The sequence below is a fragment of the Amycolatopsis sp. CA-126428 genome, from assembly GCF_002904335.1.
Taxonomy (GTDB): Bacteria; Actinomycetota; Actinomycetes; order Mycobacteriales; family Pseudonocardiaceae; genus Amycolatopsis.
This window is the reverse complement of sequence record NZ_PPHF01000110.1, coordinates 1-88,679: the sequence shown is the minus strand read 5'-3', so window position 1 is coordinate 88,679 and position 88,679 is coordinate 1. Positions and strand designations below refer to the sequence as shown.

Below are 88,679 nucleotides of genomic sequence, written 5' to 3'. Positions count from 1 at the left end.
AGAACCGGCCACAGCCGCCCCGCCCCGCCGGTCGGCGCCCTCAAGACCCCCGTTCGACACCAGCCACCTAGGCGTTGTCGCGGACCTTCAAGGCCCAGGCGATCAGGGGCCACTGCAGCGGCAGGCGGGCCCAGGCCATCGCCTGCTGCGGAGCCGGGGCCTTCTTCGAGGAAGCGTCCACGGCCATCTTGACGTTGCCCGGGAAGACGCCCAGGAACAGCAGTGCCGCCGCCAGGCCGCCGAGGCGGCGGGTGCGCGGGGCCGCCACCGCGGCCGCGATGGTCAGTTCCGCCACGCCCGACCCGTACGTCCACGCCCGGCGCGAACCCGGCAGCGAAGCGGGGATCAGGCCGTCGAACGGCTTCGGGACGGCGAAGTGCAGGACGCCCATCGTGCCCAGCACGCCGGCCAGGACGTGGGCGGGCCGTTGCGAGGTTGCCATGAACTCATCGTTTCACGCGGCGGCGCGGTCTCCGGTTCGGCTATCCTCCGGGCGTGAGTGACGCTCGACACGAGCCAGCATGAAGGCCCTCAAACGGTTGCCGCTGGGCAGTCTCACCGATCGGCCCGACCACGAGCTCGTCGGCGTCCTGCGGATGCCGGAACTGACGGTCAGCCCGCTCCGCGCGATCGTCAAGCGGATCATCGGTGCGGCGCTCGCGCTGCTGGCCACGGTGATCATCGTCTACGTCGACCGGGACGGCTACCGGGACGCCAACGGCGACGGCCTGTCCTTGCTGGACAGCCTGTACTACGCCACGGTCTCGCTGTCGACGACCGGCTACGGCGACATCGCGCCGGCCACGTCGTCCGCCCGGCTGGTGAACGTCCTGGTGATCACGCCGCTGCGGGTGCTCTTCCTCATCGTCCTGGTCGGGACCACCCTCGAGGTGCTCACCGAGCGTTCCCGCCAGGCGTTCAAGATCCAGAAGTGGAGGACGAAGGTGCGCGACCACACGGTCGTCGTCGGGTTCGGCACCAAGGGCCGGTCCGCCGTCAACGCGCTGCTCGGCGACGAGAACATCGCCCCGGGCCAGATCGTCGTCGTCGACACCGACCAGCAGGCCCTCGACGCGGCCAGCGCGCTCGGGCTCGTCGCCGTGCACGGCTCGGCGACCCGGTCCGACGTCCTGCGCGTCGCCGCGGTGCAGCACGCCCGCGCGGTCGTGGTCGCCCCGAACCGCGACGACACGGCGGTGCTCGTCACGCTCACCGCCCGCGAGCTGGCGCCCCAGGCGCACATCGTCGCGTCGGTGCGGGAGGCGGAAAACGTCCACCTGCTCAAGCAGTCCGGCGCCAACCAGGTCGTCGTCTCCAGCGAGACGGCCGGGCGGCTGCTCGGCATGGCGACGTCGACGCCGCTGGTCGTGGACATCATGGAGGACCTGCTGACCCCCGAATCGGGCCTGGCGATCGCCGAGCGGGCGGTCGAGCCGTCCGAAGAGGGCGGGTCGCCGCGGCACCTGTCCGACCTCGTCCTCGGCCTGGTCCGCGACGGCGTTCTCTACCGCGTCGACGCGCCGCAGGCGGACGCCATCGAGCCGGGCGACAAGCTGCTCTACGTCAAGAAGGTCACGCAGGCGGAGAAGATCGAGCGCTGACCAGGGCACCTGGGTTTTGCCCGCGGGATCTGGAACCATGACCAGGTGCCCCCGCGACCTCTCGCCCTCAAGTGGCCCACGGTGGCGATCCCCGCCGCGGCGGGCGTGCTCGTCGTGCTGCTCGCCTGGCTGGCCGGGCCCGGGCTGCTCGCCATCGGCAACGAAGTCCTGGGCGCGCCGGTGCAGGCCGAGGTGACCAAGCCGGCGCCGTGCGACCGGCCGGACGCGAAGGAAGCCGTCAAGTTCACCGTCGGCGGGAAGGCCCACGAAGGCACGCTCGACGGCTGCGGGCACGGCCCGGGCGAACGCGTCGAGGTCGCCGTGCCGGACGTGGTGCCGGACCAGGGCCCGGTCGCCGTCTACCTCGCGGACACGTCGATGGGCGCGTCGGACGCCCGTCGCCCGCTCGGCCTGGCGCTGCTGGTGTTCGCGTGCTTCTCCGGCGGGATGTTCGTCTACCTCTGGCTGAGCATCCCGCTGCGGCCCAAGACGGCCAGGCCCACGGCAGTCAGGCCCAAAACCGCTAGCTGACCTCGGACGACGGCGCCGCGAAGGTGTTGCAGTCGGAGATCCGGTTGCTCGTCGCGCCCGCTCGCCACCAGGACGCGTAGTGCGCGTTCGTCCCGTGGTCGTGGCTGCGGGAGGTGTTGTCGCCGCGGGTCTCCTGGTCGTTCCAGGCCTTGTTGTACATGTCCCGGGTGACCGTGCCGCCCTGGTCGACGTGCGCGCCGAGGAACATCCCCGAGAAGCACTGGGCCTGCAGTTCCTTGCGCCGCGACATCTCGAGCCCGGCCGGGCTGTTCTGGCCGGCCTCGTAGATCTTCTGCCAGGCCGCGTCCATCAGCCCGGCGACCTCCTGCACGTGGTGGCCGTACTCGTGGGCGAACAGGGCCAGGTAGACGCCGGGGTTGTTGCCGTACTGGTCGGTCTGCAGGCCGCGGAACGGGACGTACAGGTTGTTTTCGCAGTAGTACGCGGCCGTCGCGATGCCCACCTGGATGGTGCCGCACTCGGTCTCGAAGCTCGCGCCGGTCGGGAAGTGCAGCGACGGCGGCGTGAACGGCAGCTGGTAAGCCGTGAGGAAGGGGCCCCACGCCGCGTCGAGGCACTTGCTGGCCGCGGTGAAGAACGCTTCCGCGCCCGCCTGCGTGCTCTGCCAGGGCGGCAGCGTGCAGACGCGGTTCTGCAGGCCCGCGTTGGGGTCCTGCAGGACCGGGTGGTCGGCGAGCTTGAGGATCTTCTGCGGGCCGGTCGGGCTGGGCGTCGACAGCTCGGTCGACGGGCTCGATCCTGACGCCGGGGCACCCGCCCCGCCGGGCGGCAGCTGCTGCGGGGGGACGTCCTGCGACGACGGGACGTCGCGGAGGTTCGGGGTGGCCAGGGGCGTGTTGTCGCGGTTGAGGGCCACGATCGCGACCAGGCCGAGCACCAGCACGGCGACCGCGCCGAGGCACACGCCGATCACCGCCGCCGGCGAACGGCGCCGCGGTGCGGACACGGTGTGGGGGCGTCCCAGCCAGGGGAGATCCGGTTGCGCATCCGGCACCGGCGGCGGCTGGACGGTTCCGCGAGGCGGTACCTGGCCGTAGGGCGGTTGCGTCACTAGGCAGTCCCGAAGGGTCTCGGTACGGACCGGGGGTACCCGATCCCGCCATTCAGCATATCGGGGGAATGGGTCGGCTCGCACCCGTCCGTGCGCGTGCGGTCACGGCGCACCGACGTCACCCCAGGTCTGGCCGGGTGCAACCGGCTCTGAGAGAGTGAACGCAAGCAGGTACTGCAGGCGAGGGGCTTCGATGACAGACACCGGTGGCGCGCCCGGCGGCGAGGGCGCCGACACGCCGACTCCGAGCCAGGGCGTCCCCCAGGCTTCCGCCCCCGGATCGGGTGAGCCGAATCGGCCCGAAGATCACGCCGCGTCACCGGCGACGCCGCCGCGAGGCTGGCAGGCGCCGGACCCGCAGGCCGCACCGCCGACCCCGCCGCCGGGCTGGCAGCACGGGCCCGGCTACCGGCCGGAGGCGCTGCCGCCGTTCGGCGCCCAGCCCCAGTTCCAGCAGCCCCGGTTCCAGCAGCCGCGCTGGAACCCGCACGGGCTCGGCAAGCCTGGCGTGATCGCGCTGCGGCCGCTCAACATCGGCGACATCCTCGACGGCGCGATCACCGCGATCCGCCGGCACGCGCTGCTGGTCCTCGGCATCGGCGCGGTGATGGCGGTGATCGGCGCCGCGATCACGTTCGTCCTGCAGAAGTACCTGTTCACGGACCTCGAGAGCTTCACGTCGACGGTCCGCCTCGGTCCCGCCGCGACCGAGGAGGAGCTCCGGAACGCCGTCTTCGGCACGTTCGGCGACGCCGTCTTGGTGCTGGTCTCCCAGACGCTGGTCTCGACGTTCCTGCTGACCGTCACCACCGGCCTGATGGCCGCGGTGATGGGCCGCGCCGTGCTGGGCCGCGAGGTCACCTTCGGCCTCGCCTGGCGCGAGGTGCAGCCGCGGCTGCTGCCGCTGCTCGGCGTGGCGTTCGGCTACGCGCTCCTGACCACCATCGGCGTCATGCTCTGCATCATCCCGGGCGTGCTCGCCTGGGTGTTCTGGGCGCTGGCCGCCCCGGCCCTCGTGCTCGAGCGCGGGACGTTCCGGGAGGCGTTCGCGCGGTCGGTCAAGCTGGTCGGCGGCGCCTTCTGGCGGGTGCTCGGCGTGCTGCTGCTGGCCCGGATCATCGGGTCGTTCTTCGAGAGCATCATCCAGCTGCCGTTCACCCTCGGCAGCGGCGTGTTCGGCCAGATGCTCAACCCGGCCAAGGTGACCGTGCCGAGCACCGGCGACCTGCTGCTGGCCTCGGCCGGGCAGATCATCGCCGGCACCATCTCGATCCCGTTCATCGCGCTGGTCACCGTGATCGTGTACCTCGACCAGCGGATGCGCCGGGAAGGCATGGACATCGAGCTGGCCCGCGCCGCCGGGGTGCAGCCGCCCCAGGCGTGGTGACCTTCCGGCTCATCGACGTCCCGGTCGACATCGACCGGGACGCGGCCCGCCGCGCGGCCGAAAAGGAGCTGTCGGACCCGAAGTACCGCGACGCCCGCCCGGGTTTCCTGCAGCAGATCGGCCAGTGGCTCGGGGAGCAGCTGGAAAAGCTGCTGAACAGCCTGTCCTCGGACGTCCCCGGCGGGATCTTCGGGGTGGTGCTGGTCGTCGCGCTGCTGATCGTGCTCGTCGTGGTGATCCGGCTGCGCACCGGCAAGATGGCCGGCTCGGCGCGGGCCGATCGCGTCGTCTTCGGCGGGCAGCGCAAGAGCGCGGCCGACTACCGGCGGGCGGCCGGGGAAGCCGCCGCCGCGGGCCGGTTCGACGACGCCGTCCGCGATCGGTTCCGCGCCGTCGTGCGGGCCCTGGAGGAACGCGCGCTGCTCGACTCCCGCTCCGGCCGGACGGCGGACGAGGCCGCCGCCGAGGCCGGCGTGCTGCTGCCGAACGTCGCGGACCGGCTGCGGCAGGGTGCCCGGCTCTTCGACGACGTCCACTACGGCGGCCGTGAAGGCACCGAAGCGGCGTACCGCACGCTGACCGAGCTGGACGAACGCTGCCGCCGTGAGCGACCGGTCGCCGTGGCGGCCCAGTGAGCACCTCGGTCTCGCCCGACGTACGCCGGATCTGGCGTGGTGCCCGCGTTCCCCTGGCGCTCCTCGTCCTGATCTTCATCGCCGGTGCCCTGCTCCTGCTCGGCCGCGGCGAACAGACCCACGGCGCCCTCGAGCCCGGCTCGTACGAACCCGGTGGCGCGCACGCCCTCGCGAAACTGCTGAAGGACCAGGGCGTCGACGTCCGGACCGTGCACACGGTCGCCGAAGCGGACGCCGAAATCGGCGACGACGCGACGCTGCTCGTCACCGCACCCGATCTGGCCCCGGCGAAGCGGTTCGACGCGCTGCGCGAGCGCGCGGCCGACGTCGTCCTGGTGACGCCGGGGGAGCCGACGCTGCACGATTCGCTGCCGCTGGTGCACCAGGCCGGCCACAGCGACGTCGGGACGCTGCCGCCGCAGTGCACGGTCGCCGCGGCGGTCGCGGCGGGCGAGGTCACGCTCGGCGGCATCGGCTACGCCTCGCCCGGTGCGCGCTCGTGCTACCCCGGCGAGGACGGCGGCGGCACGCTGCTGCAGCTCGCCGACGGCGGCGGCACGACGACGCTGCTCGGCTCACCGGCCCCGCTGACCAACGCGCGGCTCGCCGAACAGGGCAACGCGGCGCTGGCGCTGCGCCTGCTCGGCGCGCACCCGAAGCTCGTCTGGTACCTGCCGACCACCGCGGACCCGGCGCTCGACGCCTCCCGCCGGTCGATCTTCGACCTCATCCCGGACGGCTGGTACTTCGGGGCCGCGCAGGCGTTCGTCGCCGTCGCCCTGCTGGCGTTGTGGCGGGCCCGCCGGCTCGGCCCGGTGGTCACCGAGCCGCTGCCGATCGTCGTCCGCGCGGCCGAAACGGCGGAAGGCCGCGCCCGGCTGTACCGGCGGGCCAAGGCGGCCGGGCACGCGGGTGAGACGCTGCGGGAAGCCGCGCGCGGCCGGCTGCGGACCGCGCTGGGCCTGCCGCGCGACGCCGACCCGGCGGCGCTGGTGGAGTCGGTGAGCACGCGGATCGGCAGGCCGGCCCGAGAAGTCGGCGCGATCCTCTACGGCCCGCCGGTGCCGGACGACCCCGCGCTGGTCCGGCTGGCCGGCGAACTCGATCAGGTGGAACGAGAGGCAGGGCGAACTTGACCAGCGGTACCGAGAACGCGACCGGGGCCCGCGACGCGCTGATCGCGTTGCGCGCCGAGGTCGGCAAGGCCGTCGTCGGCAACGAAGCCGCCGTCACCGGGCTGATCCTGGCGCTGCTCTGCCGGGGGCACGTGCTGCTCGAAGGCGTCCCGGGCGTGGCGAAGACGCTGCTCGTGCGGGCGCTGGCGGCGGCGCTGGACCTGGAGACCACGCGCGTGCAGTTCACCCCGGACCTGATGCCCGGCGACGTCACCGGATCGATCGTCTACGACGCGCACAGCGGCGAGTTCTCCTTCCGGGAGGGGCCGGTGTTCACGAACCTGCTGCTCGCCGACGAGATCAACCGGACCCCGCCGAAGACGCAGTCGTCGCTGCTGGAGGCGATGGAGGAGCGGCAGGTTTCGATCGACGGCAAGTCACGGCCGCTGCCCGACCCGTTCATCGTGATCGCCACCCAGAACCCGGTGGAGTACGAGGGCACCTACCCGCTGCCGGAGGCGCAGCTGGACCGGTTCCTGCTCAAGCTGACCATGCCGGCGCCCTCGCGCGAAGACGAGATCGGGATCCTGTGGCGGCACGCCCAGGGCTTCGACCCGCGCAACCTGGCCGCGGCGGGCCTGCGTGCGGTCGCCGGTGCCCCCGAACTCGCCGCGGCGCGCGAAGCCGTGGCCCGCGTGACGATCGGGCCCGAGGTGATCGGGTACGTCGTCGACCTGTGCCGGGCGACGCGGCAGCTGCCGTCGGTGCGGATCGGCGTTTCCCCCCGTGGTGCCACGGCCTTGCTCGCGGTGACCCGCGCCTGGGCGTGGCTCGCCGGGCGCGACTACGCGACCCCCGACGACGTCAAGGCCCTCGCCCGGCCCGCGCTGCGGCACCGCCTGGACGTCCGGCCGGAGGCGGAGCTCGAGGGCGTCACCGCGGACGGCGTGCTGGACCGCGTGCTCGCGTCCGTGCCCGTGCCGCGCTGACATGGCCGTCACCGGAAGGCTCGGGCTGCTGGCGCTGTTCGGCGCGCTGGTGGTCGGGCTGCTCCTGCCGTCGGGCACGGGGATGCTGGCGGTCGCCGCGGTGCTGCTGGTGCTCGTCGTCGTCGACCTCGTGCTGGCGGGAAGCGTGCGGGCGCTGAGGTTTTCGCGCTCGGGCGACACTTCGGTCCGGCTCGGCGAGCCGTGCGAGGTGACGCTGGTGGTCGCGAACCCCGGTGGCCGCGCGGTGCGCGGGCAGCTGCGTGACGCGTGGCCGCCGAGCGCGGGCGCGTCCGACCGCCACTCCCTGCGCGTCCCGGCGGGGGAGCGCCGGGCGCTGGTGACGGCGTTGCGGCCGTCGCGGCGGGGTGACCGGACGGCGGCGCGGGTGACGGTCCGGTCGGTCGGGCCGCTGGGCCTGGCCGCGCGGCAGGGGTCGCACGCGGTGCCGTGGACGGTCCGGGTGCTGCCGCCGTTCCACAGCCGCAAGCACCTGCCGTCCCGGCTGGCGCGGCTGCAGCAGCTCGACGGCCGCAACGCGGTGCTGATCCGGGGCCAGGGCACGGAATTCGACTCGCTGCGCGAGTACGTCATCGGCGACGACGTCCGGTCCATCGACTGGCGGGCGACCGCGCGGGCGCACGACGTCATGGTCCGGACCTGGCGCCCCGAGCGCGACCGGCACGTCGTGCTGGTGCTCGACACGGGCCGCGTCTCGGCGGGCCGGGTCGGCGACGCACCGCGGCTCGACGCGGCGATGGACGCGGCGTTGCTGCTGGCAGCACTGGCTTCCCGGGCCGGCGACCGCGTCGACCTGCTGGCCTACGACCGGCGGTTGCGGGCGGCGGTGCAGGGTTCGTCCGGCGCTTCGCTGCTGACGTCGCTGGTGAACGCGATGGCGCCGCTCGAGCCGTCGCTGGTCGAGACGGACGCGCGCGGCATGATCGCGGAGGTGCTCCGGCGCACCCGCCGCCGCGCCCTGGTCGTGTTGCTGACCGGGCTGGACGCGGCGCCGCTGGAGGAGGGCTTGTTCCCGGTGCTGAGCACGCTGACCGGGCGGCACGAGCTGGTGGTGGCGTCGGTGGCGGACCCCCGGGTGGCGGAGATGCTGGCGGCCCGCGGCGACGCGGAAGCGGTCTACGACGCGGCCTCGGCGGCGCGCACGACGGCCGAGCGCCTGCGGGTCACCGAACGGCTGGTGCGGCGCGGGGTGAGCGTGGTGGACGCGGTCCCGGAGGAGCTGCCGCCGGCGCTCGCGGACCGCTACCTGGCGTTGAAAGCCGCCGGACGGCTCTGAAGTCAGGCGGCTTCGGGCAGGGCGTCACCGGCGTCCCGGGCGTCGAGGTCGCCGACCTCGCCGTCCTTCGCCGCCCGGCGGCCGAGCGTGAAAACGTAAGTCAGGAAAGCGATTTCGGCCAGCGCGCCGATGCCGACGCGCAACCACGTCGGCCAGCCCGACGGGGTCACGAACGCCTCGATCACCCCGGACACCAACAGCACGCACGTCAGCCCGAGCGCCATCACCACCACCGACCGGCCCTGCTCGGCGAGCGCGGCCGTGCGCGAGCGGCGGCCCGGGTCGATCACCGTCCAGCCGAGCCGCAGGCCGGTGCCCGCCGCGACGAACACCGCCGTCAGCTCCAGGAGGCCGTGGGGGAGCAGGAGCCCGATCATCACGTCGCCGCGGCCGGCCGCGCTCATCGCGCCGATGATCAGCCCGGCGTTGAGCGAATTCAGCCAGAGCGCGCCGATCACCGGCAGGCCCAGCGCGACGCCGAGGAACAGGCAGGTCGCCGCCACCCACGCGTTGTTCGTCCAGACGCGCGCCGCGAAGGACGCCGCCGGCCCGGTCGAGTAGTAGTTCTCCGCCTGGCCGCCGGGCTTGGTCAGCTCGCTCAGCTCGGCCGGGGTGCCCAGTGACGCGCGCACGAGCGGATCGCGCGCGACCCAGACGGCGATCACCACCATCACCGCGATCGACGCGAGCGCGGCCGGGATCCACCAGCGCCGCGAGAGGTAGACCGCGGCGGGGAACCGGTGCGTGAAGAAGCGGGTGACCTCGCGCCAGGCCGGGTTGTGCGCCCCGGAGACCGCCGACCGGCCGCGGGCGACCAGATCGGACAGCCGGCCGAGCAGGGCCGGGTCCGGCGCGACCGATCGCACGATCGACAGGTGCGTCGCGGTCCGCTGGTAGAGCGTCACCAGCTCGTCGGCTTCCGGTCCGGTCAGCTTGCCGCCGCGCCGGATCAGCTCACCGAGCCGGGTCCACTCCGCCGCGTGCGCGGCGACGAACACGTCCACATCCACGCCGACCACCCTATCCGTCGATACGCTGGGCAGCGTGCACGAGGAATCCGAGCTGGTCACCGGCGAAGCGGTCGTCCTGGACCTGCGTGTGGCCAAGCTCGCCAGCCGCGCACTGGCGATGGCGCTGGACGTGCTCCTGCAGTTCGCGCTGCTGCTGGCGGCGATCATGGTGCTCTCGTTCGTGATGCCGGGCGCCGACGAATCGCTCGTCCTGACGGTGCTGCTGGTGTTCGTGGTGCTGATCATGGTCGGCTACCCGGTCGTGTTCGAGACGCTCTCGCGCGGCCGCTCGCTCGGCAAGATGGCGGTGGGCCTGCGGGTGGTGCGCGTCGACGGCGGCCCGATCCGGTTCCGGCACGCGCTGGTGCGCGGGCTGGCCGGCTTCGTCGTGGACTTCTGGGCGCTCGGGCTGTTCGGCGCGGTCGCGGTGATCGTGTCGCTGTGCTCGTCGAACGGCCGCCGCGTGGGCGACTTCCTGGCCGGGACGCTGGTGGTCCGCGACCGGGCCCCGTCGACCGCCGGGTACGCGGCGGTCGCCATGCCGCCGGGCCTCGAGGGCTGGGCGGCGCAGCTCGACCTGACGCGGCTGCCGGACGACCTCGCGCTGGCGAGCCGCCAGTTCCTCGCCCGGTTCCGCGAGCTGCGGCCGGAGGCGTCGCACGCGCTGGGCTGGGGGCTCGCGCAGCAGATGGGGAACGCGCTGGGCACGCCGGTGCCGCCCGAGGTGCCGCCGTGGGCGTTCCTGGCGGCGGTGCTGGCGGAGCGGCGCAACCGCGACCACGCCCGGGCGTTCCAGGCGTACGCGGCTCAGAACCGGCCCGGCTATCCGCCGGGGGCGCCCTATCCGAGGCCGACGGCGTCGCCATGGCCGCCGGCGGGGCCGCACCCGGCCGGCGTTCAGCCCACCGCGCAGCCCGAGCCCCCGACGCCGCCGTCCGGCACGCCGGTGCCCGTGGAGAACCCCTTCACCCCGCCCAGCTGACGGGCGCTCCTTCGCGACGAGAGCAATGAGCCGACGCCGCCTTGACCTATGTCAGGATCCTGACATACGGTGGTGCGTGTCAGGAACCTGACATGGAGCGAAAAGGAGCACCACCATGCCCGCCACCGGCCCCGACTTCATCTCGCTGCAGGCGCGCGATCTCACCGCGTCGCAGGCGTTCTACGAGCGGTACCTCGGCCTCGTCCGCTCGCCGGCCGGACCGCCGCACGCCGTCGTCTTCGAGACGAAGCCGATCGTGTTCGCGCTCCGCGACATCGTTCCCGGCACGGATCTCGCCTCCGTCGCCCAGCCCGGCATCGGTGCGGCGATCTGGCTCCACGCGACCGACGTCCAGGCCATCCACGACGCTCTCGCCGCCGACGGGCACCCCATCGTCTCCGCCCCGATCGACGGTCCCTTCGGCCGGACGTTCACCTTCGCCGACCCCGACGGCTACCACGTCACGCTCCACGACCGCGGCTGACCGGCGCTACGAGACGTCACCCGATGGCGAAAGCCACGTGTTGCACTGCTGGTTCCGGTTTTTCGAAGCACCGTGCTGCCACCAGCTGATGTTGTGCTTGGCGCTGCCGTGGTCGCGTTTGCCGTTGCGGGCGTAGTCGTCGCCGCGGTCCTGGGCGTTCCAGGCTTCGTTGTAGATGTTCTTGTCGACCGAGCCGCCGGAAACCGAGGCCGAGCCGAGGAACATCCCGGAGAAGCACTGCGCCTCGAGTTCCAGGCGCCGCGACAGTTCCAGGCCGGCCGCCGAGTCGGCGCCCGCGTCGTAGCGCTGGTTGGCGAAGGCCTCGGTGATGCCGGACATGTTCTGCACGTGGTGGCCGTATTCGTGGGCCAGGATCGACAGGTACGGGCCGGGGTGGTTGCCCCACACGTCGAGCTCGATCCGGTCCATCGGCATATAGATCGTGTTGTTCGCCGAGCAGTAGAACGGCGTGACGCCGGTGGTGGTGCCGCCGCTGCCGCACGGGGTCGACGATTCCGACAGTGACCGCGGCACCGACAGGTTCGGCGTCCGGAACGGCAGGTCGACGGCGCCGAGCATGCGCGACCACATCGCGTCGAGGCAGGCGATGCCGGACTGGAAGAACCGCGTGACGCTGCTTTGGTCGGTCGCCCAGCGGCTCAGGGAGCACGGGACGTTCTGCAGGCCGTAGTCCGCGCCGCCGAAGAGCGGGTTGTCCCCGGTGGCCACGACCGAGCGCGGCCCGGCCGGGGGCCGCGACGTCGGTGTCTCGCGCTCGGTGGTGCGGGCCGGGCGGGTGGTCGGTTCCTCGGTGGCGGAGGTGGTCGCGGTGGTGCTCGCCTCGGTGGTGGTCTCGTCGGTCGTGGTGGGGTAGGTGCTGGAGTAGCCGGCGTCGGCGACGTGCCGCTGGTGCTTCCCGGACAGCGCGACGGCGGCGACGAGCCCACCCGCGACGACGACGACCGCGAAGAGAGCGACCGCGACGATCACCCCGGCGTTCGACTTCTTGGCGACGTAGGGGGTGTAGCCGGGCGCGAACCGCGGCCCGAAGGAGGGCGGCCCGGCATAGCCCGGGACGAAGACGGGCGCAACGGCGGCGGCCGGCGGCGGCAGTGGGGCCCGCGCGGGCGGTGGAAGGGGATGGCGGTACGGCCCGTAGGGAGTTTGCGGCGGCTGCGGGACACCCGGCGCGCCGAAGGGGCCTTGCGGTTGCTGGCCGGGCGCACCGAAGGGGGTTGGCGGCCCGGGTGCTGCGGGTGGCCTGGCTTGCCCGGGCCCAGAGCCTGGCGGCGGCTGCTGCCCAGGCGCACCGAAGCGGTTCGGCGGCCCACCCTGCCCCGGCAGCGGCCGCACCCCCGGCGGCGGCAACGGCCGCGCTCCCGGCGGCGGCAACGGGCGGCGCGGGTCCTGTGGACCGGGACCCTGCGGGCCGTGCGTCATCGAGTGGAACCCCCCGTGCGATTTCCCCGTCGGAAGCGGCGTACCTGCGATGATCGCGCCGTTCCGGGCGTCAGCATAGATCGAGTGCTCTAGGGTGTGGTGCTGTGCCGATGAAATGGGGGACCGCCGCCGCGATCGCCGTCGCGGGGGTGCTGGCCGCCGGTGGGCCCGCGGCCGCGCAGGGGCCGTCGGCCGGGCCCGTCCTGCCGAACCTGCCCGCCGACCAGGTCAAGAAACCCCAGCTGCTCTCCGGGCAGGACGTCCGGCCGCCCGAAGGGGCCACCGCCGACGTCGCCCTCAAACTCCTGCGCGACGGCACCCTCTCCGTCACCGAACGCGTCACCGTCCCCGGCGGCCGGCAGCTCGTCTCGCGCGTCCCCCTCAAGGTCCCCGCGAGCGACGAGCAGGACCGCGTCTTCGCCGTCCGCGACGTCAAGACCGACGGCGCCGCCACCGGCGAACTGACCGGTGACCAGCTCGTCCTCACCTTCGCCGGCGGCACCGGGAGCGCCACGTTCACCGTCGACGGCGCCGTCGCCGACCAGAACGGCCGCCAGCAGGCGCGCTGGCAGGTCGCCGGCGGGTTCGACTCCCCGCTGGCCAAGCTCACCGCGTCGCTGCTCGCCCCGAGCACCCATTTGTCGCCTGTGGACTGTTTCGCCGGGCCGGTCGGCTCCGGCCAGCGCTGCACCCTCGCCGAGGTCGACCACACCGGGGTCGTCCGGCTCGAACAGAACGACGTCCGCCCCGGCGACCGCGTCGACCTCCTCGTCGGCCTGCCCGCCGGCACCACCCCGGCGAACGCGGAGTTCGCCGGCATCGGCCTGCTCGCCAACGCCTTCGCGCTGACGCCGCTGACCGGGATCGCCTTCGCCGTCCTGCTCGCCTTCCTCGTGGCGGCCGCGCTCTTCGTCCGGCGGCGCCGCCAGCAGGACGCCGGCGCGCTGCGCACCGCCAGCGGCCCGGTCGAGGTCCTCCTGCGCGACGGCGACCGCGTCTTCTTCGCCAGCCCCGACGGCGTGCTGCCCGGCCAGGTCGGCACGGTCGTCGACGAGACCGTCGACGTCGTCGACATCAGCGCCACCGTGGTCGACCTGGCCGTCCGCAACTACCTGTGGCTGGCCGAAGTACCCGGGCCCGACTGGCAGCTCACCCGCCGCAACCCGCCGGACGAACACCTCCACGACTTCGAGCGCGCCGTCTGCGAAACCCTGCTGCCGCCGGGCACCGACACCGTGCTCGTGTCGCAGTTGCGCGCCCGCGGCGGGCTCGACCTGCGCCGGATCAGCGACGCGATGTACGCCGACGTCGTCACCAAGCGCTGGTTCTCCCGCCGCCCGGACACCGCCCGCGGCCGGCTGACCTGGCTCGGCGCCGGGATCTTCACGCTCGGCCTGGTCACCACCGCGGTGCTCACCTTCACCGCCGGGTACGCGCTGCTCGGCGTCGCCGTCGCGCTGGCCGGGCTCGCGGTCGTCGCGGTGGCCGCGCTGCTGCCGTCCCGCACCGCCCGCGGCCGCGCCCTGGTGGGGCAGGTCCGCGGCCTGCTCGACTACCTGCACACCGCGAAGGCCGAGGACATCCCGCCCGCCGACCGCGAGCTGGTCTTCTCCCGCTCGCTGCCGTACGCGGTCGTCCTGGGCGACACCGAACGCTGGCTCGGCGCCTTCGCCGCGCTCAACCCCTCGGCGGACGGCTCGGCCGGGCTGTACTGGTACGGCGGCATGGAGGCCGAGCACGACCTGCGCCGCTTCGGCGCGCACTTCCCGTCCTTCCTGACCGCGCTCGACGGCGTGCTCACCGCCGCCGCGGCCCGCTGACCGTGCTCGCGGGGGCGCTCCTGGCGCTCGCGCTGGCCGCCGGCCCCGCCGACCAGCCGCCCCTGCCCACCGTGCCGCAGAGCGCCGAGATCCAGCTCAAGGTCCAGCGCGACGGCTCGCTGTCGGTCGCCGAAGCGATCTCGGTCCCCGGCGGCGTCACGATGGATCGCCGGGTCGCGCTGCGGGTCCCGGCGCCGCACCACCGCGACCGCGTCTACGGCGTCCGCGACGTCGTCCTGGAAGGCAGCGGGACGGCGAACGTGGACAAGGACTTCTTCACCGTCCACCTCACGCCCGGGACCTCGATCGTCCGGTACACAGTGGACGGTGCGGTCGCCGGCGACCGGGTCACCTGGGAGCTGGCCGGCGGGTGGAACGCCGAGCTGAAGTTCCTGCGCGCCTCCTTCGCCGCGCCGAAGATCCCCACCGCCGTCGACTGCACCATCGGCGATCTGCCGTGCGAGGCCGCGCAGATCGACCACGCCGGGCTGACCCGGTTCAGCCAGCAGAACCTCGCCGCCGGTCAGCGGATGATCGCCACCGTGGAGCTGCCGGCGGCAACCGTTCCGGCCAACGAAGTCCTGGTCCCGGCGAAGACGATCGCCGGCGCGTTCGTGCTCACCGCCCCGGTCGGCTGGGCCTGGACGGCCTTCGGCGCCCTGCTCCTGGTGCTGGCCGCGCTGGTCCGGGCCGCTCGCCGCCGAGATGCCCGTACCGCAGAGCCGGAGGAAGCGAGCCTGCTCGCCGCGAACGGCGAGTTCACTTCGCCCGCCGGGGCGCTGCCGGGCCACGTCGGCCTTCTCCTGCGCGGCCGGGCCGGGCCGCTCGACCTGGCCGCGATCGTGCTCGACCTCGCCGTTCGCAACTACCTCTGGGTGAGCGCCGAAGACGGCGGCTGGCGGCTGGCCCGCCGCAATCCGCCCGACGAGCACCTCACCGCCTTCGAACGTGCGGCGTACGAGGCCGTCGTCCCGGACGAGCCGGTGACACTCGCCGAACTGCGGCGGCGGCACGTCGAAGTCCCCCGCGCCGAGCTGGCCGCCGACCTCGTCCGGCGAGGCTGGCTCGCGACGCGGCGGCTTCGCCGGGCCGGGATCCGGATCGCCTGCTACGGAGTGTTCCTCACCGTCCTGCTGGCCTTGACCGTCGGCTACGCCCAGCTCGGCGTGATCCTCGCGCTGGCCGGGGTCGCCGCCGTCGCCACCTCGGCCGCCCTGCCTGCGCGGCGGCGAGCGGGCGCCGAGGTCGCTCGCCGGCTGCGCGGCGTCACCGCCACCCGGGCGAACGACCTCGGCGAGCCGGAGCGGGAGCTGGTCTTCTCCCGCGGCCTGCCGTACGCGCTCGCTCTGGGCGAACTGGCTCCCTGGGTGGCCGCCTTCGACGGCCTCGAGCACCCACCGCCGGTCTACTGGCACGCCGGCGAAATCAGCCCTGACCAGGCCGGAGCCTTCGCGGCGGCGGTGTCGGGCACCTTCGCGGGCGCCCACCGCGGCCACCTGATCGAGCTCGTGAGTGGTAAGGAGGGTTCTAACACTCTTTACCACTCACGAGCCGGGACGCAGGCAACGGCCGAGCCGTCGTAGGGTGGGGTCATGGCCGATCCCGAGCTCGTCCGATACACCCTCGACAACGGTCTGCGGGTGGTTCTCGCCCCCGACGCGACCGCGCCGGTGGTCGGCGTCAGCGTGCACTACGACGTGGGTTTCCGCTCCGAGCCGGAGGGGCGCACCGGTTTCGCGCACCTCTTCGAGCACCTGATGTTCCAGGGCTCCGAGAGCCTGGAGAAACTCGCGCACTTCCGGCACGTGCAGTCCAGCGGCGGGACCTTCAACGGGTCCACCCACCCGGACTACACCGACTACTTCGAGGTGCTCCCCAGCGCCGCGCTCGAGCGCGCGCTGTTCCTCGAAGCCGACCGCATGCGCGCGCCCAAGCTGACGGCGGAGAACCTGGCGAACCAGATCGACGTCGTCAAGGAGGAGATCCGGCTCAACGTGCTGAACCGGCCCTACGGCGGGTTCCCCTGGATCACCCTGCCGCCGGTGCTGTACTCGACGTTCCCCAACGCGCACAACGGCTACGGCGGCTTCGAGGACCTCGAAAGCGCCACGGTCGAGGACTGCGCGGCGTTCTTCGACACCTACTACTCGCCGGCGAACGCGGTGCTCACGGTGGCGGGCGACTTCGAGCTCGACAACGCCAAGAAGCTGATCGAGGACCACTTCGGCGACGTCCCGCACCGGCCGGCGCCGCGGCGGCCGTCGTTCGCCGAGCCGCTGCCGACCACCGAGCTGCACGGCGAGGTCGAAGACGCGCACGCCCCGCTGCCCGCGCTCGGGATCGGCTACCGGATGCCGGACCCGATCAACGACGTCGACAGCTACCTGGCCTACCTCGTGCTGGCCGGCGTGCTCACCGACGGCGACGGCTCCCGCCTGCAGCAGCGGCTGGTGCACCGCGAGCCCCTGGTCGTGGACATCGGCGCCGGCGCGGGGCTGTTCGGGCCGTTCGAGGCCCGCGACCCCGACACGTTCACCATCACCCTGATCCACCCGCACGAGGTGTCCCGCGAGCGGGTGCTCGCCGCGCTCGACGACGAGCTCGAGAAGCTCGCCGAGACCCCGCCGAGCGAGGAAGAGCTGCGCAAGGTCACCGCCCGCTGGGCGGCGAGCCTGCACTCGGAGCACGACAGGCTGGTCTCCCGGACCCTGGCCCTCGGCTCGTTCGAACTGCTCTACGGCGACGCGTCGCTGGTGTACCGGCTCGCGGACCGGATGTCCGCCGTCACCTCGGAAGCCGTGTCGGCGGCGGCGAAGGCGCTGCGCCCGGACGCGCGCGCCGTGCTGGTGGTCAAGCCCGCTTCGGAAGGGAACAACGAGCAGTGACTTCAGCAACGCACCGCAGCGCCGAGGAGATCGGCCGCACCGCGCGGGGACCGCGGCCGCTGCCGCCGCTGGGCGAGCAGCGGGCCGCCGTCGATCTGTCCCATGTGGACACGACGCTGGCGAACGGCCTGCGCGTGGTGGCCGTGCGCAAGGCGACCGTGCCGATGGTCGAGGCCCGGCTGTGGATCCCGTTCGCGGGTGACGACGCGCTGCACCCGGCGATCGCCGAGGTGCTCGCCGAGACCATCCTGACCGGCACGGCCCGCCGCAACCGCATCGAGATCGACGCCGAACTGGCGCTCATCGGCGGCGACATCGGCGCCGGCGTCGACCCGGAACGCCTGGTGCTGACCGGGTCCGCGCTGGCCGACAAGCTGCCGACGTTCCTCGACGTCCTCGGCGACGTCCTCACCGGGGCGATCTACGCCGACGAGGAGATCGCCCGCGAGAAGGAGCGGCTGGTCGAGCGGATCGCCGTCTCGCGCACCCAGCCGCGCACGATCGCGCGGGAGGCCCTGCAGAAGCACCGCTACGGCGACCACCCGGCGACCCGCGAGGTCCCGCGCGCCGAAGACGTCGCCGTCGTGACGCCGGAGCAGGTCCGGGCGCTGCACGAGGCGTCGGTGCTGCCGCGGGGTTCGGTCCTGGTGCTGGTCGGCGACCTCGACCCGGCCGGGGTGATCGGCGAGCTGGAGAAGGTGCTCGGCGGCTGGGCGTCGGACCGCTCGGCCGTGCGGCTGCCGCCGCTGCCCGACCTGACCGGGCCGGACGTGCTGCTGGTGCCGCGCGCCGGCGCGGTGCAGTCGCAGATCCGGCTCTCGGCGCAGGCGGTTCCGCGCACGGACCCGGGCTACGCGGCGCTGCAGCTGGCGAACCTGGCCTACGGCGGGTACTTCTCGTCGCGGCTGGTCGAGAACATCCGCGAGAACAAGGGGTACACCTACTCCGCGCACTCGGGATTCGAGTTCACCGACGGCACCGCGGTGGTCAACGTCGACGCGGACACCGCGACCGACGCGACGGCCCCGGCGCTGCTGGAGACGCGTTACGAGCTGGGCCGCCTCGGCCAGGTCCCGCCGTCCGGTGACGAGCTGGAGTCGGTGCGGCAGTACGCGATCGGCTCGCTGCTGACCTCGACGTCGTCGCAGGCCGGGCTGGCCGGGCAGGTGCTGGCGCTGGCTTCGACCGGGCTCGGCCTGGAGTGGCTGACCGAGCACCCGGCGCGGGTGGCCGCGGTGACGGCCGAGGAGGTGGCGGAAGCGGCGCTGAAGTACTTCGCGCCCAAGCGGTTCACGGGTGTGGTGGTCGGCGACGCGGCGGTGCTGGAGCGCAAGCTCCTGGCGCTCGGCGACGTCGTCGTCGGCGAGCCGGCCTGATGTCCGTCCCGTTCACCCTCGGTGCCCTGCCGACCCTGTCCCGGTCCACAGTGGACCGCCAGGAGGACTTGCGCACCAACCCGTCGCGGCTGGTGTCGCGGTGGGCCGACGCCCGGGTCGTCCTCCTGGACGACGCCGGGCGCACCCCGGTGGCCGAAGGAGCGTCGACACTGGCGTTCCGGAAGGCCATCGACTTCGGCGCTTCACCGCCCGCGGACGCGGTGTTCCTCGGCGAGTGGCAGGACGTCGACTACTGGTCGCTGCCGGGCGGCCCGTCGGGCGAGGCCGACACGGTGAAGATGGCGGGCAGCTGGGGCTTCGTGGAGGAGGTCCCGCGCGCGGACGGCGAGGTCTGGGTCGAGCTGCGCGGCTACGGCGACCTCCTGGACGACACGTCGGCCGGGCTGTTCACGACGGCACAGGCGTTGCGGTTCTGGCGTCGCCAGGCGAAGTTCTGCACCCGCTGCGGCAGCCCGACGGAGCTGACCCAGTTCGGCTGGGCGAGCAAGTGCACGGGCTGCGGGCGCGAGGAGTACCCCCGCACGGACCCGGCGGTGATCTGCCTGGTGCATTCGCAGGAGGGCGTCAACGGCTCGCACGTCCTGCTGGCCCGCCAGCCGATCTGGCCGGCGGGCCGCTATTCGGTGTTGGCGGGGTTCGTGGAGGCGGGGGAGTCCCTCGAGGCGTGCGTGGTCCGGGAGATCCACGAAGAGGTGGGCGCTTCGGTGTCCGACGTGCGGTACCTGGGCAGCCAGCCGTGGCCGTTCCCGAGGTCGATCATGCTGGGGTTCACGGCCCGGGCGGATCGTGCCGCCCCGCTCGTGCCGGCGGACGGGGAGATCGAAGAGGCGCTTTGGGTCTCGCGGGCCGAGGTGCGCGCGGCGTTCGAGAACAGCGCGGTGCGGGGCGAGGGTTCGAAGCCGACCCCGATCGCGAATGGGGCGGCGGAGATCATCCTGCCGGGCAATTCGTCGATCGCCCGCGTGATGCTCAAGGCCTGGGCGGACGCGGAGGAGTAACCGCCCCTCCACAGAGCGCGATGACGAACGGTCCCGGCTACCCGCCGGGGCCGTTCTCGTTCCAGAGCCTTCATCGCAGGTCTCGGCGCTCGATCATCGAGCGGGTCGGCTTGCCCGTGAAGTCCGCCGGCCCGCCGTAGGCCAGGTTCAGCGGCGTCTCCAGCCGGTAGCTCCACTCGCTGCCGCACGAGCGGTCGGCACCTGGTTGCGCACCACAGCCGCGGGCCCGCCCCGGGATCGCTTGGTCCAGGTGGTCCGCACCCGCTGTGCCACGACGTCCACAACGACCAGCATCCCCGGTGCCGCAACCCGAAATTCGCTGACCAGAACTGCCGGCACCGGCGCAACTGGTTCACCGGTGTTTCGGCCACGTGGCCCAGCGGACGAGCAAGCGTTACCTGGCCGTTTCGCGAGACCGTTGACGGCTGTGCCGCGGCTCACTACAGTCCCCGGAAACCGTCTGTAAAGTATCCTAATTAAGTCCGGAGGAACGAGTGCGAGCCGGTAGCCCGCGGATGCTGCGCGAGATCAACGATCGCGCCGCCATCGAGGTCCTCCTCCGGGAGGGGCCGCTCACGCGCGCCGAACTCGAGCTCGCCATCGGGCTCTCCAAGCCCGCCACCGCCCAGCTGCTCACCCGGCTCGAACTGGACGATCTCGTGGTCAAGGCCGGGGTGCGGGGAGGCGGTCGCGGGCCGCGGGCCCAGCTCTGGGCGGCCAACGGCGGCCTCGCCTTCGTCGCCGCCGTCGATCTCACGCCGCACGTCGCCGACTTTGTCGTCGCCGACGTGGCCGGGGTCGTGCTCGCCGAGTACCGGACGCCGCTGCCCGTGCACGCGGGTGCCGACGTCGTCGGGGCCTTCGGCGAGGCTCTCCAGAAAGTCGCCGAAGAAGCCGGGATCCAGCGGGAAGACCTGGCCCACGTCGTGATCGGCGCGCAGGGGGCGTTCGATCCGCGGACCGGCCTGCTCTCCTCCGCGCCGCACATCCCCGGCTGGCTGGGCTTCGACGTCCCGCAGAAGCTCAGCGACGAACTCGGCGTCGACGTCCTCATCGAAAACGACGTCAACCTGGTCGCCGTCGAGGAGATGACCGCCGGGCTGGCCCAGGACGTCGACGACTTCGTCATGGTCTGGCTGTCCGAAGGCGTCGGCGGTGCCGTCGTGATCGGACGGCGGCTGCTGCGCGGGGCCACCGGCGGGGGCGGCGAGATCGACTGGATGCGCGTGCCCGATCCGGCCACCGTGGACACCGGGGACGTCTGGCCCGAGGCCGGCGCCCGGTTCGGCAACCTGGTCGACTCGCCCGCCATCTGCCGCCTCGCCGCCGCCCACGGCATCCCGGCCGACACCGCCTGGGAAGCCGTGGCGAAGACCGGATCGGACCATCCCTTCCGACACGATCTCGCCAGGCGGGTCGCCGGCGGTGTCGCCAACCTCGTCGCCGTCGCTGACCCTCAGCTCGTACTCCTCTGCGGCGACACCAGCCGGGCCGGCGGGGAGGACTTCGCCGCGCTCGTCCAGGAAAAGCTGCACGAACTCGTCCTGCCGCGCACGCCCGTCGGCTGCGCTTCCGTGCAGGGCAACGCCGTTCGCGCGGGCGCGCTGCAGTCGGCGCTCGCCACCACCCGTGAGGACGTCTTCGGCGTCGTCACCCCCACGCTCCTCGGGTCGCGCAGGCCCGAGGGCGACAGCACCCGTCCCCGACCGAGTAGCCCCAACCGATGAGGAGGAGGGCCATGCCCCTGACCACCCGGACCCGCCGCGGCGCCCTGCTGGTGGCCGCCGCCGCGGCGTCCGTCCTGTTGACCAGCGCCTGTTCCGGCGCCGCTGCCCCCAGCGGCGGTGACGCGGCCGCCGCGCCCGGCAAGGACGACAAGATGACGATCACGGTCTACAGCAAGTTCACCGACCGCGAGTACGGCGTGGTGACGGCGGGCCTGAACAAGCTCAAGGCGAAGTACCCGAACATCGAGATCAAGCACGAGGGCAACCAGGACGACGACAAGCTCACGCAGTCGATCCGCGGCGGCAACCCACCCGACGTCGCGATCTCCTTCTACACCGACAACCTCGGTGCCTGGTGCTCCACCGGCAGCTTCCAGGACCTCAAGCCCTACATCGACCGCGACAAGATCGACCTGAACCAAATCCCCGAAGCGGTCCGCAACTACACCGAGTACCAGGGCAAGCGGTGCGCCATGCCGATGCTCGCCGACGTCTACGGCTTCTACTACAACAAGGACATGTTCGCGGCGAAGGGCGTCACCTCGCCGCCGAAGACCACGGACGAGCTGCTCGAGGACGCCAAGAAGCTGACCGAGTACAACGCGGACGGCTCGATCAAGGTCGCCGGCTTCCTGCCGTCGATGCCGTTCTACGCCAACCAGGCCCAGTACTGGGCGCCGAACTTCGGCGCGCCGTTCCTGGGCCCGGACGGCAAGTCGGACCTCGCCACCAACCCCGGCTGGAAGGCGATGTTCGAGTTCCAGAAGAAGCTGATCGACGCGCTCGGTGGCCACGACAAGGTCGAGCAGTTCAAGGCGGGCCTCGGTGACGAGTACTCCGCCGACAACGGCTTCCAGAAGGGCAAGCTGGCGATGATCTACGACGGCGAGTTCCGCACCGCGTTCATCAAAGACCAGGCGCCGACCCTGAACTACGCCACCGCGCCGGCCCCGGTGCTCACCACCATGGCGGACAAGTACGGCAGTGCCTTCACCACCGGCACGATCATCGCCATCCCCAAGGGCGCCAAGAACCCCGGCGCCGCGTGGGAGCTGATCAAGCAGGTCACCCTGGACACCGACACCCTGGTGGACATGGCCAACGGCCTGAAGAACGTGCCCAGCACGAAGGCCTCGCTGACGTCGCCGCGCCTCGACCTGCAGCCGCAGTTCAAGACGTTCCTCGACATGTACGACAGCGGCAAGCTCGTGTCGAACCAGACCACGCCGATCGGTGACGCGCACCTCAAGGCGGTCAACGACTTCGCCGAGAAGTGGCAGGCCGGTTCGGTGCCCGACCTGACCGAAGGCCTGAAGAAGGTGGACGCGCAGATCGACGACGAACTGAAGCAGAAGGGCGCGGGCGGATGACTCTGTCCGATGGGGTCTCGGCGGTGACGAGTACCTCGCCCCGCACCGCCGTCCCACTCAAGACCGACGGCTCCCCGTCCGCGCCTGCCAAGGCGCGGGCGGGGGCCCGCCGGGCCAAGCGCCGCCGGACCGTCCTGTTCTTCATGGCCCCGGCCTTCCTCGGGTTCCTGATCTTCTTCGGCTACCCGCTGATCGCCACGGTCTACTACTCCTTCACCCGCTACGACCTGATCAACCCGCCGCAGTTCATCGGGTTCGACAACTACATCCGGATGTTCACCACCGAGCCGCTGGTCGGCACGGCCGCGTACAACACGCTGTGGCTGGTGGTCGTCCTGACGGTCTGCCGCGTGGTGTTCTCCCTCGGCATCGCGTCGGTGATCTCCCGTCTCAAGTCGGGCGTCGGCCTGGTCCGGACGCTCTGCTACCTGCCGACGCTGGCCCCGCCGGCGGCGGCCACGCTGGCGTTCGTGTTCGTGTTCAACCCGGAGTTCGGCCCGGTCAACCGGTTCCTGCGGCTCGTCGGCATCGACGGCGGGCTCTGGTTCAACAGCCCGGCGATGTCGAAGCCCGCGCTGACGCTGCTCGCGCTGTGGGGCTCCGGCGAGCTGATGATCATCATCCTCGCCGCGCTGCTGGACGTCCCCACCGAGCAGTACGAGGCCGCCGAGCTCGACGGCGCCGGCCCGGTCCGCCGGTTCTGGCACGTCACGCTGCCGTCGATCTCGCCGGTGCTGCTGTTCGGCGTGGTCAACTCGATCATCTACGCGCTGCAGTTCTTCACCCAGGCGATCGTCGCGGCGTCCGCGAGCGCGGGCACCGCCGACGTCGCCGGCAACTCGAAGCTCATCGGGGCGCCGCAGAACTCGACGCTGACGTACCCGATCTGGCTGTACGTCCAGGGTTTCCGCTACTTCAACATGGGCTACGCGGCGGCGATGGCGGTCCTGCTGTTCATCGTGTCGTCCGGATTCACGTGGATTCTCGTGCGGCAGCTGAGGAAGTCCCAGCACCAGGAGGAGGGGGCATGACCGCACTGGCCGAAGCGCCGCAGAAAGCGGCGGGCGTGCCGCCCAGGACCAGGTTCAAGCGCAACTGGGACAAGCGGCTGGGCTTCATCGCCACCCACGCGATCGGGATCGCGCTCGGCGTGATCTTCGTGCTGCCGCTGCTGTTCGTGTTCCTCACCGCGGTGATGGCGAGCGACCAGGCGATGACGTCGAGCCTGTGGCCGACCGAATGGCACTTCGAGAACTTCGTCAAGGTGTTCCAGAAGGCGCCGCTGCTCGAATACTTCGGCAACAGCCTGCTGTATTCGGCGCTGGCGACGGCGGGTGCGCTGCTCTCGGCGATCCCGGCGGCGTACGCGCTGGCGAAACTGCGGTGGCGCGGGCAGAACCTGTTCTTCATGCTGACCGTGGCGGCGATGCTGCTGCCGCCGCAGGTCACCGTCGTGCCGCTGTACGACCTGTGGGTGCGGATGGGCCTCACCGGCACGCTGGTTCCGCTGATCGTGCCGTACTTCTTCTTCGACGCGTTTTCGATCTTCCTGCTCCGGCAGTTCTTCCTCACCATTCCGAAGGACTACCTCGAAGCGGCGAAGATCGACGGCTGCAACGAGTTCCAGGCGATGTACCGCGTGCTCATCCCGATGGCCAAACCCGGGATCGCGGCCACCGCCATGTTCTGCTTCCTGTTCACCTGGAACGACTACTTCGGGCCGCTGCTCTACACCGGCGAGAACCAGGACCACTGGCCGCTTTCGCTGGCCATCGCGTCCTTCCGCGGCATGCACCACGTCGAGTGGAACATGACGATGGCGGCGACCGCGCTGATCATGGCGCCGGTGATCGTGCTGTTCATCTTCGCCCAGAAGTCGTTCGTCAAGGGCATCACATTCACGGGGGTCAAGGGATGAAGCTGGCAGTCGTCGGTGGCGGGTCCACCTACACGCCGGAGCTGATCGACGGGATCGCCGGCCGCCGGTCCACTTTGGACGTCGACGAGATCGTGCTGGTCGACCCGGACGCCTACCGCGTCGAGGCCGTCGGCGGGTTCAGCCAGCGGCTGCTCGACCACGCCGGGCACCCGGCCCGGGTCCGCACGACGCAGTCGCTGGAGGAAGGCGTCGACGGCGCTTCCGCCGTGCTGATCCAGCTGCGCGTCGGCGGGCAGCGGGCGCGGCGCTCGGACGAGACGTTCCCGCACGCCTGCGGCTGCGTCGGGCAGGAGACGACCGGCGCGGGCGGGCTGGCGAAGGCGCTGCGCACGGTGCCGGTGGTGCTGGACATCGCCGACCGCGTCCGCAAGATCGCCGGCGACGACACGTGGATCGTCAACTTCACCAACCCGGTCGGCATCGTCACGCGCGCCCTGCTCAACGAGGGGCACCGCGCGGTCGGGCTGTGCAACGTCGCCATCAACCTGCAGCGCCAGTTCGGGAAGCTCCTGGGCGTCGGCGCGGACGACGTCAAGCTCGTCCACACCGGGCTGAACCACCTGAGCTGGGAGCGCGGCGCGCTCGTCGGCGGCGTCGACCGGCTCCCGGAGCTGCTGGAGGAGCACCTGGACTACCTGTCGAACGAAGTCAGCGTGCCTCAGATGTGGCTGCGGCGGATGAACGTCGTGCCGTCGTACTACCTGAAGTACTTCTACGCGCACGACGAGCAGGTCACGAAGCAGCGCACCGAACGCCCGCGCGCGGACGTCGTCAGCGACGTCGAGGAAGAGCTGCTGAAGATCTACCTGGACCCGGAGCAGAACACCAAGCCGGAGTCGCTGGAAAAGCGCGGCGGGGCGTACTACTCCGAGGCCGCCGTGCAGCTGGTGCACGCGCTGACCGCGGGCGGGCCGGCCGAGGAGCACGTGGTGAACGTCCGCAACGAGGGCACCTTCCCGTTCCTGCCGGACGACGCCGTCATCGAAGCCCGGTCCACTGTGGACTCGAAGGGCGCGACGCCGATCCCGCAGCCGCCGGTGGAGCCTCGGTTCTCGGGCCTCATCGCGGCGACGACGGCGTACGAGTTCCTGGCTCTGGAGGCGGCGCTGAAGGGCGGCCGCGACCGCGTGGCCGACGCGCTGCTGGCGCACCCGCTGGTCGGCCAGTACTCGAAGGCCGACACGCTCGCCGACTCCCTGGTGCAGATCAACCGCGAGTACTTGCCCTGGGCGCGCGGATGAGGCCTGCGATTATCGCGATCGACGGCGGCAACAGCAAGACCGAGGTCCTGGTGATCTCGGAAGACGGCGTGGTGCTGGGGAAGTCGAGGGGCCCCGGTGCGTCGCCGCAGAACATCGGCGTCGCGGCCTGCGTCACGGCGCTGGAGGGCCTGGTCCTGGAGGCGTTCCCGGACTTCGGGGAGAAGCCGTGCGCGGTGCACACCTCGGCGTACCTCGCCGGGCTCGACTTCCCGCGCGAGGAAGAGACGCTGCACGCGGCGCTGTCCGCGCGCGGGTGGAGCGACACCCTGACGGTCGGCAACGACACCCTCGCGCTGCTCCGGGCGGGCAGCGCGGGGGTCGGCGTCGCGGTCGTCTGCGGCGCCGGGATCAACGGCGCCGGTGTCGGCCCCGACGGCCGCGTCCACCGCTTTCCCGCGCTGGGCAAGATCTCCGGCGACTGGGGTGGCGGCTACCGGCTCGGCGAAGAGGCGCTGTGGTGGGCCGTGCGCGCCGAGGACGGCCGCGGTCCGCGGACGGCCCTGATGCCGGCGGTGGCGGCCTACTTCGGGAAGCCGACGCTGCTGGACGTCGTGCAGGGCCTGCACTTCGAGGAGATCGACCCGGCGTCGATCCACGGCCTGTGCCCACTGCTGTTCGAAGTCGCGGCGGCGGGGGACGAGGTCGCCCAGGACATCGTGACGCGGTTCGTCGAGGAGGTCAGCGTCTTCGCGGCGGTGATCCTCCGCGAGCTGGACCTGACCGCGGACGCCCCGGAGATCGTCCTCGGCGGCGGCGTGCTGACCGGTGTCGGCGCGCCGGTGATCGCGGAGATCGAACGCCGGTGCCTCAAGGTCGCGCCGCGCGCGGTGGTCCGCGTCGTCGACGTGAACCCCGTGGTGGGCGCGGCGTTGTTCGGACTCGACACGCTGGGGGCGCCCGAGGCCGCCAAGGCGGCGCTCAAGGCGGCGACCCAGCGCGTCTGAAAACTCTGGCGTGGCCCGTCCCGAAGCGGCGCGGGACGGGCCACGCCAGACCCCCTCACGGCGCCGGGACGATGGTTTCGCCGGTCTCCAGCAGCGACTTGAGGTCCGACAGGATCCAGGCCCAGCCGCCACCCGCGTTCTCGTTCGGCGGCGCGTCCAGCCGCTCGAGCGAGCCGCTGACCATCGCGGCCATCGCGGGGGCGCCGGTGACGTCGTGGGTCACGGTCAGCCGGGTACCGGCGGTCTTGGACTCCTCGATTTCGTACGTGAGCGTCGTGTAGGGCTCGTCGGCCACGTCCTCCGGAGCCATCAGCAGCTTCCAGGTGATGACCAGCTTCCGCGGCGGGTCCACCTCCAGGACTTCGCCGTCGACGACGTCGCCGGTGATCCCGGCGTCGATGAACGCCTGCGTCGGGCGGGTGCGGTGCTTGCCGCCGGGCCGCAGGTCGAAGTCGGCCAGTCCGGTGTAGCCGTACTTCTGCGTCCACTCGGGCTTGGTGATGGCGTCCCAGATGCGCTCCGGGGACGCCTTGATGTAGACGCGGTAGACCTGCACGGTGTTCGTCACGGTTCTTCGCCTTCCAGCTCGTTCTTGAGGTCGAGGAGCGCGGTGACCCGGCGCTCGGTGTACTTGTCGATCCACCGGTCGTGGATCTGGCGGATCGGGACGGGGTTGAGGAAGTGCCGCTTCTCGCGGCCTTCCTTCCGTGCGACGACGAGCCCGGCCTCTTCCAGGAGCTTCAGGTGCTTCATGACGCCGAAGCGGGTCATCTCCACCTGGGTCTCCAGCTCGGTGAGCGTGCGGCCGTCACGCTCGAAGAGCAGGTCGAGCAGGAACCGGCGGGTCGGATCCGCCAGCGCCTTGAACACCAGGTCGTCGTCGGGCACGTCAGCGAGAATAGGTGACCAAAAGGTCACATGTCAACGGGCGCGAAAAAGGCCGCCACCCCGGCAGTGGGGTGGCGGCCTTGTCGTTCGGGTGGTGCCTAAACGATCAGCGACAGCGGCAGGATCAGCGTGATGGCGACCACCGAGATGAGCGTCTCCATCACCGACCAGCTCTTCAGCGTCTGCCCGACCGAGAGCCCGAAGTACTCCTTGACCAGCCAGAACCCGGCGTCGTTGACGTGCGAGAAGAACAGCGACCCGGCGCCGATCGCCAGCACCAGCAGCGCGCTGTGGGACGGGTCCATGCCCGCGGCGAGCGGGGCCACGATGCCCGCCGCCGAGACGGTTGCGACCGTGGCCGAGCCCGTGGCCAGCCGGATCGCCACCGCGACCAGCCAGCCGAGCAGCAGCGGGGACAGGTTCGCGTCCTTGGCCAGGCCGGTGATGACGTCACCGACGCCGGCGTCGACCAGGGTCTGCTTGAACCCGCCGCCCGCGCCGACGATGAGGATGATCCCGGCGATCGGGCCGAGCGAGTCGCCGACCACTGTGGACAGTTTGTCCCGGCCGAGCCCGGCCGGGCGGCCGAGCAGGACCATGCCCACCAGGACCGCCGCGAGCAGCGCGATCAGCGGGTCGCCGACGAAGTCGAGGATCTTGCGGGCCTGGTTGTCCTTGGCCAGCAGGATGTCCGACAGCGCTTTCGCCAGCATGAGCACGACCGGCAGCAGCACCGTCGTGAGCGTCGCGGCGAAGCTGGGACGCGGCTTGCCGGTGTCGGCGCGTTCCGGGATCAGCCGCTCCGGCGGCGCGGCGTCCGGCACCAGCCGGGCCGCGAGCTTGCCGAACAGCGGACCCGCGACGACCAGCGTCGGGATGCCGACGAGCAGGCCGAACGCCAGCGTGATGCCGACGTTCGCGTTCAGCGCGCCGGCCGCGGCCAGCGGGCCGGGGTGCGGCGGGACCAGCCCGTGCAGCACCGAAAGCCCGGCCACCGCGGGAATGCCCAGCAGCATCAGCGGTTTCCCGGTGCGCTTGACCGCGAGCAGCACCACCGGGATCAGCATGACGAGCCCGATCTCGAAGAACATCGGCAGCCCGATCAGGGCCGCGACGAGCGCCATCGCCCACGGGAGCGCGCCGCCGCGGGCCCGGCCGAGCACGGTGTCGACGATCTGGTCGGCGCCGCCGGAGTCGGCCAGCAGCTTGCCGAGCATCGCGCCGAGGGCGATCAGGATGCCGACGGACGCGACCGTGCTGCCGACGCCGGTCGTGAAGCTCTTGAGCAGCTTGTCGACCGGCATCCCGGCGGTCAGCCCGAGCGCGAGCGAGCCGAGGACGAGCGCCAGGAACGGGTGCAGCTTCACTTTCGTGATCAGCACGACGATGACGGCGATCGCGACGACGGTCGCGATGATCAGGCGCGTGTCGTGGCCGGTCCAGCCGGCGGCGAGGACGGCGTTCACGCGTGCTCCCGGAAGGCGGCCAGCGCGGCTTCGGTGATCTCGGCCGGCGTGCCCGCGGTGTTGTCGAAGACGGCCCCGGCCTCGTCCGGCTCCAGGGGCTCGAGGTCGGCGAGCTGCGAGTCCAGCAGCGACACCGGCATGAAGTGGCCGGTGCGCGTCTTCATCCGCTCGGCCAGCTGCGCGCGGTCGCCGTGCAGGTGCGCGAACCAGACGTCGCCGCCGGTGCGCAGGACGTCGCGGTACCGGCGCTTGAGCGCGGACGACGTCACGACGCCGCCGGAGCCCTCGTGTTCGCGGATCCAGCCGGCGATGGCCTCGAGCCAGGGCGCGCGGTCCTCGTCGGTCAGCGGCGTGCCGGCGGTCATCTTGTCGATGTTGGCCTTCGGATGGAACGTGTCCGCTTCCGCGTACTCGACGCCGAGGGCCTCGGCGAGCGCCGTGCCGATCGTCGTCTTCCCGGAGCCTGACACCCCCATCACCACGATGACGGTCATCCGCACCTCCCACTTCGTTGTGCCCAGGTGAGTGAAGCTCAAAAGTACTACTTATTCAAGTTGAAGTACTACTTAATCGAATCAGAGGGTTAGCCTTCCGTGGTGAGACACGAGCAGGTCCTGGATGCCCTCGGCGCGGCGATCGCGAACGGATCCCTGGCCCCGGGCACCGTGCTGCGCTCGGAAGACCTTCAAGAACGCTTCGGCGCTTCGCGAACCGTGGCCCGCGAGGTCGTCCGCGTGCTGGAGACGATGCAGCTGACCACCAGCAAGCGCCGGGTCGGGGTGATCGTCCGCGAGCCGGCGGCGTGGAACCACTACGACCCGCGGCTGATCCGCTGGCAGCTCGACGGCCCGGCCCGCCCGGCGGCGCTCGCCACGCTGAACGAGCTGCGCTCGGCGATCGAACCGTGCGCGGCGCGGTTCGCGGCCCTGCGCGCGACCCCGGAGGAGCGCGGCCGCCTGGGCGCGCTGGGGGAGCGGCTGGCGCGGACGGCCCGGGCCCGCGACCTCCCGGCGTTCCTCGACTTCGACATCGCCTTCCACGACCTGCTGCTCACCGCGTCCCGGAACCCGATGTTCGGGCAGCTGTCCGAGGTCGTCGCGGAGGTGCTCACCGGGCGGACCGGGCACGGCCTGATGCCGCCGGAGCCACAGCCCGAGGCCGTCGCGCTGCACGCCGAGGTGGCCGCGGCGGTGGCCGCCGGGGACGCGGACCGGGCGGAACGGGCGATGCGCGACATCGTCGTCCAGGCCCGTGACGAGATCGCCGCCCTGGTGGCCGAGGGGCCTTCCGACGGCGAGTAGCCTCCGCGGGAGAACTGGACTTTCTTTCCGCCGGGGGGCACGGGTGAGCGCGGCGCGCGCGATCGGACTGGTGTTGGGCGTGGCGGCCGACGGCGCCCTCGGTGACCCCCGCCGCCGTCTCCCGGTGACGGCGTTCCGCCGGCTCCCGCACCGCTCGGGCGTCCTCGTCGCGGGCGCGCTCGTCGTGGGCGGGACGTTGCTCGAGCGGGCGAGCCGCGGCCGCCCCCTGGCGCAGGCCACGGCGACAGCGGTGACGACGTGGGCCGTCCTCGGCGCGGCGGGCCTGGCCCAGCAGGGCACGGAACTGGCCCGCGACCTGGAGGAGTGCCGCTTCGAGCCGGCGCGCGCGACACTGTCCGAACTGGACCCCCGGGTGGCCGGCGGCCTGGGCGCGATCGCGCTGTCCCGCGCCTCGGTGGAGACGCTGGCGGAGAACACGTCCGACGCGGTGGTGGCCCCGCTGGTGTGGGGCGCGCTGGCGGGCGTGCCGGGCTTGCTCGGGGCACGGGCGGTGAGCTTGCTGCGCCGATCCCGCGCGGGCCGCCGCGGCCACTGGGCGGTGGACCGGGCCGACGAGCTGGTCCACCTGCTGCCCACCCGCGTGGCGGCGGCCTTGACGGTGGCGGCGGCCCCGGTGGTCGGCGGCTCGGCGGGCGGCGCGTGGCGGGCGTGGCGCCGCGACACGATCGCCCACCCGAGCCCGAACGCGGGCCGCGTGGAGGCGGCGTTCGCCGGCGCGCTCGAGGTCCGCGTCGGCGGCCGGACGGTGTACCCGCACGGCGTGCTGGAGCTGCCGGTGCTGGGGGTGGGCCGGAACCCGGACGCGGGACACGTGACGCGCGCGGTGGAGCTTTCCCGGGTCGTGGGCTGGCTGGCCGGGGCGACCTCGGTGGTGGTCGCCGTGCTGACGGGCTTCCGGCGCCGGGAGCTGTAACTCTCCCGCGTATCGACGAGCGTAGGCAAACGCTTCGCCGAAAACTGGGAGGAACCTTGCGGTACAAGCACATGGCGGCCGGCGTGGTCGCCGCGAGCCTGCTCACCCTCGTCGTCACCGGGACCGCCGAAGCCAAGGACCGGCGCTGCGGCCCCACCTACGAACAGGACGGCTTCGGCAGCCTGGGCACGTCGTTCACGCTGAAGTCCAAGCACGACGACGACGGCCCCGCCGGGTCGCCGTTCGTCGTGGGGGAGGAGTTCGAGATCCACACCAACGTCGCCGGCCAGGTCTGGACCATCACCTTCGCCGACAACGGCAAGGTCTTCTTCACCGGCGACGACGTCTCGGCGACCACGGGGATCCGGGAGCAGCACCCGACCGCCAACCAGCCGGGCGTCACCCAGCACATGACGGCGGACGCGCTGAACCACACCACCGGCGAGACCATCCACGGCTTCCTGGACGTGCTGCCGGTCCCCCGCTGCGGCGGCTGAACCGCCCGCCGCGGCTGGGGTCCCTCAGCCGCGGCGGCGCAGCTGCTCCAGGGCCTGCGCGTCCAGCGGCCCACCCCGCTCCGCCAGCCGGGCCCCGATCCGCTCCCGGTCTTCCGCCGTCCGGTTGCCGCCGAACTTGAACTTCGCCCGGACCCCGGTGACCGTGAACTCGATCCCGCGGATCCCCGGCAGCAGCCGCCGGTCGGGCGCGTCCGGGGCGGCGCTCACCGGTGCCCGGGCGCCGTCCGGCTCGAAGTGCCGCAGCTGTTCGTCGAGCAGGGCCGCCTTCGCCGCCGGGTCGTCGACCAGCCGGATGTCCCCTTCGAGCTGCACCGTCGCGTAGTACGACGTCGGCACGCCGTAGGCCGGGTCCGCGGTCGCGTTCCAGTCCGCGCGGATGTACGTGTAGTCGCCGATCACCGTCAGCAGGGCCCGCGGGTGCTCCTCCAGCAGCGGCCAGATCGGGTTCGGGCGGGCCAGGTGGGTGACGATCGTGCGGTCGCCGTCGAACGCGAAGTGCGCCGGCGTCACCACCGGCAGGTCGCGGCCCCGGCCGCCGGCGATCAGCTGGCCGAAGTCGTGCCCGGACAGCCACTCGCGCCACTCCGGATCGGAAGCGGCGGCGTCCCACGGGTGGATCAGCATGACCCGAGTATCACCCGGGCAAGTGGCCTCACCGCAGGGCCATTCGCGGCCTACTTCTGATGGCCACTTTCGGCGAGCTCGTCTTCCGCGAGGATCTCCGCGACGGACTTCCGCCGCGAAGGGGCTTCGGACGCGTCCAGCGCCCCGCCCGGCTTCAGCTCGCGGACCGTGAAGTACAGCCAGCCGAGCAGCGCCATCGCGCCGAACGCGATCCACTGCAGCGCGTACGACAGGAACGGCCCCGAGTCCGTCTGCGGCAGCGGCAGCGCGCCGAGCACCCCGGGCTGGCCGGCGTCGAGCTGGAAGTAGCCCGGCCGGATGTCGAGCCCGCCCGCCCGCGCGACCACCCGGGAGTCGACGACGTAGCTCTGCAGCCGCCCGCCGGTCGAGGCGTCGGCGAACGCGTCGCGGTTCTTCGGGTCGGTCTCGTCCGCCCGCACCCGCGCGGTGACCTGCACGGTCCCGGCCGGCGGCGGCGGGTACGGCGGCACGGCCGACTTGCTGTCCAGGGGCACGTAGCCGCGGTCGATCAGCACGATCGTGCCGTCGGTGGTCCGCATCGGCGTCAGCACCTCGAAGGCACCTTCGCCCTGGACGGTCCGCAGCCGCGCGACGACTTCCTTGTCCGGCAGGTACTGGCCGGTGACGGTGACGAGGTGCCACTCGGTGTACCGGCCGGGCACGCTCCCGGGCGGCAGCAGCTGCGCCAGCGGCACCGGAGCCGCGGTGAACGACGTCTCGAGCGCGGCGTTCTGCTGCTCGCGCTCGGTGTTGCGGCTGAACTGCCACGGCGAGAGCAGGGTGAAGCAGCAGATGGCGAAAGTGAACACCACCGCCGTCAGAGCCAGCCACCCGGGCCGGAGGAGGAACCGCAACCGCACCCCACCACGGTAGCCCGTGCCCCCGGCGGGCCTTCGCGGGCTGTGACCGCTACCTCCGCGAACGCACCCAATCCAGCAAACCGGGCACCGAGCGTTCGATCATGCCGAGGACGTCTTCGAAGCCGTCGTCGCCGCCGTAGTACGGGTCCGGGACCTCGGCGCCCTCGGGCGCCGACGGGTCGAACGACCGCAGCAGCCGCACCTTCGCCGGGTCCTCGACCCGCGATCGCAGGAACTCGAGGTGCCCCTCGTCCGCGGCCAGCAGCAGATCGGCGGCGAGGTCCTCGCCGGACACCTCGGACGCGACGTGCGCGGTCGGGTAGCCGTGCGCCTTCAGCGTGGCACGGGCCCGCTTGTCGGCGGGCTCACCGGCGTGCCACGGACCGGTCCCGGCGCTGGTCACCCGGACGGAGTCACCGAGCCCGGCGTCGTCGAGCCGCGCCCGGAACACCAGTTCGGCCATCGGGGAGCGGCAGATGTTGCCGGAGCAGACGAAGACGATGTGCGTCACGCGCCGAGGGTAACCATCGGGTTCGCCAGGTCACCCGTCCGCCTGACGTGGCCGGGGTGAGAACGTGACCGCCGCGTGGTTCTGCGGGCTGGTGGGGCGCAGAGGCTGCTCGCTGGCTCGCCACGGTGAGTGGGCGCGATGCCCGCGGCCCGGCGGGCGGCGCGAGTGGGGCTGTTCGCCGCGGTCGGGGCGATGCGCTCGGCGGCCCGGCAGGCGGGCACGAACGCTGCTCGCTCGGCCCGAAGGGATCAGGCGGGGTGCGATGCGCCCCAGCGGGTGGCGCGCGAAGGCTGCGACCCCCGCCATCAGCCCGGCGATAACCCGCCCCCCACCAGGCATCCCCCGCCGCGGCGCCGCCCCAACCGCCCCGAGCGTAACCACCGCATTCACCCGGTCACCCGCCCACACGGCGGTATCCGCGGCCCACAGCGCCCACTTAGCGTCGATCGGGCGAGGACGCGAACCGGAAGGAGAGCGATCATGCACGGGTGCTGCTCGAAGTGCACCGGCCAGGGCTGCGGCTGCTGCGGCAACTGCAACTGACCGTTCCCGGCGCCCGCGGCGGCCTGGTGCCGCCGGGGCGCCTCCTTGCGGCCGCGGTTGTGCAGGCCCGGACCGCTGTCACCGTGACGAGCAACGACCGAAGGCGCACGGCTCCGGACCGTGCATGCGAAAATCACCGCGTGCCCGCCCTTTCCGAAGTCATCTCCGTGCTGGAACAGGTTTATCCGCCCGAGCTCGCCGAGTCGTGGGACGCCGTCGGCCTCGTCTGCGGCGATCCGGCCGAACCCGTGCGCCGGGTGCTGTTCTGCGTCGACCCGGTCGCCGAGACCGTCGACGAAGCCGTCGAACGCGGTGCGCAGCTGATCGTCGCGCACCACCCGCTGCTGCTGCGCGGCGTGCACGGCGTCCCCGCCGACTCCGCCAAGGGCGCCCTCGTGCACCGGATGATCCGCGAAGGCATCGCCCTCTACTGCGCGCACACCAACGCCGACTCCGCCGACCCCGGCGTCTCCGATGCGCTCGCGCAGGCGATCGGGCTGCGCGTCACCGGCCCGCTGGAACCGAAGGCCGACGGCGTCACCGGCATCGGCCGCCTCGGCGAACTGCCCGAGCCGGAGCCGTTCGCGGTGTTCGTCCAGCGCGTCGCCGACGCCCTGCCCGCGACCGTGCCCGGCGTGCTCGGCGCGGGTGACGCCGGCCGCCCGATCCGCACCGTGGCCGTGTCCGGTGGGGCCGGGGACTCCTACCTGAAGCAGGCCACCGAGGCCGGTGTCGACGCCTTCGTCACCGCGGACCTGCGGCATCACCCCGCCGGCGAGCACCTCGCGGGCCGCGGCCCGGTGCCCGCGCTGGTCGGGCTGACCCACTGGGCCAGCGAGTGGCCCTGGTGCGGGCAAGCCTCGGCGCTCGTGGCGCGGGCCTTTGCGGGTAACGTCGACGTTCACGTCTCCACGCGGCGCACCGACCCGTGGAACGTCCGCGCCGAGCGCACATCGATTTAGAGGAGCACCGTGAAGGCCGAACCCGCCGTGCAGCGCCAGTTGCTCGAGCTCGCCAAGGTGGACGCCGAGCTCTCGCGCACCGCGCACCGCCGCCGCACCCTGCCCGAGCTGGCCGAGATCGACGCGGGGGAGAAGACCGCCCGCGAGCGTCGGGACGCCCTCGTCTCGGTGGAGACCGCCGCCTCCGACCTCGACCGCGAAATCGCCCGGCAGGAGAAGGAGATCGAGTCGGTGCGCGCCCGCGAGGACCGCGACCGCAAGCTCCTGGCCTCCGGCTCGGTGAACTCGAAGCAGATGACCGACATCGAGCACGAGCTGCAGTCGCTGGAGCGGCGCCAAAGCGCGCTGGAGGACGACCTGCTGGAGCTGATGGAGCAGCGCGAGGCCCTCGGCCTGGACGCGCAGCGCACCGGCGCCGAGGTCGACAAGGCCGAGGCCGAGGTCGCCGCCGCGATCGCGCGCCGCGACGAAGCGTTCAAGGACCTCGACACCACCCGCGCGCGCCGCGAAGAAGACCGCGTGAAGCTGGTGCCGCGCTTCCCGGAGCCGCTGCTCAAGCTGTACGAGCGCGTCCGCGAGCACAAGGGCATCGGGGCCGCGCTGCTCCGCGCCCGCCGCTGCGGCGCCTGCCAGCTGGAGCTCGACCGCAACACGGTCAACGAAATCAAGGCCGCGCCGGAGGACGACGTCATCCAGTGCGAGAACTGCGGCGCGATCCTGGTCCGGACCTTGGAGTCGGGTCTGTGACGTCGCATGTCGTGGTCGAAGCCGACGGCGGCTCACGGGGCAACCCCGGTCCCGCCGGCTACGGCGCCGTGGTGAAGGACAGCGATGGCCAGGTCCTCGCCGAGCGCAAGGAAAGTCTCGGGGTCGTCACCAACAACGTCGCCGAATACAACGGCTTGATCGCCGGCCTGGCCGCCGCGGCCGAGGTCGGTGCGTCCACTGTGGACGTCCGGATGGACTCGAAGCTCGTGGTGGAGCAGATGTCCGGGCGCTGGAAGATCAAGCACCCGGACATGCAGCCGCTGGCCGAGCGGGCCAAGGAGCTGGCCGGGGGCTTCTCCCGCGTCAAGTACGAGTGGATCCCGCGCGCGCAGAACTCCCACGCCGACCGGTTGGCCAACGAGGCCATGGACGCGGCGACCGGCAAGCCCGCCGCCGGCCGCCCCGGCGCCGCCACGGCCGGCCGGGCCGGCCGGGTCGCCCGGCAGACCGGCGTTCGCGGACCCGCCGCGGCCGAACGCGAGTCCGGTGTCCCGGAAGCCACCGCGCCGAAGCTGCCGACCCGCAAGCCCGACCGGTCGGCCGTGCCCTGGACCGGTGCCCAGGGCACCCCGACCCGGCTGCTCCTGCTGCGCCACGGCCAGACCGAGATGTCGGCACTGCGCCGCTACTCCGGCCGCGGCGACGTCCCGCTGACCGAACTGGGCCGCACGCAGGCCGCCGCGGCCGCGAAACGGCTGGCCGCGATGGAGGGCCTGGTCGTCGACGGCGAAGCTGTCCCGATCGTCTCCTCGCCGCTCACCCGCACGAAGCAAACAGCGCAGGCCGTCGCCGACGCGCTCGGCGGCCGCGTCGAGACCCACCCCGGTCTGATCGAGACCGACTTCGGCGAGTGGGAAGGCCTGACGTTCGCCGAAGCGGCCGACCGCGACCCCGCCCTGCACCGCTCCTGGCTGGGCGACAGCGCGGTGGCGCCGCCCGGCGGAGAGAGCTTCGAGGTCGTCCACCGGCGCGTCCGCAAGGCCCGCGACGAGCTCATCGCCGAGCACGGCGGCCGGACGTTGGTGCTGGTCAGCCACGTGACGCCGATCAAGACCCTGCTCCGGATGGGCCTCGACGCCGGTCCGCAGCTGCTGTTCCGGCTGCACCTGGACCTGGCGTCGCTGTCGATCGTCGAGTTCTACCCCGATGGGAACGCGTCGGTCCGCCTCGTCAACGACACCTCGCACCTGGCCTGACCGGCGCCGGGATATTCACCGAAGTGTGGGGCGGATCACGCTCGACCCCGACGCCTGGCGGACCCCGGATGGGGTATTGGCTACAGTGTCTCGACCGCGTCGCCGCGGTGTCGGGTCCGGCCTCCGGGTCCAGCAAGGGGGCGCCGGCTCGCGCGTATCCCACCGGCAGAAGCCTGCGGGCGGAACAGTGACGAGGACATGACGGCTAGCGCACTCACCGAGACCTCCCCGAGCGACGTCCCCGAGGACCCGGCCACCACCACGGCCACCCGCGGCTGGGGCGCGCGCCTGGCGCCGGTGCTGGCCGTGCTCGCCGGTGTCGCGGCCGTCGCCGTCCACGCGACCCGCTACGGCCACTGGATCGTCGACGACGCCGCCATCACCTTCTCCTACGCCCGCAGCTTCGCCGACGGCCTCGGCCCGGTGCTGCAGCCGGGCGCGCCGCCGGTCGAGGGCTTCTCCGACCCGACGTGGATGGTGCTGCTCGGCCTCGGCAAGCTCGTCGGCCTCTTCGACCACGGCGCCCTCTTCGGCCTCCCGGACTACGTGTTGTTCCCGAAGGCGCTGGGCCTGCTGTTCACCGGCGGCGTCCTGACGGCCTGCCACATCGCCGCGAAGCAGATCTTCACCCGCTTCGCGTGGCTGGCCACGCTGGTCGTCGGCCTGACGCTGGCGACGATCCCGTCGTACGTCATCTGGGTCGTGTCCGGCCTGGAGAACTCGCTGTTCGCGTTCGTCGTCGTGACGCTGGGCGTGACGCTGTTCGTGTCGGTGCGGCGGGACAAGCTGCTGACGCCGAAGGTCGCGCTGTGGGCCGGGGTGCTGGTCGCGTTCGCCGCGCTGACCCGCCCGGAAGGCCTGATCTACGCGGGCGCGTACCCGCTGGCGGCGCTGTTCCTGCTGCGGTCCGGGCTGTTCTGGAAGAGCTTCCGGCTCGCGCTGCTGTCGGTGGCGGCGTTCGCCGTGCCGTTCGGCGCGTACGTCGTCTGGCGGCACTCGGAGTTCGGACGGCTGCTGGCCAACCCTTCGGTGGCGAAGCAGCAGGGCCTGCCGGGGTTCGACGCACTGAAGCGGCCGTTCGAGCTGGTCGGCTACGCGGGCTGGGCCGGCGTGGTCGCGCTGGCGCTGGTGATCGTGTTCGCGCTGGTCAAGGCGCCGTGGCGGCGTCCGCTGATCGCGCTGCTGGTGCCGCTGGGGCTCGGGATCGTCGCCTACGGCGTGATGGTCGCCGACTGGATGTACCAGCACCGGTTCGCCAGCCCGATCTGGCCGCTGGCGGTCCTCGCGGGCACGCTTTCGGCCGGTGAGCTGCTGCGCCACCGGCGGGCGCTGCTGCGCGTCGGCGTCGTCGTGGTGCTGGTGGGCGCGTTCGTCCCGTCGGCCATCGGGTTCGCGGCCGCGGCGGACAAGTTCGCGAAGAACCCGAACATCACGGCGTGCCTGGTGGCCGACCGCTTCGGCCGCGGCTTCAACACCTACGCCGACATCCTCGGCGTGCGGAAGGCGTCGCTGCTGCTGCCCGACCTCGGCGGCTCGTCGATGACCAGCCGGCTCGAGCTGGTCGACATGGCCGGCCTGGTGAACAAGCCGATCGCCGACCTGGTGCACGAGAACGACCTGGCGGGCCTGCGCAACTACGTGTTCGACACGGTCAAGCCGACGTTCATCCACTCGTGGGGCCCCTGGGCGGCGGGCAACGGGATTGCGCTGGACCCCCGCCTCGACCGCGACTACGTGCTGATCTACAGCTCCCCGATCGAGGGCCTCCGCAACGGCGACTGGGTCCGGCGCGACGCGGTGACGGACCCGGCGAAGCTGAAGGCGGCCCAGGAGTACGCGGCGAAGACGATCCCGGCCGTGGCGGCGGACCGTTTCGGCGGCCCGCTGGACGACTGCGGCGCGACGATGAAGCCGGGCCAGACGATCACGACGCCCAGCTGAGGCCGGTCGCCGTCAGGTCGCGAACCCGAGGCTCAGCCAGAGCGCGACGGTCGCCGCGGCCAGGCTCAGCGGGGTCGTGAGCGCCCCCAGGGCGTGGAAGGTCCTCGGCGAGGGCGGCTTCGGGAGCGTCCGGCGCCACAGCAGGGTCGCCAGTGAGCCGAGGTAGGTCGCGTTCGGGCCGATGTTGACGCCGAGCAGCACCGCCAGCAGTACGCCGGGCGCCGGGTGCGGGCCGAGCACCGACAGCAGGATGAGCGTGGCCGGCAGGTTGTTGACCAGGTTGGCCAGCAGCGCCGCCACGCCCGCGGCCACCAGCAGGTCGACCAGGCCGGTCGCGGACGGCAGGACCTCGCGGAGCACCCCGCCGAGGACGTGCTCCGACACGGCCTCGACCACGACGGCCAGGCCCAGCACGAACAGGCACAGCTGCGGCGCCGCCTCGGTGACCAGCCGCCACGGCCGGATCTTGCCCCGCGCCACCGCCCGCACACCGAGGATGAGCGCCGCCAGCGCGGCGATCCAGACCGGCTCGACGTGCCCCAACTGCCCGACCGCGAACCCGGCGAGCGTGAGCCCGAGGATGACGAGGGCGAAGGTCGGCGTCTCGAGGTGCTGGCGCGGTTCGGGCGTCTCGCGCGGCCGCAGGTCGGTCTTGAAGAACCACAGGAACACGACCAGCTCGACGGCGATCGTGACCAGCCACGGCAACGCCATCAGCGCGGTGAACCCGGCGAAGGTCAGCCCGGAGGCGGCGAAGGCCAGTAGGTTCGTCAGGTTGGACACCGGCAGCAGCGTCGACGCCGAGTTGGCCAGGTGCGCGCAGGCGTAGACGTGCGGCCGCGCGGGGAGCTCGAGGCTGCCGGCGGTGGCGAGCACCACCGGGGTGAGCAGCACGACGGTGGCGTCCAGGCTGAGGATCGCGGTGACCCCGGCGGCGGCGGCAAAGGTGAGGACGAGCAGCCGCCGCGGCCGGCCGTGACACGCCTCGGCAAGCCGGTTGCCGAGCCAGGTGAAGACGCCGTCGACACTGGCCAAAAAGGACAAAAGCAGAATCGCGGCGAGAAAGCCGAGAGTGGGCAGGATTTCCACGGCCCGCGCCCCGGCGGCGGCGGGCGGCACGAGCCCGAGCAGGAGCACGACCCCGGCGGCCGGCACGGCGGCGACGGCTTCCGGCCACCCCCGCGGCCGGACGATGGCGAAGACGAGCACACCGGCCAGGAGCAGCAGGCTGGCCGCGCCCGCGAGGATGTTCACGCGTTCACGCTAACTGCGGCCCGGTTCTGTCGGTGCTGCCGGGTAGTGTGGAAGACGGGGGCGCCCCCGCGGGCGGGAGTCCAAACTGGACATAGCTGCCCGAAGCGGTGGGCCGAAGTGCGGGCCGAACTGCGACCTTGCGCGGCCTTGGCTCAGCGGATCTCCGGGGGCTGCGCGGCCTTGGCTCAGGGGGCCTCCGCGGGCTGCGCGGCCAGGCTTGCGGGGTCCGGGGACGGTTCAGCGCCCGCTCGCGCTTGCCGCCGTGCCCGCAGCCCTACGCTGCCTCAGGCTCAGCGCCGGGGTGCTGCATCGGCCGAGCCTGCGGGGTCCTGGAACAGCTCGGCACTCGTCCGCGTGCCGCACTGGTCGAGCTTGCGGATCCCGGAAACGGGTCAGCGACCATCCACCCGCTGCGAAGACTTCGCCAGCGCCCCACCGAGCTCCGCCCGCCCGGGAATCCCGAGCTTCCGGTACGCCCCGGACAGGTGCAGCTCCACCGTCCGCCGCGTCAGGTGCAGGGCCGTGGCGATCTCGCGGTTGGTCAGTCCCTGGGCCGCCATCACCGCGATGCGGTTCTCCTGCCGGGTCAGCCCGTGCTCGTTGTCCTTCGCCGGCGTCAGCGCGCGCCGCGAGGACCGCAGCTCCTCCGCCGCCCGGCGGGCCAGTGGGCGCGCTCCGCACTGCTCGCTCAGCTCCACCGCCTGCCGGAGCGTTTCGATGGCCTTTTCGGACTGGCCGTGCCGGGACTGCAGCGTGCCGAGCTCCGTCAGGGCCGTCGCCAGCTGCAGGCGGGCCGGGGACGATCGCAGTGTCGTGATCGCCTTCTGCAGCGCCCGCTCGGCCTCGTCGTCCTCGCGGACCAGCCCCAGCGTCGTGAGCGCCGTGCCCAGTGGGCGCGCCGCGCCCCAGCGGGCCGAGGCGTTGATGTCCTCTTCGGCCAGGCGGGCCGCGTCGTCGGTCTGGCCGAGGGCCAGCGCCGCCCGGGCCGCGTGCGCCCGCCACGGCACGAACCCCGGGAACCGCATGCCGTGGTGCGCCAGGCGCCGCCCGCAGCTGAGGAGGTCCTCGAACCCGAAACGCGTGTACCCCGTCGCGACGCGCAGGCGGCCCCGCGCGTACAGGAGGTACGTGTGCGTGAACAGGCCCTGGCTCGCGACGAAGTCCATCCGGTCCAGCAGGGACGTCGCCGCCTCGAACCGGCCGAGGTCCACCCAGCACTCGACGAGCTTCGCCGCGCACAGCACGCCGACCGGGCAGGTCGTCGTCCCGCCGCGCTCGTCGAAGCGGCGCAGCAGGGACTCGAAGTGCACGCTCGCCCGCTGCAGGTCGCCGCTGGCCTGCAGCGCGATCCCGCGGGCCAGGGTGGGCAGCGCCCCGTGCGGCACGTGCACGTCCCACGGCTCGCGCTCGACGTCGAGGACCCGGCACAGCCGGTCGACGTGCGCCGGCTCGTCCGCGAGCACCGCGGTGGCCAGCGTGAAGAAGTAGTGCTGCTCGAACAGCTCGCCGCCGTCGTCGCTGTTCAGCCTTCGGGGGCTCGGGCTGTCGGGGGCGCCGGCGCGCGGCGGCGCCCCGGCCTGGCTCAGCGCGTCCGCGAAGTGCCCGACGGCGTCCGGCGCCGACTCGCCGCTGCGGACGGCGTCCAGGGCCAGCAGCGCCGAGCGGCTGCGCTGGGCCGCCGGGTCGGTCAGCGGCGCCCACTGCTCCTCGAAGTCGCGGAACTCCGGGGGCGGGCCGAGCCGGCTGCCGGCCTCGGCGAGGTAGGTCATGCACAGCAGCGGCCACACGGCGTCCGGCCCGCCCGCGTCGAGCCGCGCCGCGATCTGGCCCGCCGCGCTGATCCCGAGCCGGGCGTCCTGGCCGCCGCAGAGCGACAGCAGCATCGCCGTGGCGATGTACGCGGCCGTCTCGCGGTTGCCCACGGTGTCGACGGCTTCCCGCACCCGCTTCGCGGCGCCGGGCGGGTCGAACTGGAACTCCGCGTGCGCGAGCTGCAGCAGCACGGCCATCCGGCGCCCCGAGGTCAGCCGCTCCTCCAGCGCCCGGCGCAGGTGCCGGGCGGCCAGCTCGGACCGCCCGGAGAACACCGCGTCGCGCGCGCTCAGCCGCAGCACGTCCACCGCCCACGGGATCCGGATCGACGTCGCTTCCAGCAGGTGGGCGGCCACGCGCTCGGGCGGCGCCCCCGCCTCCGTCAGCAGCTTCGCCGCCCGGGAGTGGTTGACCGCCCGGGTGGTCTGCGGCATGTCCTTCAGCAGGGAGTTGCGGACGAACGAGTAGGTCAGCGTCGGCTGGTCGCTGTTGTTCAGTACGTGCAGCCGGACCAGGGTGTCGATCGCCTGCAGCGCGTCGAGCTCGTCGACACCGGCCAGCCGGGCCAGCAGGTCGAAGCCGGCGTCCTCGCCGAGGATCGCCGCCGCGTGCAGGATGGCCGGCGCGTGCGGGAACTCCTGCACCCGCGTGGTGAGCACCTGCCCGATCAGCGACGAGCCGAGCTCGTGCGGGTCCGCGCCGGGCAGCAGCCGCGGCCGCAGCGCCTGCAGCAGCACCGGGTTGCCGCCGGTCGCCTCGCGGCAGGCGGAGGCCAGCTCCCCGGGCGCGAGGCCGAGGATCTCCGCCGCGGCCGCGTCGCCGAGGCCGTTCAGCGTGATGGTGACCGGCGTGCTCCCCACCATGTCCAGCAGCGCGACCTCGCGGTGCGGGGGATAACCGATGACGGACGTCAGGACGAGCAGCACCGGCAGGTCGAGCACGCGGCTGCGGAGGTAGGCCAGGCAGCGCATGGACCAGGCGTCGGCCAGGTGGATGTTGTCGATGCCGAGGAACAGCGGACCCCGCTCGGCCGCGTCGCGGACGATCCGGAAGAAGAGGTCGAGCGCTTCGCTCTCGCCGGCCGCGCCGCACAGCTCGGCGACGGGCGGTCGCGGGGGCGCCCCCGGCCCTTCGAGCGCGTCGGCGAGCTGGCGGACGAGCCCGCCGGCCAGGTGGCTTTCCAGCCGCGACCCGGTGGCCGTCGCGACGGTGAAGCCCGCGTTCGCGGCCAGCGCCCCGGCGGTCCGCAGGACGGCGCTCTTGCCCATGCCGAACTCGCCGGCCAGCACCGCGCTGGCGGCCGCGCCGCCCAGCACGACCGGGAAGAGCCCGGTCAGGCGGCCGAGCTCGGGCTCGCGGCCGGGGAGCCGCGGGGCGGGACGCTTCGGTACCGAAGCCCCGCTGGCGGGGTGCTCGGGATTTACTTCGGTATCCACCGTAAGGACTTTCATGTTGGGTTGGGGCAGACTACTGGAAACCGGCCGACCGCGGGAGACACCGCGGACCGCGGCCGGTACCGGCGACGACCTGACCAGGGGAGACGATGGACGCAGTGGATGCGAACCGGGTCCTCCCCGCGACCGGCCGGGCCCCGCAGAGGGCCATCGTCGCCACGCCGAGCGCGAGCAGCAGCAGCGGGCCGGCCACCGGTCCCCGCAGGGCCGCCGCCCCGGCCGACTTCCGGCGCCGGGCCGCACCGTCGCCCGGCGGCAGGTAGCCCAGCCGCACCGCCTCCGCCAGTGCGCCGGCCACCGGGGTGAACCCGGCGACCCGGCTCCGGCAGCGGGCACAGCCCAGCAGGTGGGCTTCGAACTCTTCCGGATCATCGTGGACACCGAGCCCGTAGGCTGCGGCGTCCCCCTTCCGCTCCCTCATCGGATCGTCACTTCCCCGAGCGCCTTCCGCAATTGCCGCATCGCCGTGTACAACCGCGATTTGACAGTTCCCTCGGGAATTCCGAGAATTTCCGCCGCCTGTCGAACGGTGTTTCCCGCGAGATACGTCTCGTAGATGACCGACTGATATTTGGCGTCCAGTTCCCGCAATGCCCCAGTAATCGTTAGCGCGGCTAACGAGCTGTCCGTGCGGTCCGTGGACTCGGCGTTTTCCGGGATCTCCAGAGCGACCTCCTGCGGGCGGACGCGGCGATTCCTCCAGCCGTCGATGACGATCCGCCGGGCCACCGTGAGCAGCCATCCGCGCAGCATTCCGGGCTCGCGTTCGAGCGTGTCGGAGTGCTGCCAGGCGCGGATCATGGTCTCCTGCACCACGTCTTCCGTCCACTGTCGATCATGGTTGGTCAGGCTCATGACCTGCGCAAACAGGGTGGCGCGGAAGTCTTTGTAGAGCAGTGGGACGAGATCGTCTCCCGCGGCGAGGCCGGTGTCGACCGCGGTCGCGGACGACGCGTAGCCGACGTGGCCGCGACCTTCTCTTCCCGGTGCTTCCATAAAGCTCGCAACCTCACCTGACTGGCGGACCGTGGGGTCATCGGAGCGTAGCGCAAAATCACTTAATAGGCCATATGTATTAGTTTCACGCCTCAATTCGAGGCAGTGCGGGCGTGGGTCGTCACGGACCGGTTCACAATGCGTCTTGTGATACACATCACAGGTCACTAAAGGGTGACGGCGAGAACCGGATCGCACCTTCTCCCCGTAACAGGAGGTGAGGACTCCTTTGCGAAGGGACAACGGGGATGCCGCTCCGATTCGTGGCGTTGCTGGCCGCTGCGACCGCGCTCGTGCTGGGCTGTGCCGTGCCGGCGTCGGCCGGGGAACTGCAGCAGTCCGACCGCGCCCTGCTGACCCGGCTCAAGCAGCACACGCTGTGGTCCGTGCCGTCGAGCAGGCTCGCCGCCGACCGGGCCACCAACCGGCGGGTGCGGGCCGTCGCCGTCCGCATCGCCGACGACCAGGCTCGCCTCGACGTCGCCCTGCGCTCGGTCGCCGACCGGCTCGCCGTCACCCTGCCGGGGGAGCCGACCGACCAGGAGCGCGGCTGGGCCGGCGAGATCGCCGCCGGCTCCGGCGACGCGTTCGACCGCGCCTACGTCAACCGCCTCCGCGCCGAGTACGGCACGCTCTTCGGGCTCGCCTCCGACGTCCGCGCGGGCACCCGCGACGACGATGTCCGCGCGTTCGCCCAGACCGCCGTCGACACCTCGCTCGGGCACCTGACGCTGCTGGAGAGCACCGGCCTCGCCGAGACCACGTCCCTGCTCGTCTCCGCCACCGAGGACGACACCCTCGGCGGCGGTGCCCTCGCCGCCGGCGCCGTTCTCGTGGCCCTCGCCGCCGTCGCCACGTTCGGCCTGCTCCGCCTGCTCGGAACCCCCGGCAGGCCCTCGCCGCGCACCCGGAGGTAACCCGCCCCATGTCCCTTTCCGCCGCGCTGATCCCGGTGTCGCCGCACGACACCGGGATCGCCGAGGCTGCCGCGCTCTCCGGCCGCCTCACCTACCTCTGCATGTGCCTGACGCTGTGCTGGGGCGTGCTGGCCGCCACCGGCTGGGTCCGCCGGGTCAGCGGCCAGGACGCGATCCGCACCGGGCACGTCGTGCTCGCCGCGTTCACCCTCGCCACCGGGACCATGCACGGGCTGACCTTCCTCTTCCTGGAGGACGACCCCTTCGGCGTCGCCGACCTGCTCCTCCCCTTCTACGACGGCACGCCGCGGCACGCGCTGGGCATCGCCGGCCTCGAGCTCGTCATCGCCGTGTCCGTGACCGCGGGGCTGCGCCGCAGCGCCGGCGAGGGCCGCTGGCTGCGCTTCCACCAGGCCGGGTACCTCGCCATCGGCCTGCTGGCGGTGCACGCCTGGCTCGGCGCCATCGCGAGCGGGCACCTCGCCGTCGTCTGGCTCACCGGCATCACGCTGCTCGTCCCGCCGGTGCTGCTGTCGGTCCTGCGCGTGCTGCCCGCCGCGGTGCTGGCCCGCGCCGGCCTGGTGACACCGCCGCCCGCGGGGGACGACCCGGAGCCGGCCACCGTGCGCGTCGACGTCGACAGCGAGCGCTGCCACGCCTACGGGGTCTGCCAGTCCGAGGCGCCCCAGGTCTTCCAGCTCGGCCTGGACGGGCAGCTCGCCTACGAGAAGCGCCCGGGTGCCCAGCTCGTCCCGCACGTCCAGGCCGCCGCGCGCGCCTGCCCCATGAGAGCCATCCACCTGTTGGGAGCCACCCGATGAGCGAACGCATCGTCATCGCCGGAGCCGGCCTCGCCGGCCTGCGCGCGGCCGAACGGCTGCGCGAACTCGGGTTCGACGGCGAAGTCGTCGTCCTCGGCGCCGAACCCGACATCGCCTACCACCGGCCGGCGCTGTCCAAGCAGCTGCTCACCGGCGCGGTCAGCCGGGCCGACACGCTGCTCGCCGACCCCCTCGAGGTCGACGCCGAATGGCGGTTCGACACGCCGGTCACCGCGCTCTCGCCGAACCGGCAGGTCGTCCACCTGCGCGACGAGGAACTGCACTACGACGGCCTGATCATCGCCACCGGCGTCGAACCGCGCCGGATGCCCGGCGCGCCGCACGGCCACCCGCGCGTGGTCGTCGTCCGCACCCTCGCCGACACGATCGCCCTCCAGCGCGCTCTCGCCACCAACCCCGGCCCGGTCGCCGTGATCGGCGACGGCTTCATCGGCTGCGAAGTCGCGTCCAGCCTCCGCGAGATGAACCGCGAGGTCGTCCTCTTCGGCCGGGCGAGATCCCTGCTGGCCGACGTCCTCGGGCCCGACATCGGCGAGTGGCTGACGGCGCTGCACACCGCCCGCGGCGTCCGCCTCGAACTCGGCACCACGATCCGCCGCTGGCGGCCCGCGCCCACGCACGTCGGCCTGGAGTTCGCCGACGGCCGCGCCCTCGAGGTCGCCTGCGTCGTCGTCGCCGTGGGCAGCGTCCCGGCGGTCTCCTGGCTGCGCGGGGCCAAGCTGCCGCTCGACGACGGCGTCGTCTGCGGACCCACCTGCCACGTCGTCGGCTCGTCGACGATCGTCGCGGCCGGTGACGTCGCCCGCTGGCCCAACCTCCGCTTCGACCCCACGCCGCACCGGGAGGAGCACTGGCTCAACGCCGTCGAGATGAGCCGCGCCGCCGCCCAGAACCTCCTCGCCGGCCCGCAGGGGTCGCCGGCCTACACGCCGGTGCCGCGCTACTGGTCCGAACAGCACGGCGTCCGCATCCAGGTCGCCGGCCGGCCGTCCCTGGCGACCGACACCGTGCTGCTGGAGTCGCCGGTCCCGGGCACCCGGCCGATCACCGGCTTCGTCCGCCAGGGCCGGCTCGTCGGCCTGATCGGCCTCGACAGCCCCGCCGCCGTCCTGCACTGGACGGCCGAACTGGCCCGCCAGCACCCGGTGCCCGCCGAGCCCCCGCCCGAGGTCCGGCCGCGCCACCGCACCGGGGCGGTGGCCGGCTACTGAGCTACGATCCAGCACGCGGACGAGCTGGCAGGGCGGTCGCGGGCCGGGGCGACCCGGCCCGAGGAAAGTCCGGACTCCGCAGGGCAGGGTGGTTGCTAACGGCAACCCGGGGTGACCCGCGGGAAAGTGCCACAGAAAACAGACCGCCCCCGTTCGTGCTTCATTCGGACGGGGGTAAGGGTGAAACGGTGGTGTAAGAGACCACCAGCGTCCCGGGCGACCGGGACGGCTCGGTAAACCCCACCCGGAGCAAGGCCAAGAGGGAGCCCCCGGGCTCCTGCGCAGGCGTTCGAGGACGGCCCGTCCGAGCCTGCGGGTAGGCCGCTGGAGCCTGCCGGCGACGGCAGGCCGAGATGGATGGCCGCCGCCCCGGAAGCCGCAAGGCGACCGGGGAACAGGATCCGGCTTACATGCCAGCTCGTCCGCCTCCAGCCCGTGACTGGAGCGTCGACACGCGTGACTGGAGGGTCGACACGCGTGACTGGGGGGTCGACACGGCGGAACCCGCAGCCCGAGCTGTGTCGCCCCCTCAATCACGCGAGTTGACCCCCCGATCACGCGTGTCGACCGCCCAGTCACGCGTGATTCCCGGTTCGGCCTGGCGAAGTGTGGTTCCGCCGGGTGGTTACTCGGTAGTAGGGTGCCGGTATGTCGGGTGACGAGAAGCGGTTCAAGGCGGCTTTCGATTCTTTGCACGCTTTCTCGTACTTCGCGCCCGAAGTCGATGCCGCGCTCACCGGCATCGGGCTGCGGCCGGGCCGGATGCCGTACTTCGCGAGCCGGTCGGCGGCCATGGGGGCCGTCGGGCCCGAGGTCGTCGCGGCCACCTTCTACAACTTCAACCCCGAGGTCGTCGCCCGCGTGATCCCGCGCGCCTGGACCCTGGCGACGCCGGAGCAGGTCCTGGACGCGCGGCTCGAGGGCGTCGACCAGGCGCTGACCCGCCTGCTCGGCGACCACGTCAAGAGCGACGAGGTCGCCGAAGCCGCCGAACTCGCGCGCGAGGCGAGCGACGGGTGCACCGGCGAAGGACGTCCCCTCTACGCCGCGCACGCGGGGCTCGCCTGGCCCGGGGAGCCGCACCTCGTCCTCTGGCACGCGATCACCCTGCTCCGCGAGCACCGCGGCGACGGCCACATCGCCGCCCTCCTCCTGAACGGCTTGAGCGGCTTGGACGCCCTGGTCACCCACGTCGCCACCGGCCGCGGGTTCGCCACCGCCCCGGCCAAGCTGACCCGCGGCTGGAGCGACGAGCAGTGGGCGGCCGCCGAGGCCGCGCTGACCGGCCGCGGCATCCTCGACGCCGAGGGCGGGCTCACCGAGGCGGGCACCGCCGTCCGCGCCGCCGTCGAGATCGCCACCGAGTCCGCCGCGCGGGCGCCGTGGCTCCACCTCGGTGCCGAGCGGACGGCCCGGCTCGAAGAGCTGTGCCGCGGGCTCAGCCGCCGGATCGTCCAAGCCGGCGCCTTCCCGGACGGCGTCTTTCGCCGGCCCCTGAGCTGATCGACCAGTCAAGATCACGCTATGTAGTGAAAAAGTTGTGAAGTTTCGGGCACCCCGTGACGGACAGCACTCGCGTCGAAGATCGACATGGCCGCCGACCGGCCAACCGTTGTCACAGAGCGGACTCGGGGGACGCGGCCGTTCGTGTCATGCAACACTGTTCCAGGCCGCACAACGGCCAGAGCACCAGTACCCACAGTGAGCAAATCCCGAGCAATGGGGTGAGTTCGTCAGCACACTGAGAAGTATGGGTGGCCGGGGTTCAACCCGAGGGCCCTTGCCGCGATGATGGTGGGCGTGGAGATTTCGTGTGCCATCCGCGCCACGCCGGTTGACGAGCCAGCCGGTCTCTACGCTGTGCACTTTGACCACTACCCCTCGTAGCCCCCATGATGTTGTTCGAAGCACCGCCTGAGCCAGAACCGCGCGGGCTCCACCGCGCACCGGGAGTATCGCGATGATGACCTTGACCACCCTCGACACGCTGGCCGCCGGCGAACTGGGCACGGGCAACGTGCGCCAGTGGCTGCTCGACAACGTCATCCCCCTGGTGCTGCTGGCCGTCGCACTCCTGCTCCTGTGGCTGGGCGGCGGTAAGGGCGACAACGCCGGTGTCATGCGCCGGCTCGCCGGCGTGGTCATCGCGCTCGCCATCATCGGTCTCGCGGTCAGCGGCGCGGGCGTGAACGTGGGCCAGTGGATCGCCGGCCTGTTCACCGGCTGAGACGGGGTCCGCGTGCGCATCAGGACCGACGACGAGGTGTACCGGGTCGACGCCGTGTGGCTCGGCCCGCCGAAAGCGACTTTTCCCTGGAGAGCCCGGTACGTCGCGTGGCTCATCGGCATCCCGACGTTCTTCGTGGTCCTCGGCGTCGAACGCTGGGCCGGGTGGAGCTTCGGGTTCTTTTCGACGGCGTGGGGCTTCATCGCCACCATCGCGATCACCCGGCTGCTCACGGCCAAGATCAGCCACGAGCGCCCGCTCGGCACCGTGGTGGCGATGGCGGGCCGCGAGCTGAACACCCCCCGGGTACGGACCACGGGCACCGGCGGCGCGGTCAGCGCCAGCCGCGTCCGGGTGCGGGCCGAGCGCCCGCTGCCGAAGCACCGCCGCAGGCGGCAGTACCAGCACCACGGCGGCCCGCCGGGTGCCACTCCATCCATGCCCCCGCCACCACCCTCAACGGGGGCGCTTCGCGCGACTGCGCCGGTTTACCAGGGAGCACCACGAGCGCGCCGGAGCCGGGGCAACTCGGCTCGGGCCGGGAGGTAGTCGTTGTTCGGTCGCGGCGGTAGCCGAGGAAAACGGGGTCGGGACACCCACTCGGGCGGATGGCAACCGCCCGAGCAGGTCCGCGCGTCGCGGAACGGCTCGGGGAACAAGGCGCGCCTGCCCGGTGAGCAGGCGATTCCCGCGTACACCCCGTCGATCGCGGTGCGCAGCATCGACGGGCACCTGGTCCGCACCGGCGTCGAGGTCTACGCCTGGTACCGGCTGGCGCCGCAGCGCTGGTCGTTCCGCTCGGACTCGCAGCGGCGCGACCTGATCGCGGCCATCGCCGGCCAGTACGCCGAGCTGCAGGGCCGCTGGCTGCACCTGCGCGTGACGAACCGCCCGTACCCGATCCGGATGTGGGCCGAGGCGCACGTCTACAACGCGCACGGCCGCCCCCACGACGTCCCGGGCGCGCTGTCCTTCGACGACTACCTGATCGGCGAGCAGCAGCAGCTGATGGGCCGCTCGATGGCCGAAAAAGAGGTCTACATCGGTGTCCAGGTGCAGACCCGGCGGATGGTCGACCGCGCGGTCGAGCGGGCCGCGCCGGTGCTGCGCAAGATCCTGCCCGAGGCCGTCGACGCCGAGCTGACCGCGCTGGACTCCGAGGTCGAGCACCTCGACCAGGTCATCGGCAGCGCCGGGCTGGAAGGCCGTCCGGTGCACGCCGAGGAGATGTCCTGGCTGATGCACCGCTCCTGCTCCCTCGGCCTGCCCGCGCCGCGGAACATGCCGGCCGTGCCGGGCGCGGCCTGGGAGCCCGAGGACCTGGCCAGCTTCACCGACGCCGCCGACTACTACGCCGACCCGTACGCGCCGACGGTGACCGTCCGCGGCCGCACCGGCTCCAATGCCGGCGTCTCGCGGCACCTGGCCGTGCTCACCGTCGGGCAGATGCACGGCCTGCAGATCCCCGAGGTCGACGACCCGTGGATCCAGCACGCCGACCGGCTGCCGGCGGCGGTCGAGGTGTCCGCCCGGATCTACGTCCGGCGTCCCGAAGAGGTCGCCAGCGAGCTGCAGCGCCAGATGAACAAGGTGCGCTCACAGGTCAAGCACTACACCGACGAGCACGAGCTCGAACCGCCGCAGTCGCTCTCGCGGCAGGCCGGCCGGGTGCTGGAGATCGACGACGAGATGACGTCGGGCTTCACCGCGCTGGCCACCCGCGTCCGCTCCTGGTGGCGGCTGGCGGTGTCCGGCCCGACCGAGCGCGACGCCCTGCGCCTGGCCCAGCAGCTGCTCGACCTGTACAAGCCGAAGATCGCCATCGAGCACCCCGAGGCCCAGTACGCGATGGCCCGGGAGTTCATCCCGGGCGAGCCGCTGGCCTCGGCGGCGTACATGCGCCGCGGTTCGGTGGTCTGGGCGTCCTCGGCGGTCCCGACGGCGACCGCGGAGGTCGGCGACCGCCGCGGCATCCTGCTCGGCGAGACGTGCACGGCGACCCGGCGCCCGGTGGCCTGGGACCCGTGGATGGCCCAGGAGATCCGCGACGGCTCCGGCCTCACGGCCATGGTGGCGGGCCTGGGTGGTGGTAAGTCGTTCCTCGGCGGCGGCATTGTCTACAAGACGCTGCGCGCCGGGGCCAACTGGACGATCCTCGACCCCTCCGGCCCGTTGTCGCGGCTGTGCGACCTGCCGGAGCTGCGGCCGTACGCGCGCCCGATCAACCTGCTCAACGCCCAGCCCGGCATCCTCAACCCGTACCGGGTGGTCGCCGAGCCGCTGATCGAGCACTTCATGGACGAGGACGACCCCGAGCGCTCCTGGCGCCGCGAGAAAGCCCTTGCCGGCGCGACGCGACGCCGTCTGGTGCTCGACGTGCTGAGCGGTGTGCTGCCGTACGAGGTCTCGCGGATGGCGCAGACGCGGATCGTGCTGCTGCGCGCGGTCCGCGCCGTCGGCGGCCGCTTCGACGCCGATCCGGGCCAGGTAATCGATGCCCTGCGCCGGGATTCTTCGGAACACCACGAGCACGCGGGCGTCGTCGCGGACTTCCTCGACGAGATGCGCGAGCGGATGGCGCTGCTCATCCCGGAGACGGACGCGGACCCGTACTCGGAGACGCGTGACGACCGCCTGACGGTCCTGACGATGGCCGGGCTGACCCTGCCGAAGGACGGCGTCCCCCGCGAATACTGGACGGACGCGGAATCCCTCGGCGTCGAGATGCTGAACCTGGCGGCGTGGCTGACCCAGCGGTCGGTGTACGAGAAGCCGAAGGAGATGCGCAAGGGCGTCTGGATCGACGAGGCGTTCTTCCTGTCCGAGGTCCCGACCGGCCGCGTGCTGATGAACCGCTTCGCGCGTGACTCGCGCAAGTGGAACGTCCGCGTGCTGCTGTCGTCCCAGATCCCGGCGGACTTCCTGAAGATCCAGGGTTTCGTGGCCCTCCTGGACTCGGTGTTCGTGGGCCGCTTGGACGACGACGACGCCCAGGCGGACGCGTTGCGGCTGCTGAAGGTGCCCGTCGGAGTCGGCTACGAGCAGGTCGTGGCGGCACTGGGCCGGCGTCCGGGCGCCCAGCAGCGCGGCTTGGAGCGAGACATCGAGCCCCGCCAGTTCATCTTCGGCGACGGAGCAGGGGGCGTGGAGCGCATCCGCGTCGACTTCTCCGGCCCGCACCTGGACCACCTGCGGGCGGTCATGGACACGACCCCCGGTTCGAAGGACGCGGCACCGTCACGGCGTCCGGGCAACGAGCTGGCGCTGCCCCCGGAGGAGAAGAAGCCGTACGTCGCGGTCCCGCCGGAGGACGACATCGAGCTGGAGCAGGACTTCGAGCTGGCGGCGGAACTGGAGGTCGGCCTGGCCGACGAGAACCTCCTGGGCGCACCGGACCCATTGGCCTCCGAGACAGGCGAAGTGGAGGGCGGCGTCCAGCCGTCGAACGGGCAGCAGCAACACGCCCGGTCAGGCGGAAAGGGCGGCACCGGCCGGGACGCCGCATGAACACCGTGCTGACGCTGGCGGTCCTGCTGACGTTGGCCGCGGGGTGGCACTCGCTGAAGCGGCGGATCAAGGAAGGTCCGCGGCCGGGGCGGCGCACGCCGGGGCGCAAGGCGACGATGTTCGCCGTCATGCTCGTTTTCGGCCTGCAGGCCATCGCGACCGCCCCGGCGGCGAGCGCGGCGGCCTGTGGCGAGGCCCCCAACCCCGAACGGCCCGGCGCGGGCATGGTCGGCGCGATCGACCCCGCCGAAGGCCACGGCGAGGCGGGCAGCCCGTACGTGGACTACAGCTACGCCGGGTTCGTCTGGAACACCTTCGAGACGAACTGCTCCGGCATCAGCCTGACGCCCCCGGGCTCGACGCTCGACACCTGGGGCGGCAACCAGCTGTTCAACCTGGGCAAGAACATCGTCGGCGCGACGAACTCGCTGCACTACACCGTGCTCGAGGGCGGCTTGCTCAATCCGCTCTACAGCGCGGTGAAGTCGGGCGCGGAGAAGGTCTACAACAACATCTACGCCCAGCTGTTCGGGCTGGTCGCGCTGGTCATGTCGATCATGTTGTTCCGCAACATCTGGCGCGGCGACCTCGCCGCGGTCAGCAAACGGGCGCTGTACGCGATGGCGGGCGTCTGGCTCGCCGCGTCGTCGCTGGCGATGCTGCGGTACTTCGACCCCATCGACAAAGCGATCGTCCAAACGACGACGAACATCCAAGCCGGGTTCGTCGACGACGCCGACAACCGCGTCGTCCGGCACGTGCTCCCGACGAGCCTGCACAACGAGATCGTCTACAAGAACTGGATCCGCGGGGAGTTCGGTTCGCCGACCGCGCCGCAGGCCGACCAGTTCGGCCGTCCGTTGCTGGACGCGCAGGCCTTCACGTGGGCGCAGTTGCGCAACGGCGACGACGGCAACCAAGGCGTCATCGACGGCAAGAAGAACGCCTACAAGGACATCTCCACCAAGCTCGGCCCCGCCACCGGCTACTTCACCGGCGAGGCCGGCGGCCGCACCGGTGCCGGCTTCCTCTCCCTCGGCCAAGCCCTCGTCTACTCGCTCTTCCAGCTCCTGGCCAAGGCCAGCGTCCTCCTGGCCCAGGTCCTCATCCGCCTCTTCGCCCTCACCGCCCCGCTGATCGGCCTCGTCGCCCTCCTGCACCCGGAGATCCTGCGCCGCGCGCTCAAGGTCGCCGGCGGGGTCGCCTTCAACCTCGTCGTCCTCTCCGTGCTCGCCGGCGTGCACGCCCTCCTCCTGCAGGCCATCTTCGACGCCGGCAACTCGCTGAACATGCTCACGCAGATGGTGCTCGCCGGGCTCATCACCGTGCTGCTGTTCATGGTCGGGCGGCCGGTGCGGCGGCTGTGGCAGATGGTCGAGATGTCGGTCAGCATGGTCGGCGCCGCCGTGCCGTCGCCGGGCGGCGGGATCTTCTCGCGGTTCCGGCGCAACCGCACCGGGCCGACGCCGCAGGACGAGTTCTGGCAGAACGTGCGCGACACCGACGACGTCGTCGACGGCGAGCAGCGCGGTCCGCTCGGCGCCACCGCCGGTGGGGGCCGGTTCCGGCCGGAAGCCACGATTTTCGCCAACGCCCAGCGCCTCGACAACTCCTCGGGCGCGTCCCGGCCGGCCGCCGCCTGGTCGGGTGCGTGGCCTGGGGCCGTCCGAGCCGGCGGCTCCGCGGGCGCGCTGCCCGCGGGCGGCCGCCCCGGCGCCCCGGTGTTCGGGCAGTACAACCCGGCCAACGGCGACGGCGGCGAGTACGTCGTCGTCGGCGCGGGTGGCCGTCCGACGACGCGGGAGGAGAGCCGGCGCGTCGACACCTCGCCGGTCGCCGACCGGCGCTGGAGCGACGAGCCCGAGCCCGTCGTCGTGCCGTCCGACCTGCGCGCGCCCGAATCCGGCTTCAGCGACTTCCCGGCGCAGGACGCGCCGCGGGTGCCGGGTGTGCGCGCCCAGCCGCGTCGCGTCGACCCCGAAGTCGTCGCGGGCAAGCCGGTCTTCGTGCTGTACCGGCCGTCGCGGGGCATCGAGGTCCGCGAGGAACCGCGGGACACCGACCACGTCATGGGGCGGTGACCGATGCCGATCCGCACCAACCGCGGCCGCGCCGCGGTCTACCGGCGCCTGTGGGGCTGGCCGCTGCGCTCGCCCCGCCACCTGATGGGGACGCTGATCTTCCTGGCGATCCTGGTCACCGCGCTCGGCATCGTGCTGCCGAAGGTCGTCGGAAAACCGCAGGCCAAGGCGTCGCCGCCGGGGCCGGGGACGACCACCACGTCGATGACGACGACCGCCCCCGGCGTCGCGGCGCCGGTCGCGACGTCCAACCTGCCGACCCGGCTGTCCACGCCGCTGGCCACCCCGACACCGACGACGCCGAACGCCGACGCGCTCCGCGTCGCCAAGCAGTGGGCCACGGCCTGGGTCAACCACCCGGACGGGATGACCTCGGAGCAGTGGCTGGCGCAGCTGAAGCCGTTCACCACCGAGGAGTACCTGCCGGTGCTGGCGACGGTCGCCCCGGAGAACATCCCGGCGAAGAAGGTCACCGGTGAACCGGTTGCCGGTACGTCGTACGCCAAGTCGGTCCAGGTCACCATCCCGACCGACGGGCCGAAGCTGGCCATCACGGTGGTGAGCACGAACGCCGGCTGGCGGGTCGCCGACTACGACCAGGCGCACTGACCGTGCGGCGCCTGGGGTTGTGGCTGGGGCTGGTCGTGTTCGTCGCGATCGGCGCCCTGGTCGTGACCGCGGTCGCCGCCAAGGTCGTCATCGACAACCAGCAGGCGCAGGCCCGGGGCGTGTCCCTGACGAGCTGCGACGCTTCGGTCGGGCCGACGCAGCCCGGCCAGGGCGACCGCGGCACGGTCGACGCGTCGAAGCTGGACGACGAGCAGCGCGGCACCGTCGCGGTCATCATCTCGATCGGCAAGCAGCGGTCGCTGGCGCCGCGCGCGTGGCAGGTCGCGATCCAGGCCGGGATGGCCGAGTCCGGGCTGCGCAGCCTGACCTACGGCGACCGCGACTCCCAGGGCATCTTCCAGATGCGGCCGTCGATGGGCTGGGGCTCGGTCGCCGAGATCACCAACCCGACGTACGCGGTCAACAAGTTCTACGACGTGCTGCTCGCGGTGCCGGACTGGGAAAACCGGCGGCCCGGCGAAGCGGCGCAGGCGGTGGAGCGCTCGGGCTTCCCGGAGGCCTACCACAAGTGGGAGCCGATGGCGGCGACGCTGGTGCAGAACGTCGGCCAGGTCGCCGACGTCGTCGCCTGCGGCACCGGCATGGGGGCGCTGCTGCCGCCCAGCCAGGCCGCCGCGAAGGCGATCAGTTTCGCGCTGGGCGAGCAGGGGAAGCCGTATGTGTGGGGCGCCACGGGACCGAATTCCTACGACTGTTCGGGGCTGATGCTGCGGGCCTACGAGTCGGCGGGGATCATCCTGCCGCGCGTCTCACGCGACCAGTACCACGCCGGCGCGTACCTGCCGGTGCGCGACGCGCAACCCGGTGACCTGCTGTTCCTCGCCACCGACCCGGCCGACCCGTCCTCCATCCACCACGTGATGATGTACCTGGGGGACGAGAAGGTCGTCGAGGCGCAGCAGACCGGCGTCCCGGTGCACACCCGGGCCTTCTCGTTCGGTGAGCGCGAACTCGTGCCACAGGCGGTCCGCCCCGGCGTTTAGCATGGGTCGCGAGGGCCTGGACAGGATCGCACCGATTCACCCGACGTCGCGGCGCCTTCCACGAGCAGGTGGCCGCGTACTGGCAGAGGATGAGCACGTGGGACGCAAATTCGGCAGGCGGGGCAAGCCCGGAGCGGGCGAGCCCCGGGACCCGGCGGCGCTGTTCGGCGCGCCTCAGCCGCCCCGGCAGAGCGCCCGGCCCGCGTCCAGCACCCCGCTCGCCGACCAGCTCGGCCAGGGCTACCCGGGGGTGGACGCGGGGTACGTGGTGCTGCCTCGTTCGCTGGCCGAAGGCATGTCGCTGCCGTGGCAGCACCAGATGGCGGCGCTGCTGGCCCAGTTCCACGCGGAGCACGCGGGGCTGGCGTGGCCCATTTACCGGGTGGTGCCCTCGCGCTACGAGAAGCTCGCGGACCTCGACGAGGAGCAGCTCGCGGAGGCGGGCTACCTGGTGGAGATGGACGCGGACGGCGAGATGGTCTACCGCGAGCGCAGCGGCCGGAAGGTCGAGGATCCCGAGAACACGTCGGTGCTGGTATCGAGCCTGGACCCGATCCCGAAGCCGGCCCCCCGCCAGGCACCCCCGGCGGCATCCCCGTCCGGCCACGTCCCGGCGGCGGCCCCGGCACCGATGAACATCGGCCCGGCGCCGGTGTGGCGGACGGTGCCCTATCCGGCGCCGGCGGCGCCGTCGCCTGAGCAGCACGGGTGGGCACGTTCTGTTCCGGAGGAGGCACCTCAGGCGGGCCGCCGCCATGATCCGGTGCCGCCGGCTTCGGCTTCGGCGGAGCCTCAGTGGTCGGTGGCGGCCGAGTCGGAGCTGCCGGGCCCGGTGAAGGCACCGCAGTCGTCCCCACGACACGCGGCGCCTGTGCAAGCGGAGCGCGGCGTGGCGGGGGAGCAGTGGTCATCGGCTGGGGAGCCGTCCGCGCGTTCGGAAGCGCCTGCTGCGCCCCTGCCCGCCGAGCCGACCACCCGGCCTGAGAGCTTGGCGTCCGAGCGTGGGGTGTCGTCGTCGCCCGAGACGGTGGCACCTGAGCAGCCTGCGGCTTCGGTGGGCGAGCCTGCGGCGGGAGAGATGCCTCGTTCCGAGCCGCGGCCGCGCGGTGCCGAGCCGGAGGCTGCGGTCTCGGCATCGGGTGAACACGCGGATCGGCAAGAGGTCCCGGCCTCGGCAGCAAGCGAGGCGGTGTCGCAAGAGACGGATCGGCCGGAGACCGCCCCATCCGCCTCGGCGCCGTGGGATGTGAGCCGGTCCGAGGCTGAGCCAGAGTCGGAGCCGGGCTCCGACCAGCCGGAAGTTGCCGTGCCGCGCGAGCCGTCCGAGGATGCGGTATCGGCATCCGCCGGACCGGCGCCGCAGGAAGCTGCTGACCCAGAGGCGGCGGACCAAGCGGCGCCGTCGAACGATCCCCCAACTGAGGCGGCTGCAGCCACGCCCGAGCCCCCGGCGGCCGAGGCGGGCCTTCCCGAGGCGCCCGCGCCCACTCCGGTGGAACCGGAGCGGGTCCATCCGGTGGGGCTCGACTCCCAGCCGAGCTCATCCACCGCGCCGCTGGAAGTGCCGCCTGTGACTTCGCCGGCTGCGCCCGGTGGAGCGCAACCGGCCGCCGAAGCACAGGCGCCCTCCGATGCGGTTGCGCAGCCGGCGGAGGCTTCGGCCAGCCCGCCCCCCGCCCCTGAGCCGCCCGAAGCGATTTCCCAGCAGACGGCCGCCTCGGGAGTGCAGCCGCCCGCCGAATCGCAGTCACCTGGTGCCATTTCGCAGCCGACGGTTGCTTCGGGCGGCGTGCCGCCAGCCGAATCGCAGGTGGCGCCCGATGAGGCTTCCCAGCCGATGACGGCCCCGGGCGATGCGCCTCGGCCCGCTTCTCCGGAGGCGCAACCTCCGATGATCGGCTCGCATCTGCCCAAGCCGCCTTGGGGAACCGCCGACCTTCCGGCGCCCGGTTTCAGCTCGGTGCCGCACTCCGTGCCAGGTGCTGCCCCTGCGCGAAGCACGGGCCTGACCGGTCCCGCGCCAGTACCCAGCTCCGCGCCGGCCGCTGGCCAGGCCGGTTCTCCGACGGCACCCGGCAACCCTCAGACGCCCGGCTCGGCGCAAGGCGCCGGCCCAGCAGGTTCCTCGATGTCGCCTGGCAGCAGCCCGGCCGCTACTCCCGCGGCACCCGGCACCACCCCGGATCTCCCGCACGGTGCCACCCCAGCGCCCGGCACCACGCCAGTTCCCCACCCCGGGCAAGGCACCACCTCGGCACCGGGCACCACGCCGATTCCCCACCCCGCGCAAGGCATCACCCCCACCCCCGGCACCCCGCCAGCACCCACCCCACCCCAGAGCCCCACCCCGCCCGCACGCCCCAAGCCGGTCTTCCCGGGCCCGGAATCAACCCCCCAGCCGTTCCCCGCCCGGCACGCCGCCCCAGCCCGGCCGGTCTTCCCCGGCCCCGGCACCATGCCGCCCGTTCCGCCTGCCGCGCCGAGTGCCCGGCCCGTTTTCCCCGGGAAGGACACTCCGCTTCCGCAGCCCTCGCGCCAAGAGCCCGAAACCCCGCCCCGGGGTACCGCGCGTGGCTGGTTCGATGAATTCCCCGAACGCAAAGAGCCCCAAGAGCCCGAAGAACCCCAGGACTTCGGCCCCACCGGGCTGCCGACCGAGATCCCCTACCGGTACAAGCGCTGAAAAACCGGCCCGCGGGTGCGAACCTAGGACCATGTCCAAAGACCCGAACCCGGACCAGGGGTGGTACTACAACACCCGCACCCACCAGGTCGAGCACCTCGAACGCAGCCGCAGCATCGACCTGCTCGGCCCGTACCCGGACGAGGCCACCGCCCGGCGCGCCCTCGAAATCGCCCGGGAGCGCACCCGGCGGGCCGATGCCGAAGACGACTAAACCGTCAGCCGCGGGCTGAGGACGAACTCCGGGTCCACCTGCGAGACGAGGTCGGCGCCCGCCCAGGCCTGGGCGTTTCGCAGGTGGAACTCGACCGCTTGACGCTGGTAGCGCGCCCAGTCGCGCTGCTCCGCGTCCACCGTCGCCTGCATCGAACGCAGCGTCGAGAGGTTGCGCGGCTCGAGCTCGGTGATCGGCCGGGCCGTGCCGCGCTCCGCCGCCCGCACGTGCCCCGACGCCGACATCCAGCCCAGCAGCGCGCCGCCGACCTGGTCCTGCAGGAACTCGACGTCGTCGGCGTCCGTCACCTTGTTGCCCACCACCACGAGCCGCACGCCGAAGTCGCGGGCGTAGTCCGCGTACTGGCGGTACACGCCCACACTGCGGATCGTCGGCTCGCACACCAGGAACGTCACGTCGAACCGGGTGAACAGCCCCGAAGCGAACGCGTCCGCGCCCGCCGTCATGTCCATCACGACGTATTCGCCGTCGAGGTCGACCAGGTGGTTCAGCAGCAGCTCCGCCGCCCCCACCTTCGAGTGGTAGCACTTGACGCCGAGGTCGTCCTCGTCGAACTGGCCGGTGACGCCGAGCCGCACGCCGCCCAGCTGCCGGAAGCACGCCGAAAACACCGGGTTGTCCTCGAACGGCCGGACCAGCCTCGACCCGCGGCCCGGCGGGGTCGTCTTGATCATCGACGCCGCGTCCGGGATCCGCGGGTTGTCGCCGCGCAGGTAGTCCTTGATCAGCGCCATGTTGTCGCCCAGCGTCGGCCAGGCGAGCGCTTCCTCCTCGGTCGCGCCGAGCGCCACCGCGAGGTGCTGGTTGATGTCGGCGTCGATGGCGAGCACCGGCAAGTCGGCGTCGGCGAGGTACGCGACGAACAGCGACGACAACGTGGTCTTGCCGCTGCCGCCCTTGCCGACGAACGCGATCTTCACGGGAAAACCCTTTCGGTAATGATGACGGTTTTCATTACTACCGAGAAACGTACACCCGACCGGCCCGCGCCCGATCGGGCGATCTCCGGGCCCGGAGCGGGTTAGGGTTGGGGGGTGCCTCCCCTCGTGATCAGGACACACTCGGCGGGCGGGGACTTCGGCCCCCTGCGTGCCGAGTTTTCGCTGCCGGAGTCGTTCGGGCCCGACGTGCTGGCCGAGGCGGAGGCGGCGGTGCTGGATCCGCTGGCCAGCGCGGGTCCCCGGGAGGACGCGACGGACCTGCCGCTGGTCACCATCGACCCGCCCGGCGCCAAGGACCTCGACCAGGCGATGGTCGTCGAGAAGACCGCGCACGGCTTCCGCGTGCACTACGCCATCGCCGACCTCGCCGCGTTCGTCCCGCCCGGCGGTGCGCTCGACCGCGAGGCGCGCCTGCGGGGGCAGACGCTCTACCTGCCCGACGGCAACGTCCCGCTGCACCCGCCGGTGCTGTCCGAAGGCGCGGCGAGCCTGCTGCCCGGCGAGGTCCGGCCCGCGGTGCTCTGGACCATCGAGACCGACGACGCCGGCGAGCCGACCGCCACCCGGGTCCGCCGCGCGCTGGTCCGGTCCACCGAGCAGTTCGACTACGAGACGGTGCAGGCCGCGCTCGAAGCCGGGAACCCGCACCCGTCGGTGGCCGCGCTGCCCGAGCTGGGCCGGCGGCGCCGCGAGCTGGCCGTCCGGCGCGGCGCGGTGGAGCTGCAGCTGCCGGAGCAGGAGATCACCGGCGACCCGGACGGCGGCTGGGTGCTCGCCCGCCGCCCGCGCACCGCCGTCGACGCCTGGAACGCCGAGATCTCGCTGCTCACCGGGATGGCCGCGGCGCGGATCATGCTCGACGCACGGATCGGCGTCCTGCGGACGCTGCCCGACCCGGAGCCCGAGGCCGTCGACTGGCTGCGCCGCTCGGCCGAAGCGCTGGGCATCGCGTGGGCGCCCGAGGCGACCGTTTCGGAGTTCTTGTCCCGGCTGGACCCGGGTCAGCCGGCGTCGATGGCGCTCTACGCCGACACGACCCGCCTGCTGCGCGGCGCGGGCTACACGGCGTTCGACGGCGAGCTGCCGGCCCTGACGACGCACGCGGGCATCGGCGGCGCGTACGCGCACGTCACCGCCCCGATCCGGCGGCTGGTCGACCGGTTCGCCACGGAGATCTGCCTCGCCGTCTCGGCCGGCCGCGAGGTCCCGGACTGGGTGCGCGCGGCGCTCGACGACGTCCCGGCGCGGATGAGCGCGTCGGACACCCTCGCCGCGAAGGTCGAGCGCGCGTGCATCGACCAGGTCGAGGCGTGGGTGCTGGCCGAGCACGTCGGCGGCGAGTTCAGCGCGGTGGTGCTGCGCGCGGACGAGAACAAGGCGGAGATCCTGGTCGAGGACCCGACGGTGATGGCGAAGTGCGCGGGGGAGCGGCTGACCGCGGGCGAGCGGATCGCCGTCCGGCTGACCGCGGTCGACGTCGACAAGCGGAAGGTGTCGTTCGAACGCGCATGACCTACCTCGTCGACGATCTCGGTGAGCCGGTGCCGCTGTCCGGACCGGCTGCACGGGTGGTGTCGCTCGTGCCGTCGCTGACCGAAGCGGTCGAGGTCAGCGCGCCCGGCCGCCTCGCCGGCGCGACGGACTACTGCACGCATCCCTCCACTTTGGACGTGCCGCGGGTCGGCGGGTCGAAGTACCCGAAGCTGGACCGGGTGCTCGACCTGGCGCCGGACCTGGTGCTGGCCAACGCGGAGGAGAACCGCCCGGAGGACGTGGAACGCCTGCGCGCCAACGGGATCCCGGTGTGGGTGATGGCCGCCGCGGCTTCGGTGCCCGCCGCGCTGGGTTCGCTGCGCCGGATCCTGACGCAGGCGTACGACTTGGACGAGCCGGACTGGCTGGTCGCCGCGGAAGGCGTCTGGCGCGAAGTCCGGCCGGTGCGCTTCCACGCGGTGGTCCCGGTGTGGCGCAAGCCGTGGATCGTCCTGGGCCGCGACACGTTCGCGGGCGACGTCCTGCGCCGGGTGGGCGTGGCGAACGTGTACGCGACTGCGGAGGAGCGTTATCCACGGCCGGACGTGGAGGAACTGAGGGCGCAGTTCGCGGCGGACGCGGACTTGCTGGTGCTGCCGGACGAGCCGTACGCGTTCACCGAGGAGGACGGCCCGGACCACTTCCCAGAGGCGCCGTACGTGCTGGTGTCGGGCCGATACCTCACCTGGTACGGGCCGTCGCTGGTCGACGCGCACGCCGCGTTGACGGAGGCACTGGCCGGGCGGTGAAGGCGAAGCGACCCCCGGGCTCGCACGGCTGGAGGTCGTCGTGCCGCGCCGGGGCCGGGTCAGGGGCGATCGAGTTTCCGGAGCCAGGCTTCGAGGCGCTCGAAGTGCTCGCTCGTCAAGCCGCCCCCTGGCCTGGTTCGACGGCGACTTCGACCTGTTCCTCCAGACCCGGCAGGTGTTCCTCGGCCGCCGCACCGAGGTGCCGGCCGAGCAGGCCGGCTCAGCGGGCCGTCCACGTCGAGCAGGATCAGCGGTCTCACACGGCTTACAGCGTCAGACCGGTCAAGACCGTTACCCGCTCCTCCGTGAAGTCCGCCATCGCCGCCGCCGGGCCTTCGCGGCCCACGCCCGAGTCCTTCACCCCGCCGTAGGGCATCTGGTCCGCGCGGAAGCTCGGCACGTCGCCGACGATCACGCCACCCACGCGCAGCGCGGCCGACACCTCGAACGCCGTCGGCAGATCGCGGGTGAACACGCCCGCCTGCAACCCGAAGCGGGACGCGTTGATGCGCTCGATCCCCTCGGCCACCGAAGAAACCCGGACCAGCGAAACCACCGGCCCGAACACCTCCTCGGCCAGCACCGCCGCCTCCTCCGGGACGTCCGCCAGCACCGTCGGCTCGACCGTCGCCCCCGAGCGGGCACCGCCCGTCAGGAGGCGGCCACCCGCGGACACCGCCGCCGCGATCCACGACGAAACCCGGGAAGCGGCGTCGACGTTGATCAGCGGGCCGACGTCCACGCCCTCCGCGCGCGGGTCGCCGGTGCGCAACGCCCGGACCTCGGCCAGCACCTTCGAGGCCAGCGCGTCGAAAACCGAAGTGTGCGCGTACACCCGCTGCACCGAGATGCACGACTGCCCGGCCTGGTACATCGCGAACGTCGCGATCCGCTGGGCCGCGAAGTCCAGGTCCGGCCAGTCCGGGCAGACCAGGACCGCGCCGTTGCCGCCCAGCTCCAGCGCCACGTGCTTGCGCGGGACGCGGTCGCGGATCGCCCAGCCGACCGGGACCGAGCCGGTGAACGACACCACCGGCAGCCGCGGGTCCTCGACGAGGCGAGCCGACGTCTCGTTGTCCACCGGCAGGATCGACCACGACCCCGCCGGCAGATCCGCGCCGGCCAGGATCTCGCCGAGCAGCAACGCCGTCAGCGGGGTCGCCGGCGCGGGCTTGAGCACGATCGGCGCGCCCACCGCGATCGCCGGGGCCACCTTGTGCGCCACCAGGTTCAGCGGGAAGTTGAACGGCGTGATGCCCAGCACCGGGCCGCGCGGCACCCGCCGCACCAGCGCCAGCCGGCCGGTGCCGCCCGGGTCCGTGTCGAGCCGCTGCAGCTCGCCCGAGAAGCGGCGGGCCTCCTCGGCCGCCCAGCGGAACGTCGACACCGCGCGTCCCACCTCGCCGCGCGCCCACTTCAGCGGCTTGCCCGACTCCGCCGTGATGAGCGCAGCGATCTCCTCGGACCGCTCACCCAGCGAACGGGACACGTGGTCCAACGCCCCGGCGCGGACGTGCGCGGGCAGCGTCGCGAACTCGTCGGCGACGTCGTGGGCCGCCTGCACCGCGGCCTCGACGTCCGACGGCGAAGGAACGAAGTGGGACCCTGCCGAGGAACCGTCGTAAGGATGCTCGACCGAAGCGATCTCGCCGCCGGTCACCGGCTTTCCGGCGACCCAGAACGGGAACGTCACGCGCGAACCTCCGTCCGGACCGCGTGTTCGAGCACCGAGAGGCCCTCGTCGAGCAGGTCGTCGGCCAGCGACAGCGGCGGCAGCAGCCGGACGACGTTGCCGTAGGTCCCGCAGGTCAGCACGACGACCCCGGCGCGGTGACAGGCCGCCGCGACGCGCTTGGTGAGGTCGGCGTCCGGCTCCGCCGAACCGGGTTTGACGAACTCCGCGGCCAGCATCGCGCCGCGCCCGCGGACGTCGCCGATGACCCCCGTTTCGGCGGCCAGCGCCCGCAATCGCGGCAGCACGACACCTTCGATGCGCTTGGCCGACGCGGCGAGGTCCTCGGCCTTCATCGTCTCGATCGAGCCGAGCGCCGCGGCGCAGGCGATCGGGTTGCCGCCGTACGTACCGCCGAGGCCGCCCGGCGGGACGGCGTCGAGCAGCTCGGCGCGGCCGGTGACGGCGGACAGCGGCAGGCCGCCCGCGATGCCCTTGGCCGTCGCGATCAGGTCCGGCACGACGTCTTCGTCGGTGGAGGCGAACCACGAACCGGTGCGGCAGAAGCCGGTCTGGACCTCGTCGGCGACGTACACGACGCCGTTTTCGCGGCACCAGGCCGCGATCGCGGGCAGGAAGCCGCGCGCGGGCTCGATGAAGCCGCCCTCGCCCTGGATCGGCTCCAGGACCACCGCGGCCACCTGGTCACCGCCGATCTGCTTCTCGATCCGGTCGATGGCCAGCGCCGCCGCTTCGGGGCCGGACAGGCCGTCGCGGAACGGGTACGAGCCCGGCACGCGGTAGACCTCGGGCGCGAACGGGCCGAAGCCGTGCTTGTAGGGCACGGATTTCGCGGTCATGCCCATCGTCAGGTTGGTGCGGCCGTGGTAGGCGTGGTCGAACACGACGACGGCCTGGCGCCCGGTCGCCACCCGCGCGATCTTCACGGCGTTCTCGACGGCTTCGGCGCCCGAGTTGAACAGCACCGACTTCTTCGCGTGGTCGCTCGGCGTCAGCTCGGCCAGCGCTTCGCAGACTTCGACGTACCCCTCGTACGGCGTGACCATGAAACAGGTGTGGGTGAACCAGCAGGCCTGCTTGCGGACGCGGTCGACCACCGCCGGCGCCGAGTGCCCGACGTTGGTCACCGCGATGCCGGAGCCGAAGTCGATCAGCACGTTGCCGTCGGCGTCGGTGAGCAGGCCGCCGCTGGCGGAGGTGACGTAGACGGGCAGCACCGAGCTGACCCCGGCGGCGACGGCGGCGGTGCGGCGCTGCTGCAGCTCGCGCGAGAGCGGGCCGGGGATTTCGGTCCGCAGCCTGCGCTGGCGGGGCGCCGGGGCCTGCGGCGCGGCGGTGGTGCTTGCGGTCACGGCGTGCTCCTGGGAAGTCGGTGGACGTCCTCAGGATGCGGGCCGGTCCGGGCGCCGTCAGCTGGACGTTCCGGCCAATTCGGCGCGTAGGATTGGCCGTTATGGCACTCACCCTGGCCGGGCTGGCCGCCGAGCGCCCGCTCGGGCTGCGGGTGCTGACCGGCGAAGACGTCCTGGACCGCCCGATCGGCTGGGTCCACCCGACGGAGCTGACCGACCCGCAGGCCTTCCTGGAGGGCGGGGAGCTGCTGCTCACCACCGGTCTGGCCCTGGACGAAGAGACGGCACCGGCCTACGTGCGCCGTCTCGTGGACGCCGGGGTCGCCGGCCTCGGCTTCGGCGTCGGGCTGAGCCACGACGAGGTCCCGCGGGCCCTCGTGGCGACGGCGGCCGAGGTGGGGCTCCCGGTGCTGGAGGTGCCGCGGAAGACGCCGTTCATCGCGATCACCCGCGCGGTTTCGCGCGCGGTGGCGGCCGACGAGTACGCGACGACGGTCCGCATCGGCCGCGCCCAGCAGGACCTGACCCGCACGGCGGTCGGCCAGGGCGGCCCGGCGGGGGTGCTGCGCAAGCTGGCGAAGCTGGTCGACGGCTGGGTGCTGTTGCTCGACACCGCGGGCACCGAGGGATCGGCCGGCGCCCAGTCGTACGCCGAGGAAGTGCGCGAAGAGCTGAAACAGCTTCGCTCGGGCACCCGGGTCTTCGAACTCGACGGGCACGAAGTCGTGCTGCAGACGCTCCACACGCGGGTGCGCCGGGCGCTCGCGGTCGGCACGGCCGAGCCGCTCGACACCGCCGGACGGCACGTGGTGAACACCGCGGTCGCCCTGCTTTCCCTGGCGCTGGAACAGGATCTGAAGCTCACGCATGCATGGCGGTTCCTGCGGACCGGCGTGGTCGACCTGCTGGCGGCGGGGCAGCACGAGCTGGCCTTAGGGGTGATGACCACCGTGTGGGGCGATCCGCCGGAGCCGCCGTGGGCGCTGGTCGCGCTGGTGGGCAACCCCGGCCAGCGGCGTCGGGTGTGCGATGCGCTGGAGGGGGAATCTTCCCTGTTCTTCGCCGAGTCGGGCTCGGCGGTGCTCGTGGCCGGCCGGTCGGGCGGTGATGTGCTGGACCGCGCGCTCGCCGCGGCCGCGAGCGTTGCGCCGATGTACGCGGGCCTGGCCGACCCGGTGCCGCTCGAGAACTTCGCGGCCGGCGCGGAGCAAGCCGACCTCGCGGCACGCGCGGCCGAGGCGGAGGGCAAGCCCCTGGTCACCTACGCCGAGCACTCGGCCCGCGGCCTGCTGTCCCTCATCGACCCCGTGGTGGCCCGCATCTACGGCGAAAACCTCCTGGCCCCGCTGCGCCGCCACGACGAAACGGGCCGCGGCGACCTCGTCGAGTCACTGCGCTGCTGGCTGGAGCACCACGGCCACTGGGACGTGGCGGCCGCGCGGCTGGGGGTGCACCGGCACACGCTGCGGAACCGGATCACCAAGGCGCAGGAGCTGCTGGGCCGTGATCTGGACTCACCGGGCGTGCGCGCGGAACTTTGGGTGGCGCTGCAAACCTGAGCAACGCCGGAGCCGCGCCGGGCGTCCACCTCTCGTGGCCTACCGACTCGCAGCCGCCGCGGCCGCCGGCGGGCTCGTCCTCGCCGCCGGCGGGGTCGCCTTCCTCCCGTGGACGGCCAACCACTTCGGGTACGCCCTTCCCGGCGAGCACGGTCTGCCCTACCGCATCCACCACGCCGGTCGTGACTACCGCAGCTACGTCACCTGCGCCGGAGCCGGCTGGTGCCACGACGAGCCGTACTGCGCGCCCGTGGCCGGCGACTCCCTGGCCCCGGTCGACGAGGTCGGCACCTGGTTCGGTCCGTCGCACGTCGTCTACGCCGCCGAGCGGTCCGACGGGTCCCCGATGGGCCTGCTCGTGCAAGCCGGTCCGGGCTGCTTCGTCGGCTACACCTTGATGGGTGGTCCCTAGCCGGTCACCAGGACGATCGGCGAATCCCCGCACCGCCGCAGCCCCGGCCCGGGCGCCGCGCCCGCCGACCACCACGCCGGGACGTCGGCTTCGCGCACCAGCGACCCCGTCGGCTGCCGGACGCTGTTCGACACGATCACCCGGCCCTGCGCGTTCAGCAACGCCGCCCCGCGGCCCAGGGACCGCAGCCGGGGGCGCACCGCGCGTTCGAACTCGCGCACGTAGACGTCCGCCCCCACCACGCCCGCGAACGAACCGCCGCGGACGACCGGGATCGTGAACGTCAGCGTGTACTCGTCGGTGCACAGGTAATCCACGTACGGGCCGTTGATGTGCCGCCGCCCGGTGTCGCGGGGGACCGTGAACCACGACTGGCGCGTGTAGTCCAGGAAGTTCTCGCTCGCCGGGTCGAGGCTGATGAACAGCTGGGCCGGGGGAGATCCGGCCGTCCACCACTCGAAGCCGAATTCCGAGTCGGCGAGCACGCGCGGAGCGCTGACGAAGCCCGCGCCGATGATCAGGCCGCCCAGCGCTTCCGTGATCTGCGGGCGGATCCGGTGCAGCGCGGCGGCGGCCGGCGTGTCCGCCAGCACCGACTCGGCGGCCGCCTGCACGGGCTTGAGCCGCTCGAAAACCCCTTCCACCAACGCGGAAACCTGCTCGACGACCTCGTCGCCGGCCAGCGTGCGGGTGTCGTTCACGGTGCTCACCTCGATGCGCGGAGTAGCGGAAGTTTACGGGGTGAGCAGGGCGAGGTGCACGTCCGCGAGCCGGTCGAGCGCGGCCAGCAGGTGCTCCCCCGTCAACTTGCGGGCCAGGTCGCCGTCCGCGGAGGAAATCGCCGCGGTGATGGCCGCGTGTTCCTCGCACGAGGGAGCCGCGGGCCCGAGCGGCAGCCACAGCAGCCCGCCGAGCTCGCTCTGCAGGTGGACCTCCTCGTGCGTCAGCCGCGGTGACTGCGCGGCCGCCGCGACCTCCAGGTGGAACTGCCGCTCCGCCCGCGTGAAGTCGAGGCCGTGGGCCGTGCGGAGGTCGTCGGTCGCCAGCCGCAGCCGGGCGACGTCTTCGGGGGAGCTGCGCTCGGCGGCGAGCTTGGCGGCGGCCCCGGCGATCGCGAGGTAGTGGTCGCCGACGTCCCGGAGGTCCGACAGCGACACCTCGCGCAACCGCGAGCGCCACGCGTCCGGCGGCGGGTTGGCCGGCGCGCGGACGAAGCTGCCGCCGCTGCGCCCTCGCCGCGTCTCGACCAGCCCTTGCTGGCGCAGGGCCACGAGCGCTTCCCGGACGGTCACGGTCGAGACGCCGAACTGGGCGGCCAGGTCGGCTTCGCTGGGCAGCTGTTCGGAGTCGGCGAGCAGGCCGAGCGTAATGGCGTCGACCAGCCGCGCCGCCACCGCCTCCGCCCGCCCGACCTGGCCGAGCGGGGCGAACATGGCGGATCGCGCGCTGTGCGACATGCCCTTGCGCATCGTGATCCTCGCCGGTCGGAGTACCCGTTCGCACCAATCTTGCCCCATCCCCTTGTCCTATTACATATGAAGTCATATGTTTTAGCTCCCGTCGGCACCGAGGAGTGAGCGTGCAGGAGCTGAAGCACTACGTCGGCGGCGCGTACGTCGAGTCCAAGTCGGGCCGGACGGCCGAGATCACCGACCCCGTCACCGGGCGCCCCTACTGCACCGCCCCGATCGCCGGACCCGAAGACGTCGACAACGCGCTGCAGGTCGCCGCGACCGCGTTCGAGACCTGGCGCGCGACCACCCCCGCCCAGCGCCAGCTCGCGCTGCTCAAGCTCGCCGACGCCCTCGAAGCCCGCGCCGAGGACCTGGTCAAAACCGAGTCCGCGAACACCGGCAAGCCGATCGCGCTCACGATGTCCGAAGAGATCCCGATGGTCCTGGACCAGGTCCGGTTCTTCGCCGGGGCCGCGCGGGTGCTCGAGGGCCGCGCGGCGGGGGAGTACATGGAGGGCCACACGTCGTTCGTGCGGCGGGAGCCCGTCGGCGTCTGCGCCCAGGTCACGCCGTGGAACTACCCGCTGCTGATGGCCATCTGGAAGATCGCGCCCGCGCTCGCCGCCGGCAACACGGTCGTGCTCAAGCCCTCCGACACGACGCCGGCGTCCTCGCTGCTGCTCGCCGAGATCGCCGGCGAGTTCTTCCCGCCCGGCGTGTTCAACGTGCTTTGCGGCGACCGCGACACCGGCCGCGCGCTGGTCGAGCACGACATCCCGGCCATGGTGTCGATCACCGGCTCGGTCCGGGCGGGCATCGAAGTCGCGAGGTCCGCCGCGAACGACGTCAAGCGCGTGCACCTGGAACTCGGCGGCAAGGCGCCGGTCATCGTCTTCGGCGACGCCGACCTCGAAGCGGCCGCGGAAGCCATCGCCGTCGCCGGGTACTTCAACGCGGGCCAGGACTGCACCGCCGCCACCCGCGTGCTGGTCGCCGACGACGTGCACGACACCTTCGTCGCCGCGCTCACCCGGCAGGCCACGCAGACCAAGACGGGCAAGCCGGACGACGAAGACGTCGCCTACGGCCCGCTCAACAACGCCGCCCAGCTCGAAAAGGTGGCCGGGTTCGTCGACCGGCTGCCCGCCCACGCGACCGTCCACTGTGGAGGGCATCGGATCGGCGGCGAAGGCTACTTCTACGAAGCCACCGTGGTCTCCGGCGTCCGCCAGGACGACGAGATCAGCCAGAACGAGATCTTCGGCCCGGTCATCACCGTCCAGCGCTTCACCGACGAAGCGGAGGCGTTGAAGGCCGCGAACGCCGTGCAGTACGGCCTCGCGTCCTCGGTCTGGACCCGCGACCACCAGCGGGCGATGCGCGCCGCCGCGAAGCTCGACTTCGGCTGCGTCTGGATCAACACGCACATCCCGCTGGTCGCCGAGATGCCGCACGGCGGGTTCAAGAAGTCCGGCTACGGCAAGGACCTCTCGCTCTACGGCCTCGAGGACTACACGCGCGTCAAGCACGTGATGAGCGCACTGTGAGGCTGGCTGTGCCGAACCAAGCACCCACCACCGAGTCCCGGGAAGAGCCCGTGGCACCCGAGAGCACGCGCCCGGCCATCCGGCTTTCCGGGCTGCGCAAGCACTTCGGCGACGTCCACGTGGTCGACGGCGTCGACCTCGACATCCCGCCGGGCGAGTTCTTCTCGATGCTCGGCCCGTCCGGCTCCGGCAAGACGACGGTGCTGCGCCTGATCGCCGGGTTCGAGCTGCCCACCGAGGGCACGATCGAGCTCGACGGCCACGACGTCAGCCGGCTCGCGCCGTTCGAGCGCGACGTCAACACGGTGTTCCAGGACTACGCGCTGTTCCCCCACATGAACGTGCAGCAGAACGTGGAGTACGGCCTGCGCGTCAAGCGCGTCCCCAAGCAGCAACGCCGGGAGCGCGCGCTCGAGGCACTGAAGACCGTGCGGCTGGAGGACTACGGCTCGCGCAAGCCCGCGCAGCTCTCGGGCGGCCAGCGCCAGCGCGTCGCCCTGGCCCGCGCGCTGGTGAACCGGCCCAAGGTGCTGCTGCTCGACGAACCCCTCGGCGCGCTCGACCTCAAGCTGCGCCAAGCCATGCAGCTGGAGCTCAAGCAGATCCAGCGCGACGTCGGCATCACGTTCGTCTTCGTCACCCACGACCAGGACGAGGCCCTCACCATGAGCGACCGCATCGCGGTGTTCAACGACGGCAAGATCGAGCAGGTCGGGCCGCCCGAAGAGGTCTACGAACGGCCCGCGAGCGCGTTCGTCGCCGGGTTCGTCGGGACGTCGAACCTGCTGGGCGGGCGCGGCGCCGAGAGCGTCATCGGCCGGCCGGGGCTGTTCAGCATCCGGCCGGAGAAGATCCGCATCGACGGCGACCTGTCCCAACCCGCCGCGGCCGGGCACACCAGCGCCACCGGCACGGTCACCGACGTCGTCTACGCCGGGGCGACCGTGCGGTACGCCGTCGCGCTCGACGCCGGCGGGCAACTCTCGGTCGTCCGACAGAACACCGATGGCGCCGCCGGGTTCGGCGACGGGCGCGTCCGGCTCAGCTGGCGGAACGAACACAGCTTCCAGGTCCCTGGTCAGTGAAAGGGTTGCCATGAAGAACAGGAAGACGCGGCTCGCCGGGGTGCTCGGCGCCAGCCTGCTGTTGGCTGCATGTGGCACGTCCGGCTCGAACTCCGCCGCCCCGCCGGGCGCGCAGGGGTTCACGCCGCCGAAGCTGGAAGCGCTGAAGGCGCTCGGGCAGCCGGAAGGCCAGCTGAACGTCCTGGCCTGGCCGGGGTACGCGGAGAACGGCTCGAACGACCCGAAGGTGAACTGGGTGACGCCGTTCGAGCAGCAGACCGGCTGCAAGGTGAACGTCAAGCCGTTCGGCACGTCCGACGAGGCCGTCACGCTGATGAAGACCGGGCAGTACGACGTCGTGTCCGCCTCCGGGGACGCGTCGCTGCGGCTGGTCGCCTCCGGCGACGCCGAGCCGGTGAACACCACGCTCGTGCCGAACTACGCCGATGTCCAGCCGTTCCTCAAGAACAAGCCGTGGAACAGCGTCGGCGGCGTCTCCTACGGCATCCCGCACGGCTGGGGCGCGAACCTGCTGACCTGGCGCACCGACAAGGTGACGCCGGCACCGGCGTCGTGGTCGGTGATGTTCGACGCGAACTCGCCGTACAAGGGCAAGGTGATCGCCTACGACTCGCCGATCTACCTCGCCGACGCCGCGCTGTACCTGCAGGCCCACCAGCCTGACCTCGGCATCAAGAACCCGTACGCCCTCGACGACAAGCAGTTCACCGCCGCCGTCAACCTCCTCAAGCAGCAGCGGCCGCTGGTCAGCGAGTACTGGTCGGACTACCTCAAGGAGTCCCAGGCGCTGAAGAACGCCGATGCCGTCGTCGGGACCGCCTGGCAGGTCACGGTCAACCTGACCAAGGGCGAGGGTGCGCCGCTCGAAGCCGCCGTGCCGAGCGAGGGCGCGACCGGGTGGTCGGACACCTGGATGGTCGCGGCGAAGTCGCCGCACAAGACGTGCGCGTACAAGTGGCTCGACTACATCGTCAGCCCGAAGGTCAACGCCCAGGTCGCCGAGTACTTCGGCGAGGCACCGGCCAACCCGGAGGCGTGCGCGGAGATGACGGACAAGACGCTCTGCGACACCTACCACGCCAACGACGCCGGGTACGCGGCGAAGATCGCGTACTGGACCACGCCGATCCAGCAGTGCCTCGACGGCCGCACGGACGTCAAGTGCAAGGACTACGGCGAGTGGACCCGCGCCTGGACCGAAATCAAGGGCTGACCCCAGACCCCGGACGCGGCGGGCTGTGTCCCCCCACTCCGCCCGCCGCGTCCGGCCTCATCCTGCGAGGCAAGATGACCGCCTTCTTCTACCGGAGACCCAAGCTGCGCCTGGGTTTCCTGTTGTCGGCGCCGCTCCTTTGGCTGGGCCTGGCCTACCTGGGCGCGCTCGCCGCGCTGTTCGTCACGGCGTTCTGGCACACCGACAGTTTCACCGGCCAGGTCGTCATCGACTGGTCGCTGGGCAACTTCGAGACGCTGTTCACCGACGCGGTGTACCGCACGATCACCTTCCGCACGGTCGGGATCGCGGCGCTGGTGACCATCATTACAGCCGCACTCGCGTTCCCGATGGCGTACGCGATGGCCAAGCTCGCCTCGCCGCGCGCGCAGCGGATCCTGGTGATCGCGGTGATGACGCCGCTGTGGGCGAGCTACCTGGTGAAGGCGTACGCGTGGCGGTCGATGCTGTCCGGCAACGGCGCCCTGAGCTCGATTTCGCCCGGGTACGGCGTCACGGCGACGATCATCACGCTCTCGTACCTGTGGCTGCCGTACATGATCCTGCCGATCTACGCCGGCCTCGACCGGCTGCCGGATTCCCTGGTGGACGCTTCCGGCGACCTCGGCGCGCGCTCGTTCCGGACGTTCCGCTCGGTGATCCTGCCGCTGACGTTCCCGGCGATCGTGGCGGGCTCGATCTTCACGTTTTCGCTGTCCCTGGGCGACTACATCGCGGTGAAGATCGTCGGCGGCACGTCCCAGATGCTCGGCAACGTCGTCTACGACAACATCGGCGCGGCGAACAACCTCCCGTTCGCGGCCACGGTGGCGACCGTGCCGGTCGTGATCATGCTCGGGTACCTGGCCGCGGTGCGCCGCACCGGCGCGCTTGACAACCTCTAGGAGCCTTGATGCGTACCTCCCGGGTGTTGTTGTGGACGGCGCTCGGCCTCGGCTTGGCGGTGATCTACTTCCCGCTGGTGGTGGTGCTGCTCAACTCGTTCAACGCGGACACGACGTTCGGCTGGCCGCCGGCGCGGTTCACGCTGGAGTGGTGGAGCCGGGCCGCGTCGAACGAAGGGGCGTTGCACGCGCTGTGGACGAGCGTCGAGGCGGGCCTGGCGGCGACGGCGATCGCGCTGGTGCTCGGCACGATGGCCGCGTTCGCCTTGCAGCGCTACCGGTTCTTCGGGCGCAACCCGGTGTCGCTGCTGATCATCCTGCCGATCGCGCTGCCGGGCATCGTCACGGGCATCGCGCTGAACAACGCGTTCCGGACCATCCTGGGCATCGACCTCGGCCTGCTGACGGCGATCATCGCGCACGCGACATTCTGCATCGTGGTGGTGTTCAACAACGTGGTCGCGCGGCTGCGCCGGCTGGGCGGCAACCTGGAGGAGGCCTCGATGGACCTCGGCGCGACCGGCCTCACGACGTTCCGGCTGGTGACGTTCCCGATGCTGCGGTCGGCGTTGCTGGCGGGCGGCCTGCTGGCCTTCGCGCTGTCGTTCGACGAGATCATCGTGACGACGTTCACCCTGGGCACGGGCATGGAGACGCTGCCGATCTGGATCTACGACAACCTGTTCCGGCCGAACCAGGCCCCGATCGTCAACGTGGTGGCGGCGGTCTTGATCGTGGTGTCGACGGTCCCGGTGTACCTGGCCCAGCGCCTCTCCGGCGACACGGCTTCGGGTGGCCGCCTCTAGGCGACCGACCGGATCGTGCCGCCGTCGACGCGGATCGTCGCGCCGCTCACGTACGCCGCCGCCGGGCTGACCAGGTAGCCGACCGCGGCCGCGATCTCTTCCGGGCGGCCCAGCCGGCCGACGTCGTTCGGGACCAGGTCGCGGGCCGCGGCGCGCTCGATGTCCTCCCACGACGTCCCCCACCCGTGTGCCGGGGCGATTTCCGTGAGCAGGTCGCGCACGGAGCCGACCAGGATCGCGCCGGGGGACACCACGTTCGACGTCACGCCGGTGCCGGCGAGGTCGCGGGCGAGGGAGACCGCCAGGTTGTGCCGCGCGGCCAGCGTCGCCGTGTAGTGCGGCTGCATCGCCAGGGGCTGGATCGCCAGGCCGCCGCCGATCTGGACCACCCGGCCCCACCCGCGCTCGCGCATGGCTGGTACGCAGCGCTGGATCATCCGGACCGCCGAGACGACGTTCGCCTCGTACATCGCGGTCCAGTCCGCCGCCGTCGCGTCGGTCCACCCGAGGTGGTCGTACGCGCCGGCGTTGTTGACCAGGATGCCGACGTCCCCGGCCGCCTCGGCGACCGCGTCGGCTCCGGCGTCGGTCGACAAATCGCCCAGGGCGACCCCGGCCGCGCCGATCGCCGCCGCCACCTTCTCCGTGCGGGCCGCGTCCCGGCCGTGGACCACGACCGAAGCGCCTTCCGCGGCCAGCAGCCGCGCGATCGCCTCGCCGAGACCCGCGCTCGAACCGGTGACAAGAGCGCGTTTACCTGCGATTTCGAGATCCATGAAGCACCCTATCCAGAGGTATACAACTGTAGACTTACGGCAAGTCTACACTCGTATACATGAGACCTCGCAACGCCGCCGCGACCCGGGAAGCGATCCTGGCGTCCGCGCTCGAAGCGTTCACCCGGGCGGGCTACGACGGCGTCGGCGTGCGCGAGATCGCCGAGGCCGCCGGCGTCACCGCGATGCTCGTCAACCGCTATTTCGGCTCGAAGGAAGGCCTCTTCGCAGAGGTCGTCGAGGCGGCGATGGCCGAGCGGACCGTGCTCACCGGCGACCCGGCGACGCTCGCCGCGGACCTCGCGGCCTCGCTCGTGCGCCGGACCGCTCCGGAGGCCGCGCGGCTCGACCCGTTCCTGCTGATGCTGCGTTCGGCCCCCAACCCGCGGGCCGCGGACATCCTCCGCGCGGGCATCGAGCGGCACGTCGAGAAGCACCTGACCGACCTGCTTCCGGGGCGGGACCCGGCGGGACCGGCGCTGGCCCTGTCCGTCATCGCCGGCTTCTGGGTGATGCGCACGCTCCTCGGCAGCACCGCGCTCGCGCACGCCGACGAAGCCGTCGTCGTGGCGAAGCTGGAGAAGGTGTTCGAGGTGCTACTCGCGGAATGAGTCCGTCGCCGCTCGCAGGGCCGCCAGGACGCCCGGGTCCGTCACCGCGTGCCCGGCTCCCTCGAGCAGCTTCAGCTCCGAACCGGGCCACGCCCGGTGCAGCTCGTACGCCGTGGTCGGCGGGCAGACCGTGTCGTAGCGGCCCTGGACGATCACGCCCGGGATGCCCGCGAGCTTGCCCGCGTCGCGGATCAGCTGGCCGTCGTCGAGCCAGGCGCCCTGGGTGAAGTAGTGGACCGCGAGCCGGGCGAACGGCCACGCGAACGCCGGGTCCGCGTACTGGCGGATGAACGACTCCTGCGGCAGCACCGAAACCGTCGCGCCCTCCCAGGTGCTCCATGCCACCGCCGCGTGGTGGCGGACCTCCTCGGCCGGGTCGTCGAGCAACACCGCGTACCCCCTCAGCGGGTCGTCCCGGAGCCCCGGCGGGAGCGGGGCGAGGAACGCTTCCCACTCGCGCGGGAACAGGTGGGCCGCGCCGCCGCGGTAGATCCAGTCCAGCTCGCTCTGCCGCACGGTGAACACGCCTCGCAGGATGATCTCGCTGACGCGTGCGGGGTGCGTCTCGGCGAAAGCGAGGGCGAGGGTCGCGCCCCAGGAGCCACCGAAGAGCTGCCAGCGCTCGATGCCGAGCCGTTCGCGCAGCAGTTCCATGTCGGCGACCAGGTGCCACAGGGTGTTCGCGGTGAGATCGCCCGCGTCCGGCGTCGACCGGCCCGCGCCGCGCTGGTCGAACAGGACGATCCGGTAAGCGTCGGGGTCGAAGTGCCGCCGGGCCATCGGGGCGATCCCGCTGCCGGGACCGCCGTGCAGCACCACGACCGGTTTCCCGGCCGGGTTGCCCGCCTCCTGGCACCGGATCCGGTGCCCGTCACCGGTTTCGAGGAATCCCTCGGCGCGCGGGGAGATCGGCGGGTAGAGCTCGTCCATGCGAGTCACTGTGCCGTATGAGATGACTGCCTGCTCCCTACGACGATCTGCCTCATGGAGGTGACACTTTGCCGTAGGGCCTCGGCAGTCGCCCCGGCGCCCCGCCGCCGGGCGCCGGGACGACGGCCGAGAAAGGTGGGGACCCGCCCCCGCCGCCGGGCTGAGCGGGTCCCCGGTTCAGGGGGGTCAGCGGGGTCGGGCAGTCCGCTCACGCATTTCGATCCTCCTCGTCGAGGGTGCGAAGTTCGTCGTGGCGGCGACGGGCTAAACGCTAAGCCACGAGCCGAACGCCAGTCAAGAACATGATTGAAGTTCATATATGTGAACATCAGCTGTGGGGACGCTGAGCCGGGGCGTCCCCCTTGCCTCGCGCTAACGAAAGGGCCGGTAGCTTCCGTGTCGGGATTCGGCGAAAAAGGGGTACGGAATGTCCGCGGTGACCTATGTCGAGGCGATTGTCGTCGGCGCCTTGCAAGGGGTGTCGGAATTGTTTCCGGTGTCCAGTCTCGGCCACAGCATCCTGCTGCCCGCCTGGCTCGGCGGCTCGTGGCAGCGGGACCTGAGCATCGGCAAGGATTCGCCGTACCTCGCGGTGCTGGTGGCGATGCACGTCGCCACCGCGCTCGCGCTGGTCCTGTTCTTCCGCAAGGACTGGGTGCGGATCATCCGCGGGCTGTGGACGTCGATCCGCCACCGCGAAGTGCGCACGCCGGACCAGCGGCTCGCGTGGCTGCTGGTGCTCGCCACCATCCCGGTCGGGCTGGCCGGGCTGCTCTTCGAAAGCCTGCTGCGCGACTACCTCGGCAAGCCGGTGCCGGCGGCGATCTTCCTCGCCCTCAACGGCGGGGTCCTCTACGCCGCCGAGAAGTTCTCCAAGCCCGGCAAGGCGGCTGCGGAAGAGGACACAGTGGACTTTTCGGCCGAGGACACGATGGTGATGCGGGCGATCAGCGTCGAGGAGCAGACCGACGTCCGGCTGGCGAAGCTGCGGGTCGGCGAGGCCGTGCTGATCGGCGCCGCCCAGATCCTCGCGCTGCTGCCGGGCATCAGCCGCTCGGGCATCACGATGGTCGCCGGCCTGCGCCGCGGGCTGGGGCACGAGGACGCGGCGCGGTTCGCCTTCCTGCTCGCCACGCCGGTGATCCTGGCCGCGGGAGTGCTCAAGATGCCGACGCTGTTCGCCCCCGAAAACCACGCTTCGCTCGGCCCCGCCCTCGTCGGCAGCGTCATCGCCGGGGTCGCTTCGTACATTTCTGTCCGATTCCTCACCGGATACTTCGAAACGCGTACTCTGACCCCGTTCGCTATTTACTGCGTCGTCGCCGGAATCGGCAGCCTGATCTTCTTCGCGGTCTGACGTGCCGCTGACGTTCGACCCCCCCGGCGGTCCTCGGCGTGCTCGCCGCGGGCACGCTCTACGTCCGTGCGGCCCGCCGCCGCGGCTGGCCGCCGGGCCGCACGACGGCGTTCCTCGCCGGGCTCGCGACGATCCTGGGCGTCACCTGCTCACCCCTGGCCTTCTACGACACGACGTTCTTCTGGGTCCGCGCGGTCCAGACGGTCACGCTGCTGATGATCACGCCGCTGCTGCTCGCCCTCGGCGCACCGATCCGGCTGCTCCTCGACACCGTCGAAGCGCCGTGGCTGCGGCGGCACGGCCGCGGCCCGCTCGCCCGCGCGCTGACGTTCCCGCCCGTCGTCACGGTCGTCCTGGTCGCCCCGGTGCTGGTGCTCTACCTGACACCGCTCTACGACCTCACGCTGCGCTCACCGCTCGTCGACGGCCTGGTCCGGCTGGTGCTCGTCGGCGCCGGCTTCACGTACTTCTGGACGCGCCTGGGCCTCGATCCGACACCGCGGGAGGACCCGCACCTGGTGTCGGTGTGGATCGCCTTCGCCGAAGTCATCTTCGACGGCGCGCTCGGCCTGGTGCTGTGGCTCGGCCCGCTGCTCGCCCCGGCGCACTACGCGGCCGCGCACCCCGGCTGGGGCCCCGACCCGCGCACCGACCAGGTCATCGGCGCGGGCGTGCTGTGGATCGGCGGCGACGTCGCCGGCCTGCCGTTCGTCGTCGCGTTGTTCGTGCGGTGGGCCCGCGACGACGAACGGCGGGCGAAGCAGCTCGACGTCCAGCTGGACGAAGCGCCGCCGACCGGCCTGTGGTGGGAGAACGACCCGGCGCTCGCCGAACGGTTCAAGCGCCGATGACCGCCGTGGTCGGTGTCTCAGTCGTGGAACGCGTGCTCCGGGGCCGGGAATTCACCTCGGCGGACGTCCTCGGCAAACGCGGTCGCCGCGTCCTGCAGCACCGTCGCCACGTCGGCGTAGCGCTTGACGAACCGCGGGGCCTTGCCGCGCCGCAGCCCGGCCATGTCCTGCCAGACGAGCACCTGGGCGTCGCAGTCCGGGCCCGCGCCGATGCCGACCGTCGGGATCTTCAGCTCCGCCGTGACGCGCTTCGCGGCCTCGGCGGGCACCATCTCCATCACCACCGCGAACGCCCCGGCCTCCTGCAGCGCCAGCGCGTCGGCGAGCAGCACGTCCGCCGCTTCGCCGCGCCCCTGCACCCGGTAGCCGCCCAGGTTGTGCTCACTCTGCGGGGTGAAGCCGATGTGGCCCATGACCGGCACCCCGGCCGAGGTCAGCGCCTCGACGTGCGCGGCGAACCGCCGCCCGCCTTCGAGCTTCACGGCGTGCGCGCGGCCCTCCTTCATGAACCGCACCGACGTCTCCAGCGCCTGCTGCGGCGAGAGCTGGTAGGAGCCGAACGGCAGGTCGGCGACCACCAGGGCCCGCTTGACCGACCGGGTGACCGCCCGGACCAGCGGCAGCAGCTCGTCGACCGTCACCGGCAGCGAGGTGTCGTAGCCGAAGACGTTGTTGGCCGCGGAGTCACCGACGAGCAGCACGGGGATCCCGGCCTCGTCGAACAGCGCGGCGGTGTACATGTCGTACGCGGTGAGCATGGGCCACGGCTCGCCGCGTTCCTTGAGCTCGCGCAGGTGGTGGACGCGGACCTTCCGGCCCGGGGCGGGTGCCGCGGGAGCGGCGGCTCCGGTGCCGTAGGGGGCGGGTTCTTCGGCGCTGGCAGACATCGTCGTCGACCGTCCTTCCCTCGAGGCCTCGTCGAGGTCCCCGGGTCGTGGAGCAGAGGTGTCTCAAAGAGTGACACGCGCCCGGACCGCCCCCAACCGCGTGCGACAAGCTTCACACCCCCGAGGACCACGGGCCGTCAGCCTTCAGGTTGATGCCCGGGGACAACCAACCCGGGTTCACTTACGTCAAGAAGAGGGCATGCCCACCGACCGGCCGCGAAAGGCGACGAAACCACCCATGGGAAACCTCGCGAGCTCGCGCCTTCGCCTCCCCGCCTGGAAGGCGAAGGCGGGCGGCATCGTCGCGACCGTGGTCCAGCTGGCCGCGGTGTTCTCGGTGATCCTGCTCTTCGCCGGCGGCGCGCACGGCCGCCTGCTCAACGGCATCGACATGGCCTTCTCCGGCTTGAGCGTGCCGACCAGCGAGAGCCTGACCATGGTGCTGCTGCTGGTGGTGCTCGGCAGCGCCCTGCGCCGCCGCAAGAAGGCGGCGTTGTACACGCTGGTGCTCTTCCAGGTCGGCGGGCTGCTGCTCACCCTGGTCCTCCAGGCGACCCTGCTGTGGTCACCCGAACTGCTGACGCTCGGCCCGAAGCAGGTCCGGCACATCCCCTCTCAGCTGTGGGTGCTGACCGTCGCCGACGTCGTCTCGATCGCGATGATCGTCTTCCTGCTCGCGCTGCGCCCGGCGTTCCCGGCCCGGCTCGCGCCGACCGCCTGGCGCGACGGCCTGAGCATGCTGTGCGGCGGCGTCGCCGTGGTCATCCTGGTCGGCTGGGGCCTGACCGAGGCGTTCCCCGGCCACCTCGGCGACACGTGGGAGCGCTTCGCCTGGGTCGTCAACCACGCCACGGGCGAGAACCTGCAGCTGCGCCGGATCGGCGTGGGCGACGGGCCCGGCTGGCTGGACCTGCTCCTCGACCTGAGCGCGACGGCGGTCGCCACCGCGGCGCTGTACCTGCTCTTCCGCGGGGTGCGCAGCCGCGCCCTGCGGACGGACGAAGACGAGCTGCGCCTGCGGAAGCTGCTCGCCGAACACGGCGAGGACGACTCCCTCGGCTACTTCGCCACCCGGCGCGACAAGAGCGTCGTCTTCGCGCCGAACGGCCGCGCGGCGGTGACCTACCGCGTCCTCGGCGGCACCAGCGTCGCCAGCGCCGACCCGGTCGGCGACCCGGAGGCGTGGCCCGACGCGGTCCGCGCGTGGCTCGACGAGACGCGCACGTACGGCTGGACCCCCGGCGTGCTCGGAGCGAGCGAACGCGGCGCGAAGGCGTACACCGGGGCGGGCCTGCGGGCGCTGGAGATCGGCGACGAAGCGGTGCTCGACGTCCGCGAGTTCAGCCTGGCCGGGCCGGAGCGGCGCTCGGTGCGCCAGGCCGTCAAGCGCATCCAGCGCGCCGGGTACACCTCGCGCGTCCGCCGCCACGGCGAGATCCCCGCAGCCGAGATGACCGAGCTGCTCGCGCGGGCGCAGGCCTGGCGCGGCGCCGAGACCGAACGCGGGTTCTCGATGGCGCTCGGCCGGCTCGGCGACCCCAGCGACGGCCGCAGCGTGATGGTCGAGGCCTACGACGGCCACGGCGAGCTGCGCGGGCTGCTGTCGTTCGTCCCGTGGGGGCGGCGCGGGCTTTCGCTGGACCTCATGCGCCGCGACCGCGACGCCGAAAACGGCCTCAACGAGTACATGATCGCCGAGACGGTCGCGGCCGCCCAGCACCTCGGCGCGCAGCGGATCTCGCTCAACTTCGCGATGTTCCGCGCGGTGTTCTCCGAGGGCGAGCGGATCGGGGCGGGCCCGGTGCTGCGGGCCTGGCGCGGGATCCTGAGCGTCTTCTCGCGGTTCTTCCAGCTGGAGTCGCTGTACCGGTCCAACGCCAAGTACGGGCCGGACTGGGAGCCGCGCTTCCTCTGCTACTCGTCGGCCCGGCGGCTGCCGCGCGTCGGCATCGTCGCGGGCGCGCTCGAAGGGTTCGTCCCGACCGGACGGGCGCGGTCGCTGCGGCTCGAGACGGTCAGCGAGGACTTCGTCGCGCGCGTCAGGGAGATCGAGGAGTCGGCGGCGGCACCGGCGCCGAAGGCCTGGCGGCGGCCCGAACAGGTCCGCGTCCGCATCGCCAAGCTCGACAAGCTGCGCGAGGCCGGCATCGACCCGTACCCGGTCGGTTTCCGCCGCGACGACCACATCGGCGACGTCGTGGCGAAGTACGGCGGCCTGGCCCCGGACACCACCACCGGGCACCGGGTCCGGATCGCCGGGCGGGTGCTGAACCTGCGCATCCTCGGCGGCCTGTGCTTCGCCCGCGTCAAGGACTTCAGCGGCGAAATCCAGCTGATGCTGGAGGCCGGCGAGCTGGACCTGACCCGCTGGCGGACCGGCGTCGACCTCGGCGACCACGTCGGCGTCGGCGGCCTGGTCGTGACGTCGAAGCGCGGCGAGCTTTCGGTGCTCGTCGACGAGTGGACGGTCACCGCGAAGTGCCTGCACCCGCTGCCCGACAAGCGGAAGGGCCTCACCGACCCGGAGACGCGGGTCCGGCAGCGCTACCTCGACCTGGCGGTCAACCCGGACTCGACGAACATGCTGCGGCTGCGGTCCACCGTGGTCCGCGCGGTGCGCGACCGGCTGCACCACGCCGACTACCTCGAGGTCGAGACGCCGATGCTGCAGACGGTCCACGGTGGCGCCAACGCCCGGCCGTTCGTCACCCACATCAACGCTTACGACATGCGGATGTACCTGCGGATCGCGCCCGAGCTGTACCTCAAGCGGCTGTGCGTCGCCGGCGTCGAGCGCGTCTTCGAGCTCAACCGCAACTTCCGCAACGAGGGCGTCGACGCGACCCACAACCCCGAGTTCACGATGCTCGAGGCCTACCAGGCGTACGCGGACTACGACACGATGCGGACGCTGACGCGCGAGCTCGTCCAGCACGCGGCCGAAGCGGCGTACGGCGCCCAGGTCGTCCGGCGGCCGGACGCCGACGGGAAGGTCGTCGAGCACGACATCTCCGGCGACTGGCCCGTCGTGCCGGTCCACGAAGCCGTCTCGGCGGTGTTCGGCGAGCAGATCGACTCGGGGACACCGGTGACCGACCTGCGCCGCCTGTGCGTGGCCACCGGGGTGCCGGTCGGGGAGGACCCCAGCCACGGCGACCTCGTGCTCAAGGCGTTCGAGCACCTCGTCGAAGGCGCGACCGTGCTGCCGACCTTCTACACCGACTACCCGACCGACGTCTCGCCGCTGACCCGCCAGCACCGGGAGGACCCGCGGCTGGCCGAGCGCTGGGACCTCATCGCGTTCGGGTCCGAGGTCGGCACGGCCTACACCGAGCTGACCGACCCGATCGAGCAGCGGCGGCGGCTCGAGGGGCAGTCGCTGCGGGCGGCCAGCGGTGACGTCGAGGCGATGGAGCTGGACGAAGATTTCCTGCTCGCCCTGGAGCACGGCATGCCGCCGACCGGCGGCCTCGGCCTGGGCGTGGACCGGCTGCTCATGATGCTCACCGGCGCCTCCATCCGCCAGACGGTCCTGTTCCCCTTCGTCCGGCCGCAGGCATAACGACTCGGTGGACCTGATCACGGCGACGGGCCGTGGCGCGGCTCGTCGCTTACGCTCTGCCTCGTGCGCACGGCTCGGATCGCCTCGGCCCTCCTGATGGGGGTGGCCGTCCTGGCGTATTCGGGCTGGCTGCTGGAGTTCTTCCTGCCCACCGGCGTCTCCCCGGTGGAGGACCCGGCCGAGGCGCTGCTGCTGACCGGGCCGCCGGTGTTCCGGATCCTGCTCGCGGTGTCCGGGGTCGCGTTCGTGCTCGCCGGGCCCCCGCTGCACCGGCTCGGGCCGGTCCAGTGGTCGGCGCGGCTCAGTTCGATCTCGGTGAGCGCGTTCGGCGTGCTCGTGCTGCTTCAGGCCGCCTACCCCGAGCGCAGCGACCTGCTGTCGTCGCTGCTCAACGTCGTCCTGGTGGCCGGGGTGATCAGCCTGATCCTGTGGTGGCCGCCGGGCTGGCGCGCGTTCGCGGTGGTGGGCCTGGTGCTGGTGCTGGCCACCTGGGTGGCCGTCGTGCTCGCTCGGCAGCTGGACGCCTACGAAGGCGTCTTCACGCGGGCCCAGCTGGTGGTCCGCGCGGTCCTGTACGCCGCCGGCGGGACGTACGCCTTCGTCAAGCCCGCGCCGCGGCACGCGCACCGATAGCCGGATTCCGTCCCGGAATGTCGGTGGTGGGTGGCACGATCGCCGCAGGTGTCCCAAGGCGGAAGGATCGACATGGCGGGAAACGTGCGCCCGGTGGCCGACGAGCGTGACGGGCTGCTGAGCTTCCTGGAGCAGCAGCGGTACGTGCTCAGACTCGCGGCACACGGGCTGACCGACGAACAGGCGAGGCTCGCCTCGACGAAGAGCACGCTGTCGGTGGGCGGCCTGATCAAGCACGTCGCGGCCACCGAGTACAGCTGGATGGACACGGTGCTGCAGGTGCCGCAGAAGCCGTTCGCCGAGGCGGTGGGGGAGTGGGAGGCCGCGCACCGCCTGGGCGAAGACGAGACCCTCGAAGGCGCGCTGGCCCGCTACGACGAGGTGGCCGCCCGCACGGCGGAGGTCATCGCGGGCATCGACGACCTCGGCCAGGCGGTCCCGGTGCCGAAGGGCGTGCCCTGGTTCCCGAAGGACGTCGAGGCCTGGTCGGTCCGCTGGGTCCTGCTGCACCTGATCCAGGAGACGGCCCGCCACGCGGGCCACGCGGACATCATCCGCGAGCACATCGACGGCGGCACGGCGTTCCCCCTGATGGCCGCGGCCGAGGGCTGGCCCGAGTCCCCCTTCATCAAGCCCTGGACCCCAGCCCCCCAACCCGCCTGACCCGGCTCGGCTCGCGGCCCACCCCGCGAGCCGACCCTCCAGGCACGCGCCCCGACCCTCCAGGCACGCGGGCCGACCCTCCAGATCCGCGTGTCGACTCTCCAATCACGCGAGTCGACCCCTCAATCACGCGAGATGCCCTTTCAATCACGCGAGATGCCCCTCCAATCACGCGTGATGCCTCCCCAGTCACGCGTGATGCCCGTCCGATCACACCGCGAGGACCTCAGAACAGGGTCGGCTCGTCCGCCAGCGCGCCCTCGATCACGAGCATCCGGCGTTTCGTCCCGACCCCGCCCCGCGCCGAGAACCCGCCATCCTTCCCACCCGCCGCCAGCACCCGGTGGCACGGGACGATGATCGGGAACGGGTTGTGCCCCATCGCCTGCCCGACGGCCTGCGCCGACCCCGGCTGCCCGAGCCGGTGTGCGATGTCCCCGTACGTCAGCGTCTTGCCCGGCGGAATCGTCCGCGCGACCTCGTACGCGCGCCGGTTGAACGCCGGCACCCCGGAAAAGTCCAGCTCGACCGTGGCCAGCTCCTGACGCGCACCGCTCAGCAACGCCACGATCCCGTCGACCGCGGCCCGCACCGGTGCCGGCGGCGGACCTTCGACGGCGTCCGGGAACCGCCGGACCAGCCAGGCGCGGGTCCGCTCCGCACTGCCCTCGGGCAGCGACGTCCCGATCACGACGTCGTCGCGCCAGGCGAGCCCGCACGCGCCGATCGCCGTGTCGAACACCGTGAACCCCGTCGTCATGCCGTCCAGCCTACGACCGAAGAGGGGTACCGCCCTGCCGCGAATGATCGCTAAGTTCGGTTTGGGCGAATTCGAGGAGGACGCGTGCGGCGAATCATCCTGGCCACCGCGCTGATGCTGGGCCTGATCGCGACTCCGGCGGCCGCCGACCCCCTGGTCATGCCGCACGTCGTCGTCGCGCACCACACGGGGTGGGCCGAATTCGTCGTCAGGCAGGCCGGTGGGACGGTCGTCGCGAGCTACCCGCAGATCGGCGTCGTCGTCGCGTACACCGCGAAGGACGGCTTCGCCGCGAAGGTCCGGAAGACGCCGGGCATCGACGCCGTCGGCGCGACGCGCACCGCGAAGGTCCCGAAGGAGTTCTTCGCGCCCCGCAAGGACCTCCGCTACACCGGCCCCGGCTCGCCGAACTCCGGCCAGGTCCCACCCGAAGGCACCGCCTGGGACGTCCCGGCGCTGCACCTGCCCGAAGCGCACCAGGTCACCGACGGCCGCCGGCGCACCCTCGTCGGTGTCCTCGACGTCGGCGTTGACGACACCCACCCGGAGCTGAAAACCGCGTTCGACAGCCGGAACTCGGTCTCCTGCCTGTCCGGTTGGCCCGATCGCGGCCCCGGCGCCTGGCGGCCCACGCTCGACGGCCACGGCACGCACGTCGCGGGCACGATCGCCGCGGCCCGCAACGGAACCGGCGTCGTCGGCGTGGCGCCGGGAGTGCGCATCGCGGCGGTGAAGCTCGCCGAACTCGACGACACCGAGACGGCCGAGAGCATGGTCTGCGGGTTCGTCTGGGCCGCCGAGCACGGGTTCGCCGTCACCAACAACAGCTACCGCTCGATCCCGTGGCGCTACAACTGCGACGACCAGCCGGACCAGGCCGCGGCGAAGCTCGCCGTCGGCCGGGCGGTCGCGTACGCGCAACGCCGGAACGTCCTCGTCGTCGCCTCCGCCGGCAACGCCGGAATCAACCTCGACACCCGCTCGGTGGACAAGGAGAGCCCGGCCGACAGCACGCCGGTGGAGCGCCGGATCGACCCGAGCTGCACCCGGCTGCCGCACGAACTGCCCGGCGTCGTCGGCACCGGCGCGCTCGACGAAAAGCTCGTCAAAGCGAGCTTTTCGAACTACTCGGCGTCCCGGATCAGCGTCGCCGCGCCCGGCGCGCGCGTCTGGTCGACCTGGCCGAACGGCGAATACCGGTCGGCGAGCGGGACGTCGATGGCCGCGCCGCACGCGAGCGGCGTCGCCGCCCTGATCGCGAGCGAGCACCCGCACTGGAGCGCTGAGCGGATCAAGCGCGCGCTCTACGCCACGGCGACGCCGCTCCAGTGTCCCGACGTCGTCTGCCGGCCGACCCGAGACGGGACGACCTACTACGGTCACGGCATGGTCGATGCGGCGAGCGCCGTCGGCGCGGGATGATGGCGCTCGTGCTCGATCACCTCGTCTACGCCGGTCCGGACCTCGCCGACGCCGTCGCCCGGGTCACCGCCCTCACCGGAGTCACGCCCGCGCCGGGCGGCCGCCACATCGGCGTCGGCACGGCCAACCACCTCGCCGACCTCGGCGCGGGGATGTACCTGGAGGTCATCGGCCCGGACCCGGCCCAGCCGGACCCCGAAGCGCCCCGGCCGTTCGGCATCGACGAGCTGACCGAGCCCGCGCTGGTCGCCTGGGCCGTCCGCACGACCGACATCGACGCGACGGTCGCCGCGGCCCGCGCCCGCGGCTTCGACCCGGGCGACCCGAGGGAGATGTCCCGCGAAACCGGCGACGGCGAAACACTGCGCTGGCGCCTGACCCCGCCGGGCGTCCCGGGCACCCTGCACCCGTTCCTTATCGACTGGGGCAGCACCCCGCACCCGACGACGCGGGACCTGCCGTCCCTGCCGCTGCTGATGGTCACCGGCACCCACCCGGACCCGGATTCGGTGCTGACGGTGATGGACGCGCTCGGCTTGGAGCTGCTGGTCCGCCGGGCCGCGAAGGCCGGCCTGACGGCGGCCCTCCGGACTCCGGAGGGCCGCCAGGTCGCCCTGTGTTGAAACCCCTGAGCTAGACGAGTAATGCGTAACTCGGTTAGTGGTCGTAGGCGGTCAGGGATCGGGTGATGGGTTGGCCGGTGGCGCGGTTGTGCCAGATGGCGGCGGTAA

Annotated in this window: 80 protein-coding genes and 1 other RNA gene; 57 read left to right on the top strand and 24 right to left on the bottom strand. The window is 72.3% G+C overall.

Translation table 11 applies throughout. The annotated features are described in order from the left end of the window. Positions 1-67 precede the first annotated feature (67 nt). Positions 68-442, bottom strand: a complete 375-nt coding sequence (locus tag C2L58_RS27600) for a DoxX family protein (RefSeq protein WP_103340602.1) — start codon at positions 440-442, stop codon at positions 68-70. Positions 443-521: 79 nt separating this feature from the next. Between C2L58_RS27600 and C2L58_RS27595 the strand changes: the two genes are divergently transcribed. Together C2L58_RS27595 and C2L58_RS27590 are read left to right on the top strand one after the other, a co-directional pair. Next, positions 522-1,601: a potassium channel family protein gene (locus C2L58_RS27595; RefSeq protein WP_103340601.1), complete on the top strand. Its 1,080-nt coding sequence runs from the start codon at positions 522-524 to the stop codon at positions 1,599-1,601. A gap of 81 nt (positions 1,602-1,682) precedes the next feature. Further along, a complete protein-coding gene (locus C2L58_RS27590; RefSeq protein WP_103340600.1) occupies positions 1,683-2,132 on the top strand; it encodes a hypothetical protein in 450 nt (149 codons plus the stop codon). Here the strand turns inward: C2L58_RS27590 and C2L58_RS27585 are convergent. Beyond that, positions 2,125-3,147 (bottom strand): neutral zinc metallopeptidase, encoded by a 1,023-nt coding sequence (locus tag C2L58_RS27585; RefSeq protein WP_103340599.1) that lies wholly within the window; start codon positions 3,145-3,147, stop codon positions 2,125-2,127. The two genes, C2L58_RS27590 and C2L58_RS27585, sit on opposite strands and share 8 nt — an antisense overlap. Positions 3,148-3,397: 250 nt before the next feature. Between C2L58_RS27585 and C2L58_RS27580 the strand changes: the two genes are divergently transcribed. Genes C2L58_RS27580 through C2L58_RS27560 form a run of 5 tightly spaced genes read left to right on the top strand, consistent with a single transcriptional unit; the run spans position 3,398 to position 8,624 of the window. After that, entirely contained in the window at positions 3,398-4,591 is a 1,194-nt protein-coding gene (locus C2L58_RS27580) for a hypothetical protein (RefSeq protein WP_103340598.1), read from the top strand. Next, positions 4,585-5,226 (top strand): DUF4129 domain-containing protein, encoded by a 642-nt coding sequence (locus C2L58_RS27575; protein ID WP_103340597.1) that lies wholly within the window; start codon positions 4,585-4,587, stop codon positions 5,224-5,226. The genes C2L58_RS27580 and C2L58_RS27575 overlap by 7 nt, the downstream gene beginning before the upstream one ends. Next, on the top strand, positions 5,223-6,362 hold the full coding sequence (locus tag C2L58_RS27570; protein WP_103340596.1) for a DUF4350 domain-containing protein: 1,140 nt from the start codon (positions 5,223-5,225) through the stop codon (positions 6,360-6,362). Before C2L58_RS27575 ends, C2L58_RS27570 begins: the two co-directional genes overlap by 4 nt. Next, positions 6,359-7,330: an AAA family ATPase gene (locus C2L58_RS27565; RefSeq protein WP_013223047.1), complete on the top strand. Its 972-nt coding sequence runs from the start codon at positions 6,359-6,361 to the stop codon at positions 7,328-7,330. The genes C2L58_RS27570 and C2L58_RS27565 overlap by 4 nt, the downstream gene beginning before the upstream one ends. Position 7,331: 1 nt before the next feature. After that, a complete protein-coding gene (locus tag C2L58_RS27560; protein WP_103340595.1) occupies positions 7,332-8,624 on the top strand; it encodes a DUF58 domain-containing protein in 1,293 nt (430 codons plus the stop codon). A 2-nt stretch (positions 8,625-8,626) separates the two neighbouring features. Here C2L58_RS27560 and C2L58_RS27555 read toward each other — a convergent pair whose 3' ends face one another. Beyond that, the gene (locus C2L58_RS27555; protein ID WP_199191467.1) at positions 8,627-9,634 is read right to left on the bottom strand and encodes a stage II sporulation protein M; all 1,008 of its coding nucleotides are present in this window, start codon (positions 9,632-9,634) and stop codon (positions 8,627-8,629) included. A gap of 34 nt (positions 9,635-9,668) precedes the next feature. On the opposite strand from C2L58_RS27555, the gene C2L58_RS27550 reads away from it, so the two are divergent. After that, entirely contained in the window at positions 9,669-10,616 is a 948-nt protein-coding gene (locus tag C2L58_RS27550; RefSeq protein WP_103340593.1) for an RDD family protein, read from the top strand. 115 nt (positions 10,617-10,731) lie between these two features. Then, positions 10,732-11,100: a VOC family protein gene (locus C2L58_RS27545; RefSeq protein ID WP_103340592.1), complete on the top strand. Its 369-nt coding sequence runs from the start codon at positions 10,732-10,734 to the stop codon at positions 11,098-11,100. A 6-nt stretch (positions 11,101-11,106) separates the two neighbouring features. Here the strand turns inward: C2L58_RS27545 and C2L58_RS50720 are convergent, their stop codons facing one another. After that, a complete protein-coding gene (locus tag C2L58_RS50720) occupies positions 11,107-12,090 on the bottom strand; it encodes a neutral zinc metallopeptidase (protein ID WP_103340591.1) in 984 nt (327 codons plus the stop codon). Between the two features lie 560 nt (positions 12,091-12,650). Between C2L58_RS50720 and C2L58_RS27535 the strand changes: the two genes are divergently transcribed. The 11 genes from C2L58_RS27535 to C2L58_RS27485 all read left to right on the top strand — a co-directional run bounded on the left by C2L58_RS27535 (position 12,651) and on the right by C2L58_RS27485 (position 26,882). Then, entirely contained in the window at positions 12,651-14,360 is a 1,710-nt protein-coding gene (locus C2L58_RS27535; RefSeq protein ID WP_199191469.1) for a DUF2207 family protein, read from the top strand. Positions 14,361-14,362: 2 nt separating this feature from the next. After that, a complete protein-coding gene (locus tag C2L58_RS27530; RefSeq protein ID WP_103340589.1) occupies positions 14,363-15,943 on the top strand; it encodes a DUF2207 domain-containing protein in 1,581 nt (526 codons plus the stop codon). A gap of 9 nt (positions 15,944-15,952) precedes the next feature. Further along, entirely contained in the window at positions 15,953-17,245 is a 1,293-nt protein-coding gene (locus tag C2L58_RS27525; protein WP_103340588.1) for a M16 family metallopeptidase, read from the top strand. After that, a complete protein-coding gene (locus tag C2L58_RS27520; protein ID WP_103340587.1) occupies positions 17,242-18,621 on the top strand; it encodes a M16 family metallopeptidase in 1,380 nt (459 codons plus the stop codon). Before C2L58_RS27525 ends, C2L58_RS27520 begins: the two co-directional genes overlap by 4 nt. Next, positions 18,621-19,640 (top strand): NAD(+) diphosphatase, encoded by a 1,020-nt coding sequence (nudC, locus tag C2L58_RS27515; RefSeq protein WP_103340586.1) that lies wholly within the window; start codon positions 18,621-18,623, stop codon positions 19,638-19,640. Before C2L58_RS27520 ends, nudC begins: the two co-directional genes overlap by 1 nt. 515 nt (positions 19,641-20,155) lie before the next feature. Beyond that, positions 20,156-21,367: an ROK family transcriptional regulator gene (locus tag C2L58_RS27510; RefSeq protein WP_103340585.1), complete on the top strand. Its 1,212-nt coding sequence runs from the start codon at positions 20,156-20,158 to the stop codon at positions 21,365-21,367. 11 nt (positions 21,368-21,378) lie between these two features. Beyond that, on the top strand, positions 21,379-22,737 hold the full coding sequence (locus tag C2L58_RS27505) for an extracellular solute-binding protein (RefSeq protein ID WP_103340584.1): 1,359 nt from the start codon (positions 21,379-21,381) through the stop codon (positions 22,735-22,737). Beyond that, entirely contained in the window at positions 22,734-23,768 is a 1,035-nt protein-coding gene (locus C2L58_RS27500; RefSeq protein ID WP_199191466.1) for a carbohydrate ABC transporter permease, read from the top strand. The genes C2L58_RS27505 and C2L58_RS27500 overlap by 4 nt, the downstream gene beginning before the upstream one ends. After that, positions 23,765-24,655, top strand: coding sequence for a carbohydrate ABC transporter permease (locus tag C2L58_RS27495; RefSeq protein WP_103340583.1), 891 nt, complete (start codon positions 23,765-23,767; stop codon positions 24,653-24,655). The genes C2L58_RS27500 and C2L58_RS27495 overlap by 4 nt, the downstream gene beginning before the upstream one ends. Beyond that, complete coding sequence (locus C2L58_RS27490) at positions 24,652-25,917, top strand: 6-phospho-beta-glucosidase (protein ID WP_103340582.1); 1,266 nt, start codon at positions 24,652-24,654, stop codon at positions 25,915-25,917. Before C2L58_RS27495 ends, C2L58_RS27490 begins: the two co-directional genes overlap by 4 nt. Next, the gene (locus C2L58_RS27485) at positions 25,914-26,882 is read left to right on the top strand and encodes an N-acetylglucosamine kinase (protein ID WP_103340581.1); all 969 of its coding nucleotides are present in this window, start codon (positions 25,914-25,916) and stop codon (positions 26,880-26,882) included. Before C2L58_RS27490 ends, C2L58_RS27485 begins: the two co-directional genes overlap by 4 nt. 55 nt (positions 26,883-26,937) lie before the next feature. On the opposite strand, the gene C2L58_RS27480 is transcribed toward C2L58_RS27485, so the two are convergent. The 4 genes from C2L58_RS27480 to C2L58_RS27465 form a co-directional block, all read right to left on the bottom strand. Beyond that, on the bottom strand, positions 26,938-27,450 hold the full coding sequence (locus tag C2L58_RS27480) for an SRPBCC domain-containing protein (RefSeq protein ID WP_103340580.1): 513 nt from the start codon (positions 27,448-27,450) through the stop codon (positions 26,938-26,940). Next, complete coding sequence (locus C2L58_RS27475; RefSeq protein WP_103340579.1) at positions 27,447-27,770, bottom strand: ArsR/SmtB family transcription factor; 324 nt, start codon at positions 27,768-27,770, stop codon at positions 27,447-27,449. The genes C2L58_RS27480 and C2L58_RS27475 overlap by 4 nt, the downstream gene beginning before the upstream one ends. 98 nt (positions 27,771-27,868) lie before the next feature. Further along, a complete protein-coding gene (locus C2L58_RS27470; protein ID WP_103340578.1) occupies positions 27,869-29,236 on the bottom strand; it encodes a GntT/GntP/DsdX family permease in 1,368 nt (455 codons plus the stop codon). Continuing rightward, entirely contained in the window at positions 29,233-29,730 is a 498-nt protein-coding gene (locus C2L58_RS27465) for a gluconokinase (RefSeq protein WP_199191465.1), read from the bottom strand. The genes C2L58_RS27470 and C2L58_RS27465 overlap by 4 nt, the downstream gene beginning before the upstream one ends. Positions 29,731-29,832: 102 nt before the next feature. On the opposite strand from C2L58_RS27465, the gene C2L58_RS27460 reads away from it, so the two are divergent. The 3 genes from C2L58_RS27460 to C2L58_RS27450 are packed head-to-tail and all read left to right on the top strand — an operon-like array spanning position 29,833 to position 31,968. Next, a complete protein-coding gene (locus C2L58_RS27460) occupies positions 29,833-30,537 on the top strand; it encodes a FadR/GntR family transcriptional regulator (RefSeq protein ID WP_103340607.1) in 705 nt (234 codons plus the stop codon). A 43-nt stretch (positions 30,538-30,580) separates the two neighbouring features. Next, entirely contained in the window at positions 30,581-31,471 is an 891-nt protein-coding gene (locus tag C2L58_RS27455) for a cobalamin biosynthesis protein CobD/CbiB (RefSeq protein WP_103340576.1), read from the top strand. A gap of 56 nt (positions 31,472-31,527) precedes the next feature. Further along, entirely contained in the window at positions 31,528-31,968 is a 441-nt protein-coding gene (locus C2L58_RS27450; protein ID WP_103340575.1) for a hypothetical protein, read from the top strand. A gap of 24 nt (positions 31,969-31,992) precedes the next feature. Here C2L58_RS27450 and C2L58_RS27445 read toward each other — a convergent pair whose 3' ends face one another. The 3 genes from C2L58_RS27445 to C2L58_RS27435 are packed head-to-tail and all read right to left on the bottom strand — an operon-like array spanning position 31,993 to position 34,005. Further along, positions 31,993-32,613 carry an FMN-binding negative transcriptional regulator gene (locus C2L58_RS27445; RefSeq protein WP_103340574.1) on the bottom strand — a complete coding sequence of 207 codons (621 nt, stop codon included), beginning with the start codon at positions 32,611-32,613 and terminating at the stop codon, positions 31,993-31,995. 50 nt (positions 32,614-32,663) lie between these two features. Further along, positions 32,664-33,494 (bottom strand): SURF1 family cytochrome oxidase biogenesis protein, encoded by an 831-nt coding sequence (locus tag C2L58_RS27440; RefSeq protein WP_103340573.1) that lies wholly within the window; start codon positions 33,492-33,494, stop codon positions 32,664-32,666. A gap of 49 nt (positions 33,495-33,543) precedes the next feature. Next, a complete protein-coding gene (locus C2L58_RS27435) occupies positions 33,544-34,005 on the bottom strand; it encodes a low molecular weight protein-tyrosine-phosphatase (protein WP_103340572.1) in 462 nt (153 codons plus the stop codon). A gap of 683 nt (positions 34,006-34,688) precedes the next feature. Here C2L58_RS27435 and C2L58_RS27430 point away from each other — a divergent pair. The 4 genes from C2L58_RS27430 to C2L58_RS27415 all read left to right on the top strand — a co-directional run bounded on the left by C2L58_RS27430 (position 34,689) and on the right by C2L58_RS27415 (position 39,415). Then, complete coding sequence (locus C2L58_RS27430; RefSeq protein WP_103340606.1) at positions 34,689-35,510, top strand: Nif3-like dinuclear metal center hexameric protein; 822 nt, start codon at positions 34,689-34,691, stop codon at positions 35,508-35,510. 9 nt (positions 35,511-35,519) lie between these two features. Beyond that, the gene (locus C2L58_RS27425; protein WP_103340571.1) at positions 35,520-36,257 is read left to right on the top strand and encodes a zinc ribbon domain-containing protein; all 738 of its coding nucleotides are present in this window, start codon (positions 35,520-35,522) and stop codon (positions 36,255-36,257) included. Further along, positions 36,254-37,474, top strand: coding sequence for a bifunctional RNase H/acid phosphatase (locus C2L58_RS27420; RefSeq protein WP_103340570.1), 1,221 nt, complete (start codon positions 36,254-36,256; stop codon positions 37,472-37,474). The genes C2L58_RS27425 and C2L58_RS27420 overlap by 4 nt, the downstream gene beginning before the upstream one ends. Before the next feature lie 198 nt (positions 37,475-37,672). Continuing rightward, positions 37,673-39,415: a hypothetical protein gene (locus C2L58_RS27415; RefSeq protein ID WP_103340569.1), complete on the top strand. Its 1,743-nt coding sequence runs from the start codon at positions 37,673-37,675 to the stop codon at positions 39,413-39,415. 12 nt (positions 39,416-39,427) lie between these two features. Here C2L58_RS27415 and C2L58_RS27410 read toward each other — a convergent pair whose 3' ends face one another. The 4 genes from C2L58_RS27410 to C2L58_RS27395 all read right to left on the bottom strand — a co-directional run bounded on the left by C2L58_RS27410 (position 39,428) and on the right by C2L58_RS27395 (position 44,931). Continuing rightward, complete coding sequence (locus C2L58_RS27410; protein ID WP_103340568.1) at positions 39,428-40,669, bottom strand: SLC13 family permease; 1,242 nt, start codon at positions 40,667-40,669, stop codon at positions 39,428-39,430. A 392-nt stretch (positions 40,670-41,061) separates the two neighbouring features. Next, on the bottom strand, positions 41,062-43,917 hold the full coding sequence (locus C2L58_RS27405) for an AAA family ATPase (RefSeq protein WP_103340567.1): 2,856 nt from the start codon (positions 43,915-43,917) through the stop codon (positions 41,062-41,064). 31 nt (positions 43,918-43,948) lie between these two features. Beyond that, the gene (locus C2L58_RS27400; RefSeq protein ID WP_103340566.1) at positions 43,949-44,356 is read right to left on the bottom strand and encodes a hypothetical protein; all 408 of its coding nucleotides are present in this window, start codon (positions 44,354-44,356) and stop codon (positions 43,949-43,951) included. Then, the gene (locus tag C2L58_RS27395; RefSeq protein ID WP_103340565.1) at positions 44,353-44,931 is read right to left on the bottom strand and encodes a sigma-70 family RNA polymerase sigma factor; all 579 of its coding nucleotides are present in this window, start codon (positions 44,929-44,931) and stop codon (positions 44,353-44,355) included. The genes C2L58_RS27400 and C2L58_RS27395 overlap by 4 nt, the downstream gene beginning before the upstream one ends. 248 nt (positions 44,932-45,179) lie before the next feature. Between C2L58_RS27395 and C2L58_RS27390 the strand changes: the two genes are divergently transcribed. The 13 genes from C2L58_RS27390 to C2L58_RS27330 all read left to right on the top strand — a co-directional run bounded on the left by C2L58_RS27390 (position 45,180) and on the right by C2L58_RS27330 (position 60,226). Next, positions 45,180-45,848, top strand: coding sequence for a DUF4142 domain-containing protein (locus tag C2L58_RS27390; RefSeq protein WP_103340564.1), 669 nt, complete (start codon positions 45,180-45,182; stop codon positions 45,846-45,848). An 8-nt stretch (positions 45,849-45,856) separates the two neighbouring features. Beyond that, the gene (locus C2L58_RS27385) at positions 45,857-46,669 is read left to right on the top strand and encodes a ferredoxin (RefSeq protein WP_103340563.1); all 813 of its coding nucleotides are present in this window, start codon (positions 45,857-45,859) and stop codon (positions 46,667-46,669) included. Continuing rightward, positions 46,666-47,901 (top strand): NAD(P)/FAD-dependent oxidoreductase, encoded by a 1,236-nt coding sequence (locus tag C2L58_RS27380; RefSeq protein WP_103340562.1) that lies wholly within the window; start codon positions 46,666-46,668, stop codon positions 47,899-47,901. The genes C2L58_RS27385 and C2L58_RS27380 overlap by 4 nt, the downstream gene beginning before the upstream one ends. Positions 47,902-47,921: 20 nt before the next feature. Beyond that, an RNA gene (gene rnpB, locus C2L58_RS27375) (RNase P RNA component class A) lies at positions 47,922-48,326 on the top strand. Between the two features lie 223 nt (positions 48,327-48,549). Next, positions 48,550-49,404 (top strand): SCO6745 family protein, encoded by an 855-nt coding sequence (locus tag C2L58_RS27370; RefSeq protein ID WP_103340561.1) that lies wholly within the window; start codon positions 48,550-48,552, stop codon positions 49,402-49,404. 457 nt (positions 49,405-49,861) lie between these two features. After that, on the top strand, positions 49,862-50,128 hold the full coding sequence (locus C2L58_RS27365) for a hypothetical protein (protein WP_004562703.1): 267 nt from the start codon (positions 49,862-49,864) through the stop codon (positions 50,126-50,128). A gap of 12 nt (positions 50,129-50,140) precedes the next feature. Next, positions 50,141-50,677, top strand: a complete 537-nt coding sequence (locus tag C2L58_RS27360) for a hypothetical protein (protein WP_103340560.1) — start codon at positions 50,141-50,143, stop codon at positions 50,675-50,677. Positions 50,678-50,680: 3 nt separating this feature from the next. Continuing rightward, the gene (locus tag C2L58_RS27355) at positions 50,681-53,635 is read left to right on the top strand and encodes an ATP-binding protein (RefSeq protein WP_103340559.1); all 2,955 of its coding nucleotides are present in this window, start codon (positions 50,681-50,683) and stop codon (positions 53,633-53,635) included. Further along, complete coding sequence (locus C2L58_RS27350; RefSeq protein ID WP_103340558.1) at positions 53,632-55,716, top strand: hypothetical protein; 2,085 nt, start codon at positions 53,632-53,634, stop codon at positions 55,714-55,716. The genes C2L58_RS27355 and C2L58_RS27350 overlap by 4 nt, the downstream gene beginning before the upstream one ends. A 3-nt stretch (positions 55,717-55,719) precedes the next feature. After that, a complete protein-coding gene (locus C2L58_RS27345) occupies positions 55,720-56,325 on the top strand; it encodes a hypothetical protein (RefSeq protein WP_103340557.1) in 606 nt (201 codons plus the stop codon). A gap of 17 nt (positions 56,326-56,342) precedes the next feature. Then, complete coding sequence (locus C2L58_RS27340; RefSeq protein WP_441296322.1) at positions 56,343-57,329, top strand: C40 family peptidase; 987 nt, start codon at positions 56,343-56,345, stop codon at positions 57,327-57,329. 97 nt (positions 57,330-57,426) lie between these two features. Continuing rightward, positions 57,427-60,012: a hypothetical protein gene (locus C2L58_RS51525; protein ID WP_369904246.1), complete on the top strand. Its 2,586-nt coding sequence runs from the start codon at positions 57,427-57,429 to the stop codon at positions 60,010-60,012. Positions 60,013-60,043: 31 nt separating this feature from the next. Continuing rightward, positions 60,044-60,226, top strand: a complete 183-nt coding sequence (locus C2L58_RS27330) for a hypothetical protein (RefSeq protein ID WP_103340554.1) — start codon at positions 60,044-60,046, stop codon at positions 60,224-60,226. On the opposite strand, the gene C2L58_RS27325 is transcribed toward C2L58_RS27330, so the two are convergent. Further along, on the bottom strand, positions 60,223-61,167 hold the full coding sequence (locus tag C2L58_RS27325) for a nucleotide-binding protein (protein ID WP_103340553.1): 945 nt from the start codon (positions 61,165-61,167) through the stop codon (positions 60,223-60,225). The genes C2L58_RS27330 and C2L58_RS27325 overlap by 4 nt on opposite strands. Before the next feature lie 126 nt (positions 61,168-61,293). Here C2L58_RS27325 and C2L58_RS27320 point away from each other — a divergent pair, with 126 nt between their 5' ends. Together C2L58_RS27320 and C2L58_RS27315 are read left to right on the top strand one after the other, a co-directional pair. Next, complete coding sequence (locus C2L58_RS27320; RefSeq protein ID WP_103340552.1) at positions 61,294-62,700, top strand: RNB domain-containing ribonuclease; 1,407 nt, start codon at positions 61,294-61,296, stop codon at positions 62,698-62,700. Beyond that, on the top strand, positions 62,697-63,470 hold the full coding sequence (locus C2L58_RS27315; RefSeq protein ID WP_103340551.1) for a helical backbone metal receptor: 774 nt from the start codon (positions 62,697-62,699) through the stop codon (positions 63,468-63,470). The genes C2L58_RS27320 and C2L58_RS27315 overlap by 4 nt, the downstream gene beginning before the upstream one ends. Before the next feature lie 265 nt (positions 63,471-63,735). Here the strand turns inward: C2L58_RS27315 and C2L58_RS27310 are convergent, their stop codons facing one another. Continuing rightward, positions 63,736-65,163, bottom strand: coding sequence for an aldehyde dehydrogenase family protein (locus tag C2L58_RS27310; RefSeq protein WP_103340550.1), 1,428 nt, complete (start codon positions 65,161-65,163; stop codon positions 63,736-63,738). Next, a complete protein-coding gene (gene gabT, locus C2L58_RS27305; RefSeq protein ID WP_103340549.1) occupies positions 65,160-66,515 on the bottom strand; it encodes a 4-aminobutyrate--2-oxoglutarate transaminase in 1,356 nt (451 codons plus the stop codon). Before gabT ends, C2L58_RS27310 begins: the two co-directional genes overlap by 4 nt. Positions 66,516-66,616: 101 nt before the next feature. Between gabT and C2L58_RS27300 the strand changes: the two genes are divergently transcribed. Together C2L58_RS27300 and C2L58_RS27295 are read left to right on the top strand one after the other, a co-directional pair. Next, on the top strand, positions 66,617-68,074 hold the full coding sequence (locus tag C2L58_RS27300; RefSeq protein ID WP_103340548.1) for a PucR family transcriptional regulator: 1,458 nt from the start codon (positions 66,617-66,619) through the stop codon (positions 68,072-68,074). A 34-nt stretch (positions 68,075-68,108) separates the two neighbouring features. After that, entirely contained in the window at positions 68,109-68,486 is a 378-nt protein-coding gene (locus tag C2L58_RS27295; protein WP_103340547.1) for a hypothetical protein, read from the top strand. Here C2L58_RS27295 and C2L58_RS27290 read toward each other — a convergent pair. Together C2L58_RS27290 and C2L58_RS27285 are read right to left on the bottom strand one after the other, a co-directional pair. Next, positions 68,483-69,187 (bottom strand): cache domain-containing protein, encoded by a 705-nt coding sequence (locus tag C2L58_RS27290; protein WP_103340605.1) that lies wholly within the window; start codon positions 69,185-69,187, stop codon positions 68,483-68,485. The genes C2L58_RS27295 and C2L58_RS27290 overlap by 4 nt on opposite strands. Positions 69,188-69,220: 33 nt before the next feature. Continuing rightward, positions 69,221-69,955, bottom strand: coding sequence for a FadR/GntR family transcriptional regulator (locus tag C2L58_RS27285; protein WP_103340546.1), 735 nt, complete (start codon positions 69,953-69,955; stop codon positions 69,221-69,223). A gap of 110 nt (positions 69,956-70,065) precedes the next feature. On the opposite strand from C2L58_RS27285, the gene C2L58_RS27280 reads away from it, so the two are divergent. The 5 genes from C2L58_RS27280 to C2L58_RS27260 all read left to right on the top strand — a co-directional run bounded on the left by C2L58_RS27280 (position 70,066) and on the right by C2L58_RS27260 (position 75,496). Next, a complete protein-coding gene (locus C2L58_RS27280; protein WP_103340545.1) occupies positions 70,066-71,487 on the top strand; it encodes a gamma-aminobutyraldehyde dehydrogenase in 1,422 nt (473 codons plus the stop codon). Beyond that, positions 71,484-72,572: an ABC transporter ATP-binding protein gene (locus C2L58_RS27275; protein ID WP_103340544.1), complete on the top strand. Its 1,089-nt coding sequence runs from the start codon at positions 71,484-71,486 to the stop codon at positions 72,570-72,572. Before C2L58_RS27280 ends, C2L58_RS27275 begins: the two co-directional genes overlap by 4 nt. Positions 72,573-72,582: 10 nt before the next feature. Further along, on the top strand, positions 72,583-73,785 hold the full coding sequence (locus tag C2L58_RS27270; RefSeq protein WP_103340543.1) for an ABC transporter substrate-binding protein: 1,203 nt from the start codon (positions 72,583-72,585) through the stop codon (positions 73,783-73,785). A 74-nt stretch (positions 73,786-73,859) separates the two neighbouring features. Further along, a complete protein-coding gene (locus C2L58_RS27265; RefSeq protein WP_103340542.1) occupies positions 73,860-74,690 on the top strand; it encodes an ABC transporter permease in 831 nt (276 codons plus the stop codon). A gap of 8 nt (positions 74,691-74,698) precedes the next feature. Beyond that, a complete protein-coding gene (locus tag C2L58_RS27260) occupies positions 74,699-75,496 on the top strand; it encodes an ABC transporter permease (protein ID WP_199191464.1) in 798 nt (265 codons plus the stop codon). Here the strand turns inward: C2L58_RS27260 and C2L58_RS27255 are convergent. Then, the gene (locus C2L58_RS27255; RefSeq protein ID WP_103340540.1) at positions 75,493-76,272 is read right to left on the bottom strand and encodes an SDR family NAD(P)-dependent oxidoreductase; all 780 of its coding nucleotides are present in this window, start codon (positions 76,270-76,272) and stop codon (positions 75,493-75,495) included. The two genes, C2L58_RS27260 and C2L58_RS27255, sit on opposite strands and share 4 nt — an antisense overlap. A 59-nt stretch (positions 76,273-76,331) precedes the next feature. Between C2L58_RS27255 and C2L58_RS27250 the strand changes: the two genes are divergently transcribed. Beyond that, positions 76,332-76,883, top strand: a complete 552-nt coding sequence (locus C2L58_RS27250) for a TetR/AcrR family transcriptional regulator (protein WP_103340539.1) — start codon at positions 76,332-76,334, stop codon at positions 76,881-76,883. Here the strand turns inward: C2L58_RS27250 and pip are convergent. Beyond that, a complete protein-coding gene (pip, locus tag C2L58_RS27245) occupies positions 76,869-77,813 on the bottom strand; it encodes a prolyl aminopeptidase (protein WP_103340538.1) in 945 nt (314 codons plus the stop codon). The two genes, C2L58_RS27250 and pip, sit on opposite strands and share 15 nt — an antisense overlap. A gap of 427 nt (positions 77,814-78,240) precedes the next feature. On the opposite strand from pip, the gene C2L58_RS27240 reads away from it, so the two are divergent. Beyond that, on the top strand, positions 78,241-79,170 hold the full coding sequence (locus C2L58_RS27240) for an undecaprenyl-diphosphate phosphatase (protein ID WP_103340537.1): 930 nt from the start codon (positions 78,241-78,243) through the stop codon (positions 79,168-79,170). Positions 79,171-79,208: 38 nt separating this feature from the next. Next, a complete protein-coding gene (locus C2L58_RS27235; RefSeq protein WP_103340536.1) occupies positions 79,209-80,021 on the top strand; it encodes a cytochrome c oxidase assembly protein in 813 nt (270 codons plus the stop codon). A 17-nt stretch (positions 80,022-80,038) separates the two neighbouring features. Here C2L58_RS27235 and panB read toward each other — a convergent pair whose 3' ends face one another. Continuing rightward, complete coding sequence (gene panB / locus C2L58_RS27230) at positions 80,039-80,908, bottom strand: 3-methyl-2-oxobutanoate hydroxymethyltransferase (RefSeq protein ID WP_103340535.1); 870 nt, start codon at positions 80,906-80,908, stop codon at positions 80,039-80,041. 238 nt (positions 80,909-81,146) lie between these two features. On the opposite strand from panB, the gene lysX reads away from it, so the two are divergent. The 3 genes from lysX (at position 81,147) to C2L58_RS27215 (ending at position 85,766) form a co-directional block, all read left to right on the top strand. Further along, positions 81,147-84,470, top strand: coding sequence for a bifunctional lysylphosphatidylglycerol synthetase/lysine--tRNA ligase LysX (gene lysX / locus C2L58_RS27225; RefSeq protein ID WP_103340534.1), 3,324 nt, complete (start codon positions 81,147-81,149; stop codon positions 84,468-84,470). Positions 84,471-84,533: 63 nt separating this feature from the next. Continuing rightward, on the top strand, positions 84,534-85,103 hold the full coding sequence (locus C2L58_RS27220; protein ID WP_233225959.1) for a hypothetical protein: 570 nt from the start codon (positions 84,534-84,536) through the stop codon (positions 85,101-85,103). A 72-nt stretch (positions 85,104-85,175) separates the two neighbouring features. Further along, complete coding sequence (locus C2L58_RS27215; protein ID WP_103340532.1) at positions 85,176-85,766, top strand: DinB family protein; 591 nt, start codon at positions 85,176-85,178, stop codon at positions 85,764-85,766. A 226-nt stretch (positions 85,767-85,992) separates the two neighbouring features. Here C2L58_RS27215 and C2L58_RS27210 read toward each other — a convergent pair whose 3' ends face one another. After that, positions 85,993-86,526 (bottom strand): methylated-DNA--[protein]-cysteine S-methyltransferase, encoded by a 534-nt coding sequence (locus tag C2L58_RS27210; RefSeq protein ID WP_103340531.1) that lies wholly within the window; start codon positions 86,524-86,526, stop codon positions 85,993-85,995. An 84-nt stretch (positions 86,527-86,610) separates the two neighbouring features. Here C2L58_RS27210 and C2L58_RS27205 point away from each other — a divergent pair, with 84 nt between their 5' ends. Together C2L58_RS27205 and C2L58_RS27200 are read left to right on the top strand one after the other, a co-directional pair. Continuing rightward, a complete protein-coding gene (locus tag C2L58_RS27205) occupies positions 86,611-87,948 on the top strand; it encodes a S8 family peptidase (RefSeq protein WP_233225958.1) in 1,338 nt (445 codons plus the stop codon). Between the two features lie 8 nt (positions 87,949-87,956). Beyond that, positions 87,957-88,571, top strand: coding sequence for a VOC family protein (locus tag C2L58_RS27200; protein WP_103340603.1), 615 nt, complete (start codon positions 87,957-87,959; stop codon positions 88,569-88,571). Positions 88,572-88,679: the final 108 nt, after the last annotated feature.

Excerpts from the sequence above, each read along its gene's own strand:
- C2L58_RS27600 (WP_103340602.1), bottom strand. The coding sequence starts at position 442 with ATGGCAACCTCGCAACGGCCCGCCCACGTCCTGGCCGGCGTGCTGGGC.
- C2L58_RS27595 (WP_103340601.1), top strand. The coding sequence starts at position 522 with ATGAAGGCCCTCAAACGGTTGCCGCTGGGCAGTCTCACCGATCGGCCC.
- C2L58_RS27580 (WP_103340598.1), top strand. The coding sequence starts at position 3,398 with ATGACAGACACCGGTGGCGCGCCCGGCGGCGAGGGCGCCGACACGCCG.
- C2L58_RS27560 (WP_103340595.1), top strand. The coding sequence starts at position 7,332 with ATGGCCGTCACCGGAAGGCTCGGGCTGCTGGCGCTGTTCGGCGCGCTG.
- C2L58_RS27545 (WP_103340592.1), top strand. The coding sequence starts at position 10,732 with ATGCCCGCCACCGGCCCCGACTTCATCTCGCTGCAGGCGCGCGATCTC.
- C2L58_RS27535 (WP_199191469.1), top strand. The coding sequence starts at position 12,651 with ATGAAATGGGGGACCGCCGCCGCGATCGCCGTCGCGGGGGTGCTGGCC.
- C2L58_RS27525 (WP_103340588.1), top strand. The coding sequence starts at position 15,953 with ATGGCCGATCCCGAGCTCGTCCGATACACCCTCGACAACGGTCTGCGG.
- nudC (WP_103340586.1), top strand. The coding sequence starts at position 18,621 with ATGTCCGTCCCGTTCACCCTCGGTGCCCTGCCGACCCTGTCCCGGTCC.
- C2L58_RS27510 (WP_103340585.1), top strand. The coding sequence starts at position 20,156 with ATGCTGCGCGAGATCAACGATCGCGCCGCCATCGAGGTCCTCCTCCGG.
- C2L58_RS27505 (WP_103340584.1), top strand. The coding sequence starts at position 21,379 with ATGCCCCTGACCACCCGGACCCGCCGCGGCGCCCTGCTGGTGGCCGCC.
- C2L58_RS27500 (WP_199191466.1), top strand. The coding sequence starts at position 22,734 with ATGACTCTGTCCGATGGGGTCTCGGCGGTGACGAGTACCTCGCCCCGC.
- C2L58_RS27495 (WP_103340583.1), top strand. The coding sequence starts at position 23,765 with ATGACCGCACTGGCCGAAGCGCCGCAGAAAGCGGCGGGCGTGCCGCCC.
- C2L58_RS27490 (WP_103340582.1), top strand. The coding sequence starts at position 24,652 with ATGAAGCTGGCAGTCGTCGGTGGCGGGTCCACCTACACGCCGGAGCTG.
- C2L58_RS27485 (WP_103340581.1), top strand. The coding sequence starts at position 25,914 with ATGAGGCCTGCGATTATCGCGATCGACGGCGGCAACAGCAAGACCGAG.
- C2L58_RS27465 (WP_199191465.1), bottom strand. The coding sequence starts at position 29,730 with ATGACCGTCATCGTGGTGATGGGGGTGTCAGGCTCCGGGAAGACGACG.
- C2L58_RS27445 (WP_103340574.1), bottom strand. The coding sequence starts at position 32,613 with ATGCTGATCCACCCGTGGGACGCCGCCGCTTCCGATCCGGAGTGGCGC.
- C2L58_RS27415 (WP_103340569.1), top strand. The coding sequence starts at position 37,673 with ATGACGGCTAGCGCACTCACCGAGACCTCCCCGAGCGACGTCCCCGAG.
- C2L58_RS27400 (WP_103340566.1), bottom strand. The coding sequence starts at position 44,356 with ATGAGGGAGCGGAAGGGGGACGCCGCAGCCTACGGGCTCGGTGTCCAC.
- C2L58_RS27395 (WP_103340565.1), bottom strand. The coding sequence starts at position 44,931 with ATGGAAGCACCGGGAAGAGAAGGTCGCGGCCACGTCGGCTACGCGTCG.
- C2L58_RS27390 (WP_103340564.1), top strand. The coding sequence starts at position 45,180 with ATGCCGCTCCGATTCGTGGCGTTGCTGGCCGCTGCGACCGCGCTCGTG.
- C2L58_RS27385 (WP_103340563.1), top strand. The coding sequence starts at position 45,857 with ATGTCCCTTTCCGCCGCGCTGATCCCGGTGTCGCCGCACGACACCGGG.
- C2L58_RS27380 (WP_103340562.1), top strand. The coding sequence starts at position 46,666 with ATGAGCGAACGCATCGTCATCGCCGGAGCCGGCCTCGCCGGCCTGCGC.
- C2L58_RS27370 (WP_103340561.1), top strand. The coding sequence starts at position 48,550 with ATGTCGGGTGACGAGAAGCGGTTCAAGGCGGCTTTCGATTCTTTGCAC.
- C2L58_RS27365 (WP_004562703.1), top strand. The coding sequence starts at position 49,862 with ATGATGACCTTGACCACCCTCGACACGCTGGCCGCCGGCGAACTGGGC.
- C2L58_RS27350 (WP_103340558.1), top strand. The coding sequence starts at position 53,632 with ATGAACACCGTGCTGACGCTGGCGGTCCTGCTGACGTTGGCCGCGGGG.
- C2L58_RS27345 (WP_103340557.1), top strand. The coding sequence starts at position 55,720 with ATGCCGATCCGCACCAACCGCGGCCGCGCCGCGGTCTACCGGCGCCTG.
- C2L58_RS27330 (WP_103340554.1), top strand. The coding sequence starts at position 60,044 with ATGTCCAAAGACCCGAACCCGGACCAGGGGTGGTACTACAACACCCGC.
- C2L58_RS27315 (WP_103340551.1), top strand. The coding sequence starts at position 62,697 with ATGACCTACCTCGTCGACGATCTCGGTGAGCCGGTGCCGCTGTCCGGA.
- C2L58_RS27300 (WP_103340548.1), top strand. The coding sequence starts at position 66,617 with ATGGCACTCACCCTGGCCGGGCTGGCCGCCGAGCGCCCGCTCGGGCTG.
- C2L58_RS27285 (WP_103340546.1), bottom strand. The coding sequence starts at position 69,955 with ATGCGCAAGGGCATGTCGCACAGCGCGCGATCCGCCATGTTCGCCCCG.
- C2L58_RS27270 (WP_103340543.1), top strand. The coding sequence starts at position 72,583 with ATGAAGAACAGGAAGACGCGGCTCGCCGGGGTGCTCGGCGCCAGCCTG.
- C2L58_RS27265 (WP_103340542.1), top strand. The coding sequence starts at position 73,860 with ATGACCGCCTTCTTCTACCGGAGACCCAAGCTGCGCCTGGGTTTCCTG.
- C2L58_RS27260 (WP_199191464.1), top strand. The coding sequence starts at position 74,699 with ATGCGTACCTCCCGGGTGTTGTTGTGGACGGCGCTCGGCCTCGGCTTG.
- C2L58_RS27255 (WP_103340540.1), bottom strand. The coding sequence starts at position 76,272 with ATGGATCTCGAAATCGCAGGTAAACGCGCTCTTGTCACCGGTTCGAGC.
- C2L58_RS27250 (WP_103340539.1), top strand. The coding sequence starts at position 76,332 with ATGAGACCTCGCAACGCCGCCGCGACCCGGGAAGCGATCCTGGCGTCC.
- pip (WP_103340538.1), bottom strand. The coding sequence starts at position 77,813 with ATGGACGAGCTCTACCCGCCGATCTCCCCGCGCGCCGAGGGATTCCTC.
- C2L58_RS27240 (WP_103340537.1), top strand. The coding sequence starts at position 78,241 with ATGTCCGCGGTGACCTATGTCGAGGCGATTGTCGTCGGCGCCTTGCAA.
- panB (WP_103340535.1), bottom strand. The coding sequence starts at position 80,908 with ATGTCTGCCAGCGCCGAAGAACCCGCCCCCTACGGCACCGGAGCCGCC.
- lysX (WP_103340534.1), top strand. The coding sequence starts at position 81,147 with ATGGGAAACCTCGCGAGCTCGCGCCTTCGCCTCCCCGCCTGGAAGGCG.
- C2L58_RS27215 (WP_103340532.1), top strand. The coding sequence starts at position 85,176 with ATGGCGGGAAACGTGCGCCCGGTGGCCGACGAGCGTGACGGGCTGCTG.
- C2L58_RS27210 (WP_103340531.1), bottom strand. The coding sequence starts at position 86,526 with ATGACGACGGGGTTCACGGTGTTCGACACGGCGATCGGCGCGTGCGGG.